The sequence below is a fragment of the Clostridium sp. CTA-19 genome (assembly GCF_054767855.1).
Genome location: NZ_BAAABH010000011.1, coordinates 1 through 110,249, shown reverse-complemented (window position 1 = coordinate 110,249; position 110,249 = coordinate 1). Strand labels below are relative to the sequence as shown.

General features: G+C 26.8%; 99 protein-coding genes. 17 read left to right on the top strand and 82 right to left on the bottom strand.

Annotated elements, in window-relative coordinates; genetic code table 11:
• Window positions 1-228: 228 nt before the first annotated feature.
• The 4 genes from ACYUE0_RS08230 to ACYUE0_RS08215 all read right to left on the bottom strand — a co-directional run bounded on the left by ACYUE0_RS08230 (window position 229) and on the right by ACYUE0_RS08215 (window position 6,355).
• Complete coding sequence (locus ACYUE0_RS08230; protein WP_460270178.1) at window positions 229-756, bottom strand: biotin transporter BioY; 528 nt, start codon at window positions 754-756, stop codon at window positions 229-231.
• 166 nt (window positions 757-922) lie between these two features.
• Entirely contained in the window at window positions 923-3,169 is a 2,247-nt protein-coding gene (locus ACYUE0_RS08225) for a VIT and vWA domain-containing protein (protein ID WP_460270177.1), read from the bottom strand.
• An 819-nt stretch (window positions 3,170-3,988) separates the two neighbouring features.
• The gene (locus ACYUE0_RS08220; RefSeq protein ID WP_460270176.1) at window positions 3,989-4,981 is read right to left on the bottom strand and encodes a WG repeat-containing protein; all 993 of its coding nucleotides are present in this window, start codon (window positions 4,979-4,981) and stop codon (window positions 3,989-3,991) included.
• 162 nt (window positions 4,982-5,143) lie between these two features.
• Window positions 5,144-6,355, bottom strand: a complete 1,212-nt coding sequence (locus ACYUE0_RS08215) for a 6-phosphofructokinase (protein ID WP_460270175.1) — start codon at window positions 6,353-6,355, stop codon at window positions 5,144-5,146.
• Between the two features lie 317 nt (window positions 6,356-6,672).
• Here ACYUE0_RS08215 and ACYUE0_RS08210 point away from each other — a divergent pair, with 317 nt between their 5' ends.
• Window positions 6,673-6,984, top strand: a complete 312-nt coding sequence (locus tag ACYUE0_RS08210) for a hypothetical protein (protein WP_460270174.1) — start codon at window positions 6,673-6,675, stop codon at window positions 6,982-6,984.
• A 380-nt stretch (window positions 6,985-7,364) separates the two neighbouring features.
• Here the strand turns inward: ACYUE0_RS08210 and ACYUE0_RS08205 are convergent, their stop codons facing one another.
• Complete coding sequence (locus tag ACYUE0_RS08205; RefSeq protein ID WP_460270173.1) at window positions 7,365-8,642, bottom strand: TraB/GumN family protein; 1,278 nt, start codon at window positions 8,640-8,642, stop codon at window positions 7,365-7,367.
• A gap of 277 nt (window positions 8,643-8,919) precedes the next feature.
• On the opposite strand from ACYUE0_RS08205, the gene ACYUE0_RS08200 reads away from it, so the two are divergent.
• Window positions 8,920-10,560, top strand: coding sequence for a PucR family transcriptional regulator (locus ACYUE0_RS08200; RefSeq protein ID WP_460270172.1), 1,641 nt, complete (start codon window positions 8,920-8,922; stop codon window positions 10,558-10,560).
• Between the two features lie 83 nt (window positions 10,561-10,643).
• Here the strand turns inward: ACYUE0_RS08200 and arcC are convergent, their stop codons facing one another.
• The 10 genes from arcC to ACYUE0_RS08150 all read right to left on the bottom strand — a co-directional run bounded on the left by arcC (window position 10,644) and on the right by ACYUE0_RS08150 (window position 24,354).
• A complete protein-coding gene (arcC, locus tag ACYUE0_RS08195) occupies window positions 10,644-11,558 on the bottom strand; it encodes a carbamate kinase (protein ID WP_460270171.1) in 915 nt (304 codons plus the stop codon).
• A 25-nt stretch (window positions 11,559-11,583) separates the two neighbouring features.
• Window positions 11,584-12,636 (bottom strand): ureidoglycolate dehydrogenase, encoded by a 1,053-nt coding sequence (allD, locus tag ACYUE0_RS08190; RefSeq protein WP_460270170.1) that lies wholly within the window; start codon window positions 12,634-12,636, stop codon window positions 11,584-11,586.
• 41 nt (window positions 12,637-12,677) lie between these two features.
• Window positions 12,678-13,439, bottom strand: a complete 762-nt coding sequence (gene allE / locus ACYUE0_RS08185) for a (S)-ureidoglycine aminohydrolase (RefSeq protein ID WP_010296845.1) — start codon at window positions 13,437-13,439, stop codon at window positions 12,678-12,680.
• A 1-nt stretch (window position 13,440) separates the two neighbouring features.
• The gene (locus ACYUE0_RS08180; RefSeq protein ID WP_460270168.1) at window positions 13,441-14,373 is read right to left on the bottom strand and encodes an oxamate carbamoyltransferase subunit AllH family protein; all 933 of its coding nucleotides are present in this window, start codon (window positions 14,371-14,373) and stop codon (window positions 13,441-13,443) included.
• Window positions 14,374-14,381: 8 nt separating this feature from the next.
• Window positions 14,382-15,644 (bottom strand): YlbE family protein, encoded by a 1,263-nt coding sequence (locus tag ACYUE0_RS08175; protein WP_026022384.1) that lies wholly within the window; start codon window positions 15,642-15,644, stop codon window positions 14,382-14,384.
• A 20-nt stretch (window positions 15,645-15,664) separates the two neighbouring features.
• Entirely contained in the window at window positions 15,665-17,389 is a 1,725-nt protein-coding gene (gene fdrA, locus ACYUE0_RS08170) for an acyl-CoA synthetase FdrA (RefSeq protein WP_460270167.1), read from the bottom strand.
• Between the two features lie 105 nt (window positions 17,390-17,494).
• Window positions 17,495-18,727 carry an allantoate deiminase gene (gene allC / locus ACYUE0_RS08165; RefSeq protein WP_460270166.1) on the bottom strand — a complete coding sequence of 411 codons (1,233 nt, stop codon included), beginning with the start codon at window positions 18,725-18,727 and terminating at the stop codon, window positions 17,495-17,497.
• Window positions 18,728-18,829: 102 nt separating this feature from the next.
• The gene (locus tag ACYUE0_RS08160; protein ID WP_460270165.1) at window positions 18,830-20,089 is read right to left on the bottom strand and encodes an MFS transporter; all 1,260 of its coding nucleotides are present in this window, start codon (window positions 20,087-20,089) and stop codon (window positions 18,830-18,832) included.
• 607 nt (window positions 20,090-20,696) lie between these two features.
• Window positions 20,697-21,923, bottom strand: a complete 1,227-nt coding sequence (locus tag ACYUE0_RS08155) for an MFS transporter (RefSeq protein ID WP_460270164.1) — start codon at window positions 21,921-21,923, stop codon at window positions 20,697-20,699.
• Window positions 21,924-22,152: 229 nt separating this feature from the next.
• The gene (locus ACYUE0_RS08150; protein WP_460270163.1) at window positions 22,153-24,354 is read right to left on the bottom strand and encodes a DNA topoisomerase III; all 2,202 of its coding nucleotides are present in this window, start codon (window positions 24,352-24,354) and stop codon (window positions 22,153-22,155) included.
• Between the two features lie 699 nt (window positions 24,355-25,053).
• On the opposite strand from ACYUE0_RS08150, the gene ACYUE0_RS08145 reads away from it, so the two are divergent.
• Window positions 25,054-25,608 (top strand): hypothetical protein, encoded by a 555-nt coding sequence (locus tag ACYUE0_RS08145; RefSeq protein WP_460270162.1) that lies wholly within the window; start codon window positions 25,054-25,056, stop codon window positions 25,606-25,608.
• Between the two features lie 205 nt (window positions 25,609-25,813).
• Window positions 25,814-26,044, top strand: coding sequence for a hypothetical protein (locus ACYUE0_RS08140; protein WP_460270161.1), 231 nt, complete (start codon window positions 25,814-25,816; stop codon window positions 26,042-26,044).
• 96 nt (window positions 26,045-26,140) lie between these two features.
• On the opposite strand, the gene ACYUE0_RS08135 is transcribed toward ACYUE0_RS08140, so the two are convergent.
• The 30 genes from ACYUE0_RS08135 to ACYUE0_RS07990 all read right to left on the bottom strand — a co-directional run bounded on the left by ACYUE0_RS08135 (window position 26,141) and on the right by ACYUE0_RS07990 (window position 57,010).
• Complete coding sequence (locus ACYUE0_RS08135; protein WP_460270181.1) at window positions 26,141-27,580, bottom strand: DEAD/DEAH box helicase; 1,440 nt, start codon at window positions 27,578-27,580, stop codon at window positions 26,141-26,143.
• A 208-nt stretch (window positions 27,581-27,788) separates the two neighbouring features.
• Entirely contained in the window at window positions 27,789-29,387 is a 1,599-nt protein-coding gene (locus ACYUE0_RS08130; protein WP_460270160.1) for a putative ABC transporter permease subunit, read from the bottom strand.
• Window positions 29,380-30,093 carry an ABC transporter ATP-binding protein gene (locus ACYUE0_RS08125; protein WP_199869684.1) on the bottom strand — a complete coding sequence of 238 codons (714 nt, stop codon included), beginning with the start codon at window positions 30,091-30,093 and terminating at the stop codon, window positions 29,380-29,382. The genes ACYUE0_RS08130 and ACYUE0_RS08125 overlap by 8 nt, the downstream gene beginning before the upstream one ends.
• 250 nt (window positions 30,094-30,343) lie before the next feature.
• The gene (locus ACYUE0_RS08120) at window positions 30,344-31,414 is read right to left on the bottom strand and encodes an NAD(P)H-dependent flavin oxidoreductase (protein WP_460270159.1); all 1,071 of its coding nucleotides are present in this window, start codon (window positions 31,412-31,414) and stop codon (window positions 30,344-30,346) included.
• Between the two features lie 271 nt (window positions 31,415-31,685).
• Entirely contained in the window at window positions 31,686-31,898 is a 213-nt protein-coding gene (locus ACYUE0_RS08115) for a hypothetical protein (protein WP_460270157.1), read from the bottom strand.
• A gap of 291 nt (window positions 31,899-32,189) precedes the next feature.
• Window positions 32,190-33,308, bottom strand: coding sequence for a sensor histidine kinase (locus ACYUE0_RS08110; RefSeq protein WP_460270156.1), 1,119 nt, complete (start codon window positions 33,306-33,308; stop codon window positions 32,190-32,192).
• Window positions 33,298-33,990 carry a response regulator transcription factor gene (locus ACYUE0_RS08105; protein WP_460270155.1) on the bottom strand — a complete coding sequence of 231 codons (693 nt, stop codon included), beginning with the start codon at window positions 33,988-33,990 and terminating at the stop codon, window positions 33,298-33,300. Before ACYUE0_RS08105 ends, ACYUE0_RS08110 begins: the two co-directional genes overlap by 11 nt.
• Window positions 33,983-34,720, bottom strand: a complete 738-nt coding sequence (locus tag ACYUE0_RS08100; RefSeq protein ID WP_460270154.1) for a M15 family metallopeptidase — start codon at window positions 34,718-34,720, stop codon at window positions 33,983-33,985. The genes ACYUE0_RS08105 and ACYUE0_RS08100 overlap by 8 nt, the downstream gene beginning before the upstream one ends.
• A 375-nt stretch (window positions 34,721-35,095) precedes the next feature.
• A complete protein-coding gene (locus ACYUE0_RS08095; protein ID WP_216451608.1) occupies window positions 35,096-35,383 on the bottom strand; it encodes a metal-sensing transcriptional repressor in 288 nt (95 codons plus the stop codon).
• A 32-nt stretch (window positions 35,384-35,415) separates the two neighbouring features.
• Window positions 35,416-36,744, bottom strand: coding sequence for an MATE family efflux transporter (locus ACYUE0_RS08090; protein ID WP_460270153.1), 1,329 nt, complete (start codon window positions 36,742-36,744; stop codon window positions 35,416-35,418).
• A gap of 214 nt (window positions 36,745-36,958) precedes the next feature.
• Window positions 36,959-37,846 (bottom strand): AraC family transcriptional regulator, encoded by an 888-nt coding sequence (locus tag ACYUE0_RS08085; RefSeq protein WP_061996080.1) that lies wholly within the window; start codon window positions 37,844-37,846, stop codon window positions 36,959-36,961.
• 329 nt (window positions 37,847-38,175) lie between these two features.
• On the bottom strand, window positions 38,176-38,847 hold the full coding sequence (locus ACYUE0_RS08080) for a hypothetical protein (protein WP_460270152.1): 672 nt from the start codon (window positions 38,845-38,847) through the stop codon (window positions 38,176-38,178).
• Window positions 38,848-39,119: 272 nt separating this feature from the next.
• Window positions 39,120-40,352, bottom strand: coding sequence for a sodium/glutamate symporter (gene gltS / locus ACYUE0_RS08075; protein WP_460270151.1), 1,233 nt, complete (start codon window positions 40,350-40,352; stop codon window positions 39,120-39,122).
• A 383-nt stretch (window positions 40,353-40,735) separates the two neighbouring features.
• The gene (locus ACYUE0_RS08070) at window positions 40,736-41,260 is read right to left on the bottom strand and encodes a dihydrofolate reductase family protein (protein ID WP_460270150.1); all 525 of its coding nucleotides are present in this window, start codon (window positions 41,258-41,260) and stop codon (window positions 40,736-40,738) included.
• Window positions 41,261-41,435: 175 nt separating this feature from the next.
• Window positions 41,436-42,182 carry an alpha/beta hydrolase gene (locus ACYUE0_RS08065; protein ID WP_460270149.1) on the bottom strand — a complete coding sequence of 249 codons (747 nt, stop codon included), beginning with the start codon at window positions 42,180-42,182 and terminating at the stop codon, window positions 41,436-41,438.
• Between the two features lie 170 nt (window positions 42,183-42,352).
• Window positions 42,353-43,180, bottom strand: coding sequence for a flavodoxin family protein (locus ACYUE0_RS08060; RefSeq protein ID WP_460270148.1), 828 nt, complete (start codon window positions 43,178-43,180; stop codon window positions 42,353-42,355).
• 308 nt (window positions 43,181-43,488) lie between these two features.
• Window positions 43,489-45,207, bottom strand: a complete 1,719-nt coding sequence (locus ACYUE0_RS08055) for an oleate hydratase (RefSeq protein WP_460270146.1) — start codon at window positions 45,205-45,207, stop codon at window positions 43,489-43,491.
• Window positions 45,208-45,389: 182 nt separating this feature from the next.
• On the bottom strand, window positions 45,390-46,082 hold the full coding sequence (locus tag ACYUE0_RS08050; RefSeq protein ID WP_216451617.1) for an ABC transporter permease: 693 nt from the start codon (window positions 46,080-46,082) through the stop codon (window positions 45,390-45,392).
• Window positions 46,075-46,998, bottom strand: coding sequence for an ABC transporter ATP-binding protein (locus ACYUE0_RS08045; protein WP_460270145.1), 924 nt, complete (start codon window positions 46,996-46,998; stop codon window positions 46,075-46,077). Before ACYUE0_RS08045 ends, ACYUE0_RS08050 begins: the two co-directional genes overlap by 8 nt.
• 224 nt (window positions 46,999-47,222) lie before the next feature.
• Entirely contained in the window at window positions 47,223-48,158 is a 936-nt protein-coding gene (locus ACYUE0_RS08040) for a sensor histidine kinase (RefSeq protein WP_460270144.1), read from the bottom strand.
• A gap of 1 nt (window position 48,159) precedes the next feature.
• Window positions 48,160-48,852, bottom strand: a complete 693-nt coding sequence (locus ACYUE0_RS08035; protein ID WP_460270143.1) for a response regulator transcription factor — start codon at window positions 48,850-48,852, stop codon at window positions 48,160-48,162.
• A gap of 168 nt (window positions 48,853-49,020) precedes the next feature.
• Window positions 49,021-49,611 carry an ATPase gene (locus ACYUE0_RS08030; protein ID WP_460270142.1) on the bottom strand — a complete coding sequence of 197 codons (591 nt, stop codon included), beginning with the start codon at window positions 49,609-49,611 and terminating at the stop codon, window positions 49,021-49,023.
• 123 nt (window positions 49,612-49,734) lie between these two features.
• A complete protein-coding gene (locus ACYUE0_RS08025) occupies window positions 49,735-50,211 on the bottom strand; it encodes a hypothetical protein (RefSeq protein WP_460270141.1) in 477 nt (158 codons plus the stop codon).
• A 272-nt stretch (window positions 50,212-50,483) separates the two neighbouring features.
• A complete protein-coding gene (locus ACYUE0_RS08020) occupies window positions 50,484-51,098 on the bottom strand; it encodes a DUF3267 domain-containing protein (RefSeq protein ID WP_460270140.1) in 615 nt (204 codons plus the stop codon).
• Window positions 51,099-51,382: 284 nt separating this feature from the next.
• On the bottom strand, window positions 51,383-51,904 hold the full coding sequence (locus ACYUE0_RS08015; RefSeq protein WP_460270139.1) for a VanZ family protein: 522 nt from the start codon (window positions 51,902-51,904) through the stop codon (window positions 51,383-51,385).
• Between the two features lie 2 nt (window positions 51,905-51,906).
• A complete protein-coding gene (locus ACYUE0_RS08010) occupies window positions 51,907-53,022 on the bottom strand; it encodes a hypothetical protein (RefSeq protein ID WP_460270138.1) in 1,116 nt (371 codons plus the stop codon).
• Window positions 53,004-54,242 (bottom strand): ABC transporter permease, encoded by a 1,239-nt coding sequence (locus ACYUE0_RS08005; RefSeq protein WP_460270137.1) that lies wholly within the window; start codon window positions 54,240-54,242, stop codon window positions 53,004-53,006. Before ACYUE0_RS08005 ends, ACYUE0_RS08010 begins: the two co-directional genes overlap by 19 nt.
• Window positions 54,242-55,108, bottom strand: a complete 867-nt coding sequence (locus ACYUE0_RS08000; protein ID WP_460270136.1) for an ATP-binding cassette domain-containing protein — start codon at window positions 55,106-55,108, stop codon at window positions 54,242-54,244. The genes ACYUE0_RS08005 and ACYUE0_RS08000 overlap by 1 nt, the downstream gene beginning before the upstream one ends.
• Before the next feature lie 98 nt (window positions 55,109-55,206).
• The gene (locus ACYUE0_RS07995; protein WP_460270135.1) at window positions 55,207-56,322 is read right to left on the bottom strand and encodes a sensor histidine kinase; all 1,116 of its coding nucleotides are present in this window, start codon (window positions 56,320-56,322) and stop codon (window positions 55,207-55,209) included.
• Window positions 56,312-57,010 (bottom strand): response regulator transcription factor, encoded by a 699-nt coding sequence (locus tag ACYUE0_RS07990; RefSeq protein ID WP_460270180.1) that lies wholly within the window; start codon window positions 57,008-57,010, stop codon window positions 56,312-56,314. Before ACYUE0_RS07990 ends, ACYUE0_RS07995 begins: the two co-directional genes overlap by 11 nt.
• 468 nt (window positions 57,011-57,478) lie before the next feature.
• Between ACYUE0_RS07990 and ACYUE0_RS07985 the strand changes: the two genes are divergently transcribed.
• Window positions 57,479-60,910 (top strand): putative mucin/carbohydrate-binding domain-containing protein, encoded by a 3,432-nt coding sequence (locus tag ACYUE0_RS07985; RefSeq protein ID WP_460270134.1) that lies wholly within the window; start codon window positions 57,479-57,481, stop codon window positions 60,908-60,910.
• A gap of 301 nt (window positions 60,911-61,211) precedes the next feature.
• Window positions 61,212-61,775: a DUF6143 family protein gene (locus ACYUE0_RS07980; RefSeq protein WP_199870164.1), complete on the top strand. Its 564-nt coding sequence runs from the start codon at window positions 61,212-61,214 to the stop codon at window positions 61,773-61,775.
• A gap of 63 nt (window positions 61,776-61,838) precedes the next feature.
• On the opposite strand, the gene ACYUE0_RS07975 is transcribed toward ACYUE0_RS07980, so the two are convergent.
• Both ACYUE0_RS07975 and ACYUE0_RS07970 read right to left on the bottom strand, forming a co-directional pair.
• The gene (locus tag ACYUE0_RS07975; RefSeq protein ID WP_460270133.1) at window positions 61,839-63,455 is read right to left on the bottom strand and encodes a beta-N-acetylhexosaminidase; all 1,617 of its coding nucleotides are present in this window, start codon (window positions 63,453-63,455) and stop codon (window positions 61,839-61,841) included.
• 342 nt (window positions 63,456-63,797) lie between these two features.
• Window positions 63,798-64,388: an HDIG domain-containing metalloprotein gene (locus ACYUE0_RS07970; protein ID WP_199870162.1), complete on the bottom strand. Its 591-nt coding sequence runs from the start codon at window positions 64,386-64,388 to the stop codon at window positions 63,798-63,800.
• A gap of 162 nt (window positions 64,389-64,550) precedes the next feature.
• On the opposite strand from ACYUE0_RS07970, the gene ACYUE0_RS07965 reads away from it, so the two are divergent.
• Window positions 64,551-65,102: a helix-turn-helix domain-containing protein gene (locus ACYUE0_RS07965; RefSeq protein WP_460270131.1), complete on the top strand. Its 552-nt coding sequence runs from the start codon at window positions 64,551-64,553 to the stop codon at window positions 65,100-65,102.
• Window positions 65,103-65,183: 81 nt separating this feature from the next.
• On the opposite strand, the gene ACYUE0_RS07960 is transcribed toward ACYUE0_RS07965, so the two are convergent.
• The 15 genes from ACYUE0_RS07960 to ACYUE0_RS07890 form a co-directional block, all read right to left on the bottom strand.
• Window positions 65,184-66,431: a sensor histidine kinase gene (locus tag ACYUE0_RS07960; protein ID WP_460270130.1), complete on the bottom strand. Its 1,248-nt coding sequence runs from the start codon at window positions 66,429-66,431 to the stop codon at window positions 65,184-65,186.
• Entirely contained in the window at window positions 66,424-67,104 is a 681-nt protein-coding gene (locus tag ACYUE0_RS07955) for a response regulator transcription factor (RefSeq protein WP_199870158.1), read from the bottom strand. Before ACYUE0_RS07955 ends, ACYUE0_RS07960 begins: the two co-directional genes overlap by 8 nt.
• On the bottom strand, window positions 67,097-67,636 hold the full coding sequence (locus ACYUE0_RS07950) for a UBA domain-containing protein (protein ID WP_010296747.1): 540 nt from the start codon (window positions 67,634-67,636) through the stop codon (window positions 67,097-67,099). Before ACYUE0_RS07950 ends, ACYUE0_RS07955 begins: the two co-directional genes overlap by 8 nt.
• A 307-nt stretch (window positions 67,637-67,943) precedes the next feature.
• The gene (locus ACYUE0_RS07945; RefSeq protein ID WP_460270129.1) at window positions 67,944-68,501 is read right to left on the bottom strand and encodes a DUF4342 domain-containing protein; all 558 of its coding nucleotides are present in this window, start codon (window positions 68,499-68,501) and stop codon (window positions 67,944-67,946) included.
• A gap of 132 nt (window positions 68,502-68,633) precedes the next feature.
• On the bottom strand, window positions 68,634-69,785 hold the full coding sequence (locus tag ACYUE0_RS07940; RefSeq protein WP_460270128.1) for a hypothetical protein: 1,152 nt from the start codon (window positions 69,783-69,785) through the stop codon (window positions 68,634-68,636).
• 141 nt (window positions 69,786-69,926) lie between these two features.
• Window positions 69,927-71,141: a hypothetical protein gene (locus ACYUE0_RS07935; RefSeq protein WP_460270127.1), complete on the bottom strand. Its 1,215-nt coding sequence runs from the start codon at window positions 71,139-71,141 to the stop codon at window positions 69,927-69,929.
• A gap of 11 nt (window positions 71,142-71,152) precedes the next feature.
• A complete protein-coding gene (locus ACYUE0_RS07930; RefSeq protein ID WP_460270126.1) occupies window positions 71,153-71,758 on the bottom strand; it encodes a hypothetical protein in 606 nt (201 codons plus the stop codon).
• A gap of 97 nt (window positions 71,759-71,855) precedes the next feature.
• Window positions 71,856-72,713: an ABC transporter ATP-binding protein gene (locus ACYUE0_RS07925; protein WP_061994635.1), complete on the bottom strand. Its 858-nt coding sequence runs from the start codon at window positions 72,711-72,713 to the stop codon at window positions 71,856-71,858.
• Between the two features lie 75 nt (window positions 72,714-72,788).
• Entirely contained in the window at window positions 72,789-73,949 is a 1,161-nt protein-coding gene (locus ACYUE0_RS07920; protein WP_460270125.1) for a M56 family metallopeptidase, read from the bottom strand.
• A 4-nt stretch (window positions 73,950-73,953) separates the two neighbouring features.
• Window positions 73,954-74,328: a BlaI/MecI/CopY family transcriptional regulator gene (locus ACYUE0_RS07915; protein WP_347561635.1), complete on the bottom strand. Its 375-nt coding sequence runs from the start codon at window positions 74,326-74,328 to the stop codon at window positions 73,954-73,956.
• A gap of 256 nt (window positions 74,329-74,584) precedes the next feature.
• Window positions 74,585-75,835, bottom strand: coding sequence for an MFS transporter (locus tag ACYUE0_RS07910; protein WP_460270124.1), 1,251 nt, complete (start codon window positions 75,833-75,835; stop codon window positions 74,585-74,587).
• A gap of 5 nt (window positions 75,836-75,840) precedes the next feature.
• Complete coding sequence (locus ACYUE0_RS07905; RefSeq protein WP_460270123.1) at window positions 75,841-76,626, bottom strand: ABC transporter ATP-binding protein; 786 nt, start codon at window positions 76,624-76,626, stop codon at window positions 75,841-75,843.
• 2 nt (window positions 76,627-76,628) lie between these two features.
• Window positions 76,629-77,636 carry a FecCD family ABC transporter permease gene (locus ACYUE0_RS07900; RefSeq protein ID WP_460270122.1) on the bottom strand — a complete coding sequence of 336 codons (1,008 nt, stop codon included), beginning with the start codon at window positions 77,634-77,636 and terminating at the stop codon, window positions 76,629-76,631.
• Entirely contained in the window at window positions 77,636-78,628 is a 993-nt protein-coding gene (locus ACYUE0_RS07895) for a FecCD family ABC transporter permease (RefSeq protein WP_460270121.1), read from the bottom strand. Before ACYUE0_RS07895 ends, ACYUE0_RS07900 begins: the two co-directional genes overlap by 1 nt.
• On the bottom strand, window positions 78,615-79,565 hold the full coding sequence (locus ACYUE0_RS07890) for an iron-hydroxamate ABC transporter substrate-binding protein (RefSeq protein WP_460270120.1): 951 nt from the start codon (window positions 79,563-79,565) through the stop codon (window positions 78,615-78,617). The genes ACYUE0_RS07895 and ACYUE0_RS07890 overlap by 14 nt, the downstream gene beginning before the upstream one ends.
• A gap of 214 nt (window positions 79,566-79,779) precedes the next feature.
• On the opposite strand from ACYUE0_RS07890, the gene ACYUE0_RS07885 reads away from it, so the two are divergent.
• A complete protein-coding gene (locus ACYUE0_RS07885) occupies window positions 79,780-80,784 on the top strand; it encodes a helix-turn-helix domain-containing protein (protein ID WP_460270119.1) in 1,005 nt (334 codons plus the stop codon).
• An 83-nt stretch (window positions 80,785-80,867) separates the two neighbouring features.
• Here the strand turns inward: ACYUE0_RS07885 and ACYUE0_RS07880 are convergent, their stop codons facing one another.
• The 6 genes from ACYUE0_RS07880 to ACYUE0_RS07855 all read right to left on the bottom strand — a co-directional run bounded on the left by ACYUE0_RS07880 (window position 80,868) and on the right by ACYUE0_RS07855 (window position 87,936).
• Window positions 80,868-82,496, bottom strand: coding sequence for a HEAT repeat domain-containing protein (locus ACYUE0_RS07880; protein ID WP_460270118.1), 1,629 nt, complete (start codon window positions 82,494-82,496; stop codon window positions 80,868-80,870).
• 32 nt (window positions 82,497-82,528) lie between these two features.
• Window positions 82,529-82,843, bottom strand: a complete 315-nt coding sequence (locus ACYUE0_RS07875) for a hypothetical protein (protein ID WP_460270117.1) — start codon at window positions 82,841-82,843, stop codon at window positions 82,529-82,531.
• Window positions 82,844-82,914: 71 nt separating this feature from the next.
• On the bottom strand, window positions 82,915-83,388 hold the full coding sequence (locus tag ACYUE0_RS07870) for a macro domain-containing protein (protein ID WP_460270116.1): 474 nt from the start codon (window positions 83,386-83,388) through the stop codon (window positions 82,915-82,917).
• Between the two features lie 97 nt (window positions 83,389-83,485).
• The gene (locus ACYUE0_RS07865; protein ID WP_460270115.1) at window positions 83,486-84,763 is read right to left on the bottom strand and encodes a DUF1963 domain-containing protein; all 1,278 of its coding nucleotides are present in this window, start codon (window positions 84,761-84,763) and stop codon (window positions 83,486-83,488) included.
• Between the two features lie 513 nt (window positions 84,764-85,276).
• Entirely contained in the window at window positions 85,277-87,523 is a 2,247-nt protein-coding gene (locus ACYUE0_RS07860; RefSeq protein WP_460270114.1) for a hypothetical protein, read from the bottom strand.
• A 254-nt stretch (window positions 87,524-87,777) separates the two neighbouring features.
• Window positions 87,778-87,936 (bottom strand): hypothetical protein, encoded by a 159-nt coding sequence (locus ACYUE0_RS07855; RefSeq protein WP_460270113.1) that lies wholly within the window; start codon window positions 87,934-87,936, stop codon window positions 87,778-87,780.
• A gap of 379 nt (window positions 87,937-88,315) precedes the next feature.
• Between ACYUE0_RS07855 and ACYUE0_RS07850 the strand changes: the two genes are divergently transcribed.
• Window positions 88,316-88,549, top strand: coding sequence for a hypothetical protein (locus ACYUE0_RS07850; RefSeq protein WP_460270112.1), 234 nt, complete (start codon window positions 88,316-88,318; stop codon window positions 88,547-88,549).
• Window positions 88,550-89,144: 595 nt separating this feature from the next.
• Here the strand turns inward: ACYUE0_RS07850 and ACYUE0_RS07845 are convergent.
• The 4 genes from ACYUE0_RS07845 to ACYUE0_RS07830 all read right to left on the bottom strand — a co-directional run bounded on the left by ACYUE0_RS07845 (window position 89,145) and on the right by ACYUE0_RS07830 (window position 94,099).
• Complete coding sequence (locus tag ACYUE0_RS07845; RefSeq protein WP_460270179.1) at window positions 89,145-90,551, bottom strand: sensor histidine kinase; 1,407 nt, start codon at window positions 90,549-90,551, stop codon at window positions 89,145-89,147.
• 8 nt (window positions 90,552-90,559) lie between these two features.
• A complete protein-coding gene (locus ACYUE0_RS07840) occupies window positions 90,560-91,288 on the bottom strand; it encodes a response regulator transcription factor (protein ID WP_460270111.1) in 729 nt (242 codons plus the stop codon).
• 74 nt (window positions 91,289-91,362) lie between these two features.
• Window positions 91,363-93,345, bottom strand: a complete 1,983-nt coding sequence (locus ACYUE0_RS07835; protein ID WP_460270110.1) for an FtsX-like permease family protein — start codon at window positions 93,343-93,345, stop codon at window positions 91,363-91,365.
• Window positions 93,332-94,099, bottom strand: coding sequence for an ABC transporter ATP-binding protein (locus ACYUE0_RS07830; protein WP_460270109.1), 768 nt, complete (start codon window positions 94,097-94,099; stop codon window positions 93,332-93,334). Before ACYUE0_RS07830 ends, ACYUE0_RS07835 begins: the two co-directional genes overlap by 14 nt.
• Window positions 94,100-94,412: 313 nt before the next feature.
• Between ACYUE0_RS07830 and ACYUE0_RS07825 the strand changes: the two genes are divergently transcribed.
• Window positions 94,413-94,583, top strand: a complete 171-nt coding sequence (locus ACYUE0_RS07825) for a hypothetical protein (protein ID WP_460270108.1) — start codon at window positions 94,413-94,415, stop codon at window positions 94,581-94,583.
• Window positions 94,584-94,809: 226 nt separating this feature from the next.
• A complete protein-coding gene (locus tag ACYUE0_RS07820) occupies window positions 94,810-95,640 on the top strand; it encodes a UPF0489 family protein (protein WP_460270107.1) in 831 nt (276 codons plus the stop codon).
• A gap of 170 nt (window positions 95,641-95,810) precedes the next feature.
• Here ACYUE0_RS07820 and ACYUE0_RS07815 read toward each other — a convergent pair whose 3' ends face one another.
• The 5 genes from ACYUE0_RS07815 to ACYUE0_RS07795 form a co-directional block, all read right to left on the bottom strand.
• On the bottom strand, window positions 95,811-96,653 hold the full coding sequence (locus ACYUE0_RS07815) for a L,D-transpeptidase family protein (protein WP_460270106.1): 843 nt from the start codon (window positions 96,651-96,653) through the stop codon (window positions 95,811-95,813).
• 388 nt (window positions 96,654-97,041) lie between these two features.
• Window positions 97,042-97,569 carry a putative immunity protein gene (locus tag ACYUE0_RS07810; RefSeq protein WP_460270105.1) on the bottom strand — a complete coding sequence of 176 codons (528 nt, stop codon included), beginning with the start codon at window positions 97,567-97,569 and terminating at the stop codon, window positions 97,042-97,044.
• A gap of 179 nt (window positions 97,570-97,748) precedes the next feature.
• A complete protein-coding gene (locus tag ACYUE0_RS07805) occupies window positions 97,749-98,159 on the bottom strand; it encodes a peptide deformylase (protein WP_216451652.1) in 411 nt (136 codons plus the stop codon).
• Between the two features lie 561 nt (window positions 98,160-98,720).
• Complete coding sequence (locus ACYUE0_RS07800; protein ID WP_061994612.1) at window positions 98,721-99,578, bottom strand: AraC family transcriptional regulator; 858 nt, start codon at window positions 99,576-99,578, stop codon at window positions 98,721-98,723.
• Window positions 99,579-99,932: 354 nt separating this feature from the next.
• Window positions 99,933-100,394 carry a GNAT family N-acetyltransferase gene (locus tag ACYUE0_RS07795; protein ID WP_460270104.1) on the bottom strand — a complete coding sequence of 154 codons (462 nt, stop codon included), beginning with the start codon at window positions 100,392-100,394 and terminating at the stop codon, window positions 99,933-99,935.
• A gap of 672 nt (window positions 100,395-101,066) precedes the next feature.
• Between ACYUE0_RS07795 and ACYUE0_RS07790 the strand changes: the two genes are divergently transcribed.
• Together ACYUE0_RS07790 and ACYUE0_RS07785 are read left to right on the top strand one after the other, a co-directional pair.
• Window positions 101,067-101,438 carry a YmaF family protein gene (locus ACYUE0_RS07790; RefSeq protein ID WP_460270103.1) on the top strand — a complete coding sequence of 124 codons (372 nt, stop codon included), beginning with the start codon at window positions 101,067-101,069 and terminating at the stop codon, window positions 101,436-101,438.
• A 216-nt stretch (window positions 101,439-101,654) separates the two neighbouring features.
• Window positions 101,655-101,846 (top strand): hypothetical protein, encoded by a 192-nt coding sequence (locus ACYUE0_RS07785; protein WP_460270102.1) that lies wholly within the window; start codon window positions 101,655-101,657, stop codon window positions 101,844-101,846.
• 287 nt (window positions 101,847-102,133) lie between these two features.
• On the opposite strand, the gene ACYUE0_RS07780 is transcribed toward ACYUE0_RS07785, so the two are convergent.
• Together ACYUE0_RS07780 and ACYUE0_RS07775 are read right to left on the bottom strand one after the other, a co-directional pair.
• A complete protein-coding gene (locus ACYUE0_RS07780) occupies window positions 102,134-103,066 on the bottom strand; it encodes a DUF2935 domain-containing protein (RefSeq protein ID WP_460270101.1) in 933 nt (310 codons plus the stop codon).
• 169 nt (window positions 103,067-103,235) lie between these two features.
• Window positions 103,236-104,312 (bottom strand): serine hydrolase domain-containing protein, encoded by a 1,077-nt coding sequence (locus ACYUE0_RS07775; RefSeq protein WP_460270100.1) that lies wholly within the window; start codon window positions 104,310-104,312, stop codon window positions 103,236-103,238.
• Between the two features lie 799 nt (window positions 104,313-105,111).
• Here ACYUE0_RS07775 and ACYUE0_RS07770 point away from each other — a divergent pair.
• Complete coding sequence (locus tag ACYUE0_RS07770) at window positions 105,112-105,261, top strand: hypothetical protein (protein ID WP_460270099.1); 150 nt, start codon at window positions 105,112-105,114, stop codon at window positions 105,259-105,261.
• Between the two features lie 681 nt (window positions 105,262-105,942).
• On the opposite strand, the gene ACYUE0_RS07765 is transcribed toward ACYUE0_RS07770, so the two are convergent.
• Window positions 105,943-106,155: a hypothetical protein gene (locus ACYUE0_RS07765; RefSeq protein WP_460270097.1), complete on the bottom strand. Its 213-nt coding sequence runs from the start codon at window positions 106,153-106,155 to the stop codon at window positions 105,943-105,945.
• Between the two features lie 256 nt (window positions 106,156-106,411).
• Here ACYUE0_RS07765 and ACYUE0_RS07760 point away from each other — a divergent pair, with 256 nt between their 5' ends.
• The 3 genes from ACYUE0_RS07760 (at window position 106,412) to ACYUE0_RS07750 (ending at window position 107,554) form a co-directional block, all read left to right on the top strand.
• Entirely contained in the window at window positions 106,412-106,711 is a 300-nt protein-coding gene (locus tag ACYUE0_RS07760) for a DUF3784 domain-containing protein (RefSeq protein ID WP_460270096.1), read from the top strand.
• A gap of 96 nt (window positions 106,712-106,807) precedes the next feature.
• Complete coding sequence (locus ACYUE0_RS07755) at window positions 106,808-107,050, top strand: hypothetical protein (protein WP_460270095.1); 243 nt, start codon at window positions 106,808-106,810, stop codon at window positions 107,048-107,050.
• A gap of 60 nt (window positions 107,051-107,110) precedes the next feature.
• Window positions 107,111-107,554, top strand: coding sequence for a GNAT family N-acetyltransferase (locus ACYUE0_RS07750; protein WP_460270094.1), 444 nt, complete (start codon window positions 107,111-107,113; stop codon window positions 107,552-107,554).
• 193 nt (window positions 107,555-107,747) lie between these two features.
• Here ACYUE0_RS07750 and ACYUE0_RS07745 read toward each other — a convergent pair whose 3' ends face one another.
• Together ACYUE0_RS07745 and ACYUE0_RS07740 are read right to left on the bottom strand one after the other, a co-directional pair.
• Entirely contained in the window at window positions 107,748-108,125 is a 378-nt protein-coding gene (locus ACYUE0_RS07745) for a PH domain-containing protein (protein WP_460270093.1), read from the bottom strand.
• A 285-nt stretch (window positions 108,126-108,410) separates the two neighbouring features.
• Window positions 108,411-109,463, bottom strand: a complete 1,053-nt coding sequence (locus ACYUE0_RS07740; RefSeq protein ID WP_460270092.1) for a MerR family transcriptional regulator — start codon at window positions 109,461-109,463, stop codon at window positions 108,411-108,413.
• Window positions 109,464-110,249: the final 786 nt, after the last annotated feature.

Genomic DNA, 110,249 nt, shown 5'->3' with positions numbered 1-110,249 from the left:
TTCAAACAAAGGTTTTGCTTTGCATCCTCTTATTCTTACATGATATATTGCATTTTCTGCTTTGACTCTTGCCTGTCTAGCCAAAATAAAATCCCTCCTAAAATGACTATTCTTATCTAAAGCTTTGACAGTATATAAATAATTAATCAAGAACAAAGCAACTTTTATATAATAAAAAAAGTTATTGCAAAGCTAAATTGAATTTAGCTTTGCAATAACTTCTTAAATCTATAATTTTAATCTTTTTTTTAGTGTTAACCCTATTGTAATTGCTGCTATGTACTTTATTATATCAACTACGATAAATGGCGCTACACAAACTATTAATGCATCTTTCAAAGTAACTTGTGCTAAAAAAGCATATTGCACAGCCCCCAATCCATAATTTATAATCATAGAACCTACTACACCTAATATCATATAATATAATTTATCTGTCTTATAGGATATATAGCCCATTAATGCAGCTATTAAAGGAAACGATAAAATAAATCCTCCAGTATAACCTACGATTAAATGAAAACCTCCACTAAGCTGTGTAAAAACTGGTATTCCTATAGCACCTAGCAATATGTATATTATCTGTGATATAAAACCTCTTTTGCTGCCTAAAACAACACCAGTTAGAACTACTGCAAAAACCTGCATTGTAATTGGAACTGTTGAAAAAGGCAAGGGAATCGCTATCTGTGCAAGAAGTGCAGTTATACTTACAAATAGCCCACATATTATCATATCTTTAACTGTAATTTTCATATCTTCCTCCGTAAACTTTATTTTATATTTTAAGTTTACAATCCTTTTTGAATATCGTCAACCTATTTTTTATATAAGATTTACAATATACTTTAATATTTATAAAATACGTATTAAAGTAAAAATAAGGCACTTTTTTAGTGCCCTACTTTATATTTGTTTATTTCTATTTTAACACCAAATGATCTATTAATCCTTTTAAAGTATTATCCTCTAATTTTTCATTCTCTATACTTGTTTTTAATATGACTTCAGCTTTATTTATATCAATATTTCTTTTTATTAATTCCTTCTCAAAAATTTCATTCCATTTTTTCGCCCAAGATTTTTTATCATTTTTAATAATTATCCTTTTTAGTGATTGATTGAATGCTAAATAACAAGCTATAAGCGTAGTTTCGCTACAATTTTTTATCTCATCATTTAAAGCATAAACTATATATGATAATCCTTTATTTAATAAGTTTTTATATATAGTTATTTCTTCCTTTCCTTCAGTAAATCCTATAATAGACTTAGCTGTATATAGTATTTTATTTTCACTAGTATCTACTATTGAATCTGAGAACGCTCCACTTGCAAATTGGTGAGACGCTAAAATTCTCATCATTTCTTTTCTAGTAGCTTCTGAAAAATCTTTATTTAAAGAATTTCTATAATATACTCCACAAAAATCATCTATATTATCACTTTCCTCATATTTTATATTAACTGGTAAAAACTTTTTAAATGCAGTGTTTAAAACTGGATCATACACCTCTTCTATAAGAATAAAGGATGTTTTGCTTGTTAATACTCCAACTTTTTTAGATAATTCTATAAGTTTATTTTTCATAGAATTATAAACTTCGCCTCTTTCAAATCTTATTCTTTGTTCAATAGAATCACATCTTTTTTTATACCAAACTTTCTCTATAACATTTGCATTTTCTTCAAGCTCCAAATTGTTTAAACTAACTCTCCTTTGAACTCTTCTCTCTCCAACCATTCCTGTTAAAGTAACTAATCCTTCTGCTTTACCTCTTACTTTAGCAAATATAGAAAATGGCTCTTCATCATACATATACTCTATAGTTCTAGGATATGTTTTTTCCACATTCATATCGCCAAAATCTAATTCTATATCTGTGACTTGCAGTCCTCTTATTCTATTAAATTGGCTTAATATAGTATCCTCAATTTTATTATTCTCATTTATATACTCTGCCTTACCATAAGTTATTCTAGCTAATTTGTTTATAAAATAAGTATTTACTGATGCATCTATACCAAAAGGGAATATCCTACTATTTTCACAAACTTTTTCAACATAGTCTAATATCTCTTTTTCATCATCTACTATATCATCAGTAAATAGTAGTATAGTATTTTCCTTTCCTTTATGGTCATCCTTTAATCCATGTTTTATTCCTTCAAAGATTAGCGCATCATCTTCACATTGAAGATTATCAATAAATTTTGAAGCTAAAATTAAGTTTTCTTCATTATATAAGACTTTTCCACCTTCATTAAAATAATGAAGCGTATCACCCATAGCAACTATATTAAAAGTATCTTTATCATTTAAGCTTCTAAGACATATTTGAAGGGCGTTTTTAGCTTGTAATAATTTTTCTCCCTCCATAGAACTAGATATATCTACTAAGAATTCATACTCATGTACCAAATTTTCTTCTTCCTCTTCTATATCCGGCATAAATCTTAAATATAGTATATTACTATTATCTTTAGGATTTTCATATATCATTCCTGTTGTTTCTTCTAATTCTTTTTCTGTTATATAGATAACTAAATCTCTGTCTAAATATTCTGTTTTATTAAAATAAATTTTATATATATATCCATCGCCTTTTTCAACTGCTATATCATGAGTAGAGCTTTCAAATTCTACTTCATTAAAAGGTTCAACTAATAAATTTAAATAGCATTTATAATCATTTTCATTCATTAAATTTTTGCTATTTTCTATGTTTATAGGTTCAACAATTTGAGGTATCGTAAGTTTTAAACTTTCTTCTTCATATTCTAATTCTTCTATATATGATATTTTAAGCTTTATAGTTTCTCCTGATATAATTTTTCCTATAGAAATTTTAAAGTCATTTGCATTAATTTCTTCTAATAAAAAATTAGAACTTTGTTCTTTTAATTTATCGCAAATCTTTTCTGCTTCTTCTTTACTTTCAATAGTAGTCTTTATAGTTCTTCCACCAATATTTGCTTCAAATCCTGAAAGTACTGCTGTTTCTGGAATTGGGAATGTAAATACCGCTTCTACATCATTTCCCCCTCTATTCTCATAAACATAACTTGTAGAAAACTCTACAAACTCTCCACATACGTAGCCCGTAACGTCAACTTTATCTAGTATTACATTGTTATCAGTATCGTATATCAAATTAGGACTTTTCATAAATTACCTCTCCTTTAAAGTTTCTCTATCTTTAAATTTGTTAATAACTTTTTAAATACTATAGGATTCCAAATTAAATTTTAAACTTATTCATTTATCAAATGAGAAAATTTAAATTAATATTTTATCAATAACTAACAGATTATTTTAGTTAAAAGTTAAGAGTGAATAGTGAACAGTTGTGGTTATTACTACTCACTTCGTTCCTAGTAATCCCCAACGTACCTTTTTATAAATTTGCAAAGCAAATTATATTGATAGATTTTTTTAAATCATTTTCAGAAAGTGGTTGCCACTTTCATCCTAAATTCATAATTCATAATTCTTAATTCTTAACTAACTATATTTGTACTTATTTTTCTCAACTGATAACAAAAATTTGATGTATAAATTTAAATTTGAGCTTGTTTCCCTATATCATTGATAATAAAACTTCAAAATAAACTTAGATTTTTGGCCTCGTTAATCACATAATTTATTTTAAATAAATACTTAATATATTATTCTTCTAGTTGTTCAATTATGTATTTATCTAAGACTAAAATCTTTATAAATTTATCATAATCATATATTAATATAAATTTTATCAAATAATTTAGAATAAGTTAAGATTATTTTGAAATTTGTTTATTTTTAAAGTAATAAATATATTTGTCGTGCTTAATTTTAAAAATAGAGCAAATTTATTTTGCTCTATTTCTATATTAATATTTATCTAAATCTCTAATAATATACTAACCAAATGCTTATCTTATTACTCTTAAATTTTCTTTTTTACGGCATTTTATAAAACTTCAATTTATATCAAATATTGATTTTCTAAATTATATTACCTTTTTTATTTAAATACATTTCAGATTCATCTTTTATAACTTTTGCCACTCCATCATAAAAATTTTCTACTTCGTCATATTCAAATGGTATTATCACTTGATTTCTTTCATCAACAAAACCCCATTTATCATTTAACTGTACTGAGAATAATCCTTCATTAAAATCAAATACATTTTCGTAATTACAAGGTATAACAATTTCACCAACTTTATTTATAAACCCATACTTATCCCCATCAAATATAGCTGCGTACTGAGAAATAAAATTATCACACCATATATATTTATTTTCTATAGCAAATTCACCTGTTTTATCTATAAAACCATAAAAATTATTATAACTTACCGCTGCTAGACCCTCATTAAATCCATTAGCAAATTCAAATTCTTTATCAAAAACTTTTTTTCCATTCTTATCTATAAAGAAAAACTTGTCATCTATAGCTACTACAGCTAGACCATCACTAAAACTGCTTCCAAAATCATATATAAAGTCCACTACAACTTCTCCACCACAATTTATAAATCCAAATTTTTCCCCTTTTCGTACCAAAGCTAATCCTTCCTCGAATTGACTTGCATCATCATAAGAAAAAGGTATAACAACTTCACCTTTTTTGTTTATGTATCCATATTTTCCTAGTAATTTTACACTTCCAAGTCCCTGTGTAAAACCTTTAGCTTCTTCATATTTAAGTTTTATAATTTCTTTTCCACTCTCATCTATGTAACCAAACTTATGATGTATTTCTACAACTGCAACATCTTCATTAAAATAATTTATATCATCATATTTAGGATTTATAATCACTTTTCCATCCCTATTTATAAATCCACATAATCCATCTATTTCTACCAAAGCCATATCATTTTCAAATTCATCTGCAAAATCAAATTTATAATCTATAATTAAATTTCCGTCTTCATCTATATAACCGTACTTATCATTTTTTTCCTTTGGATATAATTTAAATTCCATTTAACAACACTCCTAACTATATTTCTATATCTTTCAAAATTATATAATACTCTATTGTACTTAAATAGTAAAGCCAATGGATATTAAACCCATTGGCTTTTATATGGATAAAATTTAAGGTATGGTGCTATAGGTTTTGCACCATTTAATAAATCTCGTTAACTATTTTATTTTTACATATTTAGGCAAACCATTCTCATATTGAATTTTAGGTTCACCAAATATTAAAGGAAGTGTATATTCATAAGCTTCATCAGTTACATTGTTACATTCACTATTAATCCAATTTTTTGGAAAGTATTTAACCTTGTTTGCGACTAGATTTGTGCTTAAAGTAAATACTTCTGATTTATATGGAATATTATTTACTCTTTTTATAGCAACCATATAACCACTTTCTATATTTTCACAATTTTCTAGGGCAAATTCCCCTAAATTATATGCTTCTTCTATATCCCTTTGAGATGCATAATGCATAGAACATCTTTGAAGTGTAGATAATTCAACTGCTCTTACCTTTTTTACCCCACTTTGCTTTAGTAAATTTTTAAGATAATTGGCTACACCACCTAATTGAGCATGTCCAAATTTATCAGTACCAAAGGAATTCATTTGTGATATGAAATTTCCATCCCTATCTCTTAATCCTTCTGAAACAACTATAGTTACTGTATTTTTAACTTCAAGCTTTTTCTTCACATCATATAAAAATTTCACTTTATCAAAAGGCATTTCTGGTATATATATAAAATCAACTACTGGCTTATTATTTATTCTTGCAATAGTTGCACTTGCAGCTAACCATCCTGTATCTCTTCCCATAGACTCAATTATAAAAACATTTTTAGTGTTGTATACATCAGCATCTAAACTATTTTCCAGTGCCGTTGTTGCTATAAATTTAGCTGCACTACCAAAACCTGGTGTATGATCCATAACATCTAAATCATTATCTATAGTTTTAGGTATTCCTATAAACTTAATATTAGAATTTATCTCTTTTCCGAAAATGCTTAATTTATTTACTGTATCCATAGAATCATTACCACCGATATAAAAAAATGTATCTATATGATATTTAGAAAGTAATTCAAATAATTTTATGTACTCTTCTTTAGAACTATTAGCATTTTCTAATTTATATCTACAAGATCCCAACCCTGATGATGGAGTATATTTAAGATTGCAAACAATATCTTTATCAATTTCAGATAAATTTACTATATTCTCATTTAATATGCCCTCAATCCCATTTATACCTGCATACACATTATCAAATTTTTTATATGTTAAATTTTTTTCAAAAACACCTATTACACTTGAATTTATAACAGAAGTTGGACCTCCTGATTGAGCTATTAAACAATTTTTCATACGCTTTCCTCCAACACTAATATAATTTATATTTAAAGGTAAATCTATTTTAAATTATGTATATATCACTAAAAATGTTAAACACTATTTATTTTCAAAATATCAATATAGTATAATACTTTAATCAAAAATACTTTTTTCTTTAAAAAGTATATCACATTTCTTTTAATAAGGCTATACTATTTATTTTATTTTTTACTATTTTTTATACTTATTTTTTATTATCTAAAATAACATATTTTATTTAATTATTAACTGTATGTTAAATAATGTTATAATTAGCATATAAATAACTATTGTGGAAAGGGATGAAAAATATGATTTCATTAATTATAGGGGCAATTTTTTTTATTTTAGGAATTATTATGTTTGTCCAAACTCTTATAAAAAAAGAAGCCTCATCTAGCAATTTATATGGCATTTCTAAAGAAAAATATATAGTTGCAAACAAAGAAAACTTCACTAAAATTATGATTAGACAAAATTACATATGCTCAATATACATTATGTTTTTAGGAATACTTTTAATTTTAACAAAGGAATCTATACTGACCAGTTGTGGAGCTTTTATTATGATTATACAATTAATATGTAGCCATTATGCAAAGAGATATGTTGAAATACTCTAATTTTAAAATGATTATATTTTTTAATCTATACAAATTATAAATATATATGTATAGATTTAAATTCCGTACTATATATTAATTGATTTTAAGAATTAAGGGGAATTATAGTGAGAAAAAATAAATTATTAAATGTTCTTAGATTAGCTACTTTGTCAGTGGCTGTGGTATGTATTTTAATAGATTTAATTAAAGGTAAATTTGGTTCATATTGGTTAATAGTATGAATTTCAATGATTCTATCATCTATAATAAGCCTTAGTATACATAAGCTAGTAAAAAATAACTAATGCAAAATTTATTTTATTCCTAATTAATTATGTTATTAAATAAAAAGGACAGATATATTTGCCCTTTTTATTTAATATTCACATTTATTATCTTTACTCTAATGGTTCTACTTGTGGTGAATTTTTAACTAGAATTATATATTGAAAATAGTCTGTTGTTACTTTATCATTATCCAATATAATTTCATCTCCAATTAATAAATTTTGATCTAAAGTTTTTGAGTATGGTGATTTTTCTCCATTTAATTTAATTATGGAGTTATCAGTATTTATGTGTTTTTCAATTATATTGTTATTATTATAATCTGTGTAATTAATTACACCATTTAAATAGTGATTGCAGTTTTCATATAATGTCATTATAGTGATCATTTTAACATTATTATCTTCATTAATTAACGTACCAAAAGATTCATTTTCTTTTAACTCATCTGATAAGTTTATCCCTGAAGCAGTATAGCAATGTTGTCCGCCAAATTGTCCAAAATATTTTCCTTCATTAAAATATTTTGATATTGTTTTAAAATTGTTATACATAATATTGTCTCTAATATTAGTAATATTGCTTAATATCTCATCTAAATTTTTATTTTCATCATCAAAATTAACAGCATTTTGAGTATTGTATATTGAATTTAATACTAAAAATAAATTTCTATTATTTTCTTTGCTTAAATTTTTCTTATAATAATCTTTATACCCATCCATTTCTTCATATAACTTCAAAATAGATTGTTTTATATTGTTATAATCTTCCTTATTAACACTATTATTATTTGCTACTTCAGTACTTATTTTATTAATTTCTATAATTTTGTTAAGATGTTCTTTACTCTTGCTATCCAATTTTATTTTAGATAATTCTTCTTGTAGATAATTTAATGTTTCATCAGTTGTTGCTGCATCTATACCCAAAGTAATAATTCTATCCTTTTTATCTAAACTTGAGTTGAATTTATATAATTCTTTGTAAAATTCATAGTCTTCTTTATTTGAAAAATATATATCATCTAAAAGCTTTTCATCACCTGTATCCAAGTATCTATTTATTTTTATACTATTAACATAGCTACCTTCAAGCAATAGATATTTTAAATCAAAATTTTTGCTCATATACTTTAAAAACTTCATCTTAATAGAATAATTAGCTTTAGTTCCATGGCCTTCACCTATTAAAATCAAATCTGATTTTTTCATATCTGAATCTAGAAAGCCTAAATTTGAAAAATCATCAACTTCTTCTAAATTTAATGCCTTAACATTTTCATTTAAATAAGCATTATACATTTCTTCTGTAATTTTTTCTTCTTCACAACCTATTAAAAATACACATAAGAACATTGTAATAATAATTACTGAAATTTTTTTCATTTACACTCCCCCCTATTCCTTAAACCCCTAGTTATATTATAATGTATATAAATGTAATTCACTACCTATGATAAATATTCTTAAGATTTTATTACAATAATATTTTTTAATTTTTAAAATTTACTTACCAATCTTCTCTAAACTTTTTTATTAACATAACATGATTAAATATTTAATCATGCTATAGAGTATACATTTATATTGTAAAGTGATAAAATTATATCTAGTAATTAATACCATTTCCATGTTTACTTTAGGGGTTTAGGGGGATTAATCAATGAAATTTTTAAAAGATTTATTTGATTTAGACATATTTAAAAAGTGTAAAATTATTGCTGGTGAAAAAGGATTAGATAGATCTGTAAACTTTGTTAATATTTCTGATACAGACGATATTGCTTCTATGTTAAATGAAAACGATTTGCTTTTAACTACAGGATATGGGTTTAAAGATGATGCTAAAAAATTAAATAAATTCATTATATCTTTAAACAATATCGGGGTCTCAGGATTAATAATAAAAGAAAATAGATTTATAAAAGAAATTCCACCATCAGTTGTTGAAACTGCTAATCAACTCAATTTTCCAATATTAATTTTAACAGGAAACAGCACATTAGGTGAACTATCATCTCATATAACAGGATATTTATGCAACTATAAAAGCGCTGAATTATTTCACGCAATAAATTTACAGAAAGAATTCACTGATATGATGCTTAAAAATCATAATATAGATTACCTTTTACATAAGCTTAGTTTAATAATTGACACTTCTGTTGTTCTTTTAGATTATAAGCTAGATATTATAAGTGCTTCTACATACTTAGATAAAAATAATGATATACTTATTGAAAATATTATCTCAATTATAAAATCAGATAAAGACAAATATGGTTCTTGTACTAATGAATCATTAGTAGATGTTAATACATCGGAGCAAACTACTTTTTCTACCTTTATTGTTCCTACAGTATATCATATACCTAATATATTAATAGTGTTAGATTCAAATAAACTTATATATCCATTATCTAATACATCTATTGAGCAAATAATTTATGCTTTATCTTTTTGTATCATAAAGAATCAAATGCAATTTAAAAATAAAAGTAAAATTAAATCTACATTCTTCTTTGATATGTTATATGGCAATATATCTAACACATCAGAATTTATAAAAAAGGGATCTCAATATGGACTAAAGGATAGTTGTAAATATATGTGTATAACTGGTTCATTTGATTTTTATAATCCCTATAAAAATTCTGAAATAGCAAATCAAAACAAGGTATCTTTAGCTACTTTTCATTTAATTAACAGTGTAGAGAAAAAATCAAAAGAATTAAATTTAGATACCATTGTTTTTACTCAAAATACTTATTTTATAATTATTATTCAAATAGAACAATACAATAATGTTATTCAAAAGCTTATTGAGGATTTAATTTTTAGTGTTCAAAAGGGTTGTTTTGATGATATGCCTGTTTCCTTTGGTGTAAGCTCACCAGTTAGAAATATAACTAAGATTAAAAATGCTTATTTAGATTCACTTCAAGCTTTAAATTTAGGGTATGACCTACAAAAGTCCAACTTTGTTCAATATTATAAAATTCAAGAAAGTAGAGATATACTTCAAATGCTTCCTGAAAAAACTTTAAAAGAGTTTTCTTCAAACATATTAGGCAGACTAGTTTTAAAAAGTTCTAAAGAAAAAAATATACTTTTACAAACACTAAAAGCTTATATAGACAATAAATATGATTTATCTAAAACAGCAAGGGCCTTATATGTACATAGAAATACTGTAAAATATCGTTTATCTAGATGTGAAGAGCTTCTTGATATGTCTTTAAATGATAGTAGTGATTCTTTCACTATTCAATTAGCCTTAGAAATTCAGTCCATGCTATCTTAAAAATATAATTCAAAGAATACTTAAAAAAGTATGAATCAAACGATCTTCTAGTTTGATTCATACTTTTTTTATAGCTACTATTATTATTTATCCGAAATTAAAGTACCTGTATTCCCCTTTATGCCATCTTTTGCCTTTTCTAAAGATGTAATAAGAGCCTTACGTCCTTTTTTGCTATTTGCAAATTTTAATGCAGCCTCTACTTTGGGTAGCATAGATCCCGGTGCAAAATGTCCTTCTTCAATATATTTTTTAGTTTCCTCTATACTCAATTGGTCTAACCATCTTTCATTAGACTTTCCATAATTTATAGCAACTTTATCTACAGCAGTTAAAATTATCAAATAATCTGCATCTATAATTTCTGCTAATTTTTCACTGGCAAAATCCTTATCTATTACCGCCGGAATACCTACTAGAGCCCCATTTTCTTCTACAACTGGTATACCACCACCACCTACTGTAATTACTACATGTCCATCTTTTATAAGTGATTTTATAACTTTTTTTTCAACTATATCTGTTGGTAATGGTGAAGGTACTACTCTTCTATATCCTCTACCAGCATCTTCTAACATAGTATATCCTTTTTTTCTTTCTAGCTCTAAAGCTTCTTCCTTAGAATAAAATGATCCAATCGGTTTAGTTGGGTTTTTAAATGCTTTATCATTTTTATCTATTAAAGATTGAGTTATTATTGATACTACATCTTTATCTATGCCTCTATTTCTAAACTCTTCTCTTATTGCCTTTTGCAGGTGATATCCTATATATCCTTGACTCATAGCCCCACACTCTGGCAGCGGCATTTCTCTAGATTCCATAGCTAGATTTATCATTCCAACTTGTGGACCATTCCCATGGGCAATTACTACTTCATTACCTTCCGCTATTAAATCGACTATGGAATTAGATGTATACTTTACTGCCTCCATTTGCTCCTTACAATTATTCCCTAAAGCATTTCCACCTAACGCTATAACTATTTTATTCCCCATATTATCCCCCACTGCACCATCTTTATTATTTAACAGCAAATGCACCTTTATGATCATAGTTATTATAATGTACATCATCTGAAGTTAAGTAATTATATATCTCATCTACAATTTCAATTCCATCTCTTTTATAATTTTCTTCTCTTATCATACTTGATTGACCTGGATATCTTACACTATCAAACCCTGATGCGGGTTTCATAGTACTTAAATCTTCCATAGTCTGATCTATGTTTTCTAAGAATTTTTCCACATTAGTGAAATATGCTGGATTAATAACTATGTTTAATTGTCCTAAGTTTCTATCCTCTGTTAAATCACTGTACATAGAAGTAACCCTTTTTCCGAAAGGCAATCCAAGTAATACCCCTGATAAAACATCTACCATCATTTGTAGTGCATATCCTTTAGGACCTGCTATCGGTGTAAGAGCATTAACTTTTAATGGATCTCCTGTTGGATTTCCATCTTTATCAACAGCCCACGTAGGGTCAATTGGTGTACCCTTAGATCTTGCATGTAATATTTTTCCCCAAGCTTGAATAGTTGTAGCCATATCCATCATTAAATATTTTCCACTTTTACTTGGAGTTGCAAAAGCTATTGGATTTGTTCCATAATAAGGTTCAGTTCCGCCGTAAGGAACGCACATTGGATCTGATTGACATAAAGCAATTCCAATTAATCCTTCACTTGCTGCTTGTTGAACAAAATATGAAAGAGCTCCAGTATGTCCAACTCTTCTAACTCCAACTATCGCAACACCATTTTCTTTAGCTATTTTTATAGTTTCATCCATAGCAAGTTTTGCTGCTACATGTCCTGCTCCATTGTCCCCATCAAATATTGCACTACATGGACCAGTTTTTTCAAAAGTAAAGTTAGGATTTTTATTAGTTCCACCCTTAGATATTCTTTCAGCATAATACTCAACTCTCATAGCTCCATGTGAGTGTATACCTCTTGCGTCAGCATGTGCTAATACATCCGCAACAATGTCTGCATGCTCTTCTTTTAACCCAGCTTTGTGTAATTTATTTTTCATAAGTTTGTGCAACTCTGCTTTTGTTAATCTCATTTTATAGTCCCCCTTATAATATGGATTTAAATTTGCTGATTCTATAATAGGACATCCCTATTACAATCTTTTGAGTAAATATATGATAAGTTTTCTCTTCCTACTCCATAACAACATTGTGGTACATACGGTCCAAACCATATATAATCATTTTTCTTTACTGGTATCCATTGATTATCTAGATTATAAACACCTTCTCCTTGTAATAAATACGCTCCATGTTCTTGTACATGTGTTTCAACAAATGGATGACATGCTCCCGGATAGAAAGTTAATATATGGAAATTCATATCAAAAGCAATATCTTTTGGCAGAAAATCTATTATTTTTACATTAGTCATATCATCATAATCTAATTCCGGTTGCTCTTTTATACTAGAAACTACAAGCCAAGGTTCGTGTCCTTCTAATGGTTGATATTTTTGTTTATATAAGAATATTTTAGAATCATTTTCATTTATATTTTCTAAATTCATACTTTCCTTTGGAGGACAATATACATATCCTCCACCTTCAATTATATGTTCTTTATCTTTTACAGTAACTTTGATTTTACCTTCAATACAATAAACAAAAGTTTCTATTCCATATCCACCAAATCCTTTAGTTGTTCTTCCTGTTTTACTCATTGTTATTATATAATCTACAAAACTTGAACCTAATTTTGGTGAAGCAAGTATTGAAACTCTACAATCTTCAAATCCTGGAACTACATTATTTACTAGTCCTTCAGGCGCTATTAACGCAAAACTTCCGTGTTTAATTATTGATCTTGATGCTAATAAGTCATTTGGATATCCCATTTTAATTCACTCCTATTTTATTTAATTTATTTTTTTCTATTATGGCTACCATACCTAAAAATATTCCAAGTATAGTATCTATACCTGATGTATGCCCTTTTTTACTTACATTAATTAATTTTTCTTCTATTATATCTAAGTCACTATCTAACATGGCTTCACATAAATCATTAATCATATGACCCACTTTACCTTTACATCCATACATTAGATATTCTAAAGAAATATCTGTAGTTCTTTTCCTACCTTTATTTTGTAAATATTTATAAAGCTCCTTAGACATATTATCCTCTCCTGATATTTTTAGAAATGAGATTAACCCAAGAATTAAATCATCACCACTAGGTGTTAATCCCTTTCCTCTACCAATGAAATAGCTAAACAAATCTTCTTTTTCTCTATTAAACACTACAACATTTTTAAGTCTGATAATATTATTATAAAACTCATCAATTTGAGTATTTTCATTATACGATAATCTTTCTAAAAACTCTTTATTTGATTTAGAAAATCCATTTTGTATATTAGAATTTTCTATAAAGTCACCTATTATTTTTAAATTTTTTTTAACTGTATTGCTATTAAAATTTTTATTTTTTATGGTGTATTCATATTCTCCATCTAAAATACTTAGTTCTAACCCTATATTATTAAAAATAACTTTTTTATTTTTATAATTTATTGATACATTATCTCCTACCGATAAATTATAAGTTAAATATTCTATTATACTATCATTTACTTCAATACTAAATGGCAACTTCATATTAACATTTCCAATTATATTAATTAATTTTGAACTTATCTTTATATTTAAGCTTTTTTTAAATATACTATGAATTTTTCCATATTCCTCATGAAATTCGCCACTTTCAAAAAAATTATTTTCACTTAAAATATCTTTACTATACTGATTTGCTTTTACAGTATACATATTATTTATTAAACTTCTACTCCATATTTTTTAGCTAATGCTTCTAAGGCTTTAGTAAAACATCCAAGTGGCACTCTCACTGTACCTGCCCCAATTTGTCCTATTCCTGCTTTTTTATGTGCAATTCCCGTATTTATAAGTGGCGTTATTCCTGTTTCAACAACTTTTCTTACATCAATTCCTAAGCAAGTTCCTTGAAAGTCCCAAGTAGGTATACTATAATTAGGGTTTCTTGCTATACATATTTCACTCATTTCCTCACTTATAGCTGAAGCATCTTCAAATCCACCAGCTCCTATAAAACGTGTTACTCCTGGAGCTGCTATCATAGCCATTCCACCAACACCAAAAGATTCTGTAATTGCGCTATCTCCCATATCCGGATTAGCTTCCTCTTGGCTAAATCCACTAAAGAACAATCCCTCTGGAGTATTGACTGGAGCGGTAAACCACTCATCACCTAACCCACTAACACGTATTGCAAAGTTATCTCCATTACGAGTTAATGCAGTTACAATTGTTCCTTCTTTAATAGTTCTAGCAGAATCCATAATTACTTTACATGTAGCCATCATTATATTTAAGAAGAATTGGTCTGTATCTGCTAAAAATTTTGTTACCTGTCTTAATTCTTTCTCACATATATCTGCTGTTAATAAATATGGCATGATTTCTTTTAAAAATAATACTGAAGCTGCTATATTACGTTGATGGAATTCATCACCCATCGTTATTGCTTTTGCAATTATTACATTTACATTCAATCCACCATCTATTTGTCCTAAAGCTTTTGATAGTGCTGGAGCTAGTACATCTTTCATCCAATGTAATCTATTTATAACTTCCTCACCATAAGCGCCAAATCTTAAAACTTTACCAATTCCTTCATTCATAGTGCAATAAGCTCTTTTTTCATTTACTTTATTCTCAACAACTAATACAGGCATGTTTCCAGAAGTAATACCGCCCATTGGTCCAACAGCGTCAACATGATGACAAGGTATAAATTTAATCTCACCATTTTCTAGCATTTTTCTGGCCTCATCTTCATTACTTGCCCACTTTTCAAAAAGAGCTGCTCCAATACAAGATCCTTGCATTGGTTCTGTCATTCTCTCCCACACTATTGGTGGTCCTGCATGTAATAACACCCTTTCATTTAATTCTTTAATAACTGTTTTTGCTGGAACAACATCTATTAAAAATGGTTGACCTTCTTTTATTTTTTCAATAACTGCTGTATTAGCCTCATCAATTGTATTAAACATCATAACTAATTCCCCCTTAAAGTCTATTTCAACTTTTCTAATATTTTAGCCAATCTTTTATCTCCACCAGCAATTGGTGACCAATTGTACTGTACCACATCACTTTCATATTTTTTAACTGTTTCTGCAAAATGTTTAAGACCTATATTTATAACCTTAGGTTTATCTGAAATAAGCTTTATAACTCTATCATTAATTTCTTTTTTTTCTTCTTCTACAGTTTTTTCACAATTTAAGTAATCAATGATTTTTGTTGCTAATTTTACAGCTAACGCATTGCTTTCACAGATAATAGCTCCTGATTCTCTAAGTATTTCTACTTGATCCTCATATGTTTTTGGGTCATTATTAGTTCCTGTTACAGATCCGATAAATATTATTTCATTTCCATTTTTCTTAGCTTTTTCTCTAGCTTCTTTTATAACCGGTGCAAATACTGATGCTACATCATTATGTCCACCATATCCAATTACATTATCCATTAATATAATTGCAGTTTCTTTCATTTCTATAACTTTTTTAAGCTCATCAACACGAAGTGATGGTTCTATCATTGGATGTGGTCTTCCCTTTGTATATTTATCATCACCCAAATCTATAATTTCATGATTTTCATAATGAAGCATAATACCATTATCGTGATTTTTATCATCTTCTATTTTAAGATAATCCCTTATAATCATTGCCGCTTCTAATGCTAATGTTCCTCCACAATAAAGACCTTTTATAAATCTTTTATTTTTATTTTCTTTTATAATTTTTACTTCTGGAATTGTACTTTCTATTTTCTTATAAGAAATAGTATTCATGTTAGATAATTCAACTGCTTTTAATGCTGCTTCATCTAAAGTCCATGCATAATGTACATTATCATGATTTTTTCTAGGTTTTTCTCCTAAAAATATTGCTACTACTGGTTTTTCTAGTTCTGTAAAGACTTTAATAACTTTATCCATAATTTCCGGTGATGGTGGCTTAGACACAAAAACTATTACATCTGTTTCTTCATCTTTCGCAAGTGCTCTTAATGCCCTTATTGCAGTTATAGCTCCCACTTGTGAAGATAAATCTCTTCCTCCAGTACCTATTGCATGAGTTATTCCTTTTTTATATCTCGAAATTATAGTTGTTATTTCTTGTATTCCTGTACCTGAAGCCCCAACAACACCTATATTTCCTTTTTCAATGACATTAGCAAAAGCTAAGGGAACTCCACCTAAAATTGAAGTACCACAATCTGGTCCCATTAGTATTAAACCTTTTTGATCTGCTTTTTCTTTTAATCTTTTCTCATCTTCTATGTTTACATTATCACTAAATAAAAATACGTTTAAATTCCTATCTAATGCCCTCTCAACTTCATCTGTTGCATATTCCCCCGCTATTGAAATAAGCGCTAAATTAGCATCATTAACCTTTGATATAGCTGTGTCAAAAGTTCTAGCACTTGGAATTTTGCTACCCTTTGATTTAGAGCTTTGATTTTTTATAAAATCTTCTATCTCCATCATAACTTCATCAATTTTTGATTTATCTTCTGTATCAACTACTATACAAATATCATTTGGACAAGCATCTTCCAATTCTTCTGTATATAATCCAGAATTTTTAAAGATATCTTTATTTGCAGGTGTTCCCATCATTACTGAAATTTGTGATATACCTTCCATTGAAGATAAACTTTTTGTAAGCAACATCAAATTTACAGAATCTTGATAAGAGTTCTTTTTTATTACTGTAAACAACATATTCTTTCCTCCTCTATTTCTATAAGATTCTTTTAAATTTTTTAAATATATAGTATTTATAGATTGCATTTTATCAGAATCTTCTTTACTTCTTATTAATGTCTTTTATTTATAAGCAAGTTCATAAAGGCTATTTATTAGCAAATTAACACCTTCTTCTAAATGTTTAGTCTCTGTATATTCTAATGGTGAATGACTAATTCCATCTTTGCTTGGAACAAAAATCATTGCTGTTGGTACAAATTGTGCCATTATTTGCGAATCATGTCCTGCACCACTATGCATTATCTTATAATTTACATTTTCTTTATTGCATTGCTCTTTAAGTACATTCACTATTTTTTTATCCATCGGAACTGGATCTTCATCCATCCACATATTGATATCAATTTCAACATCATTCTCTTTTGCAATTTTTTTAGAATCTTCACAAATCATATCTGTAAATTCTTTAAGAATTCCCTTATTGGTATGTCTTACATCAAGTGTAAATATAGTCTTTCCCGGAACAACATTAGAGGTGTTAGGTGTAATATCTATTTTTCCAACTGTTGCAACAAGAGGATCGGAATACTTTCTAGCTTTTCCCACAATATTACTTATAATAAGGGAAGTTGTATAAAGTGTATCTTTTCTATATTTCATAGGAGTTGTTCCAGCATGATTCGATTGTCCTGAAAGTTCAAATATAAATCTTTTTTGTCCAACTATACTAGATACTACTCCAATATCTTTTTTCTCAAGTTCTAAAACATTTCCTTGTTCTATATGAGCTTCTATAAAAGCCTTTATATCTTGTCTTTTAGGATCATCATCTGTTTTAAATCTAAAACCTGATTTTCTCATAGCACACTCAAATTTAATACCTTCTGTATCAGTTTTCCCTATTAAATCTTCTTTTTCAATCATATTAAATATATTTTTTACCCCTAAGAACACATAAGGAAATCTGCTTCCTTCTTCTTCTGCCATTGAAACAACTTCAATATTTCTTAATGGTTGTCCGTATTTTTCTTTTAAATACTTCAGTGCTAATATTCCTGCTACAATTCCATATTGTCCATCATATATTCCACCATTTTTAACTGTATCAACATGTGATCCTGTTAATATAGTTTCATTTTTAAAGCTACTTCCTTCTAATCGTCCAAATACATTTCCTACTTCATCGTAGTAAACTTTATCAAATTCAAGTTCTTTCATCTTGCTTTCTAATCCTTGCTGAGTATTTAACCATTCTTTTGAATATAACAAACGTGTAACTCCACCATTTGAATCTTTTGCAAAATTCGCTATCCAATCTAACATAATTTCTACTTCTTGTCCCAAATTACCCATATATTTTCCCCCTAAGAATTAACTATTATTTACTGTGTTCATCTTTAATGTAGCTCTTTAGATATAAACTAAAAGCTTTATAACTAAAGAACCGTTTATATATTAAGATGTTTCAATTTTTCTATTTTTCCAATTCATATTGCAAATTAGCATAGTAACTATACCCACTAATATAATAATCGCTGATAAGTAAAAACCAGATATTTTAGTTCCTGTTGCATCTGATATCATACCTGTAATATAAGGCGCTGCTACTGATGCTGACATTCCAAAGAAATTGAATAATCCAAATGTTGTTGTAAGCACTTTTGGATCCGCTATATCAGCTACATAAGAAACTAATATAGGATCTACTGCAAGTTTTCCAAACAATCCATATAAAACAAGACACACTATTAAAAGTTCATTGCTATTAACCACAACCGTTGCATAAAGTGTAATAGCTCCTATTACCTCTAAAAATATTATTAATGCTACTTTCTTATTCATAAATTTATCTGACACTCTACTAAATATTAATGCCCCTGGTACTGAAGTAAATGCTACTAGTGATGATACTATACCAATTGCAGCACCTTGAAACCCTCTTTCTTGTTCTAAGAATGCTGGAAGCCATGTGACTATCATGTAGTATCCATAGCATGTTGCAAAATATAATACACATGTTCCAATCATTTTAGGATTTTTAAGTATAGTTAATATAGATACTTTTTCATTTTCTCCTACATTTGTTTTATTAGAATTATTTTTAGCTATAGGAGGTGTGGATTTTATGTATTTTTTAAACAATAACGCTGTTACTATTCCTAAAGCTCCACTTATAAATAGTAATATTCTCCAATCTATTTGAACTTCTTTTACTAAATAGCTAGAGCCAATTAGTCCTATTGCCATACCTAAAGCTGATCCGCTATTTATTATTGCTGTTGATAATCCTCTTTTTTCTTTTGGAATTGTTTCTGCAGTTAATGAATATACTGGACCAAAATATGACCCCTGACCTATTCCTGTTAAAACTCTAGCTGCTAAAAACATTGTAAAAGTTACTGCTAATCCAGATAGTATAGCTCCACATCCAAAAAGTATAAGCCCTGGAACTAAAATTAACTTTCTTCCAAACTTATCTCCCAGATAACCAGATGGAACTTGCAAAACTGTATATGGTAAAAAGAATAAGCTACTTATTAAACCTGCACTAGCTTCAGATTTAATATTAAGTTCTGACATAATCTCAGGTAAAACTGGATTTAGTACAGTTCTATTAATCCATATGACTGTCCAACCTAAACAAAATAGTATTACTAACCTTTGCCAATATTGAATTTTCTCTTTTCTTTCTATCTTTGCCTCCAAAGTATCCATAATCTTCGCCCCCATTTTATTATTTATTCTGACAACCCCCTTGAAATAAATATATAAAATTTTGAATATTTAGTCATTGTTCAATAGCGATAAATTTTACATCTTTTTTTATACAATTGTTACAATTTTTAAACAACAAATTATTTAAAATGATTTTTGTAAGCATTTACTTAGTTTAAATCGAAGGCAAAACATCATAAGCCTTTAGTAATTACAATAATAAAATTTTTACTAATATTTTAATTTTAAACGAACTATAGCAATAATTACATTTAATCTATTTTAATTGCTAAAATCATGTAACATACATTTACCATCAAATTGATTTTATAAAAAGTAAATGTATAATTTATAGTATTTATAATAATATAATTACTTAATATACATATATTTTTTAAGATGTTGATGTTCTAAATTGAAATAAAAATTTTTTAGATTTACGAATAATTTTAAATTAGAGCCTGTTTACCTATATTATTATCAGAAATAAAAAGTGAGCATCTCACCTTTTAATGAAATACTCACCTTCTTTATTTTTCTATGCTAACTTGTATTTAAATACGATTTTATAAATCCATTGTTCACAATAAGTAATTATTATCTAATTTTAAATAGATGCATTCTTCAACTCATTACTTTTTCTTTTTCTACTACTAATCCATAAAATTAGAGCTCCTAACATCATTAATATTGTAGATAGATAAAAACCTATTACTTTTGAACCTGTTAAATCACAAACTACTGCTGTTATATAAGGGGATAGTACTGAACCGGACATTCCAAAGAAATTAAATATCCCTAAAGTTAATCCGTAATTCTTTGGTTCTGTAATCTCTGCAACATAAGAAACAATAATTGGATCTATTGCAAGTTTTCCAAAGAAGCCATAACAAATTAATCCAATCAATAATATTACTTTTGAACTAGCCTGCGCACTGACATAAAGTGCGATTGCCGAAAGTATAATAAGATAAACTATTATTTTTAATTTATACTTATTAAATTTATCAGAAATTTTTCCAAAAAATATTGCACTTGGTAATGCCGAAAATGCACTTACAGCAGAAATGTACCCCACCATCATCCCTTCAAATCCACGTTCAGCTTGTAGAAAATTAGGTAACCAAGTAGCCATCATGTAATATCCATAACAAATTGAAAAGTAAACAAATGAAACAGCTATTAATCTTAAATTTAAAATAGTTTTTAATGAAGTTTTTGAAGTTCCTTCACTTTTTGATTTTTTCACTATTGGTGTATTGTTTGGTAAAAATTTTATAAAAATTAATAGTACCATTACAATAATTGCGCTAGTAATAAATAATAGTGTTCTCCACTTAAAACCTAAGATACTTAAAAATGTAGATCCTATCATCCCGATTCCCATACCAATAGCCGTACCACTATTAATCACTGCATTTGAAAAAGTTCTTTTATTTAACGGAATATTTTTTATTGAAAGAGAGTAGGAACAAGCAAAAAATACACCACTAGCTAATCCACAAAAGAAATTAGCAATATACATAACTTCTATTGAAGGTGCTAATCCCATACAAAAGCTAGCTATTGCAAAAATAATAAAACTTGGTATTAAAATTCTCTTTTCCCCATATTTGTCTGACATTATACCTGCTGGTATTTGTATTAAAGTGTAAGCTAAAAAATAAGAACTAAATACTAATGCTAATCTTGAATCAGATTGAACATTTAACCCCTCTTTAATGTTAGGTAAAACAGGATTTAAAACTGTTCTACTAATCCAAATAATAGTCCATCCTAAAAATAATATGGTTATAATCTTCTTCCAAGAAACTACTTCCGAATTATTTTCCATTAAATTTCCCCCTAAAATAATAAATTTATGATATTTTACAAAATATTTAAACATATCACAACATTATAAATAAGAATAATAACATTAAACCTTCTTATATTTTACATAATTTATATAATCTAGTAAACAAATCCACTATAATTACATAGAAAAGGTATGAAATAGTTAAAGCTCTAGTCTTCTTTACACTATTTCATACCTTTTATTTCATTTGTTTTTTATTCTAATCCTATTTATTTGATTCTTTAAATAAATCCATTAATCCTGCAAAAGCATCATTTATTGGTGCGTCAGCTTCTTTTTTCATCTTCTTCATATAATTATTTACATCTCTTTTATTAACTTTATCACTTTTTTTATCAAATCTTTTATTAAATGATGAAGCTTTTTCTCTAAAGTTACAGTTTGCACCAGAACATACATAAATTTGTCCTTCTCCATGTCCTTTTAAAATAAGCTTTTTCTTACACTCTGGACATCTTGCATTTGTTGTTCTACTTATAGATTCTCTATGTCCACATTCTCTATCCTGGCATACATTCATAACACCAGTTTTAGTTTTTACTTCTAACATATATTTCCCACATTTTGGACATTTACTTCCAGTAACATTGTCATGTACAAATTTATCACTACTTGATTTTACATCTCCAACAAGTTTAGTTGCATAATCTCTCATAGAAGTTATAAATTTTTTATCATTAGCCTTACCCTTGCTTATAAGTTCTAGATCACTTTCCCATTGCGCAGTTAAAAGTGGTGATTTTAAATCTTCAGGAACTAAATCTATTAGTTGTATTCCTTTTGATGTAGGAATTATATCTTTACCTTTTTTCTCAATATAAAACATATTATATAATTTTTCTATTATATCAGCTCTTGTAGCAACAGTACCAATTCCACCTGTTTCACCTAAAGTCTTAGCAGCATTTTTATCTACATGAACATATTTTTGTGGATTTTCCATAGCAGATAGCAATGTACCTTCATTAAATCTTGCTGGTGGTTTAGTTTCTCCTTTTTTCATGTCCACAGATAAAATTTTAACTTTTTCACCCTTTTCAAATTTAGGTAGCATTTGCTCTCTTAAATCATCTATATCCTCTTTGTCATCATCCATTTCTCTATCATATACAGCTTTCCATCCCTTAGACTGTACAACTTTACCTTTAGCTAAGAATCTTTCGCCTTTTACATTTACATCAACTGTTGTTTGAATGTATTCAAACGGCGGCAACATTACAGATAAGAATCTTTTTATAACTAAATCATACACATTGCGTTCTTCACTACTTAAATGTGAGATAATTACTCTTTCTTCCGTTGGAATTATAGCATGGTGGTCACTTACTCTATTATTATCTACAAAAGATTTATTAGCTTTAATACCTTTTCTTATTATATCATCACAAAACATTCTATAATTCCCAAAAGAAATAGATTTTAATCTATCTTTTAATGTTGGAACTATATCTGTTGTTATATGTCTTGAGTCTGTTCTTGGATATGTTAATATTTTATGATTTTCATAAAGTCTTTGCATTATAGATAAAGTCTGTTTTGCCGAATATCCAAATATTTTATTACAATCCCTTTGAAGTTCTGTTAAATCATAAAGCATAGGTGCATAATTCTTTTTAGCACTTTCCTTAACTTCTACTACAGTTCCTTCTTCTTTATTTGTTTTAGCAACTATACTTTCTGCCACTTTAACATCAAATATTCTAGAATTATTCTTATTATCTACATGTGTTAAATTAAACCCATTGCATTTCCCATTTATTGTATAATATGCTTTTGGTTTAAAATGCTTAATTTCATTTTCTCTATTTACAATCATTGCAAGTGTAGGAGTTTGAACTCTTCCTGCTGAAAGAGATGCATTATATCTACAAGTTAATGCTCTTGTAACATTTAATCCTACAACCCAGTCAGCCTCTGCTCTAGCTGTTGCTGCCTTATAAAGATTTTCATATTCTTTTCCATTTTTTAAATTTTTAAAACCATCTAAAATAGCTTTATCCGTTTGAGAACTTATCCAAAGTCTTGAAAGGGATCCTCTATAGTGACATTTATCAAGTATCCATCTTGCAACAAGTTCACCTTCACGACCTGCATCTGTTGCAATTACTATAGACTCTATATCATTTCTTCCTAAAAGTTTTTTTATTTCATAAAACTGTTTCGAACTTTTCTTAATAACTTCAAGTTTCATTTTATTGGGAAGCATCGGTAAGTTTTCCATGTTCCAGCTTTTATATTTATCATCATAGCTTTCTGGTGATGCTAATGTTACTAAATGACCTAAAGCCCAAGTAACTATATATTTATTTCCTTCTATATATGATCTTTTATTTGAATTACATTTTAAAACCCTAGCTAAATCTCTTCCTACACTAGGTTTTTCCGCTAATACTAATATTTTTGACATTTTAATACCTCACTATATTTCTATATTTAATTTTAGTAATATTAACAAAATATAGGTCTGTAAACTTATTACATTGTTAAATAACAAAATAATTTTTCACTTTAAACCAACCTTTTGATAAAGATAAATAAAATTATTAAAAGTTAAATTTCAAATCTATTTACCTACTTTTAATTTACTAATTGAACATTTTGGTAGTTACTACATAAATGTTATACTATAAAATTTAAATTATCAACAATAACCGGTTAAATAATTATTTTTTCATTGCAAATAATGTTAACATTCTCTAATTAAAGTAATTAATATATTTTACTTTAATGTATTATTTTTCAATATGTTATGCAATCCCAATACCTTATTGTAATATTTTATGTTTTATTTTATTTTATGTAAATATATTTTTTTAAATTTAAGTGCCAACTTATCCGCTTTTCACATATATTAAAGTACAGAACTATATTTTAACTTATCATATTTTATAGTGAAACAAGCTCTAAATTAAATTTAGATTATTACAAGCTTTTATCACTATTTTATGTATTCAAGTTCTGAAATAAATAAATTTAATGTCAATTTGAAAGACCATAATAAACTATTTTATGATTAATTTTATACTTTACAGAGTAGTTTTGTAGAAGTATTTTATAATATACTAAGTTTTATCCCTTAGTAACTTCATACCATAGAGGTGTTAGTATGCTAGAAAATACTTTTCAAAAAGATTTAAATATTCTTAAACAAAAACTTACTTTTGCAATTGGTAACTACTCATATATTAAAATAGAAGAACCTATATTCTTGAAAAATAATATATATCTTATAAATGTATTTGTAAATTGTAATGACAATATAGCAAAGTGTATTAGAGCAATACTTCCAAAGTTTTATAATCTAAAAGATACAACAGTATATGTTAGAGTGTTCGATTCTTCTAATACAGAAATTAATTTTGAAATTTCTTCTTTCACAGAAGAAGATGTTGCACATTTATTTTATATTGCACTTTATAATAATATGTATTTTAAAGGCTGTTTGCTTACAAAATACTACTTGCCTATAGAGATATTAGATTTTATAGGACAAGTTGTCATTGTAGTTTACAGTGAAGTTCTTTTCTCTAAAAATACAATTAAACTTTCTTCTCCTATAGAAACCATTTTAAATGAAGTTTTCATTTTATATTATAACCCTGATATAAAAGTTAGTTTTGTAAGTAATAAAAATATTTTCTTTAACACTAAATTCTTATAGTAGCAACGGGAGCTGTTTAAAATTAACTATTTGTTAGAATTGCAAAGCTCCCTTGCTTTTTTTATATTAAAATTATTTATCCTAGACAATTATAGGACAAAAGAGTAATAAATTATTTTTTAAAAGGAGTTTTTAGTATAATTATTGAATTAAGAATTAAAGTTTACGTAACTTTTATTAAACTAAGAATAAAGCGAGGATAATTATGAAAGATAAAATTTTGAACATAAGTATTTTTATATTAAGCCTTATTTGCTTATTAATATCTCTTAAATTATTTTGGAATATTGGAATTTATGTCGATAAATTTAATACTTCACCTGATGTAGTGTTAGGTGGAGATTTATGGCTCTCAATGGATTGGGCAAGATTAGGATTTTCAGCAATATTATGTGTATTATCTGGTGTAAACTTATTTAAAGAAGTTGGTAAATAATAGAAGTTAATAAACTGGTACCTATAGACTGTACACAATACTAAAAGTGTCTTATCTATAGATACCAGCTTATCAAAGTTTTCTTTTTAATTTAAATTATTTTTTAGCTTTTTGAATTTTAACTTTTTTTCCTTTTACAGATATTTCTTTATAACTGCTTAAAAGTTTTTTTCCTTTTCCGTTTAATATATCAACAAAAGAACATCCATCCTGAACATCTATTATACCAATGTCATCACCAGTAATTCCTTCAAGATTACTTATAGCTCCAACTATATCTATTACTCTTATCTTCTTCTTCTTTCCACCATTTATATAAAGTTTTACAACATCACTATGTATAGTCTCTTTACTAATTTTCTTTTTGTTATCTTTTAAATCATTTTGACTTTCTTTAAACTTTTTCTTTCCTTCTCTAACTTTTTCATCAGTTGGGAATTCTCCCTCTTTTATTTCATGTCCTACATATTCTTCTATTTGTTTCAAAAATCTTTTTTCATAATTATCAACAAAAGTTATTGCCTTTCCTTCCTTACCAGCTCTACCAGTTCTTCCTATCCTATGCACATAACTTTCTTTTTCCATTGGTACTTCATAATTAAACACGTGGGTTATACTATCTACATGTATACCTCTTGCTGCTATGTCTGTTGCAACAAGAATTTTAAACTCTTTATTTTTGAATTTTTCCATAACTTGCATACGTTCATTTTGCAGCATATCACCATGAAGCTCTTCAACTAAAAATCCTTCTCTTTTCATAAGTCCATACACATACTTAACTTTGTCCTTAGTATTACAAAATACTATTGCACTATCAGGTATTTCACTGTAGATACTAGTCCATAAAGCTTTAAATTTTTGTTTGTCTTCAACGTGTAAATAGCTTTCCTCTATTTTAGCCTTATTTAATACTTTAGATTCAACATTTAAAACTTCTGGAGATTTCATATAATTCTTACTTAAATTTTCAATTTCCTTTTCAATAGTTGCAGAAAATAATGAAGTAACCCTTTCTTTAGGTATCTCATTTAAAATTTCTTTTATTTGATCTATAAAACCCATATTAAGCATTTTATCTGCTTCATCTATTACAACAAAGTTTATGTTATCTATTTTTAATGTTCCTCTATTAATATGATCTATTACTCTTCCTGGAGTTCCTATAACAATATGTACTCTTTGTTTTAATTCTCTTATTTGATCGTTAAAAGGTTGTTTACCAAAAATAGCTGCTGCTCTAACCTTTTTCAATCTTCCTATGTTAGATATGTCCTCTTTAACTTGCATAGCTAATTCCCTTGTTGGAACTAATACTAATGATTGTACTACTGAATTTTCTACCTGTGTTTTCTCACATAAAGGTATACCAAAACTTGCAGTTTTTCCGCTTCCAGTTTGGGATTTAACTATAATATCTTCCCCTCTTAAAAGATATGGTATTGCTTTTTCTTGTACTTGTGACGGTTTATTAAAACCTAAATTTTTTAAAGCTTTTAATATATGTTCATCTAGATTTAAATCTTCAAATAATATATTTTCCATTAAAACTCTCCTTATTATATAATTATTTATAAATGTAAATATAGTGTTATAAAACAAATTAAAGGAGGCACATTATCCTCCTTTAAACCCACTATACACTTGACATATAAAAAAATAATAAATTAATACACTTATATATTAATTATTTTTTCTATATGTCTTGCATAAAATTCCACCTTTAAAGTCTCTATATATAGTATTATAATTTATTAAATAATTCAACACCTTTATTTTTTAATATATTACATAAAATAAATATAATACATATCAAAACTAAAGCTAAAATGCTAATAAATATATTTATATTTTTAATTTTTAAAAATATAAAGCTAATAACCGGTATAACTACAATAACCATACCAAGCATTACTCCTAAAAATGAACTTAAACTTTGCTTTACTACTACTGTTTCTGATGTCCAAACAAGCTTTGGAAAATATAAATTTATAATAAGCCCTCCTATAGCTACTGTAATTCCGTATAATGTAGGTATTATTAAATACCATAGCAACTGAATTAATGTTGCTTTAAATGCTATTGCTAATAATACCGAATTTATTATTACAGCTGGTAAAATTAGACTTAAGTTAAAGATAATTTTACTTTTAAATATATCTATTGTTCTTATAGGAGATGACTTTAATATCCACAAATTATTACTTTCTAAAGATATTGAAGATGAAGTTGTGCATGTCATTACTACACAAAATGACATAATTACTATTACAAAATTTCCAATAAGGTCCTTAGCTACTGGAATGTCTAAAATTTTCATTAATTGATCCTGTCCGAAAAACAAAGCTATTATTGACACTATTGTTAAAAGAACTATGCCAAAAAAAGTATTTAAAACATATACACTACTTGAAAAATATCTTTTCATTTCTTTTTTAATTAATGCCTTTAATTGAGATGACTCAGCTAAGTCCTTCATTTTATAGTTATCTTTTTTATAAGTTTCCATAAGTTTAGAATTTATAACTTTAAAACTTTTATTAAATACATATATAAATAAACTAAATACTGCTATAGAAAGTAATATAAAATTAGAAGCATATAAAAAATTTAAATCTTTTATTGCTAAAGTAAAGTAGTAAGATGGTAGATACGCTTTTTTAAGCATATTACAAATACCATTCACATCTAATGCTTCTGGACTAATACTATTATCTAAATTCATAGATATTGCCATAAATAATATTACTGCTATAAAACTCATTATTATTGTTGCTAAATTTTTATATTTCATTCTTGATGAAACATAACTTATTATAAAAGCTATTATAGATGCAACTACTATTGGTATAAATGGTACAAATATAAAAAGTATAATGAAACTTATAACATTTAAAAAGTTTGAATTACTATTTATAAAATAAATTATAGCTGGTGGAACCATTACTATAATTTCTACCAAATAATTTATAACTACTAAGTTGAGAAGTTTACTTAAAAGTATTGTATATGATTTTAATGGCAATGCCATTAAAAAGTCAAAATCTTTTTGACCAAAAAGAAATCCTTGTGCTTTATATAATGATGTGAAAAATATAAGAGCAGTACTCCCAATAACTCCAAAATATAATAAAATTTCTAATCCTCCAACAGTACTTAACAGCTTTCCTATTTCCATAAAGTATTTAGAGGCAATAAAAACTAACATTCCAATGCTTATAGCAACAGTTAAAAACATAAGTATTATTCTACTTTTCTCTTTTTTTGAAGTTTCTTTTAGTAGCTTATTTATACCTGTTAAATTTAAAAAATCTACTTTTATAAGTGCAATTAAATTACTCATTATCAACCAACTCCATAAATAAATCTTCTAATGAACTATCTCCTTTAACTTCATTTACAGGTCCATTAGCTACAATTTTTCCACCTTTTATAATTGCAATTTTATCACAAAGTTTTTCTGCTACTTCTAAAACATGAGTTGAAAAGAAAATAGAATGTCCATTTAAACAAAGCTTTTTCATTATACCTTTTAATGTATGAGCAGCTTTTGGGTCTAAACCAACAAAAGGTTCATCTAATACTAAAAGTTTAGGCTCATGAATTAATGCAGATATTATAGCAAGTTTCTGCTTCATTCCATGTGAATAAGATGCTATTAAGTCCCCTAATGAAGCTGTTATTTCAAATTTTTCACTATATTCCTTTATTCTTTCTTCTCGTTCTTTTTTACTTACTCCATATATATCAGCTATAAAATTTAAATATTGAATTCCCGTTAAAGCATCATATAAATCTGGATTATCTGGTATGTATGCCATAATTTTTTTACATTCTAAAGACTTTTCTTTAATAGAAATATTATCTATTAGGATATCCCCTTCCTCAAAATCTAATATTCCTACTATAGATTTTATAGTTGTTGTTTTTCCTGCACCATTATGACCTATAAATCCAAATATTTCGCCATTTTCAACTTGAATTGAAACATTATCAACTGCTTTTTTTCCACCAATATAAGCTTTAGATAAATTCTTTATCTTTAACATTATTAATCCCCCTGTTATTTATTCTTTATTTTATATTAGACATTTAGACAATTATCTAAATGTCTAATACGATTATATTACTTTTATTTTGTTTTGTCTATAATTAAACATGATTTTAAATACCAACTTAGAACCCTATATAAAATCACTTTCCATAGTGAATTAAGATTTATACCATTAACTTAATAAAAGCTTGTAAAATTTAATTTTACAAGCTTTTATTACATATTAAATTAATTTTTAAAATACTTTATGCTCTTTCTATTCCTTCAACTAATTCATCCATTAACTCTTTAACTGTAGTTATTTTATCTATTTTATATCCATTATCTCCTATAAATATTAATCCCTCATCTACATTCCCTTTTACTGAACTTATAAGAGCTTTTGATATACAATATGGTGTTTTAGTTGGGTCACATGGTATTAAACAATTATAACATCTTGTTATTTTTTCTTTTTCCTTTGAAACTTTTAAAATAAAATCATTTTTAACTGCTCTACCAGGCATACCTACAGGACTTTTAACAATTCCTATATCTTCTTTTTTTGCATTTACATAAGCCATTTTAAAATTTATATGAGCATCACATTCCTTTGTAGCAACGAACCTTGTTGCCATTTGTACACCATCTGCGCCTAATTTAAGATACTTTGCAATATCTTCCCCACTATAAATTCCTCCAGCTGGCACTATAGATATATGTTTTTTATATTTTTCTTCATAACTTCTTTTTAACTCTAAAATATCTTTAACTGTTTTATTAAAATCTAAGCTTTCTATATTCTCAAGCTCTTCATTATTAAATCCTAAGTGTCCACCTGCTCTAGGACCTTCTACAACTATAACATCTGGAATCCTATTATATTTTTTATCCCAAACTCTTAATATCAATTCTGCAGCTTTTACACTTGATACAATAGGAGCTATTTTTACATTATATCCTTCCACTAGCTTAGGTAAATTTCTTGGTATTCCTGCACCAGAAATTATAAGATCAACTCCAGCTTCTAATGCTACTTTTACATGTTCCTCATAATATCTTGTTGCCACCATTATATTAATTCCTATTATTCCATTTTTACACTCTTCTTTAGCTTTTAAAATATGTTTTTTTAAAGCTCTTAAATTAGCCTCTATTGGTTTTTTTTCAAAATCATCTTCGTCATATCCAATTTGGGCCGTAGAAATAATTCCAACTCCTCCACACTTTGCAACTGCTGCTGCTAAAGACGATGATGAAATTCCAACTCCCATTCCACCTTGTATAATTGGTAGCTTTGCTACTAAATCACCTATTTTTAATCCTTTAAAAAGCATAATTATAATCTCCTTTTAAAAAAATTATTTTGATTATCAAAATATTTTATAATCAAAATAATATTATACATCTTAAAATTTGTCAACTTTTATTCCATAAAGTGGTTTTGAGTTGGATTTATATTTATATTAATTTTAAAGTTTTAAATAAAAAAATAAAGAACTCTACATTTTAATTATTGTAGAGTTCTTTATTAATTTTCTTTATAATTAATATCTAGTTAAAAAGAGCTTTTATTTTACTGTTAATTTTACCATATAATATTTAATGCTAATAAACATGATATATCATATTTATTAGATTACTAAATAGAAAATACATAAATAATATTGTAAGCAATATATAAAATACAATTCTAAAAAACATATATTTAGAACACTCTTTTAATATCTCTTTAACTTTTAATAAAATATCTTTAATTGCATAAATTCCAGCTATAGTAAGTGTTAAATAAAAGGCTATCTCTATATAGTAGTTACTCATTATTTTCTCATTTCTAAATAAAAATAGAAACGTAATAAGTAAAATAAAATTTAATATTCTTAGCATAGTATAAATCCTATTTTTCATTATTTACATTACCTTTCTAATCTTTTACTTGAATTGATTATATCACACAACTTCCATTTCTTTACTTAAAATTTTCTTAATTCCGATTATCTTAAGTATTTTACTTTGACATATAAAATAAGCTATATCAAAATAAACTTTACATATCATATTAAAGTTATATTAATTTTAAAGTTTTAAATAAAAAAATAAAAACTCTACATTTTAATTATCGTAGAGTTTTTTTATTGGTAATTTAATTTCAAATATAGTTTTTTCATCATCACTATATGCACATATTATTCCATCATGTAATTCAATGATATTTTTAGTTATGGCTAAGCCTAATCCAGACCCGCCTATATTACTATTCCTTGACTTTTCTACCCTATAGAATCTATCAAATATATGAGGGAGATCTATTGATGATATTGATTGACCATAATTTATAATTTGAATTATAGCCGTATCACCTTCGGCTTTTGTTTTTATATCAATATAATAGCCATCTTTCCCATACTTTATAGCATTAGACAATAAGTTTTCAAATGCTCTTACTAATTTATCTCCATCTGCACTTACTACCAACTTATCTTCTGAAAAATCAACCCTTGATTCCATCTCTGCACTCTTAAATTGGTACTCAAAATAAGCTACTACCTGTCCTAACAAATCAACTAAATTTATATCTTGCTTATGTATATTAATAGTATTATTTTGCATTTTAGTAAGTTCAAATAAATCATTTATAAGTACATTTAAACTCTTCGACTTTTCATATGCTATATTAACATAATACCTAAGTGCAACTTCATCTTTATATTGATCATTATCAATAAGCTCTAAATATCCCATTATTGAAGTTAGAGGAGTTCTTAAATCATGCGAAACATTAGTTATTAAATCATTTTTAGTCTTTTGTGCATTTCTTTCTGCTACTGTTATATTTTTAAGTTGTTTGGATATATCATTTATATTGTCTGCTAAATTTTTAATATCTCCTTTTCCATCAATATGTATTTCCTTATCTAAATTTCCATTAGCCATTGTTTCAGTTTCTTCTATAATAGCTACAAAATTTTTATCCTTTTTATAAGTTATAATTAAATAGAAAATTAAAAATAAAACTAATCCTACTATAAAATTGATGTATACTCCTACTATTTCATACTTAAGTACTCTCCAAAAGAACCAAAAATAATAAGCAAAATCATTATCAAATTCCACATATAAATAATTTAATAATATTTTTATAATATATGCCGTTATTAAAGTTAATATTAAAGACATTAACATATCTCCTAATGAAGATAATTGATATTTATATAGTCTTTTATTTTTCAATTTTGTAACCAACTCCCCATACTGTATGAATTATTTTATTGCCTTCCATATATTCCTCTATTTTATCTCTTATTCTACTCATATGTACCATAACCGTATTGTTTGACTGATAATATCTTTCTTTCCAAACCTTCTCAAAAATTTCTTCTGCACTAAAAACTCTTCCTCTATTATTAGCTAACAAATATAAAATTTCAAATTCCCTTGCTGTCAAATTTATTTCTTTATCATTTATAGTTACTTTATGTTTGTTTTTATCTATGATCATTGATTCTATTCTTATCACATCTTCTAAATTTTGCAATTTAGCATTTAGAAAGTATGCTCTTCTAAGTAATGCTCTTATTCTTACTGTAAGTTCCAACTGATTAAATGGTTTGCATAAATAGTCATCAGCACCAGTCATGATTCCTTGTATTTTATCTATATCTTCAGATTTTGCACTTAACATAAGAATGGGCATATTATATTTTTCTCTTATCTTTTTGCAAGTTTCCAGACCATCCATTCCTGGCATCATTATATCTAAAACTATTAGACTGATATATTCCCTATTCAATATTTTTAAGGCCTTATTTCCACAACTTGCTTTAAATACAGTATACCCTTCATTTTTAAGATTTATTTCTAATAAATCTCTTATTTCCTTCTCATCATCTACTACAAGAATATTATTATTCATTTAATCCTCCATATATATGATTATTTTTTAAGTATTCTTCTAAGGTAATTTCATTATTATAAATAGACCTAGCATTTTCTTTACCCACATACCTAATATGCCAAGGTTCATATTCTACTCCCGTTATATGTTTTTTTCCATAAGGATATCTTATAATAAATCCAAATTTATAACAATTTTCTTCAAGCCAATCAGCTTCTTTTGTTCCTTTTACAAAATATCTATCTCCATTAGTAATGTCTATACATAAACCTGTTTGATGTTCACTAAATCCTGGTTTAGCTACATAATCATCTGCACTTTCTTTGCCCTCCCACATTACCCTACTTCCATAAGTCTTTTTTTGTAATTTATATGACCTATACCCTGAGTTTCCAAGTAATGTTATTCCATCTAATTTAGCTTCATTTATTAATTCTTCTAATGGCTTTACAATAATTCCTGATACATGTTTCTCCTCATCTGTAGCTTCATCTGTAAACTCTATATTAGGTATTGTTAAATCTTTAGGTTGATACTCTTCATCTAAACCATACTCATAATTTACTAACATTAACTCTGTATCTTTATTAATAATCTTTTTTTGCTCTGACAAATGGTTAGTTTTTAAGTTCAGATTAATTCCTTCTAAATTTAAATCATATAATCCTACAGATAAATAAATAACTATATAAAAAAGTCCACAAATTATTATAGTAATTCTTAAGATATTTTTAAATATATTTTCCATAAAACTTACCCCTTTTTCTATGTGATAAATATATTTTAGAAAATAGAGTTTACAGTATTTATAAAAATTTCTTAAGAAATCTTAAGTTTTAAAACATATATATAGTATTTTCACATACAAAGTTACTTTCCTTTAGTTATACCCCATTAATTTTTGAATAAAACCTTTAATATTTATAAAATCTAATAATAATTTAAAAAACATATTAAGATTTTACTTTATATCAATTGTATATTTTTAAAATACCTAGACCTAATTTTTTATGACAAAATAGAACTTAATATAATAAATTAAGTCCTACTTTATTTTTATTATAAGTAAATTTAATAAATTTTCATTTACTATTCCTTAAGTTTATATCTTCACCTTTGTATATTATTTCATAAACTTATCAATTGCATTATTTAAATCTTTAAGTACCTTATCATCACCTGTTTCTATAGCATCAACAACACAATTTTCAATATGATCTTGTAAAATAATTTTACCAATATTATTTATTGCTGATTTCACCGCAGAAACCTGTATTAACACTTCACTACACTCTCTACCTTCTTCAACCATTCTTTTTACAGATTCTAAATGCCCAATTGCTCTTGAAAGTCTATTTACTACAGCCTTTGTATTCTTATGTGTATGCTTATGTTCATTGTTCTCATTCATATAGCCATTCTCCTTTTTATTCATTATATTAATTATATAACTATCTTCTTCCATTTTCCATTTAAGAAGCGCTTTAATAAAAGAATCCCTCTAATTGTAATATCAATAACATAAGCCATCCATACACCTACCAAACCAAACCCTAATGAAACACCAAATAAATAACCTATCCCTACTCTAATACCCCAAATACCTATCAAAGTGGAATACATAGGGAACTTAGTGTCTCCAGCCCCTTGTAGCGCACTAGTAAATATTTGTGTTATAGCTGCAAAAGGTTGAAATAGAGCTATCAATCTTAAAACTTTTATAACCATTTCTTGAACTTCTTTTGTATTTGTAAAAATGCTTGCAAGTTGTGGCGCAAAAATAAAAAATATAATTCCAATACTAACCATCAAAATAGTGGTTATAGAATATGATAGAAAAACCATTTCATTAGATTTTTTAACATTATTCTCTCCAAGAGTTATTCCAATAAGGGTTGTTGTGGCAACACCAAATCCCATTGCTGGTATATAAGAATAACTTTCAATATTCCCAGCTACATTATGGGCTACATATGCTGATATACCAATAGAAATAATCATACCATTATAAACTATTTGACCTAATCTCATAATTAATTTTTCAATTCCTGCTGGTATTCCTATTTTTACAATAGACTTAATAGTTTCCTTTTCAATACTCCATTTTTTCAATTGAAGATTAACTCCATTTTTATTTTTTTTCAGTTTTACTATAAGAATTACAACATTCATTATACGTGAAACTGTTGTAGCTAGTGCTATTCCAACAATACCCATTCCTATATTTATAAAAATGAAATTTAATATTATATTTAATATATTTGCAATTCCAGTAGCTATCATTGGTGTCTTAGTGTCCTTTGTTGCTCTTAAACAACTAGATAAAATAAGTGCTAAAGAAAGAATTACTGATGGAACTACCACAATTATGTAATAAGGTGTTGCATAAGATAATACTTTATCAGAAACACCTGATATCATTAATATTTGTTTATAGAATATAAAATTAATTAAACCAACTATTAAACCAATTATTGCACCTAATATAATAGATTGTTTTATAACAGAATTTACTTTATCAATGTCTTTTTTTCCAAAATTTCTAGCTACAATAGCACTTGTTCCTATACTAATAGCTGTAAAAAATGTAATAAACACATTAACTATTAAATTTGTAACTCCAATTGCTGCAATTGCACTATCATTAATTTTACCTGCAAAATATGTGTCAACGGTTCCTAAAAAAGTTTGAAGAATATTCTCAATAACTACAGGTATAGCTAAAATACAAATAGAAGCAATATTATTTTTATTTTTCCTTAAATATGACATTATCTCACCCTTTCATATCCCCCTATAGGGGATATGAAAAGAATATCATTTATATGTAAATTTTACAATACTTAATCTTCACTTTAATTACTCCCGTATTTTATCATCTTAAATTTTTTAAAAACATTTTTAATATAAGCATAACTAAAAAAAGAGATGGATTGCTTTTTTAAAGTACTCCATCTCCTTTATTCTAATATTTTACTTATAATAATTATCTTTCTACTACAGGTATATAAATATCCATTACAGTGTCTTTTCTTCCATGACATCTCTCATCGTAAAATTCAAAATCCAATTTACTTTCATCAAATCTATATTTACTATCTTTAAACCAATCTTCAAATATATATTTCCAAGTTTCTTTTATTATATTAGCAAATTCTTTCTGTTCTATATCATTACTTGTGTCTACTGGTGGAGTTGTAAATATAGCATATGTTGCTTCTGGTACATCTACTGATATCATATCATCTGTAACCTTTGTAAAATCATCAACTATAACCCCAAGAAGATATATTGCATCTCCACTTTCATCATTTGATGACACACACAATCCTACTTCGCCATGTTTTGGTGGATTTAAGATTTCATACATTTTACTTTCTAAATTTTCACCATCATAATTACTCCAAAATGAAGCAATATCTTTTGTATAATTTCCATTAGTAACATTTGTTTTAATACCATATCCAGCAACCTTAAATGCTGATTTTTTTAATATAACAGGATTCATAATATACCCTCCAATTTTCAAGATTGATTTTTCATCAAAATATCCATCCATACGTTTTAAATACTCTGTAGGACTAAATCCATATTCTTTTTTAAATGCCTTTGAAAATCCATTATGTGTATCAAAACTATACTCAAGTGCAATATCAATTATTTTCTTTCCACTAAATAGGTCTATTGCTGCTAGTGCAAGTCTTCTTTTTTTTACATAATCCATTAAAGTCATTCCTTGATTAATATTAAATACTCTAGAAAAATGAAAAGTAGAATATCCACATTCTCTAGCTATTATTTCTGGTGTCAAATCCATCTTTATATTTTTTTCAATAAATTCAATGCACTTTGATATAGACTTGCTGTAATTCAATGTATCACCTTTCCTTTTCTCACTTGTTAATTATATTTTATCAATAAAACTTAAACTCTACTGTTCCTAAATTGCTAAAAAAATGTTAGTACTAATAACCCCTCTACTATTTTCTTTCCAACAAAATAAGTTTAACCTATTATTAAAATTAATCTCCTATACGTTAATATATCCATTGAATAAATTATACTTTTATAAATACTTTTTAATTTTCTTATTTTGAGATTTGTACACATTTTTATAAAGAAAATAGAGCTATTGCTCTATTAATTTTAATTAACTTTACAATAGCTCATTTAATTTAAATTCTAAAATTGAAAGTATTTAATTTACATAATAGTAATAAAAGATATATATTTTAAAGGAACTATATAGAAAGTTGGTGGAAAACCAATTTCTACACTTTGAACCCATATCAATTGAGAATCATAAGCTACTATTCTACCTCTTGCAGGATTAAAAGAACGATCAATAGCATCTATGCCTATTTCATATACAGCATTACTATTAAATGGATTACACTTGCAATTAACTAGTGCATCTAGTATATCTTTATTACATGAACAATCAGTATTATAAATTTTTATGCCTCTATATAATCTTTTTAATTCTCTTAATAAAATGTCAACGCCTCGTGGTTCAACTACAAATGCTACAGCTCTTAAAGCGCATAATGGTATTATTGTATTTCTATCTGTATTATCAAATGCTGGAGTATAACCAGCTGGTACACTTATATCCGCTTGTAAAGATACAAAATCATCATAAGTTAATGAAGGAGTGATTCCTCCAACTGCATCAAGTCTATTAAATAAAGTATAAAATCTCAAACCATAATGTTGAGTAGCAGGATTTATAGTTAAATCTAAATAATCAAAATTTAATACTATTTCTAAAGCTTTTCTCAAACTATCTTTTAGACATAAACTGTTTTTTGAACATAAATTATTGTTTTCTGGCTTATTATTATTACAATAATATTTTTCTGAATATTCACCCATACAAAAACACTCCTCATAACTATAATTTATAGGTAAACTTCGACCTATACTATATTATATTTAAGTTATGCATATAAGTTTCCTTTTAAATTAAATTTTTATAATTATGAATACTCATTATTACTTTTCTGTATTATAATTGAAAACCACCAACTATGTGGTTTTAACAGTATTTTATTTTTTTATAATTAATTGTAAAGCTTTTTAAAGTAAATAAATTTATATTACTATTTCTTTTTATTCTTTTAAAAATATTTCAAATTTTCAAAAAATTATTTAAATAAGTTCATAAAAAGTACAATAGTTGGAATACCTATAACATCAATTAAAAATGCCCCCACCAATGGAACTATTAGAAAAGCTTTTGCAGATTGTCCATATTTTTCAGTAACTGCACTCATATTAGCTATAGCATTAGGAGTCGCTCCAAGTCCATGCCCTGCCATTCCAGCTGCCATAACTGCTGCATCAAAATCTTTTCCTACTAACTTAAATACAACAAATGTAGTGTATAATATCATAAATACTACTTGTGCAATAACTATTATTAATAATGGTCCAGCAAGTCCTGATAACTCCCATAGTTTTAATGTCATTAATGCCATTGATAAGAAAATTCCAAGACATGTATTTCCCATAAGATCTATTAAATTAAAATTTAATTTTACAATATGTTTTTTATCATTTATATTTCTAAAGATTACTGCTATAAACATAGCACCTACATAGCCTGGTAAAGAAAGCCCTGTAACATTTGAAAACCACTCACTTACAATTGACCCTATTGTCATACACACTGTTATTACAGCTAGATGAATCATAATAATCTTAGTTGTAATTTTTGAGCTATTTTCATCATTTACTACTTCATCATAGGATGTTGTATCATACTCACTAATTGTAGACGGTTTCAATTTGTATTTATCTATTAGTCCCTTTGCAATAGGTCCTCCTATAAGGCCTCCACATATGAGCCCAAATGTAGCTGCAGCTATAGCAACTGTTTTTGCCCCACTAACGCCCATAGTCTCAGCAGTTTTTCCAAAGGCAGCTGCAGCTGCATGTCCACCTTCCATAGATACCGAACCTGCCATAATTCCAAACATAAGATGAATGCCAGTAATTTTTGCAAATACAACTCCAATAACATTTTGAGAAATAGCAAGAACCCCACAAAGAATCCAATATATAACTAAGCACTTTCCACCCTTTTTAAGTAGTTTAAAACTTGCACCAAGTCCAATAGTTGTAAAGAAAGCTATCATAAAAGGTGACTGAAAAGTTGTATCCATATCAATTGTTAATAAATTGCTTTGTTTTAAAATTAAAGTAAGTATTGAAAATAGTAAACCTCCAATTACAGGTGCCGGAATACAAAATTTTCTTAAAAAAGATACTTTTTTTATAATCCAATAGCCTAATAATAATAACAAAATTGCAATGGCTAAGGTCGCCACCATATCAACTTTAAGAACAAGTAAACCTTCTATTATTTCTGTTTTCATGATTCTACCCCCTATAAGTCATATAAAAATAGATAATAAAATGGCTTTATATCTTACTAGTATTCTAATATTATTTCCATATATTATCTACATATATAATAACTATTAATAAAAGGTTTACATTGTTTTTGCCTATTGGTTCAAATGACTTAAACTATTGAAAATCCATAATATATATTATCTTAAAATTAATGTTATAATCAACTGCTAATATATAAATAATAGCTTATGAAAAGAGGAACAATATGCAAATATTTTTATAGAATCAAATTTTTAGATACTGTATTATGTAACTATCCTTATGAAAGTATAGAAGTACTTAAAAGAGCTGATATATATATTTGTAGTTAAATTTAAAATTATTGAATTGAAGCAAAAGGAAATTATCTTTTTATATATTTTAATATTGTAATTCCATTCTCAATAATACATTCTTGTAGGTGTAAATCTATTTTAGGGTTATTTTTTAAAAATAGCGGTCTTCCACTTCCTAATATTGTAGGTATTATACCAATTATATATTCATCTATAATATTAGCCTTTATAAAGTTGTCAATAAGAACTCCTCCACCAAATAAAAATATGTCTTTACCTTCTTTTTTTCTTTCTTCTAATATTTTATTACATATGTCACCATTAATAAAATGTATATTGTCATAGTCCTGTATGTTTTGGGATGTTGCTACGTATACCTTTTTATCTTTAAAATCACTAAAAAAATTTTGCTCATAACAATTTTTGCCCATAACTACAACATCTATATTATTTAAAAACTCCTCATAATCCCATTTCTTTTCTGTATTTAATTTATCATAACCATCTCCAACTATCCAATCAAATCCTCCTGTTTCTGATGCAATATATCCATCAATACTTATTGCTAAATTTAATATTATTTTTCTGCCCATACTATTCTCCTCACTTTCTATTATATCTAGTGTATTTCCCCAATAATACTTGTATTTATAATGTTTCATATATAGACTACATATAAATAATGTAGTCTATACTTTTTTATTTAATATACATTCACTATTGGACATTATAATAACAAGTTATTACATCTTACATACTGATGTACCCTTAATTCATACTATCCAAAAGTTTTATAATGCATTTGGATGTGTAATTCATCTGCTCTTTATTTGTTATAGTAGCTTCTCCATCACCACTTTGATGTCCATAATCCCCAAAGCCTCCATGATTTTCACCTTTTATTTCAATGAATTCTGAGTTACTTGGCATAACATTTTTAGCTTCTTTTACTTTATTTAAATTTGCTACCTTATCATTGCTTCCCCATAAAGATAAAGTTTTTATGTTGCTATTTCTAAAATCTTTTTTATCTTGAGGATATGATGCTAACAATACTAACCCCTTTATACTATCATTTTTAAGTGCATAATCCGATGCCATAACTCCACCTAAAGAGTGCCCTCCTATAACCCAACTATGGATATCATTATACTTATTTATTATATCATCTGCTTTATTTGGAGATAAAATTGCTAAATTAAATCTCATTTTAGCAATAATAACGGTATATCCATTAGACGCTATTTCTTTAGCTATAGGTGCATATGCTGACATTTCTACCTTAGCACCTGGATAAAAAATAAATCCTATATCTTTACCATTAGCCACTGGTTTAAATAAAATATCTCCATCTTTTTCTACTTGAACTACTGAATCAGATTTTAAGTTATCCAATGCTAAAGAACTAGCTCTATAATAAGAATTTACATAAATAAAAAATGTTGAAACTACTATTACTAATAAAATAGTCATTGCTGTAACAATCTTAAATTTTAAAGATTTTTTTCCTTTCATATTAAACCTCCTTTATTTAATCAATTTATCTATTTTAAATAAATATTTTGCCATGTTTAAAATCTTATATCATAACCACTTTTTTATTTTTTATAATATAAGATTTATATTATATTCATCCCACTTATACATACAATAATTACATATATAATTATTGTATAACTCATTTCTTAAAATAAATTATTATTATGGTATTTATTACAAATTGATTTATCTTTTAACTTCTTACCACTTGAATTGATAATTATTTTTAATATATTTCCAAACCCTTTTTTAAACAAATTAATATTTACATTATAAAAATAGTTTGAATTAAGCCAACCTTTTTCTTTCCAAAAATCATAGTCTGCTTGAGAAGTAAATGTCTTACTTCTTAAACAGTTAAACATAAAAATATCATAAAAGGTAGGAATATGTGGTATATTATCTATTATACTTTTTATAAATATTTCCGATAACTTTTCAACCTTTTCAACCTTTCTTTTATGGTAATTTTTATCATATACCCATGCTGAATTTTCATTTTCAAAAAACATAGGAGATATAATGCCAATTGTTCCCACTAAATTACATCCCCAACCACATACAGTCATTTTGAGATATTTATTTACTTGCCTATGTCCACCACCACCTGTGGTCACAACTGTTAATACTGGTTTTCCTATTAACTCCTGGCGGTGAAACATATACGATAATCTATCAAATATTCGTTTTAATGGTGCAGGCACTTGATATGCATATACTGGTGAAGCAAAAATAATACCATCGGCATTTAAAAACTTATCCTTAATTTTATATAAATCATCTTTACATGGACAAAACTTTTCACCCTTTTGAAAACACGTATCACAGCCTTTGCATTCCTCAATTATATAATCATTTAAAAATATATATTCAAAATCTACAGTATAATTTTTTTCAAAATTCTTTTCAATTAGTTTACATATGTTATAACTATCTCTTTTTCTAGGACTACCCATCAATACAACAACTTTCATTTAATTGCCCCTTTCTTTCTAACACATCAAACATGTTATATTTGTATTATATATTCAATATTGGTTAATATCACGTATCAATTAAAATTATTTTATACATTTTTTATTTTTTGCAATACATTTATATTAAATACAACAAAAGCGTGCATTCACACGCTTTTATATGTATTTTATAAATTTTTATAGAAATTTATAATTGAATTAATTTCATAGATTTGTAGCTACTATTTTAAAGTTCAAATTTCTCTAGAAAATCAAGTTATAAGATAGTAAACATTGCACTTACTAAGTAATATTATAGATATTTTTTATCTGTAAGCTGTTTTTAATGCATCTTTTAAAACCTTTGGATGTTTTTTATAAGGAGTCACAGGACGTACTTTTTTATTTTTAACATTAAATAATGTATATATGGCAGTTCTTGCTGCACGTACAGAATATTCTTCTGTAAATACCATATCTTCTGGTATTTCAACAAATTGACTAATCATAGCAAAATTTGTTGAACCCTTTGGCACAACCTTTGGACGATCTGTCATCTTACGTGGTTGAAACTGTGAATCTATATATGGCATCATACATGGAATAACATTTACTACCGTCTCTATTATCTCCTCAAGTTCATCTTCCATATGTAGATGATGTAAAAGTTCTATTAATATCTCTTCACCGGTACAATTACGCATAGGCTTTTTCACATAATCACCAATTTTATCTGTATATAGACCATATCCCCAAAAGATAGTTGTATCCATTGGTTGATTTTTAAAATGTGGTTGTGCTGCAACAACAATACTCATTAACCAACTAGAATCTTTAAATGTCATCAACGCTCCACTACCAGGAATATTAGAAGAATATTTTTCAATTAATTTTAAAAGCTTATTACCTTTACAAGTTACAGTAAAGCTTTCCCAATTAGTTTCTTCTGGATGTCCGAAGAAAGGCTCTGGATTACCTAATCCATCCTTCTTATCAGCTACTTTCCTCCAAAGTTCTCCGGATATTGGATTTTCCGGTTTATACTCAGCAGGTGTATACATATCACCTAAAGTTGCACAATCAGTCATACATCCATTAGTCATAATACAAACATCTCCATGATTTAATTTTATAATTTCTTTTCCTTCATCATTTTCTATATGTATAGCAGTTACTGTAATACCTTCTCCCTGTTTAAAATCTAAATCTGTTACATTTGAATTAATACTAAAATCAACTCCAAATTCATCTAGATAAGCCCTTAATGGAAGAATAACAGATTCATATTGATTGTATGCTGTACGTGTAACACCTTCTAAAGTTTCAATACGGGAAAATTCAAAAATCATACGTTCCATATAACGTTTAAATTCAAATAGACTAGACCATTTTTGGAACGCAAAGGTTGTTTGCCACATGTACCAAAAGTTAGTTTCAAAAAAATGAGGGGTATTTTCAAACCATTCCTCAATAGTCATATCATCTAAACTCTCTTCTGGAGTAATCATTAATTTACCAAGAGCAATCCGATCAGAATTATTAAATCCCATGGTAGTAACATCTTGAATAAATCCATATTGATCTATTAATCGTGCTTGTGCATGGGTTGGATGTAAATGGTCAAAATTAAGAATTTCTTCAGTAACACTTTTGCCTGGCAACTCTAAAGATGGAATACTTGAAAATAGTTCCCAGAAATTCTCATAGGTTTCTTCATTTAACATTCTACCACCACGACATACAAAGCCATATTCTTCATTACCTGCACCATCATTACTACCACCAAGGACTTTCATTCCTTCTATAATATGAATGTTTTCTCCTTTAAAATTACAATCTCTTATAAGGTAGGCTGCACCAGCTAAAGAAGCTAATCCCCCACCAACAAAATATACTTGCTTATCTTCATTTTCACCATATGTAATTGATATTTCAAATATTTTTGAGTTATTTTTAATCTTTTTCGCTCCTACAGATGCTATAGTTACTGCACCAGCTAAAGCTCCTAATATAATAAAGGGATTTATACTATTTTTTTTACTCATATAACTATCCTCAACTTTCACTTTATTAATATATTATTTTCTATATTAGTTTAAAACAGATTAGTTATAATTATTCAAATTGTACATTTTATCTTAAACTTATACCCTTTTTATAATACTAAAAACCGTATCACTTAATTAGTAATACGGCTAAAACTTATCTATAAATATAAACTAATATCTTATTTATTAATATCTACATGTTCTATGTTTTTTATAGATAAATATGCAATAAATACCCCTATAAGAGCAAGAGTTATTGGTACTGCAATAATGGAATTTAATGAAATACCATTACCATTTGAACATACAATAGATACTATTATAATTGCAGATATTATTGTAGTAGGTACAGATTTCTTTTTCATACCAAAGTATAAAGGTATTAGAGATATACCAGCAGAAAGTAGTCCACTAATAAAAATATTTCTAAAACTGTTTATTATTAAAGAAACTGTTATTTTATCTGTAGTGAAGTTATAAAAATTATTAATTATACATAAAGCAGAATCTATAAATATATTTGATAAAACTGTAGCTATAAAAGTAAATGATGCTACTATAATTAGTTTTGCCATAATCAGTTTTTTTCTATTTATAGGATACATAAATAGAATGGTAATTGTGTTATTTTTATATTCTTCAATAATAAACTTTGCAAGAAGCACTGAAGCAAATATTATAAAAGTAGCTCTTATCATGGAGTCAACCATTGAAAAAATAAAAGTATATCTAGTAAATTCTAAATTTCCTTCACCTATTGCTCCAAAAATTGTTATTGCTAATAAAGCCATCATAACTAAATTTGAAATTAGAACCCCTTTAACATATCTAACTTTAGTTTTTTTCATTTCTAATTTTATTAATTTAAGCACTAATAGTACCTCCATTCAGCAAACTTAAAAAATAATCTTCTAAAGAAATACTTCTAGTGGTTATCTCTTTAATAACTATATCATTTATAATCAAAGTTTTTAATATAACACTTTGAGATATATTATCTTCATATATTCTAATTAAGTTATTATCTACAACCTTAAAATTAGATATATTAAGAGTATTTGATAAAACATAAGTTGTTTTTTTACAGTCATTTGTAACTAGTTCTATGTACTCTGTATTATTTTCCCTAATGCTATCCATAGAAACTTCTTTTATTAATTTTCCATTATTTATAACTCCTATGGTATCTGCCATTTGTTCAATTTCACCTAATATGTGACTAGAAATTAATATTGTTATACCATATTGCTTACTTAACATTTTGAATAAATTTCTTAATTCTTTAATACCTATAGGATCTAGTCCATTGATAGGTTCATCTAATATTAATAATTCTGGCTTTGTAGTTATAGCCCTTGCTATTCCAAGCCTTTGCTTCATACCTAGTGAAAAGTCCTTAACTGGTTTATTATTGATATTTTTTAAATTTACAAGTTCTAATGCTTTATCAATTGCTTTCTTATCGTAATAACCCATATACTCACAATGAAGCTCTAAATTTTCTCTTGCTGTAAGTTTCTCATAAAATACAGGATACTCAATTATAGTACCTAACCTTTTCAAAAGCTCATAAGAGGTATTTGTTAATTTTTCACCAAAAATCTCAATTTCACCACTTGTAGGTTTAATCAAATTTGTTATCATCTTCATAATAGTAGTTTTACCTGCACCATTTGGACCTAAAAAGCCATAAATCTCACCTTTTTTTATATTCATACTTACATTCGATATAACCTCTTTGCCATTATATGTTTTTATTAAATTATTAGTTTTTAATATATAAGACATGATAAATTCTCCTTTCAATTACTGTTCCTATACTTATATTTTAGTAATTGAACTTCTCTTTTTTATTACTTAAATCTTACAAAATCCTTAAGTTGCATTTTTTTATTTTATTTTTCTTTTCATCTATTACTCTTAACTATCTAAAGCTCCTAATCAATGAATACTTTACAGCTTTACATCCATCACAAATGGAACACTTTGTTATTAACTTCTGTACATATTCGTTAATAATTTATTCTCTTTAATCTTACTGTAAAGCTTGTCTTATCAAAAGGCTTACTATCTAAAAAAATCTCCCCTTCTAATTTTTCTATAAGTCTTTTAGTTATTGTAAGTCCAAGACCTCCACCTTGATACAATTTATTTCTTGAATCTTCAAGAGTATACATTCTTTCAAAAACCCTATCTTTATGTACTTCATTAATTCCTTTACCTTTATCCCAAACTTCTACATATACATACTTTTCATCACTTTTTAAGGATAGTCCTAAAACTCCTCCTTCACTACCATATTTGATAGCATTTGATATTAAATTATTTATAATTCTATCTAATGCCTCTTCGTTTCCTAAAGAATACATATTCTTTTCTGGAATATCAATAATAACCTCAATACCTTTGCTTGTTAATATATCATAAAAATCTAATATATTTTTTCTACAAACTTCATTCATATTAATTCTTGTAAGAGGAATATCTTTATCTCCTGATTCTAGCTTAGCTAAATCAAAAAACTTATTAATAAGCTCCATTACCTCTTTTGTTTTATTTTCTACCTTTCCTAATAAAACTTCCCTCTCTTCATTATTTATGTTCTTGTCTAAATTTATTGTTTCAATATATCCAAGAACCACTGTAAGAGGGGTTTTTAAATCATGAGAAATATTTGAAAGCATTTTTCTCATTGCTACCTCAACCTTTGAGTAATCTGCCTGTATTTTTTGATTATGTTCTAAAAGCTTATTAATTTCTATTAATATATGTATTAATTCTTTATCATCAGTAAAAGCCAAAAGTTTTTCACTGGTGTTATTAGCTATAATACTGTTTAATTTTTCATATATGTATTTTAAATTCGTACTTATGTGCCTCTTAGATTTGTATTGAAAGTAAATTATATATAATAAAATAACTATTACTATTATTAAAAAAACACTCATTTTAAAATTCTCCTAATTTATAGCCTATTCCCCATAGTGTTTTAATATATTTAGGCTCTGAAGGATTGTCCTCTATTTTTTCTCTTAATCTTCTCATATGTACATTTATTACATTATCATCTCCAAAATAATCATCATTCCAAATAAAATTATAGACTTGTGCCTTAGTAAAAACTCTATTAGGATTAGATATAAACAACTTTAAAATATTAAATTCTTTTGAAGTTAGCTGTATAATTACACCTTTTTTAGTAACTACATAACTATTTAAATCAATAGTTATATCGTTAACATTAATAATATCTTCCTTTTCATCATTTTTATCATATTGGGTTGCACGTCTTATCATCGCCTTAATCCTTGCAGATAGTTCTACCATAGAAAATGGTTTTGCAATATAATCATCAGCACCTAATCCTAACCCTATAGCCTTATCAACATCACTATCCTTTGCTGACATAATTAAGATAGGTATTACGCTTTTTTCTCTAATAATTCTCATAACTTCCATTCCATCTAGTTTAGGCATCATTATATCAAGAATAATTAAATCAAAAGAATTATTCAAGAATTTAACTAATCCCTCTTCACCATCAAAAGCAGTAGTTATATTAAATCCTTCTTTTCTTAGATAATTTTCAACCATTTCACTAATAGCTATATCATCTTCAATAAGTAGAATTTTATTTTTCATAAATATTTCACCTCTTTTTAATATCTAGTGTATAATTTTATTATAGCTTATTGATTATTGTAAATATATGTTTGTTTCTAAGTTTATATATTATTATATAGAGATACAGGCTTCATTATATTGAAATATATCTATAATATTTTTACATAAAAATAGCTAGCAAATTGACTATATTTTACTAGCTATTCTTAATATTTTTCTTGACCATTTAGGCAACTCTTTATTACTCCATATAAGTTTTCCATGTTGAAATTTCATTATTTCATTAAGCTTGTATGTATTATCATAAATATTTATTTCATCACATAACTCAATTAAACCTATTAAATTTTCTAGCGAATCATAATATCTTCTTTCAATAGCCTCATCTGGTATTCCATGTCCACCTTTACTAACTCTTATTTTAACTCTTTCTTTAGCAACCTCAGGACTTTCTACACCTATATAATTCATTACAATATAAAAATTATTATTTTTTGCTTTCTTTATATTATTAATAATACTTTTACCTGATAAAGTTGTTTCTTGATTAAATGATGTTCCTTCCAAAATATAAGTCTTTATTAATTTAACAGCTTCTCTTGCACATCTTATTTGAAGCTTATTATCTTTCCATGAGCCAATTTTTTCCACCATTTCATCAGTGTTTATTCTTTTTTCATCTCTATTTTCACTTAAATACATACACTTATACATTGATGTTTTTCCTGCACCATTTACTCCTGCAAAAATAGTATAACGTTTCAACTTATCTTTCATATTATAAACCTCCTGAAAAACTATTTATACAGTATTATATATCTAACTATAATTTAGTTGTCAAAACTTCTTGCTAATTCCAGAATATCTTTTTACATATATAATTTTCTAACTTAATAGAGTCTATCTTGCAAAAATACGTGAAAAAAGTTGAAATAATGCAACTAAGCCACCAATAGCAATACCTATACCTAATTTTAAAATAATGTAAAGTTTAGTACCTATTAATGGGATTGTTTTAATTTTTTCATATTGAATACATGAAAGAGCCTCTACTCCCCAACCAGCAAAAAATAAATAAATACTGCAAAATAAAATCAATACAAATTGGCGTTGCCCTTTAAACCCTTCCATATATGTCATATACATAGGAACAGTGGCAATTCCTATACCAAACAAAATTTTTATCATAAGTTTTATTTCTTTAATATAAAAAAGGAAAATATCCCTTTTATGATTTTTGCAATACTCTTTATAACTAGCTTTTATTGTATTTTGAGTGTGAAACTCCATTTTATTCATATTATTATAGCGCATTTTTACTTCGCTAAAACTACTATTTGATGGGATTTGTAAAATTGTAAATATATCGCTTTTCATTTCATGCTCCTTAAAAGGATTAAAATCTGACTTAAAATATTCATTTTAGACAAATATAATCCTTATTTAAACTCTTTTATTATTTTATTTTCTTATATCAACATAATAATATGACTTTTTAAATTACCCATTCCAAAACTTGGATACCCCAAATAGTGAGACATGCTCTGAATCGCTTAGAATTCAACACTACATTTTGTATGAAAATATTTTAAGGTTATTGAATAAATTTAAATTAGAGCTTGTTTCCCTATAATTCTTATAATTAAAACTTACTTAAAATATGTTTCAAACCCATTGTTCACAATATATGAACCCTTTGGAACTTGAATTGCTACAATACATATGTTTAAACAGTCTACACAGGATCCCATTGCATTTATTAAACATAAAAATATAGTAAACCAATTTAATAATCCAAAAATATTAAGAATGAACGGTAATAGAATTGATAATAAAATGAATGGCATAATAGAAATAATTAAAAACCTGTTCTTTTTTATTTTTTCAGTAGTAAAAACAAATCCACAAACTCCATTAATACCCCAATATGTTTTATCTGACTTTAATACATTAGGTATGAAACAAGCGTGTAGAAATTCATGTATTGTCATAAACAATAAAATCACACCAATATATATTAGCGAAAATGAATCTAATTTGAATTCAATACTAAAACTATGTGTGCTACTAAAAAACTCTTTTAACGGTGGATACAAATAAAATGCAATAGCAACAGAAATGATTCCATTTATAAACATGAAAGGCACTGAGAGTAAAGTTGCCATAGCTAAATTAGATGGTTCCTTTAGTTTTTTCCATCCTTCATTTATTAATTTGTTGCTTAACTCTTTATCAGAATTGGGTATTTTTTTTATATATTTCATTAATCACAATCCTTCCTTTAATATATGGTATATTACCTATATAACATACTACTATTTTTCATTAGATTATATTTTATATAATATTTATTGTAACATAATTTACAAAATATCACATATATTAGACTTATATTTACAAAAATTTTACTTTATTATAAAATTTCAACTTATTTTTTTATAAAGTAATTTTTTTACCTTTTTAATACGTATAAACTCCCATAATTTTGCATGCAAAACAAAACAAGATAGAACGTTTAAGTCCTATCTTATTAACTTTATAAAATTTATTAATTATAAATATATATAAGAGTATCTAATGCAACAACTAAAATCCCTGCTAATCCACCTAAAATTCCTATTATTTTTACTACATACTTTTCAGGAAATACTTTTTTTGCAAACTTATAAATAATAATTCCTAAAAAACCGCCTAATGTGTTTAAAAAAACATCATTTATATCTAATGCTCCTATTCTAAATATATATTGAGTTAATTCCACAATTACACTGATTTCAAAAGATAATAGTAAAGATTTTTTCCAATTATTTTTTATAACTATATTATAAAGAATAGGAAGTGGTACGAATAACAAAATATTTCCTATTATTGAATTTTTATTATAACCTACAGAACAATTAGCATCCCAAATATCTTTAAATAAAATTAGATTTATTCCTCGATAATCTGGATGATTCCCTGTAATTAGCTGCAATGGATTATCTAAGTACTTAAATATTAAAATATTAAGTAATATAAGAGTGTAAACTATTATAATAAAACCATATATAAATTTCCATTTTTTCTTCATTTTTAAACTTCCTTTCTATTAATGGAAAAAGTTAATGTTATAAAAGAGATTATAAATACTATTAATACTTCAATCATAATTTCATATGGTTCCCAAATTCTGAAATCTAAAGAAAATTCATTCATACTGATAAATACCTGATGAGTTGACATAGGAATTGCATTTAGTAAATATTTTATTAAATTTGTTGAAAATGACATAAACTTACTTACAATTATATAAAACATATTTAAACCAACACCTATAGCCATAACTACAGTGGTTTTCTTTAATTTTAAAGATAAATATCCCATTACCGTAGATAACGCAAAAACCCCTATAACTTCTGCCATTGCCATAATTAATATAGTTTGTCCTATTGTAAAATTGCCATAAGAAAATAATGAAATCATTTTAAAGCTACTTTTTAATCCTTTGAATCCAAACTTAGAACTTATTATAAATACTGTTCCTAGAGTAGCTATTATAGTCAATAAAACTCCATAAATAATTACTGGTAAAACTCTTATGAACATATTTTTTTTATAAAATTTTGTTGTCATAATAATATCCATACTACCATCTTCAAAACTCTCTGAATAAGTACTTACTGCAAAAAATGTTACTAGAAATGCAATTATCATATAAATGATTTGAATGTTTCCTAGTACAAAAGGATATATTTGATGTCCTTCATATTGCTTAAATGGAATCTTAACTTGATTTAATTTCTCCTTAGCTATTTCTTGTTGTGAAGAAGGAAGTTTCTTAATTAATGCCTCAAACTTATATTTCCAACATTGATAAAAATCTTTTGCAAATTTATCTGGAAAATCCTTAACTTTATTTTCAGTATATAAAATACCTGGATAAGCATTAACAAGACTATTAATAATATATAGTTGAGATATATAACGTGATTCTTCAGATTTTTCATCACGAACTTTTTTAAGTGCAACTAAAAGCTCATCTTCTTTAATATCACCTTCATAAAAATACTCTTGTTGCAAATTATAGCTTGTGTCATTTTCATCATGTATTAACATAAAATTTAAACCTAGTGTAATAATTAAAATTCCAATCACAGAGAATAAAACATATTTTGTAAACAAGCGGCGTTTTATTTCTTGAAACAACATTTTATTCCCCTCCTAACGTAAGTCCATGAAGTCAATATCAAACTAATTAAAATTAGTAACATACTTATTATTAAGCTTAGTTTGAAAGATAATATTGCTTTGCCAAAAATAGAAACCACCGGAACCCCAATATTAAAAAAAGAAAATATTACACTTCCTGGTAAGATAAAATTAATAAAACTTATTATAGAATTACTTGCATTCATCATTAAAGACAATATGAACCCACTAATAATTACTAGCACTATAATGCTCATTGCTATTGAAGTTTTCTTACTTATAGATGAAATAAAAGTAGTAAATGCAGAAATAGTAATTATTCCTACTAATCCAAAAATAATCATATTTTTCATAAGTTCATCTAAATTATAAGGTAGCACTGTTTTCATAAATACTTGAGCTGATGTTTGAAGGGCATCTGCTGGTAGATAATGCTTTAAAATTACTACATATGTTCCCATTCCCACAGTATATATTAAAACTGCCATAATTATTGGTAACAAAAGTTTGGGACATAATAAATTTTTTCTTCCTTTTTTAGTTGTGGATATAATTTCATCTAAACCACTTTCCTTATCCCTTGCAACAATTCCACTTGAAAAGAATCCAGCTATTATTAAAAGAATAAAAGTAAAAATTTGTATATGTTCAGCACCCTCACTCCAAACCTCATAACCTCCATAGTAAGTGTATGGTTTTTCTACTTCATTCCACATTTTTAAAGCTAATTCTTTTTCAGATTCATTTTTTAACTTTAAATTCATCATATGCTCATAACATATATCTTCATTTTCATAAAAACTTTTTCCTGCATTCTCAGGAAGTTTTACATATCCATTTATAGATTCTCCCCTAATGTTTTTCAATTGAATATTCTGCATTACTAAACTATCAGCATAAACAGCATATTGTAATAAGTCTTTAGTAATTTCCACATCACTTTCATCATCGCTTCTTAATGCATTAACAAATGCATCACGCCCTTTTTGAAATTTATCTTCAGTCATTTTTCCAGCAGTAACATTTCTATCCTTAGCTGCAACTTCTATTGCTGCTTTACCTTTATATTCTTTATAACACCCTGCCTGCATAAAATCTGCTGTGGCTCCTCCTATAATAAACCAAGCCCATAAAACAGCAAGAATTATAGAAATCAAAATATATGATATAAATCTTTTTGCGCTTATTTGACGTTTAAATTCAGAAATAAACAGATCCATTATTTAACCTCCTTTATTTTTGAAAGGTAAAAATCATTAAGATTAGGTTTCACTTTTTTACTATTTTCTAATGGTTCTTTTGCAATATATCTAATTGCTACTAATCCATCTCCTTCATTTCTAAAATTCATTACTTTATACTTCTTTTCTAACCTATGAACCTCTTCTTCTCTTACCAATGCTTCAAAAACCATACCATCAATAGAATTAATTAAAGCATTACTTTCTCCATATTCAATAATTGCTCCTTTTTCCATAAGTATAAGATAGTTTGCGATAAATTCTATGTCAGAAACAATATGAGTAGATAAAATAATAATCTTTTCCTTACTAATTGTTGTTAAATATTGACGAAAGTTTTTTCTCTCTTCAATATCTAAACCAGCTGTTGGTTCATCAACAATTAAAATACCTGGATCATTTAACATTGCTTGGCAAATACCTACTCTTCTTTTCATACCTCCAGAAAGCTTATCTACTTTTTTACGTCTTACATCATATAGATTAAACTGTTTTAATAAATCTATAATCCTTTTATTTCTTAATTCCTTATCAATTCCTTTTAAAGAAGCTATATATTTTAGAAAATCCTCTACGGTTTGATTTTTATCGTAACCAAAATGTTGAGGCAGATAACCTATTTTATCTAAATACTTTCCACCTAAACTAGAGATTGAATTACCATCAAAAAATATTTCTCCTTTACTAGGCCTTAGATTTCCTACCATCATTCTCATAAGTGTTGTTTTTCCAGCTCCATTATGTCCTAAAAGTCCCCATATTCCAGGTGTAAAATTTAAATCAACATCCTTTACAGCCTTTAAATCTTTAAATTCTTTTGTCACTTTATCAATTTTTAATTCCATGTTATTCCTCCTAAAATAAATAAACCTTTGTCTTATCATTAGTTTATCAATGATTGAACAAAGGTTTATTTATGATTTATTTAGAATTTATAAAGATTTTATAAAGATTTTGGTAAATGAATAATAAATTTAGTATGTCCTTTTAAACTTTCTGCTTTTAATATTCCATTATGTCGTTCAACAATCTCTTTTGCAATAGCAAGTCCTAAACCAGAACCAGATGATTGACTTCTAGCCTTATCTCGACGATAAAATTTTTCAAATATAAGCTCAAGTTCTTGCTTAGATATTATATCTCCATCATTTTCAACAATTATAATTACTGAATTATTTTCCTCTTTACCAGTTACCTTAATAATTGAATCATTATTACTATAACTAATTGCATTTTTTAATAAGTTATTTAAAACTCTCGCTAAAAGTGTTCCATCACCATAAATTCTAATATTTGATGAAGCATTCAAATCTAATTTCAATTGTTTTGGTAATAGTAATGGATATAATTCGTCAGTTATTTGTTCAAGAAAAAACTCTCCATTAATTTCTGTTTTATTTAAAGGAATATCTTGAAGATTAAATCTTGTAATATCAAAAAATTGATTAGTTAAATCCTCCAAATGATATGCCTTGTCCAGCACTCTCTTTAAATATTCTTTACGTATATTCTCAGCTACTTCCGATTCCTCTAAAATATTAAGATAGCCAATAATACTAGTTAATGGTGTTTTTAAATCATGGGCAAGATATGTAACTAAATCATTTTTCTTTTGTATTTCCATTTCTATACGTTGTCTTATCTTTTCTTTTTCATTTAAAATTGATTTAATTTCCATATCAATCACCTTAAATTCTTGAACTTCACTTGGATTTTCTCCATTTTGAAATAAACTTATTCTTTCTTCAACTTGCTCTAAAATTTTTTTATTTTGTTTATTTTTTGATATTTTAGAAGCAAAATGAACACATATTTCTAAAATTAAAAATCCTCCAACAGCAAGAAATGTTAATATATCTCTTAATCTATCCCATCTAAAACTTCCCCTTATAATATGAAATCCACCTACACTTAATGCTTCTTCTCTATCATCAAGAATTGTTCTTACAAAATACTCTGCTACACTTCCTTCTAAATAACCATCAATAAATATAAGTACAAATATATATGCTATAAATGCAATAATATAAAAATTCCATTTCCACTTCTTACGCTTCAATTATGTAACCTACCCCCCATACAGTTTTAATATATTGCGGTTTTTCAGAAGAATCACCTATTTTTTCTCTTAAATTTCTAACATGTACTGTAATAGTATTAGTTGATTTTGAGAAATACTCATCATCCCAAATTAAATGAAATAATTCCTCTCCACTTAAAACTTGTCCTTTTCTATCTAATAAAACCTCTAAAATCTTAAACTCAGTTGGTGTAAGCTTGACATCTTCTCCATTGATGTTTACCTTTTTGCTTTTCTTGTTTAATATAAGACCCTTATAATAGATTTTATCTGAGTTATCCATATCAAATTCATTCTCTCCGTATTGATTATAACGCCTAAGTTGTGCTTTTACCCTAGCAATAACTTCTAATGGATTAAATGGTTTTGTAATATAATCGTCAGCACCATAACTTAACCCTAATATTTTATCCTGATCTGCATTTTTAGCTGTAATCATTATAATAGGAAAATGATATTTTTTTCTTATATTTTTGCAAATAGTAAGTCCATCTATATCAGGAAGCATTAAATCTAAGATAATTAAATCTAGTTTATTATCTATTTGTTTCATAGCTTCATATCCATTTTCAGCTTCTAAAATCTCATAAGACTGACCTTCTAAATAAATCTTTAAAATTTTTCTAATATCTTCATCATCTTCAACAATTAATATTTTCTCCATAATATCACCACCTTTATTGATTCATATATTTATTATACATAATTTAAATATATTTTTACAAAAAAATTAATAATAAACATAAATGTTAAATATAGCTTAAAATATTCTGTTAATATTTACGTTATTCTTTACTAATTTCTTTTGTTTTTTAGTTTACAATATTTCTAATAACTTAATTTTTATTATGTAAACTAAATGTTTTAAAATATTATTCGAAAATATTATTGTAATGTAGGATTCTAAGTTTTAATTTAAATTTATTTCTGAATTATTTGTTACTCCCCCGAAACAAATGTAATTTTATTTAAATTTAAATCTTAACTTATTTACCTATATTTCTAGATATTTTTTAAATCTATTTATTCTAAAATTAAACCTATTCATTCCCTTTATATTTAAATTATGTATTTTTATGTTATACTCATCCAAGAATATTAGGGAGATTATTTTATTATAAGGAGATGATATTAAATGAAGAATTTTGTGAAATTTTTAATTATTCAATTATTATTCATTGGCTTTACTTTAGGAAATTCAATAAATGTTTATGCTAATGAAGTAAAACAAAAGGAGCTTTATATATTAGAAGATCCTACTTGGCTTAGACAAACTGGTTTTTCTAAAGGACTAGGCCATGACCGTCAAGACTTAGGAATTATTTTACCTGCAAATGTCCAATTAACTATTAAACAAGTAAACCCTAATTTTAGAGGAAATTTAACTTTACGGTTGTTAAATGATAACAATAAGCATGAAACATCCCGTAATTTTAATCAAACACAAATTACCGTATCAGTTCCTTACAGTTCTGTACCTTTTGTAGATACTGTATATAGCGGAACTGAAAAACCTAAAATAGAATATACAATAACTAACAATATGCAAACGTTACCTATCTATAAAAAAGGTCAAAATCAACAGGACTTTTTTTCTCAATGGGATAGAACTTCAGCTCCCTTTGCTTTAGTAGTAGACGATTATTTTCAACTACTAGTACCTCAAAAGGATAAAGCATTTATGAAGAGAATGAGAGACTTTTCTTCTATAGATGAATTAATTCTTTATTATCGTGATATTTTCACATATTATAATAAATTATCTGGAATTAGTTTTGATACTAATATTAAAACTAATAAAAATGTTCCTAACAAATACTTTATAAAAGCTGACATAAGTGGACCTGGTGGTGGTTATTATGGTGGTAATCATACAGCTGAAACATCAGATTCTGTAGCTAGTTTTTGGTTATCAAAAGGTTGGGGTGCATTACATGAGATTGGTCATGGATACCAAGATAACTTTACAAGAGGAGAAGTATGGAACAATATTTATGCCCATAGTTTTCAGCAAAAAAATTTAGGTTCAGGAATATATAGTAATGGTTGGTTATATGATTATGGAAGAAAAAACATTGTTGATAGCAATATAGATAATTTGTTACACAAAAGCCAATCAGCCTTTAACACTTGGGGCCTAAGAGAACAACTTTATGGTTTTATACTTTTAAAAAATAAAGCGGGAGATGATAGTTTTACTCATTTTAATCAAGAATACCGTAAATTAGCTAACTCTAATGGATTTAACATTAGTGATTATAATCAATTTGATTTACTTAGCAAAGCTTATGGAGAAATAAGTAAACTTGATTTTACTCCAGTTATTGAGTCATTTAAGGGTAAAATGAGTGATTGGCAAAAAGAATTAAATCGTTATCAAAATTATAAGCCTGTTGCAATTTTAAATGAAGTTGTTCCTACTAGCAAAGTTTCTGAAATTCAAAAAGCATTAAACTTAGAAACTCCTTTATCATTAGTGACTACAGATGATTTAGCTAGAACTGGCTTAACTGGAAACGTAACTTTAAACATTAAAATCGATGACTTTAATCAAATAAAAAATCAAACTATTTATTTAATGAATGGGGAAAAAGAAGTAAAGAAAGTTTCTATTACATCACCTAGTATTTCATTAGGTCAACTTCCAATTGGTATTTATACAATTTATTCAACAAATACCAATAATAAATGTTATACACTTGATACTCATTATTTAAAAGTTAAGGAATCTAATAATAACGTAACTTTAAATTATAAATTACGTACGAAAAGCGTATTACTTAATCAGGAAATTGAATTTTTAGGATTAGGCGATGATAAATTTGCTAGTGCTCATGTTGATTTAGAAAATCAACACTTAAACATTGAGGTAACTTCTAAGGACCCTCATAGCTATTTTCCTAATGAACAATATGGTAAAATCGAAATTTTAGATACTAATGGAAATATTACTTACTCAAAAGTAATGAACGGTACAAACACAACTTTAGAGCATAGTAGTCAAATTTTAAAAGAAGGTTATAAAATAAGATTATATCATGCTGAACCTTCAAGGTTAAAAATCAAAAATAATAAAACTACACTTACTAATAATAAAACTAATACTTTAGTAGTTACTTCCCAAGGACTTAAGAATGAAAATTTAAGTCAAAATCTAAATCAAGAACTTGCTACATCAATAGATACTTTTGCTTCTAAAATTTATGAAAATAAACTACTGAGCCAAAGTAATTGTGCAGAATCAAAAATAGAGTTAAAACTAGCTATTAACTCTTTAACAGAACCTCTAAAAACACAAATGTTAACTAAATATAAAGAGCTTTTAAAAGAGAATCCAACAACTAACGAAAACGAAAATGAAGGCTCTGCATTCTCATTTGATTTTAAAGGTTATAGTGATAGATTGTTTGCCAAACTTAATTTAGATTTAGAAAATTTAAATGGTAAACTTACAGTGGAAAATATAATGCCACACTATTACTTTAAAGATAGTTATGCATCTATATTAATTCAAGACAAAAATGGTTCAAGCATTTTCTCTAGAGATTTTATAGGAAGCGAAACAAATAATAACTTAGTTGAAGATATACCTTTACAAGAAGGATATTATATCACTATAAAGCATAGAGAACATTCAAATAGACTTTTTGTAAATAATGATACCAAAAATATATCACTTGATAAAAATGCTGTTAATTCATATAAAATTATGAAAAATAAATTAGAATCAATTAATGAAAGTGATATACCAAACCCTAGTAAAAATCCTTACCTAGGTGAAAAATTTAATATTACTTTTAAAGGCTTAGGCGATTGGATTTTTGCAGAATTAAATTTAGATTTAGCATCTAATCAAGCTAATATTGATATAAAAAAAGGTGAACCCCATGTTTACTTTACAGATAGTTATACTTCAGTTGCAATTAAAGATTCTGAAGGAAATGATGTTTATACAAAAGACTTTATTGGTAATAAAGGAAATGATGCTCTTGTAAAAGATATTTCTCTAAAAGCAGGCTATTATTTAACAATAACTCATAAAGAACCAAATAACCGCTTAATAATTACTAATACAATTAATAAGCTAGAATTAGATAAAGATACAACTATAACTTATAAAATAACTGATACTGGATTAGTTAAATCTTCAGAAGATGAAATTCCAGTCCCATCTAATCCAATATATTATGGTAATGAGTTTAATACAGTTTTTAAAGGATATGCTGATAGAGCTTTTGCTGAAATGAATATGAATTTAACTGAAAAACAAGCAACAATAAACATATCAGATGGTATTGTTCATAGCTATTTTTCAGACATTTATACTTCAATTTTGATTGAAAATAGCAAAAAAGAAACTGTATATTCTAAGAACTTTATTGGAATTAATAACTATTCTAAAAATAGTGAAACAGTGACTCTTGAAGAAGGATCTTTAATCACTCTTACACATTTAGAATCATCTAATAGACTAGAAATAATTAATAAAGAAAACCAGTTTTCTCTTCCAAAAAGCAACTCTGTTACTTACCAGGTTGTAGCTGGTGGATTGAAAAAAATTAATTAATAAAAAATCTTAGGTAAAAGCTTAGTAAATACAACTTACTAAGCTTTTGTCTAGCTTAAAATTATTTTAATTAAAGTTTCTCGTGGTAACCCTTATAAAATTTATCCCATATACTAAATATACAGGTATATATAGAGAAACAAGTTCCAATTTAAGTTTATTTAATAACTTTAAAATAGTTTTATACAAAATTTAGTGTTAAATTCTAAGTAATTCAGAACATGTCTCACTATACAACTATAAACTTAAATAATTTTAAAATCTATTTACTTGTAATACTTTAATAGGAGTTATAAACGTGATGAAATATATAAATAATTGTAATAATTCTATTTTACTGCCTAATCCAATAACTCAAGTTGCTAGTATGCCTTATCCTTTATATCTTTCCCTTCAAGGTAAGTATTTTGTAGGACATTCAGATGAACTAGAGTTTGGTAATAATACTAATGCATGGGCAGGTTTAATAAATCCTAGTTGTTCAGGGGTTAATCTTCATGTTTATGTATGGACAGTTACTAATTCAGGTAAATATCCAATAAATGTACAAATATGGTTTAATTCAAATCTACCTGGTTCACCATATGTATCAGAGTTTGTTACCCCATCAAATACAGCTCTTTGTCCATTGCCTAGTCCAAGAGTAGATCTGCTTCAAGCAACTGATGTTATAGACAAACCTATTGAAGGTGTTAATGCCTATATTAGAACAGCACCGCCTGATACTACAATCGTAGCTGAAGAAGATGGAAAGTTTATTTTTCCACCTGGCGGCTCATTTATTGTTTTTTTATCAAATCTAGAAAACCCAAATGAACCTGCTAAAGGCACGGTTTCCTTTGGATGGTGGGAAGAAAAAATTTAATAATGTTTTTTAATATTAAAAGACAGGCCATAAAAACCTGTCTTTTTTATAAAATTATTTAGTTTACTTTTTCTCTACTGTCCATATATTCTCATCTTTATAATAATTTATCCCTTGATTTTTCATTCTTTCCCCTTGACTTTTCAATCGATTTTTATACTCATCCCAATTTCTAGCATTTTTAGGTGTCCACCCTATTTCAGAATACCCTAATAATCTTGGATATATCATATAATCCATAGCTTCTGTATTTAAGATTGTTTCTGTCCATAATGGTGCTTCCACACCTAAAACTAATTCTTTTGGAGCATAATCTGTAGGATCCCATTTATATGCAGTTTCAACTGGAATATATCCTGCCCAATCTAATCCATATGGAGTATTTTCGTTATACTTCATATCTAAATATGCTTTTTCTGCAATTGAAATAATCATTTTCATATTTTTTGCTCTAGCTGCTTCATTAGAATCTTTCCAATTTTGTAATATCACACTTGAGTTTATCTTTGATGATGTATCAATTGGATCCCATCCTATTGCGGTTTTTCCATACTTTTCAACTATCTTAGATACTCTTCCTACAAAATAATCATAATCTTCTTTTTTAGTACTATCCGCTTCATCTCCTCCTATATGTATATACTTAGAAGGTGATATTTCAGAAACTTCTCTTATTATATCCTCAATAAACTCATATGTTTTTTCATCATCAGTCATTAATGAACTAAATCCTACTTTTGTATCTGTATATAAAGGTTTCTTTTGACCATCTTTATTTAAAAATCCATAAGAAGCTAGTGCTGCATTAGTATGACCTGGCATATCAAATTCAGGAACTATTTCTATATATCTTTCTGCTGCATACTTAACTAAATCTTTAAATTGTTCTTGAGTGTAATACCCTCCTGGTCCTCCTCCTACTTGAGTACTTCCACCTATATTAGTCAAATCTGGCCATTTTTTAATTTCTAAACGCCATCCTTGGTCATCACTAAGATGTAAATGTACCTTATTTATTTTATATTGAGCTGCAAGATCTATTTGACGCTTAATTTCATCAACAGTAAAAAAATGTCTAGCTACATCAATCATTACACCTCTATATTCATACTCTGGTTTATCCTTTATAGTTGAAACTGGAATAGTCCACTTTACATCAGCAGTTACAGTATTTTTTTCAATATCTGATGGTAATAATTGTCTTAGAGTTTGAACTCCTCTAAAAATACCTTCTGGCTTGTATCCTATAATTTTAACGTTTTCATGGGTAGTTATTACTTCATAACCTTCATTTCCCTTATCTTTATTTGCACCTACAGTGGTTAAATATATACTTCCTGATGGAACATTATTGCCCTTAACAATTTTCAACTCAAAACCTGTTGAAGGTTTTAATTTTTCTTTTAAAAACTCTGCAATTTTAACAATTTCTTCTGTTTCTTCTTCAGTATTTCCTTTTACATATATGGAACTATTTTTTGTAAGAGTAAATGCTCCTTCACCACTTTCATAGTTTAAAGGCTTAGGAATAATATTATTTACAATATTACTTTGCATAGCAAAAGTTGGCTCCACTTTATTATTTTCATCTAAAATTATTATAGAAGAAACTGCTACTAACACTAAAAATACTATTAGTATATATACAGTTTTTAAGTGCTTTGTATATATATTCTTCATTAGCTCACCGTCCTTACATTTTAAAAATCAATGTTTAATTTATAATGTATTATTCATTAATTATTTTGAAACCTTCTCTCTTATTTTGCACCTAAATATCGTAGTATATACTATAATTTACTAATAAAATAATATTTAGTTATATATCAAACAAAGCCGGTCCTAGAAAAGCACGTCCATCATTTCTAGTAAAAAAGTTACTAGTACTAACTGGGCACTTTTAACTTTTAATCAAAGATATGTAATACGTTCAATGTGTAGCACCGTAACAAATGGGGCATATCACTCCTCTAACCTCAGTTAGTTTTGCAATAGCCCCTTTTAATAACTATTTATTATATATTAATTATTCATATATTCTGCCATTTTTTTATTAATATCAGCTTCACAAAAGCGCATAGCCATAATTGTTTCTTCAAGCAGTTTATTTAGTTCCCATCCAAGCATTTCTGCACCTTGTTTAATTACATCACGTGAACATCCTGCTGCAAATTTTTTATCCTTAAATTTTTTCTTAAGACTTGAAAGTTCCATATCCATAACACTTTTTGATGGACGCATTCTTGCTGCTGCACCTATTAATCCTGTAAGTTCATCTACTGCAAACAATACTTTTTCCATCTCATGCTCTGGTTTTGGTTGTTCTTCTGCACAAAGACCGTAACCGTGACTTGCTACAGCTCTTATTAGTTTTTCATCAAGACCATAATCTCTCATAATCTCTTGTGTTTTACTACAATGCTTTTCTGGATACATTTCAAAATCTAAATCATGAAGTAAACCAACCATTGACCAAAAGTCCGCTTCTTCTTCATACCCTAATTCTTTTGCAAAATATTTCATAGTTCCTTCAACTGTTAAAGCATGTTGAATATGAAATACCTCTTTATTGTATTTAGTAAGTAGTTCCCACGCTTCTTCTCTTGTTATCATAATAAATTCCTCCTCTTAAATTTAAAATACAATATTTAATTTTTGTTGATTCTTTTAACTCTTTGATATATAATACTTTACGAATGTTAAATATATTTAACGTTTATTTTATTTTACTTATGTTAATTATAATTGTCAATATGATTATTGGAGGTTTCTTTAATGAATATAAATTTTATTATTGCAGAAAACTTAAAAAATCTTAGAACTGAACGAAATTTAAGTTTAAGTCAACTTGCTGGCTTATGCAATGTAAGCAAAGTTATGTTATCTCAAATAGAAAAAGGAGATACTAATCCTACTATAAATACTTTATGGAAAATAGCTAATGGATTAAAAGTTCCTTATACTTCATTACTTGAGCAAAAAGAACATGATACTCAAATTATAAAAAAGAATGATACTGATATTCAACTTAGCGAGGAAGGACATTATAGAGTATATTGTTACTACACTAATACACCTTATCGTAATTTTGAACTTTTTCAAATTGAACTAGATGAAAATTGTACTTATAAATCTGTAGGTCACTCTGAAAAATCAGAGGAATATATAATGGTGTTAGAAGGTGAATTAACTTTAGAAATAAATGGTGCTAATTATAAACTAACTCCTAATGATTCAATAAGTTTTTTAGCATCACATGAGCATGTATATACTAACAGTGGAAAAGGAACTTTAAAAGCTACAATAACAAATTTTTATCCTGTTTAATATATTTTTTAATAAAAAAGTATGCTAATATTACACAACTAGCATACTTTTTTATATTTATTCTTTATTTGATACAGCCTACTACCTTTTAGGTAGAAATACAGTTATTCTTGTACCTATCTCTTTCCTGCTTAAAACGCTAAAGTACCCTTTGTGACTATCAATAATCCATTTAGCAATTGAAAGACCTAGCCCTGTACCACCTTTTCTAACTCTTGCAGTATCAGCTCTAAAAAACCGTTCAAATATGTGTAACACATCATTTTCATCCATCCCTATTCCATTATCTTGAATAGAAAAATACGGTTCATCTTTATTATTTTTTCCCGTTTTTAATATTATATCTTCGCCTTTATCTGTATACTTTGCTGCATTTTCTATTAATATCCTAGCTGTTTGTTTAAGTAATGATATATCACCATAAACACTTACATTATATGAATATATATATTCATATGCATGTTCTTTATCTATCATCTTAGATTCTTCTAAAACCTCTTTCATCATATCATTAAGTGAAAATTCTATTATATTAAGCTGTGTTTTACCGTTAATACCTCTTGCTAAAAATAATAGCTGCTCTATTAAGTTTTTCATATTTTCCGATTCACTTTTTATAGCTACAATAGATTCTTCTAATACTTCTTCATCATCTTTACCCCAACGATCTAACATATTAGCATACCCTTGAATTACAGATATAGGAGTTCTAAGTTCATGAGATGCATCTGAAACAAATCGTGCTTGTTGCCTATAAGAATCCCTCATTCTATCTAATAAATTATTGATTGCTTCTTCTAAACCTTGAAGTTCACTATCGCCAATATGAATTCTTTCATCAGATATAGTAGGACTTATCTTAGATATAGCATCCTCAAGACTATGAAATTTTTGCTCATCAAAAGCCATATCACTAAGTCTACTAGCAGCTTCTGCTATTTCATTAAGTGGTTTTAAAATCCTTCTATTTTTTGCAGTACCAAATATCATTTGTGTTAATAACATAACTCCTTCTACAATCCCAATAGTACTAATTACTCTTATAAGAAGGTTTAAAAAAGTACTAGCCTCTTTTATCATGACTTTTCCATTATCCCAAATAACTTTATAAGTTGCTGTTTCTATAGGATAAAATTCAAATGACCTTTGAGCATTTCTTACAATCTCGCCATAAAAATTAATTTCATTTTCAATGCACCAAACTCCAATAAATCCAGCGATTATACATATATCAATAATAAGAAACTTTAAAAATAAATTTCTTACAAAAACAGAGTTTAATTTTATTGCAATAGATATAACATTTTTTGTCTTATTTTTTCTACTCATCTTTAATTACGTATCCCACACCGCGAACTGTAGTTATTATTTTAATGTTAAAAGCATCATCTATTTTTGTTCTCAAAAATCTTATATAAACATCAATAACATTAGTTTCTCCAAGATAATCATAACCACATAACTTTTCCATAAGTATATTTCTAGTTAACACTATATTCTTGTTTTCCAATAATATTTGTAATAAATTAAACTCTCTATTGGTTAGTTCTATCTCATTTTCACCATACATTACTTTATGTCTCATTTTATCTAATGATAGTAGACCACACCTTATTATATCTTCATCCTTTTTCACTGTTACTATTCTTTTTTTAAGTGCTGTTCTTATCCTCGCAAGTAATTCTTCTATTGCAAATGGTTTAGTTATATAATCATCTGCTCCTGCATCAAGTCCTGATACCTTATCCATAACTGCATCCCTTGCAGTAAGCATTATAATGGGAATATCAGAAGTTCTTCTAATCCTTCTTAATACTTCAAGACCATTTATTTCTGGAAGCATTATATCAAGGAGAATTAAATCCACTTCACCTTTTTCTGCAATTTCAAGACCTGTTCTGCCATTATTAGCTTTTATTACCTCATAACCTTCGTGTCTTAACTCAAGCTCAATAAACCTTGATAATTTCTCTTCATCTTCAACTATTAAAATCTTAACCATTTCTATCCGCCTTTTTAAATTTTTCTTTTATAATTTTTACATTATCTGAAATATTCTTCAATATCCTATTAGCTTTATCTGCATTAATAGTTTTTGAATATATATATAACTCTATGTCTAAAAATAATAAAATAATTGTTAAAGGTATAATCATCCAAAAAGCAAAAAATAAAAGAATAATAATTACAGTAAGTGGTATCTTTAAAAATATCCTATCTTTCTTTTTTATTTGTAAAAAAATATTATTGCATGTATCTATACACTTACATATAGCTTCAAAAATTCCTTGGAAATTATTATTTGATTCATATCTATTTTCTTTGTTTTTCTTATTCTCTTCCTTTTTTTCACTATACCTTGTTTCATTAGTATAAAATATATTTACAGAAGGTCTTTTTACCCTTCCCTTCTCTTCCAAATATAATAATGCATCTAAAATATCCCAACCACTATTTTCTAAAGCTATTTTAGCTTCTTCATAGCTTACATTTGTTTTTTCCCTCAATTTATCTATTAATTTAAGTTTATCCATAAATAACCTCCATATCTATGGCACAAATACAATTGTTTATTATAGGGTTCCAAATTAAATTTTCAACTTATTCATTTATCAAATGATAAAACTCAAATTAATATTTTATCAATAACTAACAGATTATTTTAGTTAAAAGTTAAGAGTGAACAGTTACTGATAACAAAAATTTGATGTATAAATTTAAGTTAGAGATTGTTTCCCTATATAATTATATCCTTAGATATTAAATTATACCATTTAATTTTATATAATCCTAAAAATAAAGAGACTTTGAAAATATTCAAAATCTCTTTACTATAATATATTATTTTGCATAACCTTTTTTAAAGTCATTTTTAATATTATCTGCTGACTCTGATGCTTTTTCAAAAACATTATTTACACCATTATAATTATTATGAGCACCAGACAATGAATATTTATATCCACAGAACAATCCGATTAGTAATAATATTATAGTTGGTACAGATAAGAATATTAGTAAAAGTATTGATATTGTTAATGATATTCTTATTGGTTTTTCATTTTCTTTTTTTACCTCAAAACAGTTCTCATTTCCTTTTTTTATAAATTTACTTATAAACTTAAACACTCTACCAACAACCTCTCCAATTCCACCATATCTTTCTTCATGTTTTTTTCTATTTTTCTTTTTATCTTCTCTGTGCTCTTCTTGCTCTTCTTCCTTAACTTCAATTATTGTAGCATTTTCAATTGTATTGCTTTTTATTTTTCCGTTTTTCTCTAAATATATAATAGAATCTATAACATCCCAGTTACATTTTTCTAATGCTTCTATCGCCTCTTCACGAGTTACATTAGCCTTTTTAATTATAATTTCAATCATTTCGTTTTTTTCCATTTGACTTACCTCCGTGTATTTATTAATCATTCATCATGGTTATATAATACGTTTAGAAGATTAATCTAAAATATAAGAAAGATTAAAATTAGATTAAAAATTAAAATTAATTATAATTTAGTAGTTTTGTTACTACTTTAACTTACTTGATAGCTTCATATTTGATATAGCCATTGTAGAAATAGTTGATATTATAAAAACTAACAAAGATATCAAAATGACTAATACATAAGTAGGTATAACTTTACCTGCTATATTGTAAATCTCAGGGTGAATATAATACTTATTAAAATTAATCATATGGTACGGTAAGAATACCTTGAGATAATGATTAATCTCAAAATTATTTTTAGGTAGCATAGTCATTATTGCACAAAAAAATGTTACAAATAATGCTCCTGATAAAATCTGATCTACTATACTTGTAAATAGAAGTGTTGTAGATACCATAATTAACATTGCCATAAATCCTATTGTTACATTCAATAAATACTGCTGTAAGTATGTTAAATTGTAAGGACAAAACAAATAACTTACACTACTTTGAATAGGTAAACTAGCCCCTTTAAATCCAAGTATTAATAGTTTTGAAAGTGAAAAAATTAATACAGCTGTAATATAAATCATAGCACCTACTTCAAATCCTGTTATTATTTTAATTTTAGCTAAAGTTTTCTTTCCATGTTTAGTTGCAATGTATAGTTGTCTCATTCTCGTCTTTGGGTCCTTTGCAAATACAGGTAAAATAATAAAGGGTATAACAACTATAACAACTGTAACGAAGTCTACCATATCATTATTTAAGTTCTTCCACCCCTCTGCATATCCTAGTCTTAAAGGTGTATTAAGTTTTTCACCCTCGGAAGCTAACTTATCTATATCTTCTATATAACCTGCTCCACCTATATTTTTTTTTACATTTACTATTCTCTGATTGTAAAAATTTTTTATATCATCACTTGTAAGTTCTTCTATTTTTTTTTCATAATTCGAAGCAACAAGTATAAATAAATTTGAATTGTATAAATACTTACTTTTATCTTTGCTCTCTACAACATCTTTTATAGCCTTTTCATCTAATAATATTTTATGTTTATCTAGTTTTGATTCTTTTAAATTATCTTTACTAGACATTATAATATTTCCTTGTGAATCGTATACATTGTAATTATTTAGAGACATTATACTACTAAAGATAGAAAATATTAAAATAGCTGCAGAGAGTATAAGAAAGTTTCTCAAGCTTAATATTCTTTTTCTTTCAACTCTTATAATTTCTTTCATTTAATTTAACCACCTAATTTTTATTTTTAATATGCTGTTACTATAGGGTTCTAAATTGAATTTTAAACTTATTCATTTATCAAATGAGAAAATTTAAGATTAACATCATATCAATAGTTGACAGCTTATTTTAATGAATAGTTAATTTAACTTATATCTCTTATACTGTCTCACTGTTAAAATTCTAATTACTAACATGTAAATAAATGCTATAGCTATAAATGCTAATGAATATGGTATCATTATATTTCCTATAAAATAACAAATATCAAACTCTTTAAAAAAACTAATATGTTTAGCGAAATAAATAGGATTAAGTTGTAATTGTAATGGATTAGTTGTATTCGCTAATTTTAGAAGTGCCCATATACTAAATACAGATATAAACGTTGTTAATTTTGAATATTTAACTTTCAATGATATTAGCATAATTAAATTTGCAACTATTAATACCCCTAATAATCCTTGTAAAATCATAATTACTATACCTGTACCTACACTTATATTATATAAACAAGTGAACCATATAGTTTGTATAGATGTACTCCATCCATGTAAAGAAGCTCCAACTCCAATTTCTATTAAAAGTGTTCCTATAAATATAGCGTAAATTATTACTGAAAATATATTTCCTGCTATGATTCTTGCATTCATATTTTTCTTTCTTCCAAACTTAGAAGATAGTGTAAGCTCATCTATTCCATTATTGCTATTCTTTGAAAATAATGAACTTAAAGCAAACCCTATTACTATAAGAACAAGATAGTATTGTGTTCCATATTGCCATACAAAATAACTTAATCCTCCATTATAATCCACCTTGAAAGGAATTTTTAATTTATTTATTTTTTCATTTATATTATTCATATGGTTATCTGTGTATTTAAACCAATTATCACGCTGATTGTATTCTTTTATAGTATCACTTACAGATTTTTTATACTGATTATAAAACTTTTTTTCCGATTTTATAAAGTCAAAGTCTAGTCCCTTGTTAAGATTAGACGCCTTCGAACCATAATTAGCAAAGTTTATAATTTGATTTGTATAATTATATTTTGTAGAATATGCTCCAAGCAATTCCCCAGCCTTTTGTTTTTCTTTACTTGAATTGAAATTTTTAACTAAATTATCTAAATACTCTTGATTCATTACTCCTTGTATATCTTTTGATTCATTTCTTATTGCTCTACAAGATTTTAACCCATTAACTTCTTTACCTTCACTAGTAATAGCCTCAGAATTAAATAAAATTATAAAGACATTAATTGTAGATATTATAACAAGTAATACTACAGATACTATGGTGAGTTGAGTCCATATCTTTTTAAATTCATATTTTACTAATTCTTTCATATTTTTAACACCTACTCTTTATAACTGTTTCCATGATGTATTACTTTCCATGTACTATCCTTTGACTCTCTTACTAAAATTAAATAACTATATACATCCTCTTTTTCTGTTTCATATTCTTCAATATATATATTTTCATTATCATAGCCACTAGCTACTCCTTTATCTTCATCATCGTAAATTGCATTCATTCTTGGATCCATACACTGTGATACATTATGTATATATACTGGCTTTTCAGGAATTTTTAATTCATTTTCAATGTAATTATTAGCAATACGTGAAAGTTCTTCCATTTTCTCATAACTTTCATTGCTAAAATCAGGCATATTTTTACTTTGACCTGGTACATTAATACATGGCTCTCCAATAGATAATGTACCTTCAGGAGTCTCTTGAATACTTTCTTTTCTTGCCTTTCTTCTTCTTGAAAGATCCTTATCAATTGCTGTATCCTTTTGTTCTTCTGGAAGTCTATCTATAGCATCTCCATCTATATTATTTACATCATTACTTCGTGAGCTGCTTATACCAGTACTTCGTGAACTACAACCTACAGAAAATGTCAAACTCATTAATATAGCTCCAATTATCATTAAACTTTTTCTTCTTTTCATTTTAAATCCCCTCACTTTGTTAATTTTTTAACTAATATAGTTATTATAATGGTTTTAAAATATACTTACCTTTACATTTAAATTATTATAATTCTATCTAAAGGCATGTAGATACATAATAATCTTCTAAGCTTGGTTCTAATGGTTTACTTGTAACACCTTCATATTTCTCACCTACATATCTTACACGTATGTTTTGTTTTTCTTGTTTTCTGTGAATCACTTTTCTATCTTGGCTTATTTTATTAAATACATCTTGATTAACGATAGTTTCCCAAACTTTTCCTCTTATTTTTTCTACTAAGTTATCAATATTATCAGCTTCTACTAATTCCCCACTTTTTATTATTATCAAATCATTTGCAATTGCTTCTATATCAGATAAAATATGCGTTGATAATATAACTATCTTATCTTTTGACATTGAACTTATTATATTTGAAAACCTTATCCTTTCTTTTGGATCAAGTCCTGCTGTTGGCTCATCCAGTATTAATATCTTAGGGTCATTAAGTATTGCTTGTGCTATACCTATCCTTCTTTTCATACCACCTGAAAAAGACTTCACTTTTTTATCTGCTACATGTTCTAAGTTTACAAATTTCAAAACCTCTAGAATTTTTTTATCTAACTCACATTTGGGAATACCTTTTAATGCACCCATATATTCTAAAAAATCCTTTGCTGTAAAACTTGGAAATACATTATAATCTTGTGGCATATAACCTATAATATCTCTATACTTTTCATCTAAATTTATTATATCCTCACCATCAAAGGTTATCTTTCCTTTAGTTTGAAAATCAACAGTAGTTAAAATTCTCATAAGAGTACTCTTACCTGCTCCATTTTCTCCAAGTAATCCATAAGTACCTGACTCCATTGTAATGTTTATATTTTTTAATGCTTCTTTATTTCTATATGATTTATATAAATTTTCAATCTTTAATTCCATTTTACTCCTCCTTTATAGATACTAAATAACTATTTAAGCTATTTAGTATCTGTATTGTTTTAATATTATAACGAGCTATGAACTTGGCAATAATGCATATGCTAATGAAAAATTCGATCCAATTGTTACACTGCTATATTTGCCAGTTTTAAAAAGGACTAGCCCTAACTGCTTTTCTTCTTGAGTCAAATTCTCATATTCTCTATCTTCATAAAGATTTATAGTATTTCCACAAAGATTTATAACGTTTCCATTATTCATAGATTCATTACTATATAATGAAGTTTCACCTGCTTGAACTACAATCGTATTATTAAATGAAATTACTGATAATGCTGAAATAAATAATAAAAATACTACAATGAAAGTTCCTTTTTTTCTCTTTTTACAACTTAACATTGACTCAACTCTACCTTTAATAATGTCAACCCCATTTGTATTGAACTGAGATGAAAACATTGTAGTTTTAAGAGTATTTCTATATCTTAATGTATTTACTAAGACAAACGCATATTCCTTTATTTCATCTTTGCTAAATCTTTTAATTACTTTTTCATCACAAGACAATTCACATTGCTCACCAAAGTATACTTTTAATATCTTAACTAATGGATTAAACCAATGTATAGCACTAGCAATCATTAAAATTAACTTTAATAAATTATCTTTTCTTTTAAAGTGAATTAATTCATGTCTAAATATCCACTTTAATTGTTCTTTGTCATAATCATTATTAGGTATTATTATTTTATTTTTTATAATACCTATCAAAGCAGGAGAAGAAAGTCCATCTACTTTAGATATATTAATATATTTTCTAATATTTAAAGCCTTCTTTTCTTCTTCTAAGATTTTAATTGTCTTAGTATCAGTAACTATGTGATTTATATTTTGTATTTTCTTATAAAATAAAATTTGTTTACAAATATTTTTTATAACAATATATATAACTCCAAATAGCCAAATACAAAATATTATTTTAATGTAATTTACTATATTATTAGTTCCTGACTTTTTTATAGAATGTACACTTTCTAAAATAATATTATTTTCAAAAGGCAAATATATTACTATACTTGATATAAAAAGCATTCTTATAGTTATCAAAATACAGATTATATAGTTTAACTTATGAGTATACTTACATAAAATTTTATTTTTTAATAAGGCTATCAATATAATTGGTATACTAATACATATACTTGTTTTTAAAAGTTCAAACATTAAATAGTTCATAGCATCACCTATTTTTTATCCACTCTTCTAAATCTTTAATATCTCCTTCTGATATATCCTTAGAATCATCCAGAGCTGATATAATACTTGATAAAGAGTTATTATGCATAAAACTAAAAAAATCTTTAGTTTCAAATTTTAAATACTCTTCCCTATTAATTAATGGTAAATAAAATGTTTGTCTACCCTCTTTTTCTTGCTTTAAAAATTCTTTTTCAACTAGTCTACTAAGAGTCTTAGATGTAGTTCCTTTTGACCAATCATATTTTTCACTCATAAATTTTGTAATATCTACAGAAGCAACTCTACAAACTTCTTGAGCCCATATAAACTTCATAACTTGTAGCTCTGTTCTAGGAATCTTTTTCAACTTTAACACTCTCCTCTTTACGACACTTGTCTACTTAATGTTTAAAATGTATTGCGACACTTGTCTACCTTGTATATTTAGTATAATACGGCATTTGTCTACTGTCAATATATTCATGTAATTAATTTTATTGTAATCTTCCTAAAACCTTTAAATGTTTTATATTTATTACTTAAATAAACATAAAATGACGATATTAAACTATTTAATATCGTCATGAGTCTTTAAAAGTATCTCCTACTTATCATCTATTCTTCATATAAATTTATTCTAAATTCCTAACATTCCACTTAATAAATAATATAAGTGCAACATTTAACATTGCTATTACTAGTAAAATTATTCCTATTGGCACTCCACTTTCTATAACTTGTCCAAATAATAATTGTCCTGGTGCAACACTTATTGTGGCTACTGCTGTTGAAAATGCTGATACACTCCCTAACATGTATACTGGTAATTCTTTTTGCATGAATGTTAAAGTTAATACATTTGATAATGTTAATGATAGCATTATTGCCATACCACCAATTGCAAAGATTCCTACGAAAATATAATTATTTGCTTTTATAAATCCTATGGTAGACATTAAAATTACACCTACTATCATAGGTAAATATGTATAATGTAATTTTTTCATTGAGAACATTTTAGGTTTCATGCTTATTAAAAGGCCCCCAAATATCATACCTAACACACATACTCCTTCTACCATTCCATAAACCTTAGAAGAAAGTCCTAGTAATATGTTTATAAAATATGGTGCAATTATTGATATTATCGGTACTAAAAATATATTGCAAAAGGCATAAGAAACTATAATTCCTAATATGATTTTCTTTTCTTTTTTCAAGTAAATAAAAGTATTTTTCATATCTAAAAAAGATTGTTTTATAAATTCCATTGATAATAACTTATTATTTTTATTATATTGTATATCTTCATGTTTACATACATCTGGAATGTCTAGGAATAGCTCCATTATTGCTGATATAAAAAAACTTATTGCATTTATTATTACTATTATTTTTATACCTAATATTCCATAAAAAATCCCTGCAAATATTGGGCCTACAAAGTTTACAATTGATCCTACTTGATTTATTATTCCATTGGCTGAAGTAAGTTCATCTTTCTCTACTATTTGTGGAATTGAAGATACTGTAGCTGGCCCATATAATGTGGAGCACACTGATAGCATAAACATAACTATAGCAACTATCAATTCATTATCTCTTCCACTTAGCAACACAAAAGCATAACATCCAATTATTGCAAAGCAAAAGAAATCTAAATATACCATTATCTTTTTTTTATTTACATTGTCTGAAAGCCTTCCTGCTATTGGTGCAAATAAAACATAAGGTATTGTTGATATTGCTAATATGTTAGCAAAAACAGCTGCACTACCTGTAAACTCTAGTAAATATAAAGACATACTAAACCTTTGAATGGCATTTCCAAATAGGGAAATAACCTGCCCAATCACTATTATTATAAAGTTTTTATTTTTCATCTACCCTACCTAAAAAGCTCATACTCCATGCATACTGGATACTGACCATTTTCACTTTCTTTAATATTAGCATTTATTCCATATATCTCTTTTAAAGTACTATTATTAATTACATCTATAGGCTTTCCCTTACAAACAATTTTTCCTTTTTTAAGACCAATTATATTATCTGCAAATCTACAAGCATTATTAAGCTCATGAAGAACTATAACCACTGTTATGTTCTTTTCTTGGTTAAGTTTTTGAAGCACTTCTAGCACTTCTAACTGATATGACATATCTAAATAAGTTGTAGGCTCATCAAGCATTATAATCTCTGTTTCTTGAGCTAATGCCATAGCAATCCAAGCTCTTTGTCTTTGTCCACCAGATAAATTTTCAATTTCTCTATCTGCAAATTCACTAAGAACAGTTTCCTTTATTGCCCAATCAATTATTTCTTTATCATGGTTATTAAGGCCACCTATAATCTTTTGATGTGGAAACCTTCCATAAGCAACAAGTTCCCTTACTGTAAGTCCACTTGGGCAACTTGGTCCCTGTGGTAGAAAAGCAACTTCTTTAGCTATATCCTTTTCTTTTATGCTTTTTATATTTCTATTATTTATAAAAATATCACCGTTTTTAGGCTTATTAATTCTTGCTATAATTTTAAGTAATGTTGATTTTCCACAACCATTTGCTCCAATAATTATGCTGATTTTTCCTTTAGGTATGTCCAAATTCATATTTTCAATTATAGTATTATTTTCATATGCCACTGATAAATTTTTTACGCTAATAGCTTCCATAATTATTTCTCCTTCATCATTAAATAAATAAAATATGGTACTCCAAGTATTGATACTGTTATTCCCACTGGAATCTCAATTGGAGAAAATAAATTTCTTGAAACTGCATCTGCCAAGATTACTATTATTACACTTATCATAGCTGACACTACAAGAAAATTTTTATGATACGGTCCAACTAACTTTCTTGCCATATGTGGTGATATAAGCCCTAAAAATCCAATATTTCCTGCAAAGGCTGTTGCTGTTCCTGCCAATATAACTACATAACTTAAAAGCTTTTTTCTTTCCTTTTCTAAGTTTAAACCTAATGATATGGCAAGTTCATCAGAAAGATTTAATACATCTAACTTTTTATGATTTAATAAAACTAATATAAACATTATTGATACTATTGGAATAACTACTTTTGCATAGTTCCATCCAGAACCCCAAAGACTTCCTGATGTCCAAACTAATATTCTATTATAATCTCCAACTCCACCTCTAAATGTAATAAAAGTTATAAAAGCATTTAGTCCTGCATTTAGTCCAATTCCTATTAACAAAAGTCTTTTTGGTCTTATCCCATTTCTACTAGACATCATATATATTACAAAAGCAGTAATTCCTGCTCCCAATATTGCCATAAATGGCAGAACAAATATTGAAAACTCTCCAAGTTCACTATAATAACTTCCAGTTTGATATGTAATAAATAATACTGCCACCACTGCTGCACCAGCATTTATACCTATTATTCCTGTATCTGCTAAATCGTTTTTAGTTATAGTTTGAAGAATTGCTCCTGCTGTTGATAATGCAATTGCCACAAAAACTCCAACTAAAATTCTTGGGAGTCTAATATCTAATATTGCTGTATTTTGGGCTCTTGTTCCATTGCCTAGAAATGTGTTTATAACATCTATAGCAGAGACTTTGTATGTACCCCAACATAATGTAACTACAAAGGATATAGACAATAAAACTATTAGAATACTCAAAACTACTTTAAATCGTTTTTTATCCATTATCCTCTCTCCTTTCTAGCTACTGAAATAAAAAATGGTACTCCTATCAGTACTGTAAATACTCCAATTGGTGTTTCATAAGGATTAAATAACATTCTTGCTGCAATGTCTGCATAAGTTAAAAGAACTGCTCCAAATAAAAATGAACATGGTATATTTCTTCTATAGTCTTCTCCTAATAACTTTCTAACTATTTGTGGAACTATAAGTCCAACAAATGCTATATTTTTACCAACTGTAACTGCTGCTGCAATCATTGGTATCACTACCATAAGAGTTTTAAATCTTATTTTTTGTGGATTTTGCCCAAGCCCAATGGCAACATCATCTCCTAAATTTAATATATTTATTTTTGATGATAATAAAATTGCTATAACAAGTCCTATAATTGCAAATATAAATACTAATTTAAAATCTGCCCAAGTGGCATTTCTAAAACCTCCAGATACCCAAAAGGCTATCATTTGAGATTGATTTGTTAATAATCCAATTATTGTAGTTAAAGAAATGAAAAATGTACTCATAGCTGTTCCTGCTAAAAGTATCTTTGTAATAGAATTATTATTTGCCTTTTTTGATATAAATGCTAAAACTATAATTCCAGTTATAAGTGCTCCTATAAAAGAAGCTATCATTACATTTTTAGTGTTTATTGTAACTCCTACTGCATAAAAAATTGCTATTATTAAAGTTGCTCCTTGGCTCACCCCTAATATAGACGGTTCTGCTATTGGATTTCTTGTAACACCTTGAACCATTGCACCTGTTACTCCTAAAATTCCTCCTGTTAATAAAACAGAAAGTGCCCTTGGAATACGTACATCTCTAACTAACATAAGTTCTAAAGTTTTATTATAATTAAAAATGCTATTCCAAATATCCTTAAAAGTAATATGGACAGATCCTAGCTTTACAGCTAGAATCAGTCCCACTATTAGAAGTAACAAACTACAAAACAGAAAAACTATTGTACGTTTATTACTTAGTTTCATTTAACATCTCACCTATTTCATCTACTAATATATCTCTTCCAATTGAGCTGTACCCTTGATTAAAATAAGGTGATGCTTCTAATACAATAACATTACCATTCTTAACTGCAGGTAAACTATTCCAAATTGCATTACTTTCTAATTGTGCTAAATCTTCTTTTGTTGCCATTAAAAATATGTAATCAGTTTTAATTGATGCTAATCCTTCATAAGTTACAACTGGAAGGCTTATATCACCTTGCTTTGGCATTCCTTCTGGTTTTTTAAGACCCATATCTTCATATAACACGCTACCAAAACCAGCTCCATCAAATATAAAAAATTGTCCTCCACTTGCCAAAAATGAAAGGTATGTTTTATCTTCTCCAAATTCTCCTTTAACTTTATCGCCAGCCTTTTTAGCCTTAGCTTCATAATCTGCTAGCCATTTATCTGCTTTATCCTCTTTATTAAATACCTTTGAAAAAGATTTAAGATCTGCTTTCCAGTCTAATGCATCTAATTGAATCATAACTGTTGGTGCAATTTTATTTAATTGGTCATACATTTTTTCTTGAACTGTTGATATAACTATTAAATCTGGTTCTAAATTCATAACCCCTTCTATATCCATAGTATCTTGCATGCTATATCCTAAAATCTCTGCACCTTTTAATGTATCCTCTAAATATGAAGGAAACTTAGTGTAATCATAAGCATCACTATTTGCAGTTCCTATAACTTTATAACCTAAAATTGATAAAATATCGCTATTACCACTTAAATCTACTATTTTTTCAGGATTTGCTGGTATTTCAACTTCTCCTCTTACATCTGTAACCGTTACAGTATTTTTTGCTCCGTTCTCTTCTTTTACCTCTTTATTTGTTCCGCATCCCACTAAAAATATAGTCGTTATGCAGATAATTATTGTACTCTTTAAAAAATTAAACTTCATAATATTCCTCCTTAGTATTGCTTCCTATCTACTTTTTGTGTTACGATTTATCTGAACTTATTGTATATGAGTTTCATTCTCATTTCAATCCTTGCATCTAATTTAATAATTTTATCATCTATTCTAATAATTATTATTTAGATAGCAAAAACTTATATTAAAAAATATTATGTCCAAAACTAAGCATAAAATTTATAAAAATGAGGTATATACTATGATTTGCAAAACAACAAAGGAATTTCAAAATAAAGTTTTAAATAAAATGACCTTTACACCCTATCCAAATGAAAACTACACAATATATAAAAATGAAAATAGACCTGAACTAGGATATTTTATTAAATATAGTAGAGATAAGTATTATGAATTTGGAATTGGCGACTATACAATTCCAGAAAGTTTTTCTCTTGTTTTTGAACATAATGAAGAAATATTACGGTTTGGAACTGTTTATAGTGGCGAAACTAAATTTAAAATTGAAAATAATCCAGTATCTTCTTTTAGTCCATCCTCATTTTTTGTATCTGAAAAAAACATAAAAGGAAAGCAACATTGGAAAAAAGGTCAACACTTTCATGGTGCAGAAATAACAATTTATAAAAAATACTTTGAAGAAATAATACATTCAAACTTTCCAGAATCTATAGTTTTTGATAAATTCATTAACAACTATACCTATAATTATCTACCTCTTGAAGTAGCTTCTATTATTCAAAAATTAAGAAGTCTAGCTGAATCTAATACATTGACTTCATTATACTTAGAAAGCAAAATTTTAGAATCAATAGCGTTACTTTATAATGAGATATCTTCTTCACCTGAAAATGTTTTTACTAATCAGCTTAATTATGGAGATATTAAAATAGGGAATAATAGATCTATTACTCTAACTGCATCAGATGTAAATGCAATCCAAAAAGCCCATGATATCTTAACAAAAGAAATATGTAATCCACCTACAATAAAAAGCTTAAGCAAAATGGTGTTTTTAAATGAACAAAAATTAAAGGCAGGATTCTCTGCAAAATATCATATGTCAATTAGACAATATACTAATTCACTTAGAATGACTACAGCAGAAAACTTGCTATGTACAACAGAATTAAGTATTGATGAAATATCTAAAATGGTTGGATATAATTATAGCGGAAACTTTGTAAAAATGTTTAAAAATGTACATAAAAAAACGCCTTTAGCATTTAGAAAAATGAAGTTATAGAATTTATATAAAAAACCACCTTAATGCTTAAAATTCAGTTTTAAACATCAAGATGGTTTTTACATTCTCTTAAATAGTATATTCTACTTATTAAAATCTCTTATACAGGATTCAATGAAATACCTATCACTATCTTTGATTGACTTTCCAAAACACTCTAAAGCTTCCCTTAACTCCTTTATTTGAATATTACTAGGAGCTATAAAGGATTGATTATATTTCAATTTCCACCTTTCAAGTGTTCTTTGCCCAAGCATTGAAATTTCTTTTTCTTTATCATTACATAATTCTAAAATATATCTTATAGAGTTCCATTTACTTAATGAACATAAAAGAATGGCAGAATTAACTTTTCCATAGTAATATGTATCCTCTTTAAAGATTTTATATATATTATCTATATCATTAGCATTAATCGCTTTGCCTAAAACCTTTCTTGCAGTCTTAGATATACCTGCTCTTTTATGGTTTAAAAACAAAAGAATTTTCTCTTTATACTCTTCCATATTTAATCCTGCTAAAGAAATAATTGATGCCTTTACTATTTTAGTGATATCCGAATCTATAAACTTAGCAATAAACTTTGAATCATTTTTATTACCTGTTTCTCCAAGTCCACAAATACTAGAATATAATTTATCATTTTTCTCTATTCCATCATGGTATATTGCTGCAAAATCATATTTTTTATTTTTTGAAAGCAAGTATCGTGATAACTCTCTAACTGCTTGATTGTTATCAAATAAACTCTTTTCTAACATATTTATAGCTTCTTTAGGTGCAAAATAATATAATAGTTCAAGTCCAATAATTCTGATTTGTGAATGCTTATCATTAATCAATAACTGTGAAATATAAATAAATTCCTCACCTGTTATTTCATTTTTTATATTTCTAAGTACAAATAACCTATTGTAAGGATCACTATCCTTTATTAAATATTTTATAATACTTTTATTGTCTATAACTTTTCTTTCAAGGATTATCTTATAACAAGCTAACCTCATTTTTGAATCCGTTGATTGAAGTCCACATATTAATTTTTCAGAACCTTCTTTAGTAGTCATTATTGAAATAATTTTATCTATAATATGACTATGTTCATCCCTTGAACATTCCCTTAATCTTAATACTAAAGGTAAATTATCTACAAAATCCGTAATGTATTCTAAAGTTATGTATCTTTCTAGTTGTTCTTTTGAAGTGTCTCTAACTTGACTTACCCAATCATTAAGCCTAATTAAGATGTATGGTATTTCATTTCCTGTTTTTATATTCGAAAGAGCAAGTATTGCCTTCTCTCTAAAATATCCATTTGGATGAAAACTACTTAACCCTAATATTGTAATCTTCTCCTCTTGTGACATTAAAGGATGAATCAGATCATTAGGATTTTTATTATTCCAATCATAATACCATTCAAAGGAAGTCCTTTCCCTAAATATTGTATCCATCTTAACTAACTGACTAAAACTTAATGTCCTAACAAAATTATTGAGAATTTCTGCAACCTGCAACTCCATTTTTTCATTATTACTAAGCAATAACTTAAATACATCTGGAATAGCTAATAATGTTAAATCATTAGCTAATAAGCCTCTGAATATTCTCTCTTCCCTTATGTTAATTTTCTCAAAATCTATTGAGTCATCTACCTTTACTGATTTTCTTTTATTATAGTTGGTTATTCTTTCTAAAACTTTTTTAATCATATTTATAATCACTTTCTTTCAGCTTTGGTTAACTATTTAAATTCGTTATAATCTGGTACCATACATCTATTAATCCAATCATTCAAATCTTTATATACTTTAGTTTTAGGATATGCTTCACTTTCTTCTTTACCGGAAAATGTTAAATGCACTACTGCAAATTTAAAATCTATAGCATCAATTTCAAATAGAAAATCATCACAATCATAACGTCTTCCTATTACTGATACTTTTTTATTATATAAAATATGTTTTTTCCCTAATTGCTTATATAGTTCTTTCTCAAATAAATTTCCTTTGGTACATAAATAATTCCATGGCTCTAACCATTTAATGTTTCTATACAAATTAATCATCCCCATTTTTAAAATATCATTTGTTAAACTAAATGCACTAGACTGTACTATTTATAATAAATTTAATTTATATCATAAACATATACATCTATACCCCTAGAGCATATATTTTTATTTATTAATTTCTCAATTTCTTCCCATTTACCACCTGCAAGCCCACATCCAATTCTAGGCATATGTATAGTGGCATTTAATTCTACAGCTTTTTCTCCTACTTTTTCTAGACATTTATCAACAGCTTCATATCTAATAGGTGGTCCTGATTTTCCTCTTTTTATATCTCTTTGTCCTATCATATTAGCAACATATATATCTTCTGAAACTTGTACATACTGAACTTCTCCGAGTTCAAAATTAGAATCATCTTTATACCACTTTCTATATTCCTTCTCAGGTTTGTTCCATCTTTTAGAAAGAGCTAATACAAATCCTTTACCCCATGCACCAATATCATTGCAAATATGGGCAATTATTTTATTTCCGTCTATACTTGGAGTAGTAGCATCGCCTTTCAAATATATAATTTCTTTTTTCATTTTTCTTTCCTCCAAAATCTATTTAGCATGTTAGTCCTCTAAACTTATCATTTCACATTTTCATTCTATATTTTAAATAAATTTACCTGTTCAACTCCTAAGTTTGTTGATAATGTGTAGCAGCTATATTGCATTCTTCACAGATAAAAGCATAATATATACCTTCACCATATTCCTCAATATCAGCCCAATCAATTTGTGCAATAAACTTCATATGTTTTGAACATTTTGGACACTTTGGGTATTCTGCATCTTGTATCCAAGTAGGATATCCTCCGATTTGAGAAAATGTTGTTTCTAAAAACTCACTTGCTGCATGATAACAGTTTCTCTTTACCTTTGACATACTTATTGATGCTTTATAAATTGGATTTTCCTCATTAGTTGTATCACATAAATATTGTGGTTTAATATTTAATTTACTCAAATATGTAGCTCCATTAGTATCAATATCAGTATATATAGGTTCATAGCAATTACACATAGGACAAGTTGCTATATTTAATCTGTTACCATTCAAATTCATAAATTCAAAAAATGAGTTAGTTAAATCAAAACTAACTAAATTAACTAAGCCTTCTCCGCACCATTCACATTTTTTATCTTCTGTCTGTAAAAATAATACAGGTTCATCTACAAGAGGATTTTTCTTTTCAATAGCATAACAATCTTCAAAAAATAAATCTCTTCTTTTTCCCTCTTCTGTTAATTCCCATCCAGCCTCTAAAGAATATTCTTCTGGTGGAACATAAAGTTTATTTCTCCACTTAGGCGGATTCTTTCTCCATTGATAAAATAAATCTACAACCCTTTCATCGCCAATCCAAGCTAAAGATCTTAACACATGATTTAAACTTAAAGTATCTACTTCTTCAATAACTTGTCCTATAAGATAATCCCTAACATCACTTGAAGCATCTTTAAATATTATGTCAGGATAACACTCATTTTTCTTTATTAAAGCCTTTAAGCATTCTTCCACTTCTGTATTGGTGTAACATACAATTGATAACAATATATCTTGTGCCATCTCTATGTTTTCACTTTCAATTAGATTTATAGCATAATCCTTCATCTTTTCTATATCTTCTTTACAAAGAAAAGTATACATTTCTTCAATACTTTTTTCGTATTTCACGTAATTTTCTAAAGGATTACATTTCTTAGGCTTGTGCATTATTTTCAAAATTTCAACAGGGTCAGTTATATTAGCATATAAATTAACGTCTTTCCTATTTTTCTTGATAAATTCCTCACGTTCTTTTCTTTTCATTTTTTGATAACATGGCATACAATATCCACCAGTTCTATCAGCTGTTATTTGTAAAATAGTTGCCTTGCACCCTTCCGTAATACACGGTATTCGCTCACTCAAAATTATTCCTCCGCATCTATCCCTATTGGTAAATTTGTTCGCTTTTCTAATGCTCACAATTTTTAATATATATGCCTAACTCTATTTTGTAGATTATTACATATATTTATGTTTCAATAATATCATAAGTCTTAAGAAGTATTAATCTATTGTTCCTTATTATGTAAAAGATTCTCCATTGCAAAATAACTTTTTAACTATACTAAAAAGCCACTTTAATACTTAGAATTTGATTCTAAATATTAAAGTTGTTTTCTAATATTAACACCATTTCATCTGCTCTTCTTGATAAATTACTATATTTATTAAATATTTCGAAAAACAAAAACTTCATATAACTAACAACAGCTATGCCCTTTCATATGATTCTGTTTTTTCAATCAATTAAATCAATAAAAGTAAAAGGACGATACTGGATTATCCAATACCGCTGTGGATTTATGGTGGTGGCGAAGCACGGCCTTTGAAATCCACCCCTTTATATATTTAGCATATATATAATATACATATTCACTATTTACAATTCACTTTTCTACTTTTTCTTGTTTGTTTTCTTTTTCTCTTTTTTAGCTGTGTATTCTGTTTATTGCGATTAGTATTCGATTTTTTCTCTTTCTCTTCTACTGCTAATTTAAAATACTTTTTATATGGATTATCTTCTAAATAATAATCCATAATACAAAGATTTTTATCACTTTCTTGTATTCTAATAATAGGTCGATAAGTAAATTTAATATTCTCATAAAATTCTTTTAACATGCTTGGCATTTCAAGAAACTTAAAAAAATTCACTACAGTGGGAGAACCTCCATTCCATATATTATTAACAGGAATTTTTTCTATACTATTATCTTTTAATATCTTCGCATAATCTATTGGTTTATTAAAATATTTAGTTACAGCTGAATAATCAGTTATGTATACATCATCAATTACTTGTCCAGTAAAATCAAAAAAATTAAAACATGCAATTTTTATTATATCTTTTTCAGCAGGAGGATTTGCCATTAACTCAATAGATGCTCTTTTTTTTATTTGATTCCAATCATGTTGAATTACTTTTACTCTTCTTTTTACTTGATTTATTGCTTCATTAAGAATATCTGTTTTATCATTTTTCTCCTTCGGGCTATATGGAGCATTTCTACATTTCATCTCCATAACTATAAGTTTATTTTCAAAAATAGAGAGTGAATCAAATTCAACTTCTTTTCCATCATAAGCTTGGAATTTTATATTATTTTTATTTACTTTTAAATATTTACTTTTTTCAAGCAGATTATTGATTAAATTTTCCATATTATGCCCCTTATCTGAAAAATTATAGTTTATTGCTCCTAAAATTTTATCGACTATTCTTTTTACATTCATTTGTAATATAAAAGAAGGGGTAAATACAACTTGTTTATCACTAACATATACCAAAGGTTGTGAAAAAACATCTAATGCAATTTTATTTTTTTTCGATTGTGGTTTAAATATAAATAAATCTATGCATTTTCCCGCTATTACTTTATCTATATCTAATATTTCAGATAATTTTTTGGCTAATTTATCAACGTTAATTATTGGAGCAAATTTATAATAATCTTCTTTATTATCTGGATTTACATTATTATAAGATTTCCATATATAAATACTTGCCATGCTATATAAATAATTTATAGTAGTAAAAAAATATTTAAAATTAATCCCATCATCTATTTCAACATCCAATAAACTTTTTCCATAAAACTTAAAGGTAAATTGAAGATTAGATTTTATTATACTTTCATAAAACTTCATTAATTCTTTTATATATTGAAAATTTATATCAAACAACTTATCTAATTCATCAGCTTGTATTTTTCCCAAAATTATTTTTAAATTTTCATTAAATATTTTCCATAATGAAGCCATATCCATTGATTTTTGAAATTCATCATATTCAGTTCTCTTTATTGATGCTCCTTCTCTTCTAAATGTTTTTAAATCTTCTGGTTCCAATCTATAATACTCTTCATTGTTATGGACATGTAGTTTTATAGTCCAATTCCTATATTTAACCAAATCCCATGCTCTTTTGACCATAACTCTATGATTAGTTAAATGTATAATTTCTTCAAATGAAAGTAGTTTATACGGAAATGGATTAACTAATGTGCTATCAACAAGCTCCTTCATATTTTTTCTATTAATGTAGAAAATAAATTTAAATAACTCATCTGCTATCTCTAGATTTGATTCCATAGCATCACTACATGACATTTGATACTGCTCATTTCCTTCTATCTCTAATGGTGTTATTGATTCAAGTCCTGTGTATAACCCTTTTTTATGTATTCTTCGATTGTTTTCATTATTAGCTAATCTCATTTGATCTTCTATAAATACACACATCATTTGTAATTGTCTTGCTTTATTATACTTAAGAAATTCACATTCCGCACATCTTTCTTCATTACTTATATTATGTTGAACAATAATTTTATACGAATTAACTATAATACTAACTTGCTTTTTAAAGTCATTCTTATCTTTCTCACTCCCTATTAATTGATTTATTACGATTAAACAACTTTTTTTAAAGCATTCAAATATATATCTTTTTTCATTCAAATCATATGAAGATGGATCAGGTAAAACACCTCCTATCAATAATGTTTTCTTAAATTTATCTTGTTTTTCCATATATATTTCTAGTAAACATTCTGCCGCTTTATTTTCATCTTTATCTCTTAAATATTCATTTAAAAGATTAATCTTACTTTTTTCTTCCATACTTACTACTCCTTCTATTATTTTAAAATGTACTATGTATTTAATAAATCTTATCAATAATTAACCTACATTCTTATTTTATCATTTTATTGATTAATTACCAAAATTTAATTAAAATAATAGAATTTGTTAATAATCCATTCTATTACCTTTAGCTATACATTTCAAACAAATCCTATCTCTTAATGCTTCTCATAACCTCAACTGCTCCTTTTATATTTTAAAGCAAACAAAAAGTCACATTGAATGCTACTTCAATGTGGTTCTTTATACACTACTACTTCTTTTACAAAATCTCTTATAAATTTCTTGCACTCTGGGATATTTATGCTGATTACATATCCACTGAAATCTGATACTAGAGCTCTTACATCAGCTTTTGTACTTACCTTATTAACTTCTCTTGATTCCATGTTAATTACTTTCTTAATTATTACGATTTATTTTACATATTGCGCTACCCCGTAACAATGAAAACCCACGTCTATCTGTAAGTAGCTATTTAAGCTAAATATATGTATTCGTGGGTTTTGTGGTGGAGGCTAGCCGTACCGAACATCCATTACCTATTCAATTTTAATAATTTAAAAATACATTATAAATTCTTTGGATTTCTCCTAATTAAATTTATCTATATATTTATCATTTGTATAATATTGTAAAATACTACTTAAATCATATTATAATTGATTTAAAATTGTAATTTAATTTACAGCTACGTTGTTTCAAAGAAATTGCATGATAAATATTTTCTAAAACATAAGTCTTAATCTAAGTAATATGGCAATAGGAGTGAATTATATTGGAAAAGCAAGTAAAAATATAGAGCCAATTAATTTAGATATGCTATGTAATAAAATAGATGTAAATAAATCAGAATATATAGAAAGCTCCAACGAAATATGCAATAAAATCCTTAGCGAAGTTAAAAGTGGAGACATAATTATAGTTTTTGGAGCTGGTGAATCTTATAAGTTATCTAGAAAAATTATTGATGTATTAAAAGAAAAGACTATGTTTAAATAAAGAAATGTTTTATAATAACCTACTATAAATTGAGAGGCCTTATAAAAAGTCCTCTCAATTTATATTTTAAAGATATTATACAATTAAATTTACTATAGCTTATGCTCATTATCCCCAATTATCTATTATTGTTTTTGTACATTTAAATCCATTATTTAAATATAGCTGAATAGTTTTTTATCTAAATCTGCAACAAATAAAGTAATTTCATCTTCAAAACTTGGATACCAAAAATAATCAGATATGCTTAGAATGGAAATCTATAAGAGAGCAATTGATAGCAAATTCACATATAAATGAATCAAGTATAATTGCATCCTCATTGTGAAAGCGAACTAATATAACTTAATTATTTTTCGGCATTTAATTCAACTATTTTTGACCTTAATAACCTCTACTTTACTTCAATATTCTCATCATCCATAACATTAATAGTGATGGTAATTTCTTTACTTAATGTTGCTATTTCAATATAATTTATTCTTAATAGCACTTTTTATATTAATTACCTGGTAAAATTTAATAACAATTATTTTTTGACACGTTTGTATCTGGTAATTTTGTTGCATTGTTGTATAGGTAAATTTCTTTCAAGTTAAGTATCTTTTGAGAATTCTATATCTATGCTTGTACCAACATTTAGCTTACTTTTTACATTAATTTTCCCTTCATGTGCTTCTATTATTTGCTTTGCAATTGCCATTCCAAGTCCTGAACCTTTAACATTTACAGTGCTATTTGTACCTCTATAATATCTTTCAAAAAGCTTTCTTAATTCTTCTTCGCTCATCCCTTTTCCATTATCTTCAATTTTTATATATATTTTATCCTCTTCTTTTATAGAAACTTTTATTATAGTATCTGAGGCATTATGAATTACTGAATTACACAATAAATTAGTAAACGCCCTTTTTAAAAGTGTATTATCAAAATTAAAGTTTACCCTGCTTTCTGTACAGTTAAAAATAATATTTCTCTTATCATATTTTGGATTGTTTAATATACTTATAATTACTTCCTTTAATAAACGTGCTATATTTCCTTCTTTACGATTTATAGGAAACATGCCATTTTTAAATTGATAAGTAAAATTCAAGTTTTCAACTATGGTTTCTACATTTTTCGCATTTCTAAGTATTATTTCTCCATACTTTTTTACAGCCTGAGGAGTAACATTATATTCAGAATCAGTTAATATTTCCGCATAACCTTTTATTGGCGATAATGGAGTTTTTAAATCATGAGAAATATTAGCTATCCATTCTTCTCTTAAAGTTTCATTCATTTTTCTTTCATCTTCACTAGTTTTAAGCTTACTCTTCAAAAGATTAAGGCTATAAAACACATCACTATACATTCCTTTTTCCTTCATAGGAACATAATCATTTGAAGCAAGTCTTTTTATACCTACTATTATATTTGATAATGTACGATTCATCCATATACCATAAAATGCAACTAGGAGTATACTGAGTATAAATAAGCCCAGTATAACAAACTTAATATTTAAAAAGTTGTCGTAATTGAAGTACATAGTTACTTTTGATATTTTTGCAGGAAAACCAATAACATATGCCCAGTTTTCACCATTATTATTAACATTTCCAACAAACATAGTATAATTTGGAACGTTGCCTCCAGTTTTATATAACTGAACCATTTCTATAGCATCATAATGATTTGAAACCCCAATAGGCTCATTATATCCTAAAGTTACATCCCCATCTTTATTAACAATTTGAAAACAAAGCTTGTACTTTTTCAATTCATTTATTGCTAAATCTGTTAACTGTGGTTTGCCTCCTTTGAAATTAATTTTTTTAGAGAAATTTAATGTAAAGTATACAGGCCAACTGCTCCAGTTAGCATAACTATTTTCGCTGCTAATACTAACATTTAATAAATAAAACCCTATTCCTATAAAAATTGAAATTAAAACAATAAAAACAATAAAAAATTTATAATATACATTGAATACTATTTTGTATCCTGATTTCTTCATTCTATTCACTACTCATTCCCTTTTACAAGTTTATATCCAAGTCCTATTACAGTAACTATTATTTCTGGTTTAGAAGGATTTTCCTCAAGCTTTTCTCTTAAATGTCTTACATGAACAGAAATTGTATTATCATATCCCATATAGTCCTCTCCCCACACAACCTCACAAAGTCTTTCCTTATTAATTATTTTATTAGGATTTTCTGCTAAATACAAAATGAGTTTATATTCCTTTGCTGTAAGTTTAACTTCTACACCATGCTTATATACCTGACTATGGAGCCTTTCAATAGTAATATTTCCAACATTTATCGTCTCATTTCTACTATCACTAACTTCCTTTCTACAGTCATACTGCTGTCTTCTGAGCTGTGCCTTAATACGAAAAGCAATTTCCCTTGGACTGAAAGGTTTAGTAATATAATCATCTCCTCCCATACTTAACCCAACAATTTTATCAATATCACTATTTTTTGCAGATAAAAATAAAATTGGACAATAAGAAAACTGCCTTATTCTTTTACATACCTCTATCCCATCAATATCTGGAAGCATTATATCAAGTACTACTACATCGGGCTTTTCATCATTACATAGGGTTATACCATCTAAACCACAATGTGCCTTTCTAACATTCTTAAAGCCTTCTTTTAATAGAACCTCCTCTATTAAGTCAGTTATATCTTTTTCATCATCTATAAGTAATACTTTTTTATCTGCATCATTTGCTAAATTCACGTCAAAAACACCTCTTTATATTATTATATTCCAAATATTCTATTAACTTGGAATATAATTTTTAAATTATATATTTAGTATACAGCATTTTTTGTTACAATTTTCATATAAGATTTAACAGAGATAAAATAAAAACATAAATAAATTAATGCATATACTCCCATTGTGATCCCAACCCATTCCATTTGTGACATTGAAAAACCAGAACAATATTTTATAAAAGCTATAAGTGGAAATATACTATGAAGAATACCAAATAAAAGTGGCATTGCAAAAATAAATCCTAATTGCTTTGATACGATTCTAAAAGTTTCTTTCTTAGTTAAACCTATTTTTGAAAGTACAGAATATATATTCTTATCCTCATAGGCTTCTGTTAATTGTTTATAATACATTATACTTCCAGTGGAAACAACAAAAAGAATCCCTAGGAATGCGCCTATAAATACATAGCTACCATACAAAGCATGAACCTCCCTATACATATCATAGTAAGATGAAAAATTCCTGTCCCTTGGGATTATTGGGGCAAGCTCTGTAACAGCACTTCCACTTTTTAATACATTATCAAAATTATATGCTCTTATAACAGTTGTATTATTTCTATTATCATCTAAAAGCTTATTAAAAAATGTATCTGGCACTACTATAGTTGCTTTTTGAAATTTAGTTCCTAAAACACATCTTACATCTGAATCGGAGATATCAAATTTATAATCTTTCTCACCAATAGTTGAATTAAGCTCATCGCCAGTTAGTCTTCCTCTTCCTTTAGCTAAACTACTTACTTCAATAAAAAAACACTGATTTTCTTTATTGATTTTAATATCCTTAGCTCTACCTGTAATATCTGTACCATCATTAAACCCTGAATTATTTACAATATCCTTATATTCAGATGCCGATATTACAAACATATCAAAAGGAACTTTTAAATCTTTTCCAAAGGGACCTTTGTATTTTTGTGTAAGTCCACTTCCATTTATCATTACAATATCTGTTTTATAAGTTGTTTTAATTTCTTTATGATTATTAATAATAGCTTCAACCCTTTTATTCAAATCCTCATTGCCACCTTGATACATTATTGAATAAGGACATCCATTTGGTGCAACTTTATCAAGTGTCAAATTAAGACTAAAAGTAAAACACAGTGCTGTGATAGCAACAGCAGAAATAACAGCTATGGTTGCAAGCAGATTAGAGTTTCCTTTAATTCTGTATACTATTTGAGATACTCCTATTAGATTTTCGCCTTTATAATAAGCTTTTTTATTTTTCTCAAATAGCTTAAAGACATAAATTATTAAATTGTTAAACAATATATAAGTTCCTACAACAACAAGCAACATTACAATAAGAGCCTTATACAGCATTTGGATGCTTCCAGACTCTAAATTCATTTTTAATGTAAGAAAATATCCAGAACTCACCATTATTATGGATAACAATGATAATGTTTTAGAAAATTCAGGTCTCTTTTCTCCTTCTTTAGCCGCATGCATAAGTTCTATAAGCCTAAACTTATATATTATTCCATAGGCCTTTATAGAATTCATCAAGAATATAATCATAAAAATAAAAATTGTCATACCTACAGATCTAATATCAAAATTATACTGTATAGGATTATCCGATTTCATACACATAGTAAGTATTTTTAAAAATAATTTTGATGTAACTGCTCCTAAAGGCACACCAACAATTAATGCAAGTATTCCTAAAAAGATATTTTCAAAGAACATTAATGCACCTATCTCCTTCTTTTTCATACCAAGCAGTGAGTATATAGCAACTTCCTTCTTTTTATTTTTTATAAAAAAGCTATTGGCATAACCTATGAAAATAGCTGAAAATATTATAACTACAAAAGCTGCAGCTTTAAAAATAGCTCCAACCTTAACCTTCTCCGAACTAAAGGATTGTATTTGATGATTATAATAGATAGAATAAAATATCATAAGAATAAAAACTGAAGTCAATGTACTTATAAAATAGGAAACATAACTTTTAAAATTGTGTTTTACGTTGTTTGCTCCAAGGTTAAATAATGTCACTTTCAGCACCTCCTATGGTAGCAAGAGTGCTTAATATTTCATTGTAGAAATCTTTTCTGCCTTTTGTTTTTTCAATTTCAGTATGAAGTACCCCATCTTTTATAAATATAATTCTGTCACAATAACTTGCTGCAAAGGCATCATGAGTTACCATAACAATTGTTGCTTTATTATTTCTATTTAGTAAAGAAAGATTGTTTAAAAGTTCTGTCGAAGACTTTGAGTCTAGTGCTCCTGTAGGCTCATCTGCAAAAATAATTTCTGGCTCTGTTATTATGGCTCTTGCTGCTACTGCTCTTTGCTTCTGACCACCTGAAACTTCATAAGGATATTTTTCTAAGATATCTTCAATATTTAAAATGCTACTAATCTTTTTTAATTTTTCTTCCATAGATGCAACATCTACCTTAGATAAGGAAAGTGGTAAAATAATATTTTCCTTTATGGTTAGTGTATCAAGAAGATTGTAATCTTGAAAAATAAACCCTAGCTGTTTTCTTCTAAACATTGACAATTCATCTTCATTAAGATTTAAAAAACTTTTCCCTCTTAGTAAAATTGTTCCTGACGTTGGACTATCAATAGTTGATATTACATTTAATAATGTTGATTTACCTGATCCCGAAGGTCCCATAATTCCTAAGAATTCACCCCTTTGAACAAAAAAACTTACTCCATTTAGTGCCTTTGATTCACTTCCGACCTGTTTTGAGCTATACACTTTTTTCACATCTTTAACTTCCATTATATTCATAAAAATAGCCTCCTTATACTATACTGTAAAATCATTAATCTTACAGGCTACTAAATTTAACTTCAGTTAAATTATACATATATGATATTAATCTGGATTTAAAATCATCTTAAGTTCATCTTAAGTTTCCTTATAAAATTAAATTTAATTACCAAATCCCAAAATATTTCTTTCTCTTTAGGGTAGCCACATATATATTTCATTATTTTTAATCTTAAATATAAATAAACCTCTCTAGCCTAAAACCTATAAAACAACTTATAGTATTTCATTTGCTTGTATAATATTGTAAATTGAAATGAAAGTACACCTTGTGGGCCTATGCGGAAGTGGTGCTACACCTATAGCAATCATTGCAAAAAATAATGAGTTTAATGTTTCAGGGTATGATTTAAATATATCAAGCTTTTATAAATATGCTCTTATAGAAAATAATATAGAAATTTTCAAATTACTTGTTCCAAAACTTGGATACTCAAAATAGCAAGACATGCTAAGAAGTGCCTTAAATTCAGTAACAATATTTCCTTGTTTTGTAATACTTCTAATGAATAATATATTAAAATTGAGAGCAAATTAAAATCAACTGTGATGATAGTAACTTTTTTCACAACCTCCCCATCTTCAAAGGACACTTTTCCTTTTATTAAAGATGTGATATGTTATATAATGTCGAAACTTGTATGGTGTTTTTAAAGGAGTGATTATTATTGAAAACAGATATAGTAACTGAAAAAGTAATAAGAGGAAAGAAAATTTATATTGTAGCAAATCATCATGAAGTTATAATTCCATGGTCAGAATATGCCTCTAACAATGAAACTGCACCAGTATTATTAACTTTTGACCACCATATGGATACCCGTAGTGCATTTTACAGGCATTCTTGTAAAGTTGCTGGCTTAGAATGGAGATCTGTAAGAGAGAAATTGATAGCAAATGCACATATAAATGAATCAAGTACAATTGCATCATCATTAGACAAGCTTTGCAATGATGAACATATAGATTTTGCATTACAAACAGGAATGATATCAGATGCAGTAGTATTTAGCCTACTGAGTGCAGGCATTTGCAGAGATTATGCCAATGATAAAATATACTACATAGATCCTTGCTGCACTAGCAAATGTAAAAAGGGTTCACATGATGATAAGTGCCAAATTGATGTATATGATAATGTAATAGAAGATGGGGAACTATTGTTTAAATTAAATCAGATAAATAATTTTATTCCTGGTTTTTTTATCTCAAATAAAATAAATAAGAAATTTATTTTAGATATTGATTTGGATTGTTTTCATACTAAAAAAGCTATCAATGCCGTGGACATGTCTATCTTTAACTATTTAGTAAACAATGCAGAAATAATTACTATAGCAACTGAAGGAGATTATGTTGAGTTAGAAAAAAAGGATAATGATATAAATGAACATTATCTTTTAGAAAAGTTATTAGTACATATAGAAAATGCTATAGAAATAGAGGAAGATAAGTTCTCTACATACACTAACACAATAGAACTTAATACAGTATCTTAAATAAGTTATTGTATTACAATGTATTGTTATTAAAATCACAAGTGAGGTGAAGAAAAATAGATTTTTAAATTGAAAAGTCTATCCTCACTGTGAAAGAGAACTAACATAACCTAATTTATTTTTAGGTATTTAATTTAACTATTCTTGACCTTAATAACCCCTATTCTAGTTTAATTTATAATTATAGCAGTTTTATCTAATACATTATCATAAATCCATTGAGCATTTTTTACAGCTAATCGAATACATCCATGGCTCAAAGCCATCCCAAGTCTATCATCAATTATTTCAGTTCCTGCTGCATTAAATAAAATTGAATGATAGTAATAACTGCCTCGAATTCTAGTAGCGTATTTTACTCTATAAGTATCAGAACCAAAATAAGGCTTTCTACCGCTAACATAAAAAGTACCCTTAATAGTTGGTGTATTAGGTTTACCTATTGTACATGGCCACTTATACAGTAAATTCCATGAACCATCATAATTTTTTTCAAATATATAAGTAAGCTTATTTTCTAAATCTGTTGTAATTAAATTTATAGTGGGGCTTTTAATTTGATTATCATTTACAAACTTTGTCATATCCGTATAAAAGTACTTAAAATCATATTCTTCAGGTGGATTTCCATCATCAGAAAGGAAATAGCTAAATATATATCCTTCTTGATCATCATACATAGCATGACTCCAATCTCTATTTGTAGATAATACTTGTACTATAGATTTTGGAGGAATTATAGTTACTAAATTTGACTCAGCAGATGGATAAGACCTTAAAGTAACATCTGTCCATGTATATTTTGTTTTGGATAAATAATTACTATATACATACCCTGTTTGTCCATTATATGATACTTCATACCAATCTTCTTCGGCTTCGATAACTTGAACCTTAGACCCTGCCGGTATTATAGTAATTACATTTGAAGAAGTAGATTTTTCTTCTCTTAGATTAGTATTAGCCAAGGTATACTTATATGAACTTTGTTGTTGTCTTTCATATGTTTTCATGCTTCACCTCTAAATTTACTTTTTATAATATCCTATGAGACTTTTTATTTATTTAGCACTGTTATACTCAAGACTAGCTAATACACAATTTTTAATTATTCAATAAATCTTTAGGATTGTTCAAAATCATAATATCAATAATAATGATTTTGAACAATTAGTATAATTATCTTATAAAATATATCTTTGATATAAAAAAACAAATCGATAAAATTATCAATTTGTTTCTTGTGGATTTCAGTTGTGGAGAGGAAGAAGGGCATTTAAATTTCCCTACTCTCCCCTTTATATATTTTCTTTTTAAAATAAACTATTGATTAAATTTTTTATTTAATAAACAATATAGAAATATCTCTTCTATATTCAAATAAAGGAATTACTATTATATTTAGCAATTCCAATTTATTTTTGCTGGATTAGACTCATCTATTATAGCAACTTTACGTAAAGCATTCTCCATATTCTTGCACTCTCTTGCTGCAATTTCATCATAAACTTCAACATTCTCATTCACACCAATAGATGAGTATGCTATAGCTGCAGCACCATAAAATGCAAGTCCTAAAGAACTTGTTAAAGTATTAATTGTTGCTGTTGTTGCTCCAATTGCTCTAGCTGCAGCTTGTGCAGCTGGATTTCCTTCTGCTTCCCTTGCAGCTATTTGAGCTTCCTTAATAATTTTCTTTGCATCTATTAACTTCATATTTCCTTCTAACCATTCATTACACGCATTTAATGCGTTTTGCAAACGAAAATCCTTAGGATAATCTTTTTCATAAATAGGTAGGATGTACTCTCTTGCATATTCATTACACCATTTTATAATTGTATTTTTACTTTGTGTTTCTATTAACCTCATAAGAGAAACAATATATGGTGAATCTGCTTTTCCAAGCATTTTTCGTACTTTAGCCATAATAACTCCTTTTTCTTAAATATATTTTTTAAATTAATAATAAGTCAAATATGGAAAATATATTTTGAGTTAGATAAGGAAACAGGTTCCGCAGATAGTAGCACTATCTAAGGGTTCTGTTGACGCAATATACCACAAAATAGACGAGCATTCTAACTTATTTATTTTTTGAAGCTGCCCTAAATTATTATACCTTCAAAATGATCCACTTCATGCTGAATGATCTGTGCAGTAAATCCAGTAAATGTTTGTTTATGCTTCTTAAAGTTTCTATCAAAATATTCTACATCAATAGTTTCATATCTCATTGTTTTTCTAAAACCAGTTAATGATAAACAGCTTTCCTCTGCCTCATAACTGTCCTTTTTCTTTAATATAATTGGGTTTACCATAGGAACTATAATATCACCTACACTAAATACTAGTATGCGTTTTTTAACCCCTATCATATTAGCTGCCATGCCAACACAATACTCTAAATTTGCTCTTAATGTATCTACTAAATCATCTATAACTGCTACATCATCTTTAGTTGCAGGTTCTGATTTTTGTTTTAAGAATAATATATCCTTTACAACTGGTCTTATCATAATTAATCCAACCTTTCTAATTTCTTTGTCTAAACAATCTTAGTCATATGAATCTATAATTTATCTTCTGACTTTACACACTACAATTATACTCTAACATAAATAATTTCAAAACTATTTTGAGTAAAAATGCACACCTTCTAATGAAAAACTCACTAAAATGTTTGCACAAATACTCAAAATATATAAAGGTTACCGAAAATAATTGCAGTTACAAAGTAAACTTAATATCTAAGGCTATAAACCTCCCTTACTTGTCGTACGGTTCACTGCACCGTAAATGAAAAAATCTATTTTTCTCAATATACAATATGATTAATAATATTTTAATATCAACTTTTAATTATATATTTTTATAAAAAATAATAGTTTATTGAAAAAACTGTTTTAAAACGAGGGTACTGAAAACTTAAACTTTTTCAGTACCCTCATATTTTCATATCTTACTTTTTAGGATAAACCCAATATCATTTAGTTAACTAAATGATATTGGAATATTGCCTCAATCCTCTTTCTTCCTATCCAGAAAGAGTTTCCATATCCTAATCTCCTAATTACTCCCTATTTTTTCTTTACTGGAATCCAAATTTCGCTATAGTAATTTTTATCTAAAATCCCCTTTTCATACTCATTTGGATCACTATACATTTCTATATTATAACCTGCAGCAATTTCATAATCTCTACAGTTTGGTAACCACTCTGAAAATATTTTCTTATTAGTTTCTTGAATTGATGCTGGACCTGGTCCATAACAAGGAAAAACAGCCCAAGTAAACTTAGGAATAGTTTTAACTATATATCCTTCCATACCGTCTTTCTCTTTGGAATAATCCTCTGCAATAAGGTATTCAAATTCATTACCACCCATTTCTTCATCAATGTTAATACCATACATTCCGCATATATCCTTTAACTTTCCTTGTGAAATATGCTCATTCCAGAATGAAGGCACCTCCATAAACGCTGAATCATATTTAAATTTCTTATAGGCTCCTACAACCTTAAATTCATCCTTATCTATTATTTTATAATCCATAATATAACCACCTTCCAATGAAAACTTAATTTTAAGGGCAACAAAGGACTTTATCATTGCACCCTCTTTACGAACCGCAGACGGTGTAACTCCATGAAATCTTGTAAAAGCTTTAGTAAAGCTGTCTGGAGAATCATATCCATACTTTATTGCAATATCTATTATTTTTCCATTAGTAGATAAAACCTCACTACCGGCAAGTGCAAGTCTTCTTCCCTTAATATACTCACTTAAGGAATATCCACATAACATTCCAAATCCTTTTTGAAAATAAAAAGGAGAAATATTTACCCTATCTGCAATTTCTTTTATGGATAAATCATTGGTAATATTATCTTCAATATAAGAAATAGCTTCTCTAATACTTTCAATCCATTCCATAATTTTTACCCCCATCACAATTCGTTAATCTAATCTTATCATCATCAAAGATTGGTATCCCGACTTTTTAAGCTTTCTTTTGTCCTATAATATGAACTTATATAATTTGCTAGACATTAAAAATAGAATATCTTTTCATCTATATTAATAACTATTGTTTCATCTTAATAACTCTTTCTCTAATTCATGAAAGTCATATTGTCCTTGCACAAAATTATTACAAAATATGTTTAGATAAAAGACTATATTTTATAATAATATTGATATTTTTTGAGAGGTCTTATAAAAGGTTCTCTCAATTTATATTTTACATATATTATACAAGAAAACCTATTGTAAATTATGCTTGGCTCGTTATCCCCAGTTGTCTATTATCGTTTTTGTACATTTAAACCCATTATTCAAATATAGCTGAATAGCTTTTTTATTTAAATCTGCAACAAATAAAGTTATTTCATCAATTCCTGCTTGTTGTAACCTATTAATAGCAAAAAACAAAAGTTTCTTTCCGTATCCTTTATTTTGATATTTTGGGTTTACGAACAAGTGATCTATTATATTTTCATGTATTTCAACAGAACCTATTATCTCTTTATCTGTAAACATAATAAAAACATTAAACTTCTTTTTATTCATTTCATCTTGTGTATAAAATGAATTGGGATTTAGATTAGTAGCTATACTTAACTCCCTAAAACAACCACAACAAATACTTCGATAATCATTATAATATTCATCACTATAATTAACTATCTCTATGTTTAAATTCACTTTTTCACCGTAATATTTCATTTCATGTACAACAACTTCAGTCATTTTTACATCCCCCTAAAAATGAATAACCTCTATTTTGAAATTATCTCTTTAATTAATTATAACTTATATAATTTACGCTTTTATATACCCTAAACACTTCTGAATCGTTTTTTATATAAAATATTAATACATTTCAGTACTATAGGGTTACAAGTTAATTGAATTAAGACTTATTTTATTGTATTATTATAAATGTACTTTTTTAAGATTTGAAGCCACTTGTAAATGTTTACAGGAGTTTTACAATCTATATTAAAATTTCTATAGAGGAGGTGATTTATATCCATAATTATAAGGCTACTATTATAGTATTTGCAGTAAATATATTTCTTATAATAGTAAATTTATTATTGTTTCCTATATTACTAAAAATCAATAATTTAAGTAAAATAAAAAAAATATTATTACTTTTAAATACACTTTTTTTCATCTTAAATGTTATAGTTTTATTTATATTAATTACATCAACACTGTTTGATTACTTCTTAATTTGATAGATTACAATATTAAGTTCATGATTAATCATCTAAATACATAACACTTTAAGTAAATTTTAAGACTATTAATGGATGTTATTTCTTTAATCCTCTTAATTAACTGCCATAATTTGAATACCTAATATGGAATAATGTCATATCATATACTATATTTATATATTTAGGAGGTATATTTATGAGTTCTAAATTTTATAATTGTAGAGATCATTGTATAGATTATGAATATGATAATTGCCCTAGAGAGCAAACCCATACTCATGAATTTTTAGGAAGCACAAAACTTGCCGAAGAATGTGATGAAAGGCATAATCACCGTTTCGCTGGAGTTACAGGACAGGCTATCAGACGTGAAAATTCTCACGTTCATGAAATTGAAGTAAAAACAGATTTTTTTGACCATTTCCACAAAATTTGTATTCTTACTGGACCAGCTATACCTGTAGGAAATGGAAAACATGTTCATTTAGTAACAGGAATGACTACTTTTGTAGATGGTCATAGACATGATTTCATATTTACTACTTTAATTGAAAGTCCTTTAGTATAGTATAAATCAACACACACATATAAATTTATTTTAATATGTGTGTGTTTTTAATAATTACCATTATAAAATCAGCCTATAAACCTACTCATTTTGTTTTATCTATAATTTAATTAATTCCCATAATCTGAATATCAAATATACTGTAATGTCATATTATAATATATAGATATATTTATATACATCTATTATATTTGTTTATATTTGGGAGGTATATTTATGTCATGTAATAATCGTAGAAATAATTGTAATAATGATAGAGATATTTGTAGGGATTTTTGCAGAGAAATTTGTAGAAACTCTGGATGTAATAGAGATTTTTGTAGGGCTGTTTGTAGAGCTATTTGCAGAGACAACAGAGATAATAGACATGACAGAGACGATAGCGACAATTGTAACAATATATTTTAGTAATAAATACTACAATTTTGCAAACAATAACAAATATAAATTTATATTTTCTACCTTAATTAAAAGTTATCTAGTATAATTATATGTCTTAATATAAAGCACTCACATATAAAACTATTTTAGCTTACTATGTGAGTGTTTCTAATATCACTTATTTAATGTATATTTTTATCTTATAAACCAACTTGTTTAAGCCCAAAAATATATTTTTTAGCTATATTTAAATTCATAATTTTGTTATACTACTTAAACTTATGCCCTTTTATCGGAATAATCCTTATCAATACTTATTGTACTTCTACTGTTTTAAATATTTTTAATAATCGTAAATAGTGATTTGCCTCACGTAAAGTGTGGTCACCTAATAATGGTATTATTATAGATTTAATTTTACAATCTAATAATCCCTGTGTACCTTGTTTTTTAAATTCTTTAATTTTTATAGTTGCTTTTAGACTGTCATCTGTAATTTCTGAAATTGGCAGTGTCATATTCATGGCTTTTATTGCCTCTTCAGTAAGTTTATCAAATTCATTTCCAAAGTTATTGGCTGTATCTATAAGCTCATTTTCTGTTGGATCCAAAAGCCCACGAATAAATTTGGAGTGTTCAGCCATAATTCTATTCCAGAAAGCTTCTTGATCATAAGCCTCTTTCTCTAAGTTAATATCTTCATTATCTTGAAGCCTTTCAATTAATCGATAATAAAATGTTGCTTCTCTTAAAATATGGTCTATAAGTAAAGGATAATTATTGGTAAACATATTACAATGTATAACTCCTGATAATATATCTGACTTAAATTGCACCAATTTTAGAACCAATTCCATTGCTCTATTATTAATTATTGATACCCTTTCTTCAAGTAGTGCACTACTTCCCATAGAATCGTACCCCATAAGCCCTGACTCTGCTTTTGTCAAATTAATTGGAATTTCTACTCCTGTAAAATATGATGAAGCCATTTCAGCTTTTAACGTATATGGTGTGAACACTTCACCGGATTCTAATATACTATTACTTACAACACCATTAGAAATAGATATAACATCTGCTAAAAGCTTATCAAATTGCATTCTAAGAGAATCTGCTTTACGTGTGAAACCTAAGTCTTTTTGCGTAAAACCTATTTCTAGGAAAAATGAATGTTCTTTCATAATTCTTGCAAAAAAAAGATGTAACTCTAGGGACTGTCGTATAAATTCATTATTAGATAACATATTCAACCTTCCTTAATATAACAATTATTTCTTATATCATTATATTTATTATACACATTAGTGTTACCATTAACATTTATCAATTACATATAAGATATATTTCATTGATGAGTTATCTATTGATTTATTATTTTCAAAAATATTTTTATACCAAATTCCACATAAATAATTAAGAATTTACATTCATTAATACATCATGTATATCCCAACCTAATGAACCTGCACACCATCCCTGATTAGCTAATATCACTACAATTACATTAGTACTAGGATAGTAATATAATCTGCAGCTAACTCCATACTCTTCCCCGGTGTGTCCACACCTAACTATCTCTTTACTTTCTTTATCTAATATAAATTCATTTGCGTAGCCATACATCCATATATAATTTCTTGGCGTATCATCATATTCAAGAACCTTTGGTATAAACATCTCCATTGACATTTTTTCACTAAGCAATTTATTATTCCTTAAGGCTTCTATAAATTTTATTAGATCATCTGCAGTTGAGGTAGCTCCACCATCGGAAGCAGCATTAGGTGTTGTTGTATATATATTTCTTTTCCATCCTATAATTTTTTTATTACTATCTAAAATAGCTTCATAGCCTTCAGCAACTAAATCATCAACATCATCTAGTGAAATAAAATCAGAGTCTTTCATATTTATCTTTAAAAAAATGTTTTGTCTAATATAATCAAAATAAGATAAACCTGATGCTTTTTCTATTATAAGACCTAATAATATATATCCTGCACCATTATAATAATATTTCTCATTAATTTTACTAACTGGTTCTTTATGAATAAATAATTCCAAATAATCTTCCAATCTACGCATTTTGTAAATTGGTATATCATACCAAAGTTTTTCCCATTCATTATCATCCTGTTCTTCATCAAAATAATCTGCAATACCAGAAGTATGTGTTAGCAGACTTTCAATTGTTACATCATTAGGAATTTTACTATTTTCAAGGTTTAAATATTCAACAACTTTAGTACTAAAAGATACCTTCTCCAATTCAATTAGTTGAAGAATAGATACTGCTGTAAACATTTTGGAGATTGATGCAATCCTAAAGCGAGTTTGCAAACTATTATTCACTCTCCAAGTTCTATTTGCATATCCATATGCTCCTGAGAAAATTTCTTCATTTCCTTTCTTTATTAATACAGCACCTGAAAATTGATTTTTATTAACCCTATCAGAAATTAATTCATTAATTTGTTTTTGTAAATTCATGACCATTCCCCCTAACCCTAAAGTTTTAAGATGAACTTTAAAATTATTCATTTTAAAGCTTGAATACTGAAAATAGTAATCTATTCCTCTAATTAGCTAAATTAAACACTCTATTTCGTATAAAAATATTTTTAAGCTATTAAATAAATTTAAACTCAATCCTATTTTTCTATATTACATTAATTATAGCTCGCCTAATATGCATTTTTATATACCCTAAACTTTTCTGAACTGTTTTTTATATAAAAATATTAATACATTTCAGTACTATAGGGTTACAAGTTAATTGAATTAACACTTATTTTACTGTATTATTATAAATGTACTTTTTTAAGATTTGAAGTACTTTTGTAAATGTTTACAGAGGTTTTGTAATCTATATTAAGAATTCTATAGAGGAGGTGATTTATATCCATAATTATAAGGCTACTATTATAGTATTTGCAGTAAATATATTTCTTATAATAGTAAATTTATTATTGTTTCCTATATTACTAAAAATCAATAATTTAAGTAAAGCAAAAAAAATTTTTTTACTTTTAAATACACTTTTTTTAATATTAAATGTTATATTTTTATTTATATTAATTACATTAACACTGTTTGATTATTTTTTAATTTAATAGATTACAATATTAAGTTCATGATTAATCATCTAAATACATAACACTTTAAGTAAATTTTAAAACTGCTAATAAATGTTCTTTTTTTAATCATCTTAATTAACTCCCATAATTTGAATACCTAATATGGAGTAATGTCATATCATATACTATATATATTTTAGGGGGGAATATTCATGAGTTGTCCATGTAATAATTTTAAAAATAGTTGTAACAAGTGTCATCCAGATTATTATAGACCACCTAAATATCCTGATTATTATAGACCACCTAACTGCTGTCACCATTGTAAAAAAGATGAATATGATAATTGTTATTCAAATTAGCCTATCCTCATAAATCTTTAAGGTTAATAAAGCCTTGCTAAGGAATCTGATAAAAGGCATAATCACCGTTTTCCTAGATTTATAAGACAAGCTATCATAGGTGGAAGTTATCACGTTCATTTAGTAATAGTCATGACTTGTGTTGTTTACTACTTTAATTGATAATCCTTTATTATAAAAATCAAGTACTCATATATAAACTTATTTTAGTTTAATATGTGAGTACTTTTAATATCTTTTATTTTTATCTTATAAAACAACTTGTTTAAACCCGAAAATATACTTTTTAGCTATATTTAAATTCATAATTTTGTTATACTACTTAAACTTCTACCCACACTGTCTCTACAATTTATTATTTTTCTTCGCTAATGATACCACTTCTGTAGAATTAGCATCAGCCCATAATTTTTGAATAAAACCCCTGCCATCATTTTGTAGAAGCTTTTTTACCTATGACCGAAAATTACTCTTTTATACACTTTTTTATTGCCATATTTCAACTTCTCATTATATAAAAAAATTTATGTTTGCATTTGGATATATACACTACAATTTCATGATTAGAAATATATTTCTTTTATGTTTCTAAAATCCTTTAATTTTGTGTCAGTATAAGGTTTACTTTTAGAATCCTTTTTAAATGAATGTTAATATATGAGCATAATAAAAGTGGACATATTATTTAATTTTATTATACTTGTTTTGCTGATTTTTTATGCACCATATAATATCTGCAATTAACAAACCAAATGATATACCAAAACCTGTACCACTTATTGCAAAGAAAATGTTATTGCGCATAATTATTGAAAAAATAACACCTACAAGCAAGCCAATTATCATTCCAATTACAAGATAGTTGGAAAGGTCATTATCTTTATTATTTTTCAAGTCAATACCTCCTATTATATAAATAATCTCCACTGCGAATTCTAATTTGTATGATAAACAATTATAACACAATTGTTTATTATTTTTATTATAAATAATATATTCATTATAAATTCAGCCAAAATATGAGCTTCAATTATACAAATCTTAATTATCTTAGATTACATGATTTATATTAATTTATTATTTATACATAATTTACAAATTAATGATATAATTGTAATATAAGTTAATCATATTGAATTGGAGAATTATTATGATTGTTAAAATATTAGTTATTATGCCATTTATTATATTGGGTATTATTTTATCTATGGGAAAAGGTACGTTTCTTATTGCAGGATTTAATACCATGCCTAAAGAACAGCAGCAAAACTATGATGTTATCTCATTATGCAAATTTATGGGTAAACTTATGTTTATGATTTCTTTTTGTATGATTTTTTTGCTTTTAAGTGATACTTTCATGATGAAATCATTAGGATTTACATTATTATTAGTTTCAATTATATTTTCTGTAGTATATTTAAATACTGGAAATAGATTTAAGAAGTAATGTGAAACTATACAAATTGTAAAATTGTAAATGATATTTACGGTTTGATAAATAATTGGTAAACTATATACCTAAGAAAATAATAAGATAATAACTATGGAATCACTTGCAGTTATTTCATATTTAATTGGGAGTTTTGAAGCTATCATTACATATCTTTTTACTCCTACAATTATTATATATGAAAAAGATAAAAAGAAGAGAAATTTAATACTAGGATTTACTGCATTATTAATAATATCACTTATTATAATGCCTAATAAACCTAAGGAAGAAGATACAAAGACAAACACTTGTATAGGGAAACAATTTCCAATTTTTGGGGTAGATAATTTTTAAAATCAACTTGGGATTCTATAATCCGAGTCAAATAAATAGAAATTTAGGAGAAAAAGAAAAATGGAGATACGAGAATATAAATCAAATGATTGTGAGCAAATCACAAATCTGTTTTATAATACTGTTCATTTGATTAATGCAAAAGACTATACACAAGAACAATTAAATGTATGGGCTACAGGAAATATTGACATTGTTCAATGGAATAAATCTTTTTTAAATAACTATACATTGGTTGCAGAAGAAAATAATATAATAATTGGCTTTGGTGATATTAATAAGGAAGGGTATTTGGATAGGTTGTATGTACATAAGGATTATCAGAACCTTGGTATCGCTACCGCCCTTTGCGATAGATTAGAAAAACGATACTCTGTAAGACATATCATAACTCATTCATCTATAACTGCAAAACAATTTGTTGAGAGAAATGGTGTACAACTATCAAATTATATAATGAAAAAATACGTGAATTCCAATTCATCATATAAATTAAATAAATAATCTTAAATTTGTAAGAACTAAATAGCAAAGTGGACAAGTTAACTTATCCACTTTTATTATATTAATATATAAGCATTGATTTAAAACAAAACCTAAAATAAAATTAAGTATATATGTTTTAATGCTTTTTTTTAAACTATATATAAGAAATAATACAGCCTTTATGTAATTTAAGTAATAATCTTTCTATCTATTATCTTAAAACATACTCTGCCAACACACTTTGAAGCTCATATATATTTAAACTTTTATTAAATTTCTTTTCTATAACTGAGTTCGTTCCAGAAATCCATATTTTAAGTTCTGCGTCTAAATCAAAATGTCCTGCAGTTTCTATGCTAAAATGAGTTATAGATTTATACGGAATAGAATGATATTCTATTTTCTTAGCTGTTAAACCTTGTTTATCTACTAAAATTAATCTTTTATCTGTAAAAATAAACATATCACGAATTAACTTATAAGCTTTTTCTACACTTTCATTTTTTGATAATATATTGCTGTAATCCTTTTCTACTTCATTTATACTAACTTCTGAAGCGTTACCTATTAATCCATCAAATACTCCCATTTACTGTCCCCCTAAATATTATTTAATTCATATTTTTATAAATTTTCTTTAATACTATTTTATAATACTAAATTTTTTTACAATAAACAACTATTTTTTAACTATTTTAGATTATTGTACTATTTTTTCATTTTATTTTTAAATTTTATTAATATTTTTAATTAAAATTTTATATTTTCCATTTCCTATCATCATAAAATATGCATTTAATCTTTTAATTTTAATATTAAAAATTAGTCTTATAATACTAAAAGTTTTATAAGACTACATATATTAAATATTAAACTATTTTATTATTTCTACTAGCCAAGTAAAATTTATAATATGTTCAGTTCTAATTTTATATCCTAACATTGCAATATGATTTTTAAATTCATCTAAAATTGTATAGTATTTATTATTAATTACATCCCATAGCTGATTCTTATTTTCGCTAAGTAGTTTTTCTCTACATTTATCTTTTTCTTTATTGTTTATAAACATAAAATCTATAATAATAATTTTTCCATCATCATTCAAGTATTCTAGCATATTATTAATTGCTTTTTTCTTTTCTTCATGATTCAAACTATGGAAAGCATAAGTAGTTACTACAATATCAAAATAATTTTTTTGAAATGGTTTATCTAAGAAATTGCCTAATTTTAAATTCATATTACTATATTTATTTTTAGCCTGTAAAATCATTTCTAAGCTTTGATCTATTCCTAATACTTCTATTGAACCACTTAATTCTCCACATAAATTTCCTGTTCCACACCCAATATCAAGAACCTTTTTTGCACCATATTTGATTATTTCATTTCTTACCTTTATTAAAATATCATCATATTTTTCAAAAAGACCTAATTCATCATTTGATTTATCTCTTACCATTTTATCAAATTTAACTGCTTTATTATCAAATCCCCACATATCAACCCATTGCTTTCTATTTGATTTGTTTTCTTTTAATATTGCGTCTATATCATTTATAAAATAATTATTTTCTATGTCATCTTTTTTACTAACTAAAATTTTATCAATACTTTTAGTTAATGTACTTTTTATATTTTCTAATTCATAAATTTTTCTTTCAATAGCTTTTGATTGAAGGTATAAACTTCTTACAAACTGTGTACTTGCACAGTTATTATTATCTATAAGAACTTTTATATCCCTTAAAGAAAACCCAAGTTCTTTTAATAATTTGACAGTTCTTAATTTTAATAAATCATCTTCACTATAGTTTCTATAATTATTTTTCTCTCTCTTAGGTATAACTATTCCATAATCTTCGTATACCCTTAAACTTTTTGAAGATATATTAATTAAATTACAGACTTCGTTAGTATTCATCAAACCACCTCCAATAAAAGTATAAAGCCTGCCTATGGGGCAGAGTCAATAACTTTTTAATTTAGGTTTTCTTCAATGCTACTCAAAGTCAGTCCCGAACATCTACACAGCAAAGCTGCTATTTTAGGACTGGCTTTGATTAATTTAGGTTTTATTGATAATCTTTCGATTTCACTAAAAAATAACTTATGGAAAACATGCTTTGGTACGCCTGTCCTTCTTGTTACGGCTGTAGACTTTGAATATAGCTTTTGTTTAGTTTTATATCTTAAACTTAAACTTTATTCCCTATAAATTCAAAGAAACTGGTAGTCCAGTTTCCTCCATAATTGTCAATTCTCCATTGTCAAATGTCAATTCCTAATTGATTGCCCTTTGTCCATTGTTAATTTCTAAAAAGCTATCTAAAACTCCTAAGCAAGCAACTATTTAAAATTCTACCTCCATAACAAGAGGGACAGACGCGTAATTGGCTACTTTACTATACTTTAGACTTGATACTTTTGTTGATTTTAGTTTCTCTCCAATATTACTCGAAGTCGGTCCCGAACATCTACACAGCAAAGCTGCTATTTTAGGACTGGCTTTGATTAATTTAGGTTTTATTGATAATCTTTCAATTTCACTAAAAAAATAGCTTATGGAAAACATGCTTTGGTACGCCTGTCCTTCTTGTTACGGCTGTAGACTTTGAATATAGCTTTTGTTTAGTTTTATATCTTAAACTGAAATTTTACTCCCTTAAATTCAAAGAAACTGGTAGTCCAGTTTCCTCCATAATTGTCA

Coding starts and splice junctions, on each gene's coding strand:
- ACYUE0_RS08055 (WP_460270146.1), bottom strand. CDS start 45,207: ATGAGTAAAAAAAATAGTATAAATCCCTTTATTATATTAGGAGCTTTA.
- ACYUE0_RS07965 (WP_460270131.1), top strand. CDS start 64,551: ATGAATATAAATTTTATTATTGCAGAAAACTTAAAAAATCTTAGAACT.
- ACYUE0_RS08175 (WP_026022384.1), bottom strand. CDS start 15,644: ATGATGTTTAATACAATTGATGAGGCTAATACAGCAGTTATTGAAAAA.
- ACYUE0_RS07780 (WP_460270101.1), bottom strand. CDS start 103,066: ATGTTATCTAATAATGAATTTATACGACAGTCCCTAGAGTTACATCTT.
- allE (WP_010296845.1), bottom strand. CDS start 13,439: ATGGGATATCCAAATGACTTATTAGCATCAAGATCAATAATTAAACAC.
- ACYUE0_RS08155 (WP_460270164.1), bottom strand. CDS start 21,923: ATGGAAAATAATTCGGAAGTAGTTTCTTGGAAGAAGATTATAACCATA.
- ACYUE0_RS08035 (WP_460270143.1), bottom strand. CDS start 48,852: ATGAAAAATAAAATTCTACTTATTGAAGATGATATAGCTATTAGTGAA.
- ACYUE0_RS08120 (WP_460270159.1), bottom strand. CDS start 31,414: ATGCTTTTTAAAGGATTAAAAATAGGTGATTTAGTAGCAAAGCTACCA.
- ACYUE0_RS07890 (WP_460270120.1), bottom strand. CDS start 79,565: ATGAAGTTTAATTTTTTAAAGAGTACAATAATTATCTGCATAACGACT.
- ACYUE0_RS07945 (WP_460270129.1), bottom strand. CDS start 68,501: ATGGAAAAAAACGAAATGATTGAAATTATAATTAAAAAGGCTAATGTA.
- ACYUE0_RS07745 (WP_460270093.1), bottom strand. CDS start 108,125: ATGGGAGTATTTGATGGATTAATAGGTAACGCTTCAGAAGTTAGTATA.
- ACYUE0_RS07895 (WP_460270121.1), bottom strand. CDS start 78,628: ATGAAACTAAGTAATAAACGTACAATAGTTTTTCTGTTTTGTAGTTTG.
- ACYUE0_RS08210 (WP_460270174.1), top strand. CDS start 6,673: ATGATTTCATTAATTATAGGGGCAATTTTTTTTATTTTAGGAATTATT.
- ACYUE0_RS07930 (WP_460270126.1), bottom strand. CDS start 71,758: ATGAAAAGAAGAAAAAGTTTAATGATAATTGGAGCTATATTAATGAGT.
- ACYUE0_RS08125 (WP_199869684.1), bottom strand. CDS start 30,093: ATGTTAAAGATAAAGAATTTATCTAAAGCTTATATTGGTGGAAAAAAA.
- gltS (WP_460270151.1), bottom strand. CDS start 40,352: ATGAAAACAGAAATAATAGAAGGTTTACTTGTTCTTAAAGTTGATATG.
- ACYUE0_RS07760 (WP_460270096.1), top strand. CDS start 106,412: ATGATTGTTAAAATATTAGTTATTATGCCATTTATTATATTGGGTATT.
- ACYUE0_RS07755 (WP_460270095.1), top strand. CDS start 106,808: ATGGAATCACTTGCAGTTATTTCATATTTAATTGGGAGTTTTGAAGCT.
- ACYUE0_RS08040 (WP_460270144.1), bottom strand. CDS start 48,158: ATGAGTGTTTTTTTAATAATAGTAATAGTTATTTTATTATATATAATT.
- ACYUE0_RS08025 (WP_460270141.1), bottom strand. CDS start 50,211: ATGAAAAGCGATATATTTACAATTTTACAAATCCCATCAAATAGTAGT.
- ACYUE0_RS07785 (WP_460270102.1), top strand. CDS start 101,655: ATGTCATGTAATAATCGTAGAAATAATTGTAATAATGATAGAGATATT.
- ACYUE0_RS08030 (WP_460270142.1), bottom strand. CDS start 49,611: ATGAAAGATAAGTTGAAACGTTATACTATTTTTGCAGGAGTAAATGGT.
- ACYUE0_RS07920 (WP_460270125.1), bottom strand. CDS start 73,949: ATGAACTATTTAATGTTTGAACTTTTAAAAACAAGTATATGTATTAGT.
- ACYUE0_RS07845 (WP_460270179.1), bottom strand. CDS start 90,551: ATGAAGAAATCAGGATACAAAATAGTATTCAATGTATATTATAAATTT.
- ACYUE0_RS07870 (WP_460270116.1), bottom strand. CDS start 83,388: ATGAAAAAAGAAATTATATATTTGAAAGGCGATGCTACTACTCCAAGT.
- ACYUE0_RS08060 (WP_460270148.1), bottom strand. CDS start 43,180: ATGAAAGTTGTTGTATTGATGGGTAGTCCTAGAAAAAGAGATAGTTAT.
- ACYUE0_RS07975 (WP_460270133.1), bottom strand. CDS start 63,455: ATGAAGAATATATATACAAAGCACTTAAAAACTGTATATATACTAATA.
- fdrA (WP_460270167.1), bottom strand. CDS start 17,389: ATGTTGTTTACAGTAATAAAAAAGAACTCTTATCAAGATTCTGTAAAT.
- ACYUE0_RS07950 (WP_010296747.1), bottom strand. CDS start 67,636: ATGGATAAACTTAAATTAATAGATAAATTGAGGGAAAAAACAAATGTA.
- ACYUE0_RS07810 (WP_460270105.1), bottom strand. CDS start 97,569: ATGGCTAAAGTACGAAAAATGCTTGGAAAAGCAGATTCACCATATATT.
- ACYUE0_RS07750 (WP_460270094.1), top strand. CDS start 107,111: ATGGAGATACGAGAATATAAATCAAATGATTGTGAGCAAATCACAAAT.
- ACYUE0_RS08215 (WP_460270175.1), bottom strand. CDS start 6,355: ATGAAAAATTGTTTAATAGCTCAATCAGGAGGTCCAACTTCTGTTATA.
- ACYUE0_RS07775 (WP_460270100.1), bottom strand. CDS start 104,312: ATGAATTTACAAAAACAAATTAATGAATTAATTTCTGATAGGGTTAAT.
- ACYUE0_RS07800 (WP_061994612.1), bottom strand. CDS start 99,578: ATGGAATGGATTGAAAGTATTAGAGAAGCTATTTCTTATATTGAAGAT.
- ACYUE0_RS08145 (WP_460270162.1), top strand. CDS start 25,054: ATGCTAGAAAATACTTTTCAAAAAGATTTAAATATTCTTAAACAAAAA.
- allC (WP_460270166.1), bottom strand. CDS start 18,727: ATGGGTAATTTGGGACAAGAAGTAGAAATTATGTTAGATTGGATAGCG.
- ACYUE0_RS07925 (WP_061994635.1), bottom strand. CDS start 72,713: ATGGAATTAAAGATTGAAAATTTATATAAATCATATAGAAATAAAGAA.
- ACYUE0_RS07935 (WP_460270127.1), bottom strand. CDS start 71,141: ATGAAAGAATTAGTAAAATATGAATTTAAAAAGATATGGACTCAACTC.
- ACYUE0_RS07905 (WP_460270123.1), bottom strand. CDS start 76,626: ATGGAAGCTATTAGCGTAAAAAATTTATCAGTGGCATATGAAAATAAT.
- ACYUE0_RS08105 (WP_460270155.1), bottom strand. CDS start 33,990: ATGAATAATAATATTCTTGTAGTAGATGATGAGAAGGAAATAAGAGAT.
- ACYUE0_RS07855 (WP_460270113.1), bottom strand. CDS start 87,936: ATGGAATCAAGAGAAGTTAATAAGGTAAGTACAAAAGCTGATGTAAGA.
- ACYUE0_RS08160 (WP_460270165.1), bottom strand. CDS start 20,089: ATGGATACTTTGGAGGCAAAGATAGAAAGAAAAGAGAAAATTCAATAT.
- ACYUE0_RS07955 (WP_199870158.1), bottom strand. CDS start 67,104: ATGGTTAAGATTTTAATAGTTGAAGATGAAGAGAAATTATCAAGGTTT.
- ACYUE0_RS08045 (WP_460270145.1), bottom strand. CDS start 46,998: ATGTCTTATATATTAAAAACTAATAATTTAATAAAAACATATAATGGC.
- ACYUE0_RS07815 (WP_460270106.1), bottom strand. CDS start 96,653: ATGAAAACATATGAAAGACAACAACAAAGTTCATATAAGTATACCTTG.
- ACYUE0_RS08015 (WP_460270139.1), bottom strand. CDS start 51,904: ATGAAGAAAAAATGGAAATTTATATATGGTTTTATTATAATAGTTTAC.
- ACYUE0_RS08140 (WP_460270161.1), top strand. CDS start 25,814: ATGAAAGATAAAATTTTGAACATAAGTATTTTTATATTAAGCCTTATT.
- ACYUE0_RS07770 (WP_460270099.1), top strand. CDS start 105,112: ATGAGTTGTCCATGTAATAATTTTAAAAATAGTTGTAACAAGTGTCAT.
- allD (WP_460270170.1), bottom strand. CDS start 12,636: ATGAGATTAACAAAAGCAGAGTTGCACAAACTTATGAAAAATAAATTA.
- ACYUE0_RS07740 (WP_460270092.1), bottom strand. CDS start 109,463: ATGAATACTAACGAAGTCTGTAATTTAATTAATATATCTTCAAAAAGT.
- ACYUE0_RS08090 (WP_460270153.1), bottom strand. CDS start 36,744: ATGTCATATTTAAGGAAAAATAAAAATAATATTGCTTCTATTTGTATT.
- ACYUE0_RS07795 (WP_460270104.1), bottom strand. CDS start 100,394: ATGACTGAAGTTGTTGTACATGAAATGAAATATTACGGTGAAAAAGTG.
- ACYUE0_RS08205 (WP_460270173.1), bottom strand. CDS start 8,642: ATGAAAAAAATTTCAGTAATTATTATTACAATGTTCTTATGTGTATTT.
- ACYUE0_RS07860 (WP_460270114.1), bottom strand. CDS start 87,523: ATGGAAGAAAAAAGTAAGATTAATCTTTTAAATGAATATTTAAGAGAT.
- ACYUE0_RS08000 (WP_460270136.1), bottom strand. CDS start 55,108: ATGGAATTAAAAATTGATAAAGTGACAAAAGAATTTAAAGATTTAAAG.
- ACYUE0_RS07790 (WP_460270103.1), top strand. CDS start 101,067: ATGAGTTCTAAATTTTATAATTGTAGAGATCATTGTATAGATTATGAA.
- ACYUE0_RS07910 (WP_460270124.1), bottom strand. CDS start 75,835: ATGAAAAATAAAAACTTTATAATAATAGTGATTGGGCAGGTTATTTCC.
- ACYUE0_RS08065 (WP_460270149.1), bottom strand. CDS start 42,182: ATGAAAGGAAAAAAATCTTTAAAATTTAAGATTGTTACAGCAATGACT.
- ACYUE0_RS08200 (WP_460270172.1), top strand. CDS start 8,920: ATGAAATTTTTAAAAGATTTATTTGATTTAGACATATTTAAAAAGTGT.
- ACYUE0_RS07980 (WP_199870164.1), top strand. CDS start 61,212: ATGAAATATATAAATAATTGTAATAATTCTATTTTACTGCCTAATCCA.
- ACYUE0_RS08220 (WP_460270176.1), bottom strand. CDS start 4,981: ATGGAATTTAAATTATATCCAAAGGAAAAAAATGATAAGTACGGTTAT.
- ACYUE0_RS08180 (WP_460270168.1), bottom strand. CDS start 14,373: ATGTATACTGTAAAAGCAAATCAGTATAGTAAAGATATTTTAAGTGAA.
- ACYUE0_RS07960 (WP_460270130.1), bottom strand. CDS start 66,431: ATGAGTAGAAAAAATAAGACAAAAAATGTTATATCTATTGCAATAAAA.
- ACYUE0_RS07885 (WP_460270119.1), top strand. CDS start 79,780: ATGATTTGCAAAACAACAAAGGAATTTCAAAATAAAGTTTTAAATAAA.
- ACYUE0_RS08010 (WP_460270138.1), bottom strand. CDS start 53,022: ATGTTGTTTCAAGAAATAAAACGCCGCTTGTTTACAAAATATGTTTTA.
- ACYUE0_RS08080 (WP_460270152.1), bottom strand. CDS start 38,847: ATGGGTGAATATTCAGAAAAATATTATTGTAATAATAATAAGCCAGAA.
- ACYUE0_RS07805 (WP_216451652.1), bottom strand. CDS start 98,159: ATGATAAGACCAGTTGTAAAGGATATATTATTCTTAAAACAAAAATCA.
- ACYUE0_RS08020 (WP_460270140.1), bottom strand. CDS start 51,098: ATGAAATATATAAAAAAAATACCCAATTCTGATAAAGAGTTAAGCAAC.
- ACYUE0_RS08230 (WP_460270178.1), bottom strand. CDS start 756: ATGAAAATTACAGTTAAAGATATGATAATATGTGGGCTATTTGTAAGT.
- ACYUE0_RS07985 (WP_460270134.1), top strand. CDS start 57,479: ATGAAGAATTTTGTGAAATTTTTAATTATTCAATTATTATTCATTGGC.
- ACYUE0_RS07880 (WP_460270118.1), bottom strand. CDS start 82,496: ATGATTAAAAAAGTTTTAGAAAGAATAACCAACTATAATAAAAGAAAA.
- ACYUE0_RS08130 (WP_460270160.1), bottom strand. CDS start 29,387: ATGAGTAATTTAATTGCACTTATAAAAGTAGATTTTTTAAATTTAACA.
- ACYUE0_RS08095 (WP_216451608.1), bottom strand. CDS start 35,383: ATGAATGAGAACAATGAACATAAGCATACACATAAGAATACAAAGGCT.
- ACYUE0_RS07970 (WP_199870162.1), bottom strand. CDS start 64,388: ATGATAACAAGAGAAGAAGCGTGGGAACTACTTACTAAATACAATAAA.
- ACYUE0_RS08070 (WP_460270150.1), bottom strand. CDS start 41,260: ATGGGCAGAAAAATAATATTAAATTTAGCAATAAGTATTGATGGATAT.
- ACYUE0_RS07940 (WP_460270128.1), bottom strand. CDS start 69,785: ATGAAAGAAATTATAAGAGTTGAAAGAAAAAGAATATTAAGCTTGAGA.
- ACYUE0_RS08100 (WP_460270154.1), bottom strand. CDS start 34,720: ATGGAAAATATATTTAAAAATATCTTAAGAATTACTATAATAATTTGT.
- ACYUE0_RS07900 (WP_460270122.1), bottom strand. CDS start 77,636: ATGGATAAAAAACGATTTAAAGTAGTTTTGAGTATTCTAATAGTTTTA.
- ACYUE0_RS07830 (WP_460270109.1), bottom strand. CDS start 94,099: ATGAATATAATGGAAGTTAAAGATGTGAAAAAAGTGTATAGCTCAAAA.
- arcC (WP_460270171.1), bottom strand. CDS start 11,558: ATGGGGAATAAAATAGTTATAGCGTTAGGTGGAAATGCTTTAGGGAAT.
- ACYUE0_RS08115 (WP_460270157.1), bottom strand. CDS start 31,898: ATGAGTAACTACTATATAGAGATAGCCTTTTATTTAACACTTACTATA.
- ACYUE0_RS08225 (WP_460270177.1), bottom strand. CDS start 3,169: ATGAAAAGTCCTAATTTGATATACGATACTGATAACAATGTAATACTA.
- ACYUE0_RS08150 (WP_460270163.1), bottom strand. CDS start 24,354: ATGTCAAAAATATTAGTATTAGCGGAAAAACCTAGTGTAGGAAGAGAT.
- ACYUE0_RS08005 (WP_460270137.1), bottom strand. CDS start 54,242: ATGGATCTGTTTATTTCTGAATTTAAACGTCAAATAAGCGCAAAAAGA.